Consider the following 111,239-nt stretch of genomic DNA (forward strand, 5'->3'; position numbering starts at 1 on the left):
TTCGACCCGGCCGGCCAGTTGCTGATCGACGTCGACCGCGTGGTAATAGCCGCAGGCTTCGAATCAGACCGATTCGCCCCCAGGCTCCCTCTTCAGCCGGTGCGCGGCCAAGTCGCCTGGGGCCACATGGCCGACGGCCTCGAACTGCCCGCCACGCCCCTCAACGGCGACGGCCATCTGGTCGCTCACGTGCCCGACGCCGAGGGCACCCCAATCTGGCTGGCCGGCGCGACCTTCGACCGCGACAGCACGGACCTCGCCCCCACCGACGCGGACAGCGAAGCCAACCGCGAGCGCCTTGCGCGGCTGCACCCTGCCGCGGCCTCCGCGCTGGCCCCTTCGTTCGCGCACGGCCAGGTCAATGCCTGGGTCGGCATCCGCTGCGCCTCGGGCGACCGGCGCCCGCTGGTCGGCCCGCTCGACGCCGATGCAGGCGGCCTCTGGGCCTGCACCGCGCTGGGCTCGCGCGGGCTGAGCTTTGCCGCGCTGTGCGCAGAACTGCTGGCAGCGCAGTGGCACGCCGAGCCGCTGCCCCTGCCCGCCACGCTGGCCAAGGCACTCAGCACGCAGCGGCTCTGAATATCAGCCCGCGCCCGATGCCCGCCAGGCCATCAGCAGCGCCATGCAGATCACCAGCACGAAGAAGTAGTTGCGCAGCGCCCGCTCTTCCAGCCGGGTCGCCAGCCGCGCCCCGGCCGCCGTGCCGATCCACAGCCCCAGCACGACAAAGCCCAGCAGCACCCAGGGCAGCCCGCTGGCGACGCTGGCGTAGACAAGCACTGCCGGCAACGCCAGCGGCAGCGCGTTGATCGCCAGGCTCACCGCTTGCGCCCGGTGCTGCGAGTAATGCAGCGCCACCGTCAGCAGCGCCGTGATGGCCAGCCCGCCGCCGATGCCCAGCAACCCCGACGATGCACCCGCGACCATGCCAACGACCACCAGCGCGACGACTGCCCCGCGCGGCTCTTCGGCCTGCGCCGCATCGACGCCCGCGGTCTTCGCAGGCGACTTCAGCACGACCAGCGTCGCCAGCACCAGCAGATACCCCACGAACATCCAACGCAGCGCCGCATCGGCGACATGGCTCGCTCCACGCGCGCCCGCATAAGCCCCAGCCAGAAACCCGAGCGAGATCCAGACCACCGTGCGCCACGCGGCCCCATGCCCCGACACCCGGTAGCGCAGAAACCCCGCCAGGCTGGTCGGCACCAGCTGCGCTGCGAGCGAAATGGCCTGCGCATCATGCTGCCCCAGCCCGGGCATCAACGCCAGCGCGGGCACCAGCGCCCCGCCGGGGCTCACACCGAGCAGCCCGGCCATCGCACCCGAAAAGATGCCGATCGCCAGCCCGCCCAGCACTTGAACGAGACCGAACGATTCGGGCATGGGCTAAGCGGCGCCCTGCCCCGAAGGCGCCAGCAGGTGATCGATACGGCTGTCCCCATAGGTGCGCAGCACCTCGGAGATCACCACCTTGTACCCGTCGAGCCAGTTCGCCTGCGCCGCCTTGGCCTGCTGGTGCACGGGGTGGCGGATCAACGCCTGCAGGCTGTCGAGCGAGTCCCAGTAGTAGACGTTCAACACCAGCCCGTTGCCCGTGTTCTCCCATGTTTCCTCGCCCAGGTAGCCGGGCAGCGACTTCGCGGCCGCGGCGATGGTCTGGTCGAGACGGTGGAACTCATCGTCGAACTGCTTCTTGGCGAAGATGAAGGTGGCGGAGTACATGGCGAGCCGGAATCTCCTGGGTGAATGAACCCGAATGGACCCGGGCAGAGCCCGGACGGGCGCCGATTCTGCGGCATGTGCTCACGCCAATCCACCGTTTTGCCGCGCGAACGCTGAGAATGCACCGCATGGCCATCCAGTACGACATCAAGCACACCACCGTCTATCGCTACAACAAGCCGGTCACCTTCGGCTTGCATCGCGTGATGTTCCGTCCGCGCGACAGCCACGACCTGCGCGTGCTGGCCACCGACCTGCAGGTGAGCCCGCAGGCCTTCACCCGGCTCATTCAAGACCCGCATTCCAACTCCGTGGCGCTGGTGCAGCCCATGGGCGAGGCGACCGAGCTGCGCATCGTGTGCTCTTTCACCATCGAGCACGTGCCGGCGCAGCAAGACCAGTTGGCGCTCGACCCCGCCGCCGAATTCCTGCCTTTCGCCTATTCGGTGCAGGAGCGCCTCGACCTCGAGCACTACCTGCGCCCGCACCACGACGACGACAACCAGGGCACGTTGATCCGCTGGGCCCACCAGTTCCTGCATACCGACAAGCCCAACAGCACGCGTGAGGTGCTCACGCGCATGAACGCGCACATCGGCCAGAGCCTCGAGTACAAGGCGCGCGACGAGGAAGGCACGCAAACGCCGCTCGTCACGCTGGCGCTCGGCAGCGGCAGCTGCCGCGACTACGCCCTGCTGATGATGGAAGCCGCGCGACGCCTGGGCATTGCCACCCGCTTCGTCTCCGGCTATCTCTACGACGCCGCGCTCGACAACGCCGCCCAGACCAAGGGCGAATCGATGACCGGCGCCGGCACCACGCACGCCTGGCTGCAGGCCTATCTGCCGGGCATCGGCTGGCTGGCCTTCGATCCGACCAACAACCTGATGGGCAGCGGCCAGCTGATCCGTGTCGGCGTCACGCGCGACCCGGCGCAGGCAGCGCCGATCTCGGGCAGTTGGTACGGCGACGCCGAGGCCTACGAGGGACTCGAAGCGACGGTGGTCGTCACCCGCCGCAAGGACTGAGCGCCAACCACCGCCTCTTGCGCGCTCCTACCTCGACCGCGCCGCCCGATACGCCTTGACTACCGGCACCGCCGTGACGGGGCTGTCGGCGAAGAGGCCGTCGATGCCGGCGTCGAGGAACGCCTTGATTTCCCCGGCGGTGTCGCCTTGCATGATCGGGTCGGCCTTCGGCGCTCTCTTGAGGCTGTCCGGCAGGAAGTTGTTCTCGGGGCGGATCGTCCAGACGTGGACCAGCAGCTTCTTGTCGTGCGCGTCCTTCACGAGCGTGGTCGGCGTGCCGAGCTTGCCGTCGACCACCGGGATCACGCGTGCCTTGGCCGTGCCGACGCCCTGCGCATAAGCTGCGATCTCGGCCAGGCCCTCGGGCTTCACAAGATCGGCATACGTGCGCTTGTCGCTCAGGGCCACGAGGTCGTAAGGCGCCCCCTGCCCGTCGATGAGCTGGACTATCTTCACCGTGCTCTTCAGGCGGATGTCCTTCAGATTGCCGGTCTCGAAAGACTGCACGAACACCGGCGCATCAGCCTTGTTCAGGTCGTGCTTCTGCAGCGTGTCGAGCAGCCTCTTCTCGAGCGGCAGGCCTATCGAGCGGAAGTAGGTCGGGTGCTTGGTCTCGGGGTAGATGCCGATCACGCGGCCCTTGGCCACAGACTGGGCCTTGGCGAGCTGGATCACTTCGTCGAGCGTGGGCACCTGGAACTGGTCGTTGTACGACACGTTGGCCGGGCGCAGCTTCGGAATGCGCTCGCGGGCCTTCAGCTCCTTGAGTTCGGCCAGCGTGAAGTCCTCGGTGAACCAGCCTGTGATCGAGATGCCATCGATGACCTTGGTGGCCTTGCGGCCAGCGAACTTCGGCACGTCGGCCACGTTGGTGGTGGCCTCGATCACGGTGCCGGCTGCGTCGACGATGGCAATGGCGTTCTCGTGGCGGGCGACCAGTTCGCCGTCCTTGGTGGGCACTAGGTCGGGTTCGATGAAGTCGGCTCCGTCGTCGATGGCCTGCTGGTACGAGGCCAGCGTGTGTTCAGGCCGCTGCGCCGAAGCGCCGCGATGACCGATGACGAGCACGGGTGCCGCCTCCACTGGCGCTGGAGCCGGGGCCGGCGCAGGAGGCGCCGCCGGCGGTGACGCCGGCGTATCGGGCAGCGCGGGCATGCCGCCGCCACTGCCACCACCGCATGCCGCCATGAACGCGCAGGCACAAGCCGCCAGAGTGGTCCTGGAAAAAGTTAACAACTGCATTGAAATTCCCCCTATTTGTTTCTATCGATGTAAATACGCCTGCCTTTGGCTGCCAAGTAGGTTGGCGGCAGGCGCGCCGGATCATCGAAGGGGGAGGTGTCGGTCGCGTGACATGCACCACGCGACAAAGGGCCATCGGCGCGCACCGGCGCCTGCCCATGCCGGATCAGCCGCGCGCTGCCAGCTTCGCTTCGAGCTCGGCAATGCGTGCGCGGGCTTCGTCGCCCTCGGGAATCGGCCGGCCGCTGTCGCGCCACTGCACCGCGCTCATGAAGCCTTCGGCCTCGGCCTGGCGGCGGAACCACATGCCTTCGGGGTTGTGGCGCGTGATGCCGTCGAAGACGGTCGCGAACATCTGGCTCTGCTCCAGTCCCATCGAATGCCAGACCTGGTTGACGACCAGCTTGTGCATCATCAGATGCGAACGCGGCACGCCCGCGATGCGCAGTGCGAGCTTCAGCGTGGCGTCGTCGAGCTGATCAGCGGGCACCGAGAAATTGGCGAGACCCCAATCGGCCGCCTGCGTGCCGGCAATGGTGTCGCCCGTGAACATGAGCTGCTTGGCGCGCATGGCACCGAGGCGATAGGTCCACATCGCGGTGGTCGGGCAGCCCCACACGCGCGTGGGCATGTAGCCGATGCGCGCATCGTCGGCCATGGTCAGCAGGTCGCAGCACAGCGCGATATCGCTGCCGCCCGCAACCGCATAGCCGTGCACCTTGGCGATGGTGGGTTTGCGGCTGCGCCACAGGGCCATGAAGTCGTCGGTGTTGCGCTTCATGGCGGCGTAGTCGAGCATCGGGTCCCACGGCGTTTTCTCTTGCCGGCAGGGGTGGTCGCCCTCCCCCTCGCGACCATGGCCTTCGGCATAGTCGCCGAGGTCGTAGCCGGCACAGAAGGCGCGGCCTGCGCCTTCGACCACGATCACATGCACTTCGTCATCGGCTTCGGCCCATTCGACCGCGCGTCGAATCTCCGAAGGCGTGGTCTCGCCGATGGCGTTGAGCTTCTCGGGCCGGTTGAGCAAGAGGCGCGCGATGCGCGGGTGTTGCGGGTCCTTGTCGATCAGGACGGTTTCGAAGGCTGGCATCTGGCTTGTCTCCTTGCGTGAGGGTTGTGCTGCTCTTGCAGCATCGTCACCCACGCGCAGGCAAACCTGCAAGCCTTTCAGGCGCTTGCCGCACCACCCAGCTGAAAGCGGAACACCGCGCCCTTGTCCGGCTGCTGCACCAGCCGTATGTCGCTGCCGTGCAGCTGAAGAATGCGCTTCACGATTACCAGGCCCAGCCCGCCGCTGCTCGCGCTGTCGGTGCGCGATCCGCTCATGAACACGGGGCGCATGAACAGGGCCGGCTGCAGTTCGCCCGGAATGCCGGGGCCCGTGTCGCTCACCTGAACCGTCACGCCTGCGTTCTCGGCACGCAGCTGCACCACGATTTCACCGCCCTCGGGCGTGTGGCGGATGGCGTTGTCGAGCAGGTTGGTCAGCACGCGCTCGATCATGCCGAGGTCGGCCGACACCACCGGCAGGCCCGGCGCGATGTCGGGCTTGAGGCGTTGATGCCTCGCCTCGGCAGCCAGCTCGAACTTCTGGAACACGTCCTGCACCAGATCGGCGAGTGCGAAGTTTTCCTTCTCGGGCTTGACCACGCCGTATTCGAGGCGTGCCAGTTCGAACACTTCCTGCGCGAGGCGGCCGACCTTGCGGCTCTGGCCAAGCGCAATCTCCAGATAGCGCCGGCGCTCTTCCTCGCTGAGCGAGCCGGCCTTGAGCAGCAGCGTTTCGAGATACCCGTGCAGCGAGGTGAGCGGCGTGCGCAGGTCGTGCGAGATGTTGGCGAACAGCTCGCGGCGCTGCTGGTCTTGCAGGGTCAGCTCGCGCCATTGCTCGGCGATGCGGCGCGTCATCTGCGTGAAGGCCTGGCCCAGTTGCGCGATTTCGTCGCTGCCGTGGGAGAGGCGCTCCAGCGTGGGAGCCTCGCTTTCGAGCGAAGCGATGCCTTCTGTCTCGAAGCGCTTGACGGCCGAGGTCAGCTCGCGCAGCGGCCGCGTGATGAGGCGAAAAGCCGCAAGGCCCGCGAGCAGCCCGAGCAGCGCCACCAGCCCCATCGACCACAGCGTGGTGCGCAGCACGTTGTCGGTCGCCGCATTGGCGACCAGCGCGTCGTGGTCTTCGCCCTGCAGCACCACGTAGACGTATCCCACGTCGCGCCCGTCCATGCGCAGCGGCGCGGCGCTGAACACCTTGGACGCGGCAAGACTTCGCGGATCGTCGCCGCCGATGGGCAGCGGCGCACCCGACAGCAGCTTGCGGATCGGCCCCAGCTCGACCTTGTCGCGCTTCAGGTGCCCAAGCGGTGCGGCCTGCGCCTTGATGCGGCCGTCCAGCCCCAGCAGGTAGACCTCCACGCTCGGGTTGACGGCCATGAGCTTGTCGAAAAGATCCTTCACCGCCTCCTGGTTGAGTCCGCCAGGCTTCATGAGCTCGGAGTTCTCGGCGATGTGCGCCGCGAGCCCGAGCGACAGGCGCTGGATGACCTCCTGTTCGTGGATGCCGTTGGAGCGCATCTGCAGCCACGCCGAGGCCCCGCAGCACACCAGCAGCAGCACCGCGAACACGGCCGACAGCCGCCGCGACAGCGTGGCCCACGCCATCATGCAGAGTCCTCCCCGGTCGCGGTGGCCGACAGCTTGTAGCCCCGCCCCCATACCGTGAGGATGCGCCGGGGCTCCGCAGGATCGGCCTCGACCTTGGTGCGCAGCCGGTTGATGTGCGTGTTGACGGTGTGCTCGTAGCCGTCGTGCTGGTAGCCCCAGACCTGGTTGAGCAGGTCGAGCCGCGAGAACACCTTGCCGGGGTTGCGCGCGAAGAAGTAAAGCAGGTCGAACTCGCGCGGCGTGAGCTCGATGAGCTTGCCGTCCACGCGCACCTCGCGCGCCAGCGGCTCGATGTCGAGATTGCCGAGCGTGAGGCTGCCCGACTCCATGCGCGCATTGCGCGCCAGTGCGTCGGTGCGCCGCAGCAGCGCCTTCACGCGCGCCACCAGTTCCAGCACCGAGAAGGGCTTGGCCAGGTAATCGTCGGCGCCCAGCTCCAGCCCGAGGATGCGGTGCACCTCGCTCGAGCGGGCACTGATGATGATGATCGGCGTATAGCGCGTCATGGCGCGGGCGCGGCGGCAGATTTCGAGGCCGTCGATGCCGGGCAGCATCAGGTCGAGCACCAGCGCGTCCCAGTTGCCGCGCTCCAGCTCGCGCAGGCCGGCGTGGCCGTCGGCGGCGTGCTCGACCGCATAGCCTTCGTCGCGCAGATGCATGCGCAGGAGTTCGGCAATGTGGGCGTCGTCTTCGACGATCAGCACGCGCTTGGAGGTGTCCATGGGGCGCCATTGTCCTGCGATACGGCTTGCGGAGTTATCACGATTAATTGAACTTTGCGTGATGAATCGGCCATGGGGTGCGCCCAACAATCCGCCCCATGAACAGCACAGCCATCGCCCCACTCGCCGAGCCGGCCCCCGAGGTCGATCGTCGCCCCATCCACCCGCTGTGGATGCGCATCACGCACTGGCTCAACGCACTGGCAGTGGTGATCCTGGTGACGAGCGGCTGGCGCATCTATGACGCGGCGCCGTTCTTCCCCTTCACCATTCCGACCGTCATCACGCTCGGCGGCTGGCTCGGCGGTGCGCTGCAGTGGCACTTTGCGGCCATGTGGCTGCTGGTGTTCAACGGCTTCGTGTACCTGGCCATGAACATCGCCAGTGGCCGGCTTGCCCGCAAGTTCTTTCCGGTGACGCCGTCCGGCATCTGGCACGACGCGCTGGCCGCGCTGAAAGGCAAGCTCTCGCACGCCGACCCGCGCCACTACAACAGCGTGCAGAAGCTGGCCTACCTGTTCGTGATGCTCGACCTGATCGTGATCGTGCTGTCGGGCCTGGTGCTGTGGAAGTCGGTGCAGTTCGCCGTGCTTCGCGACCTGCTGGGCGGCTACGAGTTTGCGCGCCGCATCCACTTCTTTGCGATGGCGGCCATCGTCGCCTTCGTCGTCGTGCATCTGGTGATGGTGGCCCTGGTGCCCCGCACCCTCCTCACCATGATCCGCGGCCGTGCGCCAAAAGCCTGATGAAAATCTTCAAAGCCCCCACCCTGAGCGGCATCGACGGCGACGCCGTGCTGCATGAAGCCCGCACGCTGATTGCGAAGAAGCTCGACCAGCCTTCGCGTCGCGCCTTCCTGCAACGCTCGCTCACGCTCGGCGGCCTCTCGCTTCTCACGGGCTGCAGCATCAGCGACAACGCGCAGGTGGAAGCGGCGCTCACGAAGATCTCGCGCTTCAACGACAAGGTGCAGGGCCTGATCTTCAGCCCGACGCAGCTTGCCCCAACCTACACCGAAGCCGAGATCACGCGCCCCTTCCCGTTCAACGCCTACTACGGAGAAGACGAGGTGCGCGAAGTAGACGAAGCCAGCTACAAGCTCGAAGTGACCGGCATGGTCGCCGACAAACATGCCTGGACGCTGGCCGAGTTGCGTGCCATGCCGCAGCACGACCAGATCACGCGCCACATCTGCGTGGAAGGCTGGAGCGCCATCGGCAAATGGGGCGGCGTGCGTTTTGCCGACTTCCTGCGCCACATCGGCGCCGACCTGACTGCCAGGTACGTCGGCTTCAAGTGCGCGGACGACTACTACACCAGCATCGACATGCCCACCGCGCTGCATCCGCAGACGCTGCTGACGCTGACCTACGACGGCCAGCCGCTGCCGCCCAAGTACGGCTTTCCGATGAAGCTGCGCATGCCGACCAAGCTTGGCTACAAGAACCCGAAGCACATCAAGGCGATGTTCGTCACCAACACCTACACAGGTGGCTACTGGGAAGACCAGGGCTACAACTGGTTCGGAGGGAGCTGAGGGGCCGACACAGCCGCTCGACTGCCGAAGAAAGCGCAAGGCCCAGTTCACTGTAACCAGGCCGATCTTTGAAACGAAATCCAAACTCAACCCAGGAAGACTCCAATGAACAAGCTCACCGCAACCCTGCTCGCAACCTGCATGGCCTTCGCCGGCGCCTCGGCTTTCGCCGCGGACGAAATGGCGAAAGACGGCATGGCCAGGGACTCGATGTCCAAGGACGGCATGAAGAAAGACTCGATGGCGAAGGACTCCATGTCGAAAGACGCCATGAAGAAGGACTCGATGGCCAAAGACTCGATGTCCAAGGACGCCATGAAGAAGGACAGCATGAGCAAGGACGAGATGAAGAAGTAAGCAGAGCACCCCGCAAACGCCATTGACGCCCGGCAGATTCGGCGTCAATGTCGCGTCAACCAGCTTCCCAGCCACCGAAACTCGCCCTCAAGGAGCCCCCATGAAATCCCTCGCACTCACCGCCGGCACACTGGCTGCCGCCGCGCTGGTCTGGCACGCAGTGCCTTCGTTCGCCGAAACCGCCCGCCGCGTGCCCGCGCCCACGACAGACCTCGTGGCACCGCCGGCCGCAAAGACCGAAACCGCCGTGTTCGCCGGCGGCTGCTTCTGGGGCGTTCAGGGCGTGTTCCAGCGCGTCAAGGGCGTGAGCAATGCCGTATCGGGCTACGCCGGCGGCGACGCCAAGACGGCGCGCTACGACGAAGTCGGCTCGGGCCGCACGGGCCATGCCGAATCGGTGCGCATCACCTACGACCCGCAGCAGGTCAGCTACGGCAAGCTGCTGCAGATCTACTTCTCGGTGGCGCACGACCCGACCGAACTCAACCGCCAGGGCCCGGACACCGGCACGCAATACCGCTCCACCGTGTTCGCCGAGAACGCCGAGCAGGCGCGCATCGCCACCGCCTACATCGCACAGCTGAACCAGGCCAAGACCTTCGGCAAGCAGTTGGCCACCACGGTCGAGATGTCCAAGCCCTTCTATGCGGCCGAGGACTATCACCAGGACTACCTGACGCTGCACCCGAGCCAGCCCTACATCGCGATCAACGACATGCCGAAGATCGACGACCTGAAGAAGCTGTTCCCGGAGAGCTACAAGGCAACGCCTTCGCTGGTGAAGGCGGCCAAGGCCGGCTGATAGCCAACCCGCAGGCCTACAGCAGCTTCAGCCGCCTGGCCTGCTCGGTCAGCTCCGCCCGGAAGGCCGGATGCGCGATGCCGATGAGTTCGCGCGCCCGCTGCTTCGCCGACTTGCCTCGCAACTGGGCCACTCCGTATTCGGTGACCACGTAGTTGATGTCGTTCTTGCTCGTGCTCACATGCGTGCCCGGCGACAGCGAGGGCACGATGCGCGAGATGGTGTCGCCCTTGGCCGTGGAAGGCAGCACGATGAAAGCCTTGCCGCCGCGCGAACGATTGGCGGCACGCACGAAGTCCGACTGCCCGCCCGTGCCCGAGTACGGCGCGTGGCCCAGGCTCTCAGAGCCGCACTGGCCCAGCAGGTCGATCTGCATCGTCGCGTTGATTGCGATGAGGTTGTCGTTGAGCCCCGCCAGCGCTGGGTCGTTGGTGAAGTTCACCGGGTGCATCTCCAGCGCCGGGTTGCGGTCCATGAAGCGGTAGAGCTTGCTCGACCCCAGCGCGAAGGTGGCGATCGACTTGCCCGGCAGGTAGTTCTTGCGCCGATTGGTCACGGCCCCGCTCTCCACCAGCGTGAGAATGCCGTCGCCGATCATCTCGGTGTGGATGCCCAGGTCGTGCTTGTGCGTTAGCTGCATCACCACCGCGTCGGGAATGCCGCCGTAGCCGATCTGCAGCGTCGAGCCGTCGTCGATCAGGTCGGCCACGTATTTGCCGATGGCTTCCTGCACCACCCCGATCTTCGGCAGGCCGACTTCCATGACCGGCGCCTCGTTTTCCACGAGCGCGGTCACCTGCGAAATGTGCACATGGCAGGCGCCACAGGCAAAGGGCACGTTCGGGTTCACCTCGAGCACCACGGCACGCGCCCTGGCAACCGCGGCCATCGTGTAGTCGGCGCCCAGGCTCAGGGCAAAGTAGCCATGCGCATCCATGGGCGAGGCCATGCTGAAGACCACGTCGGCCGGCATCTGCCCGCGCTCGATCTGCGCGGGAATCTCCGAGAAGTAGTTCGGCAGAAAGTCGATCCAGCCCTCCTGCCCGCCCGCGCGGGAGGCCCCACCGAAGAACAACGCGACGTGGCGCACGTGCTCGACTGTCTCGGGGTCGATGTAGGCGTACTTGCGCATCGCAAGAATCTGCGCGACCTTCACGTCGCGGAAATCGCGGCGATGCTCCGACAGTGCCGTGAGCAGCGTGGGCGGCTCGCCGACTCCTGTCGGCACGATGATCATGTCGCCGTTGCGCACCTGGCGCACGGCGTCGGCGGGAGATGCCAGCTTCTGGCGGTACAGGTCCTGAGGGGTCGTCATGCGTGGCTCTATGCCTCTTTGTAGTCGCCGCGACGCGCGGCCTGATTGGCCCGGGTGCGGAGCACCAGCGCTTGTTGGGCAACAGACACGTTGGCGGCATCGCCCTTCCATGCATCGAGCGCGGGCTGCTGCACCGCGCGGGAGAACGAGAAGGCCAGCGCCCACGGCATGCGCGACTTGAACCGGATGTTCATTTCGTTCAGCCGTGCGGAAGCCAGCTGCGCCGACTGGCCGCCCGAGAGAAACGCCACACCGGGCACTGCTGCAGGCACGGTGCGCAGCAGGCAGTTGACCGTGGCCTCCGCGACCGCCTCGACAGAATCCTGAACGGCCGTCTTCTGCCCCGGCAACACCATGTTCGGCTTCAGCAGCATGCCTTCGAGCAGCACGCCCTGTGCGCGCAGTTCGGCGAAAGTCTTGTGCAGCACTTCTTCGGTAACTTCGGCGCAGCGCGCGAGCGAGTGGCCACCGTCCATCAACACCTCAGGCTCGACGATGGGCACCAGGCCGGCTTCCTGGCACAGCGCGGCGTAGCGAGCCAACGCGTGGGCATTGACGCGAACGCAGGCGCGCGTCGGCAGGCCGTCGCCGATGGCGATCACGCCGCGCCACTTGGCAAAGCGCGCGCCCATGCCGGCGTATTCGGCAAGGCGCTCGCGCAGACCGTCAAGCCCTTCGGTGACGGTCTCGCCGGGATGTCCGGCCAGCGGCTTCGCACCCGTGTCGACCTTGATGCCGGGGATGATGCCCGCGCCCTCAAGCGCCTTGGCAAAGGGCTGACCCGCGTTGGTCTTCTGGCGGATGGTCTCGTCGAACAAGATGGCGCCGCTGATGCTGTCGCCCAGCCCCGGCGCGGTGACGATCAGCTCGCGCCAGTCGCGCCGCGCCGCCTCGGTCTGCGGAATGCCCAGCGTGGCGAAGCGCTTGTTGCAGGTGGCGTTGCTCTCGTCCATCGCGAGCAAGCCCTTGTCGCCTGCGACGAGCGCGCGGGCGGTATCGATCAGTGTCTGTGCGGTCATGGGTAGGTGCACCTCTCTGGCGAAGATCGTACGCCCTCCCCTTGGCCCCGCCTAGATCACGTTCTTCTCCAGCAGCGGCCTGTTCTCCAGAATGCGCGCGAAAGACACCGGCGAAAGGTCGAGGCTGCGGTATTCCCCGAAGCGGATCAGCTCCGCCACTCCGCGCCCAGCCGCCGGGCACTGCTGCAGGCCGTGGCCCGAGAAGCCATTGGCGAAGTAGAGGTTGTCGCAGTCCGGGTGCAGGCCGAGGATGGCGTTGTGGTCGAACACGTTCATCTCGTAGTAGCCCGCCCATGCGCCTGTCATGCGGATGGCTTCGAAGGCCGGCACGCGTTCGGCCAGTGATGGCCAGATGAAGCTGTCGAAGGCTTCGTACTCGACCTCGAGCGGCGCATCGTCGTGGTCCTGGTCTTCGGGCGGCGCGAAGCCGCAGATGAACTGGCGGCCCTCGGGGCGCAGCCAGATGCCGGAGGTGTCGATCACCAGCGGGCATCCGGGCAGCGTGTCGGGGCACGAGAAGCTGAACACGCTGCGGCGGCGGCCGCGCACGGGCAGATCGATGCCGGCCCACTGCGCCACCTTCGCAGCCCATGCGCCCGCGGCGTTGACGACCACATCTGCCTCCAACGTCTGGCCGCTGTCGAGCTGCACACCGGTCGCGGTGCGCCCGTTGCGGCGCAAACCCGTCACATGCGCCTGCACATAGCGCACACCCTGCGAGGCGGCCTTCTTGCGAAAGGCCTGCAGCAGGCTGTAACCGTCGTACCAGCCCTCGCCCGAGAGGCCCAGCGAGGCAAGCGCAACCCCTTCGATCGAGATCCACGGAAAGCGCGCCTTCAGCTCGTCGGGCGTCATCAGCGCAACGTCCACCGCATGCGCCTTCTGCATCGCGTGGTTCTCGCGCAGCACATCGACACCGGCCGGCGAAGCGAGGTACAGGTAGCCGGGCTCGACCAGGCCGATGTCGGGCACGTCGTCGCCCACGCGCAGCGTCTCGCCGAGATTGCGGAAAAAGTCGATGCCGTACAGCGACATCTCGATGTTGATGGCGGTAGAGAACTGCTGGCGGATCGAGCTGGCCGACAGTGCCGACGACGCCTGCTTGTACGAGAAATCGCGCTCGACCACCGTGACCTCGAAGGGCTCCTCTTCGGGGCTGCGGGTCAGGAAGTAGGCGATGGCGGAGCCGATGGCTCCGCCGCCGATGATCACCACACGACGCATGAAATGCCCTTCTTCTTGCTGCTCGTCATCACTGCTGTTGTTGATTCACATACGCCAGCCGCGCCGCCGCCAGGTCCCACAGCGCGTGGCCTACGGTCTTGACGAGTACCAGGCGACCTTGTTGTACCGGCTGTGCGCTGCTGAAAGCCTGAACGGTGGACCAATCGACACCCGCCCGGATCAGGTCGCCCGCCTCGCTGCGCGCGCCCTCCAGCGTATCCACAAACACGGCGCAGCGCCGCACCAGTTCGGGCGGCACCTCGGCCATGTCAGCACGATAGGCGCCGACGGCGATCACGATGGCATCCGGCCGCACCCGCGACGGGACGACCGGTTCTTGCGAGTTGGTCGCGGCGACGATCACGTCGGCTTCTTCCGCGGCGGCGGTCGGGTCAGCGATTGCACTGGCGTCGACGCCGCGCGAGCGCATGTGCTGCGCCAGTGCTTCCGCATGGGCCTGCGTTCGCGCATGGATCTTCAGATGCCGCACGCCCCACACCTCGGCAAAGGCTTCGGCGTGCGCGCGAGCCTGCACACCCGCGCCAATCAGCAGCATGCGCTCGGCGCCGCCACGCCCTGCCCTCATGGCGCCCGCCAGCGACAACGCCGCCGTGCGTCGCGCCGTCAGCACATTGCCATCCATCGCGAGCAGCCGCGTGCCGGTGGCGGCATCCATCAGCGTCACGTCGCCCTGCACCACCGGCAGGCCCTGTTCCGCATTGCCGGCGTGCACGGTCACCGTCTTCAGCGCGGCGAAGTGCTGGTCGGCCGCCGGCATCAGCAGCATGACACCGCCGGCCGCGAGCGGCACCGAGGTGCGTGGCGACGCATGCGCCTCGCCGAGACGTTCGCGCTCGAACATCTGCAGCAGCGCCTCGACCAGCGCGCCCCAGGGCAAGGCTGCGGCGGTTTTCTCGGCGTTCAGTGTCCGCATGCAGCCTCAGGAGCCGGCCACGCGCACGCGTTTGCCGTCCTTGTAGGTGAAGACGGTGAAATCCGGCTTCTGCAGGTTGCCCTTGGCATCGAAGCTGATGGTGCCGGTGACGCCGTCGAACTTCACCTTGCGCATTGCCGGCAGGTAGGCCTCGGGCTCGACCGAGTTGGCCGCGCGCATGCCGGCGGCCAGCGCCATCATGGCGTCGTAGAGGTACGGCGCGTAGGTCAGCACGTCGACGCCATAGCGGGCCTTGTAGCGCTGCTCGAAATCGGCGCCCTTCGATGTCTTTTCGAGTTCCTTGCCGCCGCGCGTGCAGTAGAGCAGCCCGTCGACCGCGCCGCTGCTGATCTTGGCGACCTCGTCGGTGCACAGTCCGTCGGTGCCGAGCAGCTTGGCCGTGATGCCGAGCTGCTTCATCTGCCGTGCGATGAGCCCGCCCTGCGCGTCCATGCCGCCGTAGAACACCACGTCAGGCTGCTTGCTCTTGATGGTGGTGAGGATGGCCATGAAGTCGGTGGCCTTGTCGCTGCCGTACTCCTGCGCCACCACGTTGCCGCCCAGCGCCTTCACGCCGCGTGTGAACACCTCGGCGGCGCCCTGGCCGTAGGCAGTGCGGTCGTCGATCACGGCGATGTTCTTCGCCTTCAGGTCTTTCACCGTGTAGTTGGCGATGGCCGTGCCCACGTCGTCGTCGCTGGCCAGGATGCGGAAGACGTTGCTGTAGCCCTGCTTCGTGAAGGTCGGGTTGGTGGCGGTGGACACGTCGGGCAGGCCCGCGCGGCTGTAGACGGCCGAGGCCGGAATGGCTGCGCCCGAGTTGAAGTGGCCCAGCATGCCCTTCACGCCCATGTCGGCCAGTTTGTTGGCGACCACCATGGCCTGCTTGGGATCGGCCTGGTCGTCTTCGGACTGCAGCACGAACTTGATCTTCTTGCCGCCGATGACAAGGCCCTGCCTGTTCAGGTCTTCGACCGCGAGCCGCGCGCCGTTGTCGTTGTCCTTGCCCCAGTGGGCGGCGCCCCCGGTGAGCGGGCCGGCGTGGCCGATGGTGACGGTCTGCTCGGCCTGCGCGAACGCGGCGACGGGCAGGCCCAGAACGGAAACCAGTGCAATGCCCAGGGCAGTGCAACGGGTGCGCAAAACAATCATCGGAAGTCTCCTCGTATCGTTGGCATGGGGTCGGCACGCAGAATAGAGTCGTGGGCGCAAGCCGAACAAACGCTAAAAACGCACAACGTTGTGCACGCAGGGAAGGACACCGCCCCCCCCGGGCACGACCGGTGCTTTGGCTGAACGACTGAGACAACCGCTGGCAATCGATGAGAAAAGACATTCCCAACCTCGGCGCGCTGCAGGCCTTCGAGGCCTCGGCGCGGCTGGGCAGCTTCACCCGCGCTGCAACCGAACTGGCGCTGACGCAAAGCGCCGTCGGCCGGCAGGTGGCCATGCTCGAACAGCGGCTCGGCGTGCCGCTGTTCTCGCGCGTGCGGCGCCGGCTCACGCTGACCGACGTGGGCCGCGAATACGCGGCGCGCATCAGGCGCCACCTCGACCAGATCCGCCGCGACACGCTGGAGATCAGCGCCGGCCACGAGATGGGCTTCGTGCTGGAACTGGCGGTGGTGCCTACCTTTGCCACGCAGTGGCTGATACCGCGGCTGCCGGAGTTCAGCCTGCTGCATCCGAACATCACGGTGAACCTGTCGGCGCGCTCGCAGCCCTTCTCTTTTCAGGAGAACGCGTACGACGCGGCCATCTACTTCGGCGACCAGTTCTGGCCGAACACCCGCGGCGGGCTGATCTTTGCCGAGGGCGAGATGGTGCCTATCTGCAGCCCCGCGTTCCGCGATGCGCACGGGCCGTGGGACGAAGCCGGCTTCGAGCAATGCCGCCACGTGCACCTGAGCACACGCGCCCATGCCTGGCGCGACTGGTATGCGCAGCAGGGCTGGGAGTACACGGTGCACGCATCGCGCGGGCCGCGCTATGAACTGTTCACCATGGTCGTCGCGGCCACTGCGGCAGGCATGGGCGTGGGCCTGGCGCCGCGCATCCTGATCGAACACGAGTTGCGCGCAGGCGAACTCGTGATTCCGGTGGACCGCCACCTCGACGTGCGCCAGGGCTACTACTTCGCGTACCCCGAAGGCCGGCCGGCCTCCGGGGCGCTGGAGCACTTCAAGCGGTGGGTGCTCGGGCTGACGCCGGCCTAGACCGGATTGGGGTTGCGTTCGAGAAAGCCCTGCTGATGCCAGTAGGGATAGGCCCGCGTCGTCGTGCTGGCCGCATCGAGCTCGGCAACCTGCGCGGGCGTGAGGTTCCAGCCCACCGCGCCGAGGTTCTGCCGCAGCTGTGCCTCGTCGCGCGCACCGACCACCACGCTCGACACTGTCGGGCGCTGCAGCAGCCAGTTCAGCGCGACCTGCGGCACCGTCTTGCCGACTTCGGCGCCGACCTTTTCCAGCGCATCGACCACGCGGTACAGCAGTTCGTCGGGCACCGGCGGGCCCATGTCGGCAGTGACGTGCAGGCGGCTATTGGCAGGCAGCGGCTGGCCACGGCGGATCTTGCCCGTGAGCCGGCCCCAGCCCAGCGGGCTCCACACCACCGCGCCCACGCCCTGGTCTTGCGCCAGCGGCATCAGCTCCCATTCGTAGTCGCGGCCGACCAGCGAGTAGTAGGCCTGATTGGCGACGTAGCGCGCCAAGCCGTAGCGCTCTGAAACGGCCAGCGACTTCATCAGGTGCCAACCCGAGAAATTCGACACACCGATGTAGCGCAGCTTGCCCGCGCGCACGAGATCGTCGAGCGTGCCAAGCGTCTCTTCCACAGGCGTGCTCGCATCGAAGCCGTGCAGCTGGAACAGGTCGATGTAGTCGGTGCCCAGTCGCTTGAGCGCGCCATTGACGGCCTGCACGAGGTGATGGCGCGACGAGCCCACGTCGTTCGGCCCCTCGCCGCTGCGGAAGGTGGCCTTGGTCGAGATCAGCAGCCCGTCGCGCGGGCGGCCCTTGATCGCCTCGCCGAGCACCGACTCGGCTGCACCAGCCGAATAGATGTCGGCGCTGTCGAACATGTTGACGCCTGCCTCGAGGCAGATGTCGATGAGCTTGCGCGCCTCGGCCACGTCGGTGCTGCCCCACGCGCTGAAGAACTCGCCCTTGCCGCCGAAGGTGCCGGTGCCAAAACTCAACACGGGGACCTTGAGGCCTGATTTGCCTAGATGACGGTATTCCAAAGTGGTACTCCTTGGTGTTTGCGGATTCGGGATGAAGAAAGGTGGCCGGCAGACCGGTCAGCCTGCCGCGCGGCCATTGTTGGTTGGCGCGTTCAACCCTGCGGACGAATGGGCTTTGCGCAGCGGGCCACAAGTGGTTGACGAAGTCATCAACCAGTTCACTTTTTAAGCCTTTAGCATGTGCCGCGAGGTCGTGGCCTCGCGCTCATCCGATGCGCAAGGCCTGGCTTCTGCAGAGAGTCGATAACCAACAAATTCTTCAGGGAGGAAAACCCATGCTTGTCGAAATCGACGAACACGGAATGATCAGCCACGCGCGCGTGCGACATGCGCGCAGTCCGCAGATCGAACGAGGGAGACGCGCCGGGGCCATCACCGGCATCGTGGTGCATCAAACGGACGCCGATACCTCGGCGTCTTCATTGAACAGCTACAGGAATCCCAAGGCGAACGGGGCGCACTTTCTCATCGACAAGGATGGGACGATCTACCAGACGGCGGCGATCTATCAGAGGACGAATCATGTGGGGCCGTTGAAGGCGAGGTGTCTGGCGACGGCAAGATGCGAACCACGCGATTTTGCGAAGGTGGGAGTAGAGGGAATGCACCAGATCGAAATGCGAAAACCACCGGGCGAACGTTATCCAGGGAACATGGAGGCAATCGGGATCGAGATCGTCGGAAGGGCCAGATTGCCTGCGGGATTTAGAGCTGTCGGAAAGGAAGCAGAGCTGACTCTTGATGAGTTGCGCGGCAGGCGTGGAATCTATGACGAGCCAACTGCAGCACAGAATCAGTCGCTCTCGTGGCTTGTCAGCGTGCTTCGGGAGTCGATCCGAATCGATAGCGAGGAAGTTTTTCGTCATCCTCTGGTCAGCCGCAAGAACCCGACAGAGGCCCAGGGGGCAAATTGGAAAATGCAGGTGCCAACGCCATGAAAAGAAACATCGCTCTCTTGATTCCAGTGGCATTTTTGATTGCGGCTGCGATGTTTCCGGCACAAGCGTCGGACAGGCGGTATCCCATCAGCCATGTACAGAAGGTTGAGATCACAGAACCTTCGGGCAGCACGGTATGGGAGAACAAGGATTTTCTCGATTGCGATGATGTCGTTTTGACGGAAGAGGACGTTCTTTTTGCCCTGCGGCATATGCGCCGGATTTCGCGTAGTGCCTACAACCCTGAAAAAACTGATACCACGGGCTGCGAAGGAGGTGCCAACGTCACGTTCAAGAACGGAAAAATCCTCATCATGGGTATCGAGCCCAACGGACGAACTCTTGCTCTCGAGTACGACGCAAGGATGAACCGCATGAGCAGTCCGACGAGCTTCTACGAATGCAGCCCTTGCCGGAACCGCAAGATGGCGCTGCTGAAAGATGCGCTGAATCGAGCAGATGAGCGACGGCTCAGGAAGCTCGAGGCGGAGGGAAAGATTCCTCCCGGCGAAGCCGAGCGCCGGCTGAAAGCCCTGCGCGTCAGCCGCTGACTGCCCTCACCCAACCCGCTTCGGCGGGTTTTCTTCGCCCGGCCCCTCGATGCACAGCCCTGCCGGCTCGATACCATCGCCCGATGCGAATCTCCCTCGAAAGCCCCACCCAGCCCGACGTCGTCCAGCTCATCGACGACCTCGACGCCTACCAGAAGCCTCTATATCCGCCCGAGTGCCACTACGGCATCGACATCGCGGCACTGTCTGCACCGAACGTGCTGTTCGCGGTCGCCCGCGACGGCGAAGGCACGGCCGTGGGCTGCGGCGCCATCGTGATGGAGCCCGGCTTCGGCGAACTAAAACGCATGTACGTGCGGCCGGAGAACCGGGGGCAAGGCGTCGCGGCGAAGGTGCTCGGCTTTCTTGAAAGCGAAGCAACGGCGCGTGGCTGCGCGGTCTTCAGGCTGGAGACCGGCGTGAGCCAACCCGAGGCGTTGTCGTTCTATGCGCGGGCGGGCTACGCGCGGCGCGATCGGTTTGGGAGCTACCCCGACGATCCGCTGAGCGTGTTCATGCAAAAGGATGCAGGCCAGGCGCGCACCGAACGACAACAGTCCGTTCATCGCGACTCCCTTGTGCGCCGGGGATTTTGACGGCTGGGCTGCCGGGCGGTTCGCACCTATGCGCGGTGCCGAACAGACGCAATACGCGCGGGCAGTCATTGTGGCCGGCGTAGCCTCTATTCGAGCTGCGCGCACTCCAACACCAGAAGGAACCTCCATGAAGAAATATCTACTCCCGCCCATCCTGTTGCTCGCCCTGCTTGCTGCATCTGCCTGCACCGGCCCCATGGGTCCCCAAGGCAACACGGGCAACACCGGAAGCACCGGCTACACAGGCGCCACGGGCGCTAGGGGAAATACCGGCAACACAGGGAACACGGGCGCCACAGGCGACACCGGTAGTACTGGCAACACCGGCGCCACAGGGGAAACCGGCAATCAGGGAAATACCGGCAACACGGGCAATACCGGCGCAACGGGCGCCAGAGGCAACACCGGCAGCACTGGCACCGGCAGCGGAACCGTTGTCGTGGTTCCGGCCGCACGCTGATGCACTGACCAACACACACCAGCCAGCAGCTATGCGATCAGATGCGCATAGCTGCGCCGGTTGGCCCGGTAGCAGTCGCACGCCGCGTTCTCCAGACCTTCGCGATCGGTGATCGTGATGACCCCCCGCCGATAGTCGATCAGTCGCCGCGTGTGCAGCGCCGTCGCGGCGTTGGTGATGCCGACCCGGCGCACACCCAGCATGCGGCCCAGCACTTCATGCGTAAGCGCAAGGTGCGTGGAATGCGCACAGTCCTGCGTGGTCAAGAGCCAGCGCGCCAGGCGCTCCTCGATCAGGTGGAAACGGTTGCACAGGCCCGAACGGCCGAACTCCATCAAGAGCACGCAGACGTAGCGATTGAGGATGCGCTTGAGCTTCGAGTTCTGCTCCAGCTCCTGCGCGAACGATTGCGCGGTCAGCCGCCACGCCATGCCCGCGCCCTGCACCAGCGCCCGCAGCGGAGCGCTCTGCACGTCCAGAGACAGCTCGTAGCCCAGGGCGCCCTCGTTGCCCACCATGCCCGTCTGCAGGCCGTCATGGCCGTCCGCGGTCGATACCAGCGAGACGAACGCGCTCGTCGGGAAGTGGATGTGGTGAATGACGTCGCCCGGCTCGTAGAGGATCTGCGCCGTGGCCAGCTGCACGCTGTCGCAGCGCTCGAGCAGGTGCGCACGGTCTGCGAGCGGCAGCGCCTCGAGCAGGCGATTGAGAACGGGGCGGGTCGGGGCTGATGTCACGGAACCGCCTGTTGGGAAGAGTCAATCAGCGCGGAAATGCGCAACCGGGCGCATTGTTGCCGAGGGGACCTCTCGCGTCTGTGCGCAGGCGCACCAAATGCGGCCCGGCCGCCGCCGGCTCAGGTCGCGGGCTGGCGAGGCAGCAGGCGATCCGTTTCACGCTTCACGACCTCATAGCACTCGCACACCTGCTTCTCCAGACCCGGGCGGTCCAGCACCGTGATGTGCCCGCGCGAATACTTGATGAGATTCAGGCGCTGCAGCTTGCCGGCAGCCTCGGTCACGCCTTCGCGCCGCACGCCGAGCATGTTGGCGATCAGCTCCTGCGTCATCACCAGCTCGTTGCCCGGGAGCCTGTCGAGGCTCAGCAGCAGCCAGCGACACAGCTGCTGTTCCAGCGAGTGGTGCCGGTTGCAGACGGCCGTCTGCGACATCTGCGTAATGAGCGACTGGGTGTAGCGCAGCAGCAGATGCAGCAGCGGCCCGCCGTTGTCGGTCAACTGCTTGATGTGCCCGGCGCTCAGGCGAAATGCATTCCCCGCGCTCTGCACCACGGCACGGTTGGGCGTGCTGCCCCCGCCCATCAGCAGCGACACGCCCACCATTCCCTCGAACCCCACGACGGCGATCTCGGCCGACTGCCCGTTTTCCAGCACGTACAGCAGCGAGACGATGCAATCGACCGGGAAATACACGTACTGCTGGACCACGCCCGATTCGTAGAGCACCTGCCCCAGCTTGAGCGGCACCAATTCAAGGAGCGGCATCAGGCCCGTCAGCACCTCCGGCGGCATCACCTCCAGGAGGCTGTTGCGCGCCACGGCTGCGAGCGAAGAAGACGGGGGTGGGGACGGTGCCATGGGAGAAGGAGGTTCCAAAGTGCCCATCATTTTGCGGCCGATGCCCCGGCGTCTGTGCGCTTGCGCACACAGGGGTGCGCGTGCCGGCACTCCGCGTATGTGCGATGCCGCACAGACAATTCGCCCGTGGGCGGCTAACGATGGGCGGTACGCCTTTCAAGCGGAAGCAGAAGCAGGCGGCATTCATTGAATGAACCAGGCGAAAGCCATCGAGGTCCCGCAACATGCGCAACTTTCTCACCAACAACCGGGAAGAGCTGGTTTCACGGTGCAAGTCGAAGGTTGCACTGAGGCCCCGGCGGGCCGCCACCGAACATCAGCTGGCGAACGGCATTCCGTTGTTCCTCGAGCAACTGATAAGAACCCTTGCGGCCGAAGAAGACGACAAACCTGCCGAGAGCGTCAGGATCTCGGGACCATCGGGCGGAGACTCGCTGGCGTTGTCGGAGATGGGGATGACCGCCACTGCACATGGCAAGGAGCTGCTGAAGCTGGGGTACACGGTCGACCAGGTCGTTCACGACTATGGCGACCTTTGCCAGGCGATCACGGACCTGGCCTTCGAGCGCAACGCCCCGTTCGCTATCGGGGAACTCCGGACGCTGAACCGGTGCCTGGACAACGCCATTGCCGACGCGGTCACCGAATTCAGCTTTCAGCGGGATACGCAAATCGCCCGTCAGCAGAGCCTGGACGCGACGGAGCGTTTCGGCTTCCTGGTTCACGAGCTGCGCAATGCTCTGGGGACGGCAACCCTTGCGATTCACGCCCTTGAACTCGGCAACATGACGGTGGGCGGAGCCACCGGGAGCGTGCTGAAGCGCAGCCTGTCTTCGATGGCCACATTGATCAGCGGGGCGCTCGCCGAAGTTCGCAGCGGCGCGCCGGAACTGCGGCAGACATTTTCCGTGGCCCTGCTCATCAAGGACGCCGAAACCGCGGCCCAACTCGTTGCAAGCGCCGCGGGTTGCGCCTTCGAGGTGTCACCCGTCGACTCCCTGCTGGCCATCCGGGGAAACCGGGAGCTGCTGCTTGCTGCATTGGCGAACCTGCTGCAGAACGCATTCAAGTTCACGCACCCGCACACCGACATCGCCTTGAAGGCCTATGAGCTTGGCGAGCACGTCCTGATCGAAGTCGAAGATCACTGCGGAGGGCTGCCGCCGGGAATCGCCGCCAAGATGTTCGCCCCCTTCAACCAGCACAGTCATGACCGGTCGGGCCTGGGCCTGGGGCTTTCCATCGCCCGCCAGAGCGTCGAGGCGGACTTCGGCACATTGACCGTGCGGGACGTGCCCGGCACCGGTTGCGTCTTCACGATCTCACTGCCGCGCCACTCGCTCCAGTGACCGTCGGTGCCGCCGGAGGTACGGCGCGCATCCGCTACATCAGGGGAAATCCCTAGACGCCCGTCCGCAACCCGCTCGGGCAGCCCCTCCACGAGCGAAACGCGTCGCGCATCGCCTCTTCAATGCCCCTCTGTCCCTGGCCCGTTACTTGCAAACTCGATCAAAAATGACAGAAAATTTTCTTATCTGACTTATATTTGTAAACTGGTTTTCAAAAAACGCACACTTTCGGGCACGTTGCACCCTTCATGAGCATCCTCGTCGACACCCCAGGCACCACCGTGGCCCAGCGCATTGCGCAGGCGCTGCCGCGGCTGTCGCGCTCGCACCGGCAGGTGGCCGACTACGTGCTGGAGCACCCGCTGCAGGTCGCCACGCTGCCCATCGACGAGCTCGCCGCCGCGGTGGGGGTGTCGGTCGCCACGGCCAACCGTTTTGCGCGCGCGCTGGAGTTCGATGGCTACGCCACCTTCCGTGCGGAACTGGTGCGCGGCTTCGAGCCGCTGGTGGCGCCGGTGGAACGCATGCGAGGCAACCTGGAGCGCCCGAGCACCGTGTCCGAGGTGTTCGCCACCGCGCTCGACGAGAGTCGCCGCAACATCGAAGCCACGCGCCAGACGCTGGACTACGCCGCCTGCGAAGCCGCGGTGGAGCGCATCGGCAAGGCGCGCTCGATCTACATCGGCGGCTTCGGCGCCAGCGCATGGCTCGCCGGCCTGCTGCAGCACGGGCTGGACGGCAGCTGCAACGACGTGCGCCTGCTCTCGGGCGTGAGCGGCGTCACGCACGCCGCGCGCACGCTGATGCACGCGGGGCCGAAGGACGTGTTCATCGGCCTGACTTTTCCGCGTTACCTGACGGACACCATTTCGCTCGCGCAGATCGCGCGCAGCCAGGGCTGCTCGGTGATCGCGCTGACCGACCGCCCCAGCTCGCCGCTGGCACCGCTGGCCGACGTGGCGCTCTATTGCCAGACCGAAACCAGCTACCGCCCGAACTGCGAGACCAGCGTGCTCGCGCTGATCGAGGCGCTGACCAGCGCGGTGTCGCTGCGCGCGCCCGACCCCGTGCAGTCGGCCGGCCGCATCCTGCAGGCAGTGCGGCCCTGGCTGCACGGTGCCAACGGCCTGCCGCGCATCAACGGCACAGGCAACGGTGCTGCCGCTCTGCCCCATACATCCGATGCCCCTGCCCCCAGCGGCGCCGGCAGCAAGAAGAAGAAAGCTTCCCGATGACCCAGACTCATGTGCCCGTGATCGCCATCCACGGCGGCGCCGGCACCATCAGCGCCGCCACGACCAGCGCCGAACAGGCGCAGGCCTATCACGACGCGCTGAAAAGCATCGTGGCCGCCGCTCAGGCAGCGCTGCTCAAGGGCGCATCCGCGCTCGACGCCGCCTGCCTCGCAGTCGAGATGCTCGAAGACTGCCCGCTCTTCAACGCGGGCCACGGCGCAGTGTTCACGCACGACGAAACCCATGAGCTCGACGCCGCCGTGATGGACGGCGCCACGCTCGCCGCCGGCGCCATTGCCGGCGTGTGCCATGTCCGCCGCCCGGTGCGCGCCGCGCGCGCCGTGCTCGAAGACGGCGCCCACGTGCTGCTGGCCGGCGCGGGCGCCGAGTCCTTTGCACGCGAACGCGGACTGGAGATGGTCGAGCCCTCGTTCTTCTCCACCGAGGCGCGCCGCCAGCAGCTCTACCGCGTGCGCGACACCGGCCGCGTGGTGGTCGACCACGAAGGCGCGTCGATGGCGGCAGCAACGCCGCCGCTCGACGAAGACAAGAAGTTCGGCACCGTCGGCGCGGTTGCGCTCGACATGCACGGCCACCTGGCCGCCGCCACCTCCACCGGCGGCATGACCAACAAGCGCGTCGGCCGCGTCGGCGATTCGCCGCTGATCGGCGCCGGCACTTATGCCGACGACCGCACGGCCGCCGTGTCGTGCACCGGCAGCGGTGAGATGTTCATCCGCGTGGCGGCTGCGTACGACGTGTGCGCCCGCATGGCCTACGGCGGCGCCACGCTCGAAGCCGCCACGCACGCGGTGGTGCAGCAGTCGCTGCCGGCCATCGGCGGCACCGGTGGGCTGATCGCCGTCGACCGCCACGGCAATCTGAGCCTCGCCTTCAACACCGAAGGCATGTACCGCGGTCACGCGCGCGGCGACGAAGCGCCCCATACGGCCATCTTCGCCTGACAACGCATCGCCGCACGCCCCATTTTTCTTCGCACTCCCATGTCCACCCCTGCCCTCGCCCTGCCGGACGGCCGCGTTCTCGCCGTCGACGACCTCACCGTTCGCTTCTCGACTTCCGAGCGCACGGTCGATGCCGTGAAGAAGCTGTCCTTCCACGTCGACCATGGCGAAACGCTTGCGGTGGTGGGCGAATCGGGTTCGGGCAAGTCGGTGACCTCGCTCGCGCTGATGCGGCTCGTGGAGCACGGCGGTGGCCGCATCCTCGGCGGGAGCATGGCGTTCCGCCGCCGCAACGGCGAAGTGCTCGACCTCGCGCAGGCACGCGACAGCGCAATGCGCAACATCCGCGGCGCGGACATCGCGATGATCTTCCAGGAGCCGATGACATCGCTGAACCCGGTGTTCACTGCCGGCGAGCAGATCTCCGAGGCCATCCGCATCCACCAGGGCAAGAGCGACTCGGCCGCGCGCGCCGAAGCGCTGCGCATGCTGGAGCTGGTGCGCATTCCCGAAGCGCGCAACGTGCTCGACCGCTTTCCGCATCAACTCTCGGGCGGCATGCGCCAGCGGGTGATGATCGCTATGGCGCTGTCGTGCAAGCCTCAGCTGCTGATTGCCGACGAGCCAACCACCGCGCTCGACGTGACCATCCAGGCGCAGATCCTCCAGCTCATCCGCGAGCTGCAGAAGGAGATGCACATGGGCGTGCTCTTCATCACGCACGACATGGGCGTGGTCGCCGAGATTGCCGACCGCGTGCTCGTGATGTACCGCGGCGACAAGGTGGAAGCAGGCAGCTCCGACACCGTGTTCGCGGCGCCGCAGCACCCCTACACCCGCGCACTGCTGTCGGCCGTGCCCAAGCTGGGCGCCATGCAGGGCACCGACCTGCCGGCCAAGTTCGAATTGCTGCGCACCGAGGCCAGTGCCGACGCCCAGCCCGTCGAAGCGCCCACGCAGCAAGACACGGTGCGCCAGGACACCGGCCCCATTCTTCGCGTACGCGACCTCGTCACGCGCTTCGACGTGCGCAGCGGCCTCTTCGGCCGCGTGAAGCGCCGCGTGCATGCGGTGGAAAAGATCAGCTTCGACCTGTACCCCGGCGAAACGCTGGCGCTGGTCGGCGAATCGGGCTGCGGCAAGTCGACCACCGGCCGCTCGCTGCTGCGCCTGGTCGAAAGCCAGAGCGGCGCCATCGAGTTCGGCGGCAAGAACATCCGCGAGCTGCCCACGCGCGAGCTGCAGGCGCTGCGCCGGAACATCCAGTTCATCTTTCAGGATCCGTTCGCCTCGCTCGATCCGCGCGTGACGGTGGGCTTCTCGATCATGGAGCCGCTGCTCATCCACAACATCGCCAAGGGCGCCGAGGCGCAGCAGCGCGTCGACTGGCTGCTGCAGAAGGTCGGCCTGCCGCCCGAGGTGGCGCAGCGCTATCCGCACGAGTTCTCGGGCGGCCAGCGGCAGCGCATTGCCATTGCGCGTGCACTGGCGCTCAACCCGAAGGTTGTGGTGGCCGATGAATCAGTGTCGGCGCTCGACGTGTCCATTCAGGCGCAGATCGTCAACCTGATGCTCGACCTGCAACGTGAGCTGGGCGTGGCCTTCTTGTTCATCTCGCACGACATGGCAGTGGTCGAGCGCATCAGCCACCGCGTGGCCGTGATGTACCTGGGCCAGATCGTAGAGATCGGCCCACGCCGCGCGGTGTTCGAAGCGCCGCAGCACGCCTACACCCGCAAGCTGATGGCAGCTGTGCCAGTGGCCGACCCGTCGCGCCGCCACAAGCCGCGCGCGCTGCTCGAAGGCGAGATTCCCAGCCCCATCCGCGCGGTGGGCGACGAGCCCGACGTGCCGCCGCTGGTGCAGGTTGCGCCCGGGCATTTCGTTGCACGGCACGCCATTGGCGGCGCTTTCTGATCCTTTCCGATCGATCAACCTATTTTTTCAACCCGCAGGCCCTCCTGCTTTTTTCCACGAACCGACTGGAGTTCTTCCATGACGCAATCTTCTTCCTCCCTGCGATGGGCTTCCGCACTGCTGGGCCTGGCCGCGCTGGCCGCTTCGGGCACGGCACTGGCCGCGAAAGACGTGGTGCTCTCGATCGGCTATCAGCCGGAAACGCTGGACCCGTACAACACCAACACCACCATCACCACGGCAGTGACCAAGACCTTCTATGAAGGCCTGTTCCAGTTCGACAAGGACCTGAAGGTGCAGAACGTGCTCGCCGAGAGCTACGACGTGTCGAAGGACGGCCTGGTCTACACCATCAAGCTGCGCACCGGCGTGAAGTTCCACGACGGCACCGACTTCAACGCCGAGGCCGTGAAGTTCACGCTCGACCGCGTGCTGAACCAGGACAACAAGCTGCTGCGCTACAACCAGTTCAACCGCGTGGGCAAGGTCGAGGCGCTGAACCCGACGACCGTGCGCATCACGCTGAAGGAGCCCTTCGGCCCCTTCATCAACTCGCTGGCCCACGCCTCGGCCGCCATGATTTCGCCCACCGCACTGAAGAAGTGGGGCAACAAGGACATCGCCTTCCACCCCGTGGGCACGGGCCCCTTCGAATTCGTCGAGTGGAAGCAGACCGAAGCCGTCAAGGCCAAGAAGTTCGACGGCTACTGGAAAAAGGGCTACCCGAAGATCGACACGGTCTCGTGGAAGCCGGTGCTCGAGAACAACACGCGCGCCGCGATGCTGCAGACCGGCGAAGCCGACTTCGCGTATCCCATTCCCTATGAGCAGGCCGACCTGCTGAAAAAGAGCGACAAGCTCGAAGTTGTGGCCACGCCGTCGATCATCACGCGCTTCCTGGCATTCAACATGCTGCAGAAGCCCTACGACAACGCCAAGGTGCGCGAAGCCATCGGCTACGCCATCAACAAGGAAGCGCTGGCCAAGGTCGCATTCGGCGGCTACGCCTTCCCCGCGCAGGGCATCGTGCCGCAGGGCGTGAAGTACGCCGAGAAGATGGCTCCCATTCCCTACGACCTGAAGAAGGCCAAGGAGCTGATGAAGGAAGCCGGCTACCCCGACGGCTTCGAGTCGGTGCTGTGGAGCGCCTACAACAACACGACCAGCCAGAAGACGATCCAGTTCGTGCAGCAGCAGCTCGCGCAGATCGGCATCAAGCTGCAGGTGCAGGCGCTCGAAGTGGGCCAGCGCACCGAGCAGGTGGATGCATGGCCCGATCCGAAGACGGCGAAGGTTCGCATGTACTACACGGGCTGGTCTTCGTCGACCGGTGAAGCCGACTGGGGCCTGCGTCCGCTGTTCGCCTCGGAAGCCTGGGCGCCCAAGCTGAACAACATGTCGTTCTACAAGAGCGAGGTGGTCGACAACGCGCTGGCCAAGGCGCTGGTGACGGTCGATGAAAAAGAACGGACCGCGCTCTACAAGACCGCTCAGGACGAGATCCGCAAGGACCTGCCGCGCGTGCCGATGGTCACGGAGCAGAACCTGTCGGCGCATGCCAAGCGCCTCTCCGGCGTGTTCGTGATGCCCGACGGCAACATCAACATCGACGCAATCTCCGTAGCGAACTAAGCCTCGCCCCCTCACCTGTCAGGGTGAGGGGTTGACCGCCTGCACCCCATGCTGAATTACTTTCTCAAACGACTGTTGGGCCTGATCCCCACGCTGCTCATCGTGGCAGTGCTGGTGTTCCTGTTCGTCCACATGCTGCCCGGCGACCCGGCGCGCCTTGCCGCCGGCCAGGAGGCCGACGAGCAGACCGTGGCCATGGTGCGCGCGGAGCTCGGGCTCGACAAGCCGCTGCCGCAGCAGTTCGTGAGCTTCTTCACCCACATGCTGCAAGGCGACTTCGGCACTTCCATTCGCACGCGGCGGCCGGTGTCGGTGGAAATCGGCGAGCGCTTCTTCCCGACGGTGATGCTGACCATCACCAGCATGGTGTGGGCAGTGATCTTCGGCATGGGCATCGGCATTGTTTCGGCGGTGTACCGCAACAAATGGCCCGACCGGCTGGGCATGACGCTCGCCGTGTCGGGCATCTCTTTTCCCGCATTTGCACTCGGCATGCTGCTGATGCAAATCTTCTCGGTCCAGCTCGGCTGGCTGCCCACGGTGGGGGCCAGCAGCTGGAAACACTACATCCTGCCCTCGATCACGCTGGGCGCGGCCGTGGCGGCCGTGATGGCGCGCTTCACGCGGGCCTCGTTCGTCGAGGTGATCCAGGAAGACTTCGTGCGCACCGCGCGCGCGAAGGGCGTGCGCGAATCCAGCGTGGTGTTCAAGCACACGCTGCGCAATGCGCTGATTCCGGTGGTCACCATGATGGGCCTGCAGTTCGGCTTCCTGCTGGGCGGCTCCATCCTCGTGGAGGCGGTGTTCAACTGGCCCGGCCTCGGCCGCCTGCTGGTCGATGCCGTGCAGATGCGCGACTACCCCGTCATCCAGACGCTGGTGCTGCTGTTCTCGCTCGAATTCATTCTGATCAACCTGGTGGTGGATGTGCTGTACGGCTACATCAACCCGACCATTCGCTACAAGTGAGCAAGCAGCCATGACGCAAGCTTCCGGCGTGCCTGCCGAAACCCTCATTCCAACGACACCTGTCGCGGCCGTCCAGATCGCGGGCAAGGTCCGCACGCCCTGGGGCGAATGCTGGCGCCGCTTCAAGAAGCAGCCGGTGGGCATCGTCGCCGCGCTCTTCGTGTTGCTGCTGGTGTTCGTCGCTGTGTTCGCGCCGTGGATCGTGCCCTTCGACGCGGAGAACTTCTTCGACTACGACATGCTGAACACCGGGCCTTCGGCCACGCACTGGTTCGGCGTCGATCCGCTGGGCCGCGACATCTTCAGCCGCATCCTGATGGGTGCGCGCATCTCGCTGATGGCGGGCTTTCTCTCGGTGCTGGTGGGCGGCTTCGTGGGCACGGCCTTCGGCCTGCTGGCGGGCTACTACGAAGGCTGGTGGGACCGCATCGTGATGCGCGTCTCGGACGTGCTGTTCGCCTTTCCCGGCATCCTGCTGGCGCTGGGCGTGGTCGCCATCCTGGGCAGCAGCATGACCAACGTGGTGGTGGCAGTGTCGGTGTTCAGCGTGCCGGCGTTCGCGCGCCTCGTGCGCGGCAACACGCTGGTCCTGAAGCAGCAGACCTACATCGAAGCGGAGCGCAGCATCGGCGCTTCAGACTGGACCATCATCGTGCGGCACATCCTGCCGGGCACCATTTCGTCGATCGTGGTGTATTTCTCGATGCGCGTGGGCACCTCGATCATCACGGCCGCCAGCCTGTCGTTCCTGGGCATGGGCGCGCAGCCGCCTACGCCCGAATGGGGCGCGATGCTCAGCGAAGCCCGCGCCGACATGGTGACCTCGCCGCACGTGGCGCTGTTCCCCAGCCTGGCCATCTTCTTCACCGTGCTCGCCTTCAACCTGCTGGGCGACGCACTGCGCGACGCGCTCGATCCGAAGATCGACCGCCAGTAATTTCCGTTCTTCTTCATGTCTTCCAGCAAGCAGCAAGCCTCTCTCCCCTTCATCGGCAACCTGCTCCAGGGCGAACGCAACGCCATCACCGACGTCGCGGGCGTCACCGTAGGCCACCAGACGCTCAGCGATGGCCCCGTGCAGACAGGCGTGACGGTGATTCGCCCTCACGCCGGCGACCCGTTCCGCGACAAGGTGCCGGCCGCTGCAGTAGTGCTCAACGGCTTCGGCAAGAGCGTGGGCCTGGTGCAGGTGGCTGAACTCGGCGTGCTCGAAACGCCGATTGCGCTGACCAACACGTTTTCGGTCGGCACCGTGGCCACGGCGCAGATCCGCCATTGCGTAGCCGACAACCCCGAGAGCGGACGCACGCTGCCCACGGTCAACCCGCTGGTGTTCGAGTGCAACGATGGTTTTCTCAACGACATCCAGCGCATGGCCGTGACCGAGGCCGACTACCTGCAGGCGCTGGCTGATGCCGGCGTCGACCTTGCGCAGGGCTCGGTCGGCGCGGGGCGCGGCATGTCGAGCTTCCAGCTCAAGGGCGGCATCGGTAGCGCATCACGGCGGGTGTCGGCGCGCGAAGGCGGCTGCCATACCGTAGGCGCGCTGGTGCTGGCGAACTACGGACGCCAGCCGCAACTGGTGCTGGCCGGGCATTCGGTGGGCGACCGGCTGGCGAAGCTGCAGGCCGCGCGCAGCCTGCCGGCGGTGGACGAAGCCGAGAAGGGTTCGATCATCATCATCGTCGCCACTGACGCGCCGCTCGACGCTCGCCAGTTGCGCCGCCTGGCGCTGCGCGCAGGTGCCGGGCTGGCCCGCACGGGCTCGGTCTTCGGGCACGGCAGCGGCGACATCGTGCTGGCCTTTTCCACCGCCTACACCGTGCCCGACCGCGTCGAGCGGCCGATGCCGGCCGTAGCGATGCTGCACGACGGGCTGCTCGACGGGCTGTTCCAGGCCGCGGCAGACAGCACCGAGCAGGCGATCATCCATGCCCTGTGGCGCGCAACGCCCGTGACCGGTCGCGACGGCAACCACCGCGCCGCACTGGGCGACGTGCTGCCCGCCTCCGCCCTTCTTTCTACCCACGCCTGACTGCGAGCCGCTCCATGAAAGTCCTGATCTCCACAGACATCGAAGGCGTCGCCGGCGTCTATCACTCCGAGCAGGTGCGCCCGGGCAACCCCGAGTTCGAGCGCGCGCGCCTGCTGATGACGCAGGAAGCCAACGCAGCGATTGCCGGCGCCTTCGACGCAGGCGCCACCGAGGTGTTGGTGAACGACTCGCACGGCGGCTTTCGCAACATGCCGCCCGATGTGCTCGATGCGCGCGCCCGCGTCGTGCAGGGCAAGCCGCGCTACCTGAGCATGGTGGCGGGCGTGGAAGAAGGCGTGGACGCCGTCTGCATGGTCGGCTACCACTCGCGCGCGCAGGGGCGCGGCATCCTGGCGCACACGATCAACAGCTTTGCGTTTGCCGGCATCACGCTCGGCGGGCAGGAACTGGGCGAGGCCGGGCTCTATGGCGCGCTGGCCGGCGAATACGGCGCGCCCGTGGTGATGGGCAGCGGCGACGACGTGTTCATCGCCGAGAACCGCCCGCTCTTTCCGCACGCGACATTCGTCGAGACCAAGAAGGCGACGGGCTGCACCAGCGGCATTTCGCTGTCGCCCGAGCAGTCGCGCCGCGCGATTCGTGCGGGGGTGGAAGAAGCGCTGGCCGCGCGTTCGAACGCGAAACCGCTCGTTTTCAAGGGGCCGCAGACCGTGACGCTGCGCACCCAGTCAACCGCGCTGGCCGACCTGTTCTGCCAGTGGCCGGCCTTCGAGCGCGTCGACGGCGTCACGCTGCGCTTCACCGCCGATACGGTAGAAGCGGCGGTGCGCATGCTGAACTGCTGCTCGGCAATGTCTTCGATGCTGCGCTGAGGCGCCAGCCCCTCTTCAGGCCTGCATGGCGAAGCGGATGGCCGCGCGGCCAGGAACCCGCTCGCCCATCCGGGCCTTGTCCGGTTCCTAGAATTCCCGGGTCCGGCAACTTTTTTCCGGCCATCTCGCCTTATCCGGAATAAGCATCAAACCGTCCCACAACCCGCATGGATGCTGGCGAATAAGCTTATCCGCATAAAGCGCGAACCAAAAAATAGTTTGTTTCCATAAGGCCGGCTTTCAGAATCTCGGCTTCTTGCTGGGGCGCTGGACGCACCGCACTTCAAGACACACGCACGCACGATGTACCAATACACAGAATTCGATCGCCAGTTCGTCCACCAGCGGGCTGCCCAATTCCGCGACCAGCTGGAGCGCTGGCAAAAGGGCAAGCTCGCCGAAGACGAGTTCCGCCCCCTGCGGCTGCAAAACGGCTGGTACGTGCAGCGCTACGCGCCGATGCTGCGCGTGGCCGTGCCTTACGGCGAACTCTCGAGCCGCCAGATCCGCGTGCTGGCCCGCATCGCCCGCGAATATGACGAGCCCGAAGCCGAGGTCTACAAGAAGGCCATCGAGACGCAGGGCCTGCTTGGCAGCCACAAGCTCCCGACCCACTACGCCCACTTCTCGACGCGCCAGAACGTCCAGTACAACTGGATTCCGCTCGCCAAGTCGGCCGACGTGATGGACCTGCTGGCTTCGGTCGACATGCACGGCATTCAGACCAGCGGCAATTGCATCCGCAACATCACGAGCGATGAGCGCGCCGGCATTGCCGTCGACGAAATCGCCGATCCGCGCCCGTTCGCGGAAATCATGCGCCAGTGGAGCACGCTGCACCCCGAGTTCGCGTTCTTGCCGCGCAAGTTCAAGATTGCCATTACCGGCGCCACTGAAGACCGTGCCGCCACCGGCTGGCACGACGTGGGCCTGCACGTGGTGAAGAACGAAGCGGGCGAAATCGGTTTTCGCGTGCAGGTGGGCGGCGGCATGGGCCGCACCCCCATCATCGGCACTGTGCTGCGCGAGTTCCTGCCGTGGCAGCAGATCATGAATTACCTCGAAGCGGTGATCCGGGTCTACAACCGCTATGGCCGCCGCGACAACATCTACAAGGCGCGCATCAAGATTCTGGTGAAGGCCGAAGGCCAGCGCTACATCGACGACGTCGACGCCGAATACAAGCAGATCCTCGAGCATGACGGTGCGCCGCACACCATCACGCAGGAAGAGTACGACCGCGTGGCCGCCTCCTTCGTGCCGCCGACGCTCGCCACCCGCGTGCTGCAAAGCGCCGAGAAGACCGACGCCGAGCTGCGCGCCCACGCCGCAGACGACGTGCAGTTTGCCCGCTGGCTCGCCCGCAACGTGGCGCCGCACAAGAACCCTGCGCTGCGCGCCGTCACGCTGTCGTTCAAGCGCCTGAAGCAGGCGCCCGGCGACGCATCGGCCGACCAGCTCGACACGCTCGCCCAACTGGCCGACCGCTTCTCGGCCGGCGAGGCCCGCGTGACGCACGACCAGAACGTGGTGCTGCCCTGGGTGCATGCCGAAGACCTGCACGCGCTGTGGCTCGCCGCCCGCGCCGCCGGCCTCGCCAGCGCCAACGTGCACCTGCTGACGGACATGATCGCCTGCCCCGGCGGCGACTTCTGCGCGCTGGCCAATGCGCGCTCCATTCCCATCGCCGAAGCCATCACCGAGCGTTATCAAGACCTCGACGAGCTCGACGACCTGGGCGAGATCGACCTGCACATCAGCGGCTGCATCAACTCGTGCGGCCACCACCACAGCGGCCACATCGGCATCCTGGGCGTCGACAAGGACGGCAAGGAGTGGTACCAGGTCACCCTCGGCGGCTCCGACGGCTCCGAGCTCAGCGGCGCGCCGCAGGCCGGCAAGGCTGTCGGCCCCTCGTTCTCGGCGGCCGAAGTGCCGGGCGTGATCGAGGCCGTGCTCACCACCTACCGCGACACCCGCGAAAGCGGCGAGAACTTCATCGACACGCTGCGCCGCGTAGGCCCGGACCCGTTCAAGGCCGCCGCCAACGGTGCACGCTTCAAGGTGGAGGAAGCAGCATGAACAAGAAACTCAACATCCTCTCGGCAGAAGAACACATCGACGACGGCGATCCGAAGGTTCTGCAACTGGCCAACGACGCCGACCCGCTCGCCATCGAGGTGTGCCTGGCCGACATCGAGCGCATCGACCTGAACTTTCCGAAGTTCACCGACGGCCGCGCCTACAGCCAGGCCTTCCTGCTGCGCCGCCGCCTGGGCTTCCAGGGCGACATCCGCGCCACGGGCGACGTGCTGATCGACCAGCTGGTGCAGATGGAACGCACCGGCTTCTCCAGCGCCGTGCTCAAGGAAGGCGTGGACGCCTCCGACGCGCAGCGCCAGTTCGACCGCTTCGCCGCCTTCTACCAGGGCGACGCGGTGCAGACCGCGCCGCACTTCGCGGCCGGCAACTGAGAGCGAATGGGAACCTTCGACATGAGCATTGCCACGGACATCGACTTCGCACGCATCAACACCGAACTCGGCCGCAACGCCGAGGGCCTGGTGGACTGGGCGATCGGCCTGGGCCAGCCCGCGATCATCACCACCAACTTCCGCCCTTTCGAGGCGGTGATCCTGCACATGGTCACGCGCGCAAAGCGCGATGTTCCCGTGATCTGGATGGACAACGGCTACAACACCGAGGCCACCTACCGTTTTGCCGACGAGGTGACGAAGCAACTGGGCCTGGACCTGCACATCTACCTGCCGCGCCGCTCGCGTGCGCATCGCGAAGCGGTCGAGGGCCCGACCCCGGCGCTCGACGATCCGCGCCATGCCGCCTTTACTGAAGAAGTGAAGCTGGAGCCCTTTGCCCGCGCGCTGCGCGAGACGGCACCGAAGGTCTGGTTCACCGCACTTCGGGCCACCGACACGGCCGTGCGCGCGCAGATGGACCCGGTCAGCGTCAATCCGGACGGCCTGATCAAGGTCGCCCCGCTGCTGCACTGGTCGTCCAAGGATCTTCACGAGTACTGTGTGAAACACGGCCTGCCGAACAACTTCGACTACGTGGACCCGACCAAGGGCGAAGACAACCGCGAGTGCGGATTGCATCTCGCGCACTGAGAGCCAACGGCTCACCGATCCTCTGCATCCAGCACCCCATCCGATGAACGCCCGTACCGAAACCGAACTGCTGCTCTCACCAGCGCACCTCTCCAACACGCACCTCGATGCGCTGGAAGAAGAAACCATCTTCATCCTGCGCGAGGTCGCGGCCGCCTTCGAGCGCCCCACCCTGCTGTTTTCGGGCGGGAAAGATTCGCTGGTGCTGCTGAAGTGCGCGGAAAAGGCCTTCGGCGTGGGCCGCATTCCCTACCCGCTGCTGATGATCGACACCGGCCACAACTTCCCTGAAGTGACGGCCTACCGCGACCAGCGCGCGAAGGAACTGGGCGCCGAGCTGATCGTGCGCAGCGTCGAAGATTCGATGAAGCGCGGCACCGTGCGCCTGGCCCATCCGGGCGAGTCGCGCAATGCGCACCAGTCGGTGACGCTGCTCGAAGCGATCGAAGAATTCCGCTTCGACGCGCTGATCGGCGGCGCCCGCCGCGACGAGGAAAAGGCCCGCGCCAAGGAGCGCATCTTTTCGCACCGCGACAGCTTCGGCCAATGGCAGCCCAAGGACCAGCGCCCCGAGCTGTGGACGCTGTTCAACACCCGCCTTGCGCCGGGCGAGCACTTCCGCGTGTTCCCGATCTCGAACTGGACCGAACTCGACGTGTGGCAATACATCGAGCGCGAGCATGTCGGCCTGCCGTCGATCTACTACACGCACAAGCGCGAAGTGGTGGAACGCCGCGGCCTGCTGGTGCCGGTGACCGAGCTCACCCCCCCGCGCGACGGCGAAACGGTGCAGGTGCGCGACGTGCGCTTTCGCACCGTGGGCGACATCACGACCACCTGCCCGGTCGAGAGCCTCGCGGCCGACGCGGGCGACGTGGTGCTGGAGACGCTGTCGGTCGACGTCAGCGAACGCGGCGCCACGCGCATGGACGACATGACGTCCGAAGCATCCATGGAAAAACGCAAGAAAGACGGTTACTTCTGATGAGCGCGACGACGACTGCTACCCCTGTGAACACCGACGTCCACGGCGACACCGGCACCGCGCTGCGCTTCATCACCTGCGGCTCGGTCGACGACGGCAAGAGCACGCTCATCGGCCGCCTGCTGGTCGACAGCAAGACCGTGCTGCAAGACCAGCTGGCCGGCGTGCAGCGCGGCGGCGAAACCGACCTCGCCCTGCTGACCGACGGCCTCTCGGCCGAGCGCGAGCAAGGCATCACGATCGACGTGGCCTACCGCTACTTCTCGACCGCCAAGCGCAAGTTCATCATCGGCGACGCACCGGGCCACGAGCAGTACACGCGCAACATGGTCACGGCCGCCTCGGCCGCCGACGCTGCCGTGGTGCTGGTCGACGCAACCAAGCTGGCCTGGGCCGCCGAGGTCGAAGACGGCACCGTGGTCAAGCGCGAGCTGCTCCCGCAGACGCGCCGCCACACGCTGCTGTGCCATCTGCTGCGCGTGCAGTCGATCGTGTTCGCGGTGAACAAGCTCGACGCCATCGACGACGCCGGACTGGCATTCGAACGCATCTCGACAGCGCTGAACGCGTTTGCAGAAGCGGCCGGCGTGCAGGTGGCGGGCATCGTGCCGATCTCGGCGCTCAAGGGCTGGAACGTGGCCACGCGCCATGCCGACTGGGTCGGCTACGAAGGCCCGAGCCTGCTCGAGCTGCTCGAGGAGCTGCCCGTCACGGCGCAGGACGAGGACGTGCCCTTCGCCTTTCCGGTGCAGTGGGTCGAGAAGTTCTCTTCTTCCGCCGACACCTCGCAGGGCCGCCGCGTGTTCTGGGGCCGCGTCGCCTCGGGCCACGTGGAACTCGGCCAACGCGTGACCGTGCTGCCGAGCAACCAGACCGCCACGGTCGCGCAGGTGCTGAGCCATACGCGCCAGCCGAAGGCGGTGCATGCGGGCCACAGCGCCGGCATCGTGCTCGACCGCGAGGTCGACGTGTCGCGCGGCGACTGGCTGCTGGCGCCCGGCGCCTTCGAGCCGGTGCGCGAGATCACCGCCACCGTGGCCTGGCTCGACGACGAGCCGCTGGTCGCGGGCCGCGTGTACTGGGCGCTGCAGGGCCACCGCTGGGTCAAGGCCAAGGTGGCGCGCATCGTCGATCGCGTGAACATCACGACGCTCGAATCGGAGCCGGCAACGCAGCTGGAAGCCAATGCCATCGGCGACGTGGTGCTGGCATTGCAGCAGCCGCTGGCCGTGCTTCCCTTCACGCAATCGCGTGCGTTGGGCTCCCTGGTGCTGGTCGATACGGCCTCCCACAAGACCGCCGCTGCCGTGCTTGTGCAGCCCGCCGCCGCAAAGGCCTAAAATCTCGGGTTTCCCCCGATCTCACACTGACGTTAAAAGACAAATGACTCACGTCGTCTCCGAAGCCTGCATCCGTTGCAAATACACCGACTGCGTGGACGTTTGCCCCGTCGACTGCTTCCGCGAAGGTCCCAACATGTTGGTGATCGACCCGGACGAATGCATCGACTGCGCAGTCTGCATCCCCGAATGCCCGGTCAACGCGATCTACGCCGAGGAAGACCTGCCGGCCAACCAGATCGCCTTCATCAAGATCAACGCCGAGCTGGCCCTGGCCGACGGCTGGAAGAGCATCACCAAGCGCAAGCCCGCCCTGCCTGACGCCGAAGAGTGGAAAGACAAGACGGACAAGATCGGGGAGCTGGTGCGCTGAGCACCTTGGTTACCCCCATCGAAACCGACGCCCTGATCGTCGGTGCCGGCCCCGTTGGGCTGTTCCAGGCCTTCCAGCTGGGACTGCTCGAAATCTCCTGTCATATCGTCGATGCACTGCCCGCCGCGGGCGGCCAGTGCGTGGCGCTGTATGGCGACAAGCCGATCTACGACATTCCCGGCACGCCGATGACCAGCGGGCGCGGTCTGGCGCAGTCGCTGTTGCAGCAGGTGGCGCCGTTCAAGCCGCAGTTTCATTTCGGCGAGCAGGTTGCTACGCTGGCCCGCCAGGCTGACGACCGGTTGCTGCTGACGACTTCGGTCGGCACCGCCTTCCTGGCGAAGACGGTGTTCATCGCGGCCGGCGTCGGGGCCTTCGTGCCCAAGCGCATTGCCGTCGAAGGCATTGCGCAGTTCGAAGGCAGTTCGCTCTTCTATCACCCCGATTCGCCGGACCGCTTCGCCGGGCAGACAGTGGTGGTGAATGGCGGCGACGACATCGCGCTCGAAACCGCCATTGCGCTCACGGCCACGGCCAAGCAGGTCACGCTGGTGCATAGGCGCGACGGCTTCCAGGCTGACGAGGCCAATATCTCAGCTATGCGCGCCCTCGTGGCCGCGGGCAAGCTGGCCTTCAAGGTCGGCCAGCCCACTGCCTTCGACGGCAAGCAACTGCAGATCACCACGCCTGACGCCACCACGGTCGATCTGCCGCTCGACGCGCTGATCGCCTGCCTGGGCATCTCGCCGCGCCTCGGCCCCATCGCCGACTGGGGCCTGGAGTTGGAGCGCAAACAGGTGCCTGTCGACACCGAGAAATACGAAACCCGCGAGCGTGGCGTATTTGCGGTGGGCGACATCAACACCTACCCGGGCAAGAAGAAGCTCATCGTCTGCGGCTTCCACGAGGCCACGCTGGCCGCCTGGGGCGCCACGGCCATCGTGTTCCCAGGCAAGGCCGTGCCGCTGCAGTACACGACCACCAGCACGCGGCTGCACGAGCTGCTGGGCGTTTCCGGCTCCCGTTAACGCGCGCCGGGCAGCAGCGCCCGGTATTCGCCGATGAAACTGCCGATGGCGGCGACGTAGCGGTCGATATCCGCATCCGCCAATGGCAGCGACAGCACGACGAAGCCGCGCGGCGAGGTGTAGATGCCCTCGCTCAGCAGGTGGAAAAAAAGCAGCTGGCGCAGGTGCCCATCGACTGGTGCCAGATCGTCGACGCTGCGCACCTCGCCGCCCACGAAATGCGCGTTCATCAGCGAGCCCAGCCCGGTGAACTGCATCGCAACGCCCTCTTTCACGCACAGCGCATTGAGCCTCGCTCGCATCGCCTCGCCCCGCTCCGCCAGCGCGCCGGCCGCCTCGGGCGTGAACAGCTTGGTGAGGCCTGCATAACCGGCGGCCATCGTCAGCACGTTGTTGTTGAAGGTGCCCGAGTGGGCCAGCGACCCGGTGCGCGGGTCGAACAGCGCCATCACGTCGGCACGCCCCCCGAAAGCGCCGAAGGACATGCCGCCGCCGATGTACTTGCCCAGTGTGGTGAGGTCTGACCGAATGCCCAGCTTGTTCGCCAGCCCGTGCGGCGCCAGGCGCGAGGTCATCACCTCGTCGAAAACCAGCAGCGCGCCGACGCGCGTGGCCGATTCGCGCAGCGCCTGCAGGAAGTCGAGGCTCCCCGGAATGCAGCCGCTCGCCCCCTGCATCGGCTCGACCAGAACGGCGGCGATCTCGGCGCCGTGCCTTTCGATCTGCTCGCGCGCCGTCTGCGCATCGTTGTAGGGCAGCACCAGGAAATCGAACGGCACCGTCGTCGGCAGCGGCTTTGCGCCGAAACCCAGCACGCCACCGTGGTAGCCGCCCGCAAACACCACGATCTTGCGACGCCCCGTGAAGTGCAGCGCGGCAGTCAGCGCCATCAGGTTCGCCTCGGTGCCCGAGTTGGTGAAGCGCAACTGCTCGATCTGCGGAAAACGCTCGCAGATAAGCCTTGCCAGCCGGCCTTCGAGCAGGTTGTGGCCCGTGAGGTTGATGCCGCTTTGCATCGCCTCGGTGACGGCTTCACGGATCTCGGGTGCGGTGTGGCCGTAGACGCCGGCCGTGTACTCGGCGATGAAGTCGGCATAGCGGTGGCCGTCGGCATCCCACAGCGCAGCCCCCTCTCCCTTGGCAATGGTCAGCGGAAACGGCGCGTAGAACAGCACCGAACGGCTGTTGGCGCCAGGCATGTAGCGCGCCTGCTCCTCGAACTGATGGCGGCTGGTGGGGTTGCTCTCGGTGAAGCGCTGGTATGCGCCGGCAAGAGCCTGGTCGATGGCGGCATGGGTCATGGCGGATGTCCTTCGGGTGGTGATGCGATCGTCGTTTGCGGCGCAGTTTATTGATCAGTGCTCAATTAATATTGTTTATACAGTCAACCCGGCTGCCGCACAATGGCCGCAACCATGACGAAGAAATCGCCTCCCAAGCCCCGTACGGCCGGCCGCCCCGCCGGCGGTGGCGGCCTGACGAAACAACGCATCGCCGAAGTCGCGCTGGCGCAGATCGACGAATTCGGCCTGGGCGCCTTCAGCATGCGCGAGGTCGCGGCGCGGCTCGATGTCTATCCGGCCACCGTGCACTGGCACGTGAGCACGCGCGAGGCACTGCTGGCCGAAGTGGCCGCCGCCGTCATGGCCGAAGTCACGCCGCCGCCCGGCAAGCTCGACTGGCAGGCATGGATCACCGAACTGTTCCGCCGCTGCCGCACCGCGGTGCGGCGCCACCCGAACGTGGCGCAGCTGCTGGGCGCGCAGCTGGTGTCGAACGGCAGCCTGCCGATCGAGCTGGTCGAGGGCGTGCTGGCGGCGCTGACCGAAGCCGGCTTCGAGGGCGAGCCCCTGCTGGAGGCCTACAACTGCGTGGTCGCGGCGATGCTGGGCTTCCTGACGATGGAGTTCTCGCCCCTGCCCGTGGACAACACCCAGGCCTGGGCCGAGGAGCTGCGCGAGCGCGTGCACACGATTCGCCCACTCGACCACCCGGTGCTCACGCGCAACCTGGCGCAACTGGCCAACAAAGCCTTCATCCTGCGTTGGGACAACGGCACCACCGTGCCGCTCGACAGCAGCTTCGAGCGGCACATCCAGATCACCATCGACGGGCTGGAGGCGTTCGCGCGCAAGGTCAGGGCTGCGTAGGCCCAAACAGCTCGTAGAGCACCATGCGCGCCTGCCTGCCGCGCAGCTCGGTCGTTTCCTCGATGCGGCGGGTGGCGAGCCGCCCACCCAGCCCCTCGAAGGTCGTCTGCGAGATCAGCGTGCGCGTGCCCAGTTCCTTGTTGGTGCCCTCGATGCGGCTTGCCGCATTGATCGCGTCGCCGATGGCGGTGTAAGACAGCCGGTTGCTCGACCCGAGCACGCCCGCGATCACGTGGCCGGTGTGGATGCCTACGCGCGTGCGGAACTCGTGCAGGCCTTCGCCCCGCCACTTGCCGTTGAGCACGTCCATTTCGGCATGCAGTTCGAGCGCCGCGACGCAGGCCCGGTATTCCGCATCTTCCAGGTCGGACGGCGCGCCCCACAGCACCATGATGCCGTCGCCCATGAACTTGTCGACCACGCCGCCATGCCGCGCAAAGATGCCGGCCGCCAGGTTGAAGTACTCGGTCAACTGCCTCACGAGCACGTCGGCTTCCATCGATTCGGAGATGGTGGTGAAGCCCTCCACGTCGGTGAACATCGCGGTGATGCGGCGCGGCGAGCCGCTGGGCGCGAGCGCGTGGCCCTCGGCGACGAGCTGGCGGATGATGTCCACCGGCACGAACTTGCGAAAGGCCTGCAGGCTGCGCGCCGATTCGTCCAGCGCCTGGTTCAGATGCTGGATCTCCAGAACCCGGCTCGGCTCGAGCGGCAGGTTGTCTAGCTCCAGCCGCCCGATGCGGCGCGCGACAAGCGCGAGGTTTTCGATCGGCTGGGTCACGAGCTTCGACAGCCGCAGCGAGATGAACAGCGCGATGCCGAGAAAACTCAGCGTCAGCAGCAGCGCCCAGAGCACCGAACGATGCAGGCCCCCGAGCAGCAGGTCTTCGGGCTCCCAGCTGACGAGTTGCCACCGGGTGTGCGGGATGTGCGAGGTCTGCACGAGGTATTTGCGCCCTTCATGCTCGATGGAAAAAGCCATGTCGTCGGCGCCACCCGCCTTGCCCGCGGCAAGCATGTGCGCATGCAAGGCACCAAGCACGCCGGTGTCTGGCGACTCCAGTTCGCGCACCGGGTCGGGGTGGTCGCTGCGCGCGATCACGTGATGGTCGGCGCTCAGCAAGGCGCTCTCGCCGGTCCCCAGCGCGCCGAAGATGCGCACGAGCTTCGACAGATGCCCCAGCGACACGTTGCCGTCGATCACGAGCTGGCGTGTGTGCCCCTCGTCGTCGACACGTGCGCTGGGCAATGAATGGCCGATTGCAAGCTCCTGTGAGTCGCTCATCAGGAAAGGCTGGGTCCACACGGGTCCATGCGCCTTCATGGCCTCCCGGTACCAGGTGCGCTTCTCGGGGTCGAAGTCGCTGCGATAGGCCGTGATGGCCGTCGTAGCAAAGCGCTGCTTCGCGTCGCCGCCCTCGGCGTCGGGCGAGCGCTTGTACTGCCAGGTTTCGGTGCTGAAGTCGGGGCCGCGCAACACCTGCCGGATGGCCGGGGTCGGGTAGCGCACAGCCATCAAGACGTGGCCGTCGTCGGTGGCCACGTTGATGCTGTCGAGCTCGGGGGTCTGCTCGAGCATGGTCCAGAGCATCTCGGCGGTCTGTTCGCCATCCTCGCCGGTGGCGTGCACGCTGGGAGAGTCGGCAATCGATCGGATGACTCCCTCGGTCTTGGCGAGGAAGGCGAGCACGTTGTCCTCGACCCGGTCATGGTTGATCTTGTGCGAGGCCGTGCCCACCCTGGACACCAGCTTCTCGGCGGCCCAGTAGCCGAATGCCACCAGCAGCAGCGACTGCAACAGCGCGACGGCGCAGATGATGGTGCCTACGTCGACCCTGAAGCGCCGTAAGCCGGTGCGCTGCAAGGGTGAAGGCGGTGTTTCTGCCAAGTTCGAACGCCGGGAATCATCTTTCATCTGTGAGGGGCCTGCTGTGCGTTTGTATGCACTCCCGCGGCAGCGATTCTCTCCGCGTTCGACCATGGCCCGAGGCGAATTCCCCTCGTGCCTGCTGGTCCCGACCAGACCGTGCCAACTGGTCAGCCGTAGGGAGCACCGCAAGCCGGCCAAGCGACCTGGCAGCAGCGCACAAAACGGACGATCAACTTGCAGGCTTGGGCGTGAAATCGATGAGCGCCCCAGGGATTGGTACGACGACAAGCTTCCTGTCACCGAGTATCAGCAGGCTCTTGCCCTCTGGCGTGACACGCATCCTGGGGCGATAGCACTCGTAGGCGGGGTATTCGGCAGTCTGGCAACCCGGTATGTCGGGAATGGTGAATTTCCCGACCTCGGGCAGATTCAGCTGCGTGCCGGCTTTGGCACTCGTATCGAGCACCCGGATGATCGGCAGCGCCGGAGAGCCGGGTTCAATGGCGTATTCCAGCAGGTAGGCACGGCGCCCATCCGCCGACAGTTGAGCTGCCCTCAGGCCAACTGCCGATTGGGGCACCGCGCCCACCGTACCGAATGCCCGGTCGTAAACAGCGGAACCATCCATCAGAAAGCGGTTGCCGTTGTCGCTCACGCTCGTCAGAAAGTAAAAAAAGGTCAGCCCGATCGGGTTCGTTCGGAAGACGCCGTCGTCCGCGTCCATGTAGAGCATGGATGGCGATGGCGAAACGGCGGCCGACGGGACGAGCATCAATCGCGAACCGTCTCGTGAAACCGCAAAGTACGGGCTGCCGTAGCAGCAGTAGGGCAGCGGCTCCGCAAAGGTGGAAGTACGCATGTCGAAGAATCCCACGCCATGCCAGCCGGACGCCCCCGTCGACATCCACAGCTTACCGTCCTTGGTGAAGGCGATGCTGACCTCGGCGTAGCCACCTTCATCTCCAACGCCAAGGGGGGAAAGATGGCTGCTCTTCACGCTGAAGGTGTCGAGATCGACCAGATGAACATGGTTGCTCGCGTCAGTTGCTGCCAGCACGCTGGAATCGGGTGCCAGCGCAATGTCCCGCAAACCCGGAATCGAAAGTGTCGAGCTTGTCCAGCCTGCGCCATTCGATCGGAACCGAGCGATGGCGCTCAGCCCGACTGCCGCGAAGGTGCTGGGGTACGAAGCGTAGATGTCACCGTGCTTGGCGTCGAACACCATCGTCCGGGGAATGCCATAGCTGCTGGTATCCAGCGTTGCGTAAGGCAGTGCATCCACACCGCGCATCGTCCGCTCGAACGCGGAAAGAACGTCAGCTCCTTGCACACGCAGCGCAGCGATCCCCCCCGATGAATCTGCCAACCCGGTCGTCAGCCCCTGATCTTCAGACTCAGGCTTGGCATCTTTCGCTTGAATCGCGGGGGAAGCATTGCTGGGCGACGACGGGGACTGCCCGCTGGACAACCCGACGGAACTTTCGCCACCTCCTCCGCAAGATACAAGAGTGACCAGCAGCAATGGCAGGACAGCCTTCCAGATCGGTTCTCCCATCTCGACACCCCTCATGCTTATTTGTGAAAATTCTTCTTTCCATGGAGGCCGCGCACGCAAAACCGGTTGCACCGCCTCCCATCGGCGCAGCGTATTCTGCATGAGGCTGAGGTCGAACGGCTTACTTGTTCGCTGGAGGTGTCGGATCGGTTTGCCGACCCGAGATCGGCACCTGAGCGTAACCGAATGTTATCGGCTACAGCAACTCTCCCATCTGGACGCGGCCTGATCGAAAAGATGCGTCGGCTGCTCTGGGCAGCTTCTGCGCCCCTTCGAGGCTTTCAGGCGGCGCGAGCCACGGCCGGCAGCCCATCTGCGACGTCATTGGGCTCGCCTCCGCGAACTTCCGCTTCTTGTCCGGGTTCTGCCGAACTCGCGAGCCCGCATCCTGCGTCTAGAATGGCCGTTCGCTAGGGGTGCTGGTTCGGTTTGCCGATCCGGCTGAGAAAGTCCCTTTGAACCTGATTGCGCCTTCTTTGTTCGTTTACTTGGAAGGCCCGAGGTAATCCTCGCGCAGGGAAGCTGGTCCGGTGGCCTCTCACGTTCTCTCGCGTGACGGCCGTGTCGCTCGGGCCCCGCCCACCTGCCAAACCTTTGCACTGGAGCAAATGGATGGCAAACGACAACAACAACCGCGCGACCGTCTCGAACGAGGCGCTGACGCCGCTGCCCGCGTCCCAACGCGTGTTCGGCTGGCACGACCATGCCTCGCTCTGGTTCAGCCTCGGCGTGGGCCTGCTGGTGATGCAGATCGGCGCCTACCTGGTGCCGGCCGTGGGCACGCGCGATGCAGTCATTGCCATCGTGCTCGGCTCCTGCGTCGGCGCCGGCCTGCTGGCCTGGACCGCGCGACTGGGCTGCGAGAGCGGCCTGGCGAGCGCCGGCCTGATGCACGCCACCTACGGAAGCGCCTTCGCGCGGCTGCCGGTGCTGCTCAACATCGTGCAGCTGGTGGGCTGGACCACCTTCGAGCTGGTCATCATGCGGGAAGGCACGCAGGCCATCGGCCAATCGGTGGTCGGCCCCTCGCTGGGCACTGCCTGGGGCGGTGTGCTGACCACGCTGCTGTGGGGCGCGGTGCTGCTGGCGCTGCTCGCGGGTTCGATGGTCAAGCTGGTGCGGCGCTTCGTGAGCCGCTTCGGCCTGCCGCTGGTGGTGCTGTCGCTGATCTGGCTCACATGGCAATTCGCGACGCGGCTTCAGGCCAAGGGCCTGGACGCCTTTTGGGCGCGCCCGGGCGACGGCACGATGGGCATGTTCAGCGCGCTCGACCTCGTGATTGCGATGCCGGTGTCTTGGCTGCCGCTGGTGGCCGACTACGCGCGACATGGCAAACGTAATGCCGGAGGGCTGGGCAGCGCGTTCAGCGGCACCTGGATCGGCTATGCGCTGGCGAACATCTGGTGCTACGCATTGGGCGTGATGGTGGTGAGCGTGGCCGAGCCCGGCGTGAGCCTCGTCACCGCGCTGCTGCTGGCGCAAGGCGGACTGGTGGCGCTGGGCCTGATCCTGATCGACGAACTCGACAACGCGTACGGCGATGTCTATTCGGGCTCGGTCTCCACGCACAGCCTGCTGCCGCGATGGAGCGTGAAGCGCTGGGGCCTGCTGCTGGCCGCGCTGTGCATCGCACTGGCGCTGGTGCTGCCGATGCACACGCTGGAGCCTTTCCTGCTGCTTCTGAGCTCGGTGTTCGTGCCCCTGTACGGCGTGATCATCGGGCGGCTGGGTAGCGGCCAGTCGGTATCACTGGCCGGTACGCGCCAGATCGACTTCGGCGCGGCGCTGATCTGGATCGCGGGCATCGCGGCGTACCACGCGCTGGCCAAGTGGGCGCCGCAGTTCGGCTCTGCCCTGCCGACGCTGGCGGCGACCTTCGTGCTGGCCTGGCTCAGCCGGCCGAAGCTGACAACGGCAGGCGGTGCGTCGGCACTGGCGCAAAGCCGTGGTTGAGGGGGCCATGACCCGCGCCGATCTTCACATCCGCACCGGCAGCCATCGCGCCGAGGATGTAGGTGCGTGCCCGTTCGACCGCCTCGGGCAGCGCCGCACCCAACGCAAGGTGCGCGGCAATGGCGGACGACAGCGTGCATCCCGTGCCGTGCAGGTTGCGGCTGGCAATGCGCCGGGAAGCCAGGCGCCTGCGCTCACCGCCGGATTGCAGCAGCACGTCGACCACCTCATCGCCCGGCAGATGGCCGCCCTTGAGCAGCACGGCCTTCGCGCCGAGCGCGAGCAACTCGCTTGCCGCGTCATCGAGCGCATCGACGCCATCGATGGCATGGCCGATCAGCAAGGCCGCCTCGTCGAGATTGGGCGTGACGACCACGGCGCGCGGGAACAGTTCGCGCACCAGCACCTGCACCGTCTCGGCGGCGATCAGGCGGTCGCCGCTGGTGGCGACCATCACGGGGTCGAGCACCACGTTCTTCAACTGGTAGCGGTCGATGGCCCAGGCCACCACATCCACCACCTCTGGCGCATGCAGCATGCCGAGCTTGACGGCATCGACGCCAATGTCTTCCACCACGGCCTGGATCTGCGCCTTGAGGAAATCGGGCGGCACACCGTGGATGCCCGATACGCCGAGCGTGTTCTGCGCAGTGAGCGCGGTGATGGCCGTCATGCCGTAGCAGCCGAGGGCCGCGAAAGTCTTGAGATCGGCCTGGATGCCGGCGCCGCCGCCGCTGTCGGAGCCGGCGATGGAAAGCACGCGTGCGTAGCGCTGGGTGGGTCCTTGGGTCATGCCGAAAATTATCGGCGGTATCGGCAATGCGAAGGAGCACGGCTGTGAGCCTTCCTTTTCAATCGGCCGCCATCCTCGGCGCGGGCCTCATGGGCCGCCTGCTGGCGGTGACGCTCGCGCAGGCTGGCTGCAAGGTCGATCTGTTCGAAGCCGGCAGTCCCGATGCCGAAGGCGCAGCCGCACGCGTGGCCGCGGCAATGCTCGCGCCGCTTGCCGAATCGGCCGTGGCGCCGGTGTCGGTCGTGCGCATGGGGCAGCACGCGCTCTCGCGCTGGCCCGAACTGCTGGCCTTGCTGGCGCAGCCCGTTTTCTTCCAGCGCGAGGGCACGCTGGTGCTCTGGCACCGGCAGGACAGCGCCGAAGCCGCGCGGCTTGCACGCGTGCTCGCCAGCACCGGCACGCAGGTGCCCGAACTCGCGCCGATGCAGACGCTCGACGGCCCGGCCATCACAGCGCTGGAACCTTCACTGGGCCAGCGCTTTGCGCAGGGCCTGTTCCTGCCGGGCGAAGGCCAGCTCGACAACCGTGCGCTGTTGGCCTCGCTGCTCGCGACGCTGCAGGCCAGCCCTCGTGTCACGCTGCACTGGCAATCACCACGCGCACCGTCTGATTTTTCACCCGGCACGACAGGCCAGCCCGACTGGGTGCTCGACTGCCGCGGCCTCGGCGCCAAGCCCCAGTGGAGCGCACTGCGCGGCGTGCGCGGCGAAGTAATCCGCGTGCATGCGCCCGAAGTGAGCCTACAACGCCCCACCCGCCTCGTGCATCCGCGCTACCCGCTCTACATCGCGCCCAAGCCCGGCAACCTGTTCGTGATCGGCGCGACCGAGATCGAGTCCGACGACATGTCGCCCGCCAGCGTGCGCTCAACGCTCGAACTGCTGAGCGCCGCCTATGCCGTGCACAGCGGCTTCGCCGAAGCGCGCATCGTCGAGATCGCCACGCAGTGCCGCCCCACGCTGCCCGACAACCTGCCCGCCATCCGTCAGCCGCAGCCGCGCGTGCTGCAGATCAACGGCCTGTACCGCCACGGTTTCATGATCGCGCCCGCGCTGCTCGACGCCGCGATGGAGCTGCTCGCGCACGGCCACTCGGCCCTCGCAAGGAGCTTCGGCATGGAGACCTTCGACACATGAACATCCTGATCAACGACAAGCCTTTCGTGCTGCCCGACCACGCCACGCTCACCGACGCGCTGGCCGCACTGAACGCCACGCCGCCTTTCGCGGTGGCCGTGAACCGCGAGTTCGTGCCGCGCTCGGCGTATGCCGCGCGCGCACTGCAGTCCGACGACCGCATCGAAGTGATCCGCCCCGTGACGGGCGGCTGAATGATGGAGACAAAGAACATGACGACCACGAACGACCCACTGGTGCTCTACGGCGAAACCTTCCAGAGCCGCCTGCTGCTCGGCACCGCACGCTACCCCTCGCCCGACTTGCTCGAAGCCGCCGTGAAGCGCGCAAGGCCAGCGATGCTGACCGCATCGCTGCGCCGCCAGACTGCCAGCCAGGGCTCGGGCAACAGCGACCTCGGCAACGGCTTCTGGGAGCTGCTGCGCAAGCTCGACGTGCCGGTGCTGCCCAACACCGCCGGCTGCCACAGCGTGCAGGAAGTGATCGCCACCGCGCAGATGGCGCGCGAGCTGTTCGACACGCCTTGGATCAAGCTCGAGCTGATCGGCGACGACTACACGCTGCAGCCCGACACGCTGAACCTCGTCGATGCGGCCTCGCAGCTGATCCGCGACGGCTTCAAGGTGCTGCCCTATTGCACCGAAGACCTGGTGCTGTGCCAGCGACTGGTCGATGTCGGCTGCCAGGCGGTGATGCCATGGGCCGCACCCATCGGCACCGGCCGCGGGCCGGTCAACCCCTATGCGCTGCAGGTGCTGCGCGATCGGCTGAAGGTGCCGATGCTGGTCGACGCGGGCCTGGGGCTGCCGTCGCATGCCTGCCAGGTGATGGAATGGGGCTACGACGGCGTGCTGCTCAACACGGCCGTTGCACTGGCGCAAGACCCGGTCGCAATGGCTGGCGCTTTCGCCGACGCGGTGCAGGCTGGCCGCACCGCATATCGCGCCGGCGCCATGGCAGCGCAAGACGCCGCCCAGCCGAGCACGCCCGTACTCGGCACGCCCTTCTGGCATCACGCACCATGAGCACCACGAACGACGCCCGCGCCATCGCGCACGCCATCGTCGCGGCCCACGGGCTGCGCTTTGGTGCCATCACATCCGCGCCCATCAGTGCACCGAACTTCTCTTCGGACGATCCGGTCTACCGCGGCGCCAAGCAGGCCTGCACGGCCCTCGGCTTCATCGAGATCGATGCCGAATGCCTGGCCCATGCCTGGCACGCGAAGACACAACGCCTGAGCAGCTTCGACGCCATGCTGTGGCCCGACACCCCCGAAGACTTCGGCATGCGGCCGTTTCCACCCACTGCGCGCGACGACGCATTTCCGCCCAGCCCCGAACGGCTCGGCCTGTACGCCGTGCTGCCCGATGCGCAATGGGTCGGCCGCATGGCGCGTGCAGGAGTACCGACGGTGCAGCTGCGCTTCAAGTCCGACGACGCCTCGGCCATCGAGCGCGAAGTGCAGGCGGCCGTCGAAGCGGTGCAAGGCACCGGCGCGCTGCTCTTCATCAACGACCACTGGCAGGTTGCCATCGCGGCCGGCGCCTACGGCATTCACCTCGGCCAGGAAGACCTGGACGCACTCTCGCCGAACGAACTGGCGCAACTGCGCGCTTCCGGCCTGCGGCTGGGCGTCAGCACGCACGGCTATGCCGAGATGGTGCGCGCCGACAAGGTGAGCCCGAGCTACATCGCGATGGGCGCGGTGTACCCGACCACGCTCAAGAAGATGGCGACCGCGCCGCAGGGCGTGGCCCGGCTCGGCGCCTATGCACGCCTGCTGCGCGGCTATCCGCAGGTAGGCATCGGCGGCATCGATGCCGTGCGGCTGCCCGAGGTGCTGGCCACCGGCGTCGGCTCCGTCGCCGTGGTGCGCGCGCTGGTCGCGGCCGAAGACCCCGAGGCCACGGCCGCGCAGTGGATGGCAGCCATGAGCGCCGCTGCGGTCAGCAACTGAACAGAATGAAGCAACACACCCTCTCGCCTCTCTCGTGCGCCATCGCCGCCACCCTTCTTGCCACGGCCTGGAGCGCCAACGCGCAACAGGCCGCGCTGCCTGAAGTCACCGTCAACGATGCGGCCGCGGCGCCTCAAGCCGACGTGAGCGGCTTCGGCGACGTGCCGCTGCGCGAGCTGCCGATCTCGGCCACGGTGATCGACAGCAAGCAGCTGCGCGACAGCGGCGCACGCCGGCTCGCCGACCTCACACAGTTCGACGCCTCGGTCACAGACGCCTACAACTCCGCGGGCTACTGGGACTACCTCACGGTGCGCGGCTTCGTGCTGGACAACCGCTTCAACTACCGGCGCGAAGGCCTGCCGATCAGCGCCGAGACATCGATTCCGCTCGACAACAAGGAGCGCGTCGAAATCTTGCGCGGCACCAGCGGCATCCAGGCCGGCACCAGCGCGCCGGGCGGGCTGGTCAACTACGTCGTGAAGCGGCCCACCGAGCAGGACCTGCGCACGGTGCGCATCGAGACCACGAGCCGTGGCAGCGTGCTCGGCGCGCTCGACCTCGGCGGGCGCTTCGGTGAAGACCGCCAGTTCGGCTATCGGCTCAATGTGGCGAGCGAAAACCTCAAGCCGCTGACGCACAACCTCGACGGCAACCGCAACCTGTTCTCGCTCGCGGCCGACTGGCGCATCACGCGCGACTCGGTGCTGGAGTTCGAGATCGAGCAAAGCCGCAAGACGCAGCCGAGCCAGAATGGCTACAGCCTGCTGGGCAACGTGCTGCCGGCGCCGGTCGACCCGCGCATCAACCTCAACAACCAGCCGTGGTCGCAGCCCTCGGTGTTCAAGGCGCTGACGGGCACGGTGCGCTTCAGCCAGGCGCTGAATGCCGACTGGCGCTGGAGCGCGCAGATCGGCCAGCAGCGGCTGAAGAGCGACGACCGGCTGGCCTACGCCTTCGGCTGCAGCGCCGAGGGCAACTACGACCGGTATTGCTCGGACGGCACCTTCGACGTCTACGACTTCCGCAGCGACAACGAGCGCCGCACGCAGACGGCGGGCAGCCTCAACCTCAAGGGCAATGTGATGACGGGCAGCGTGCGGCACGAGCTCGGCTTCGGGCTGCTGCAAAGCCGCGTGCGCAACCGCTTCGACAACCAGGCCTACAACTACGCGGGCACCGGCAACATCTGGGGCACAGCCGTGGTACCGGCGAGCCCGGACGCCACCACGCCGCAGACCAACCGCGACGAGCGCTCGACCGAACTGTCGGTGCAGGACGCGATCCGCTGGAATGACCGCTTCACCTCCTGGTTCGGCGTGCGCCACACGCGGCTCGACCGCAGCAGCATCGGCAACGACGGCTCGAGCCCGACCGGGTACAAGCAGAACGTGACCACGCCGTGGATCGCGGCGAGCTACACCATCCAGCCGGGGCTGCTGGCCTATGCAAGCTGGGGCAAGGGTGTCGAGTCGCAGGTCGTGCCAAACAGGGTCTCGCAGTACAGCAACGCGGGGCAGGCACTGCCCGCGCTCACCTCGCGCCAATGGGAACTGGGCCTGAAGGGCGGCAGCGAGGCATTCAACTGGCAAGTGGCGTGGTTCGACATCTCGCGGCCGATGACCAACATCGACCTGTGCGGCGCTTATTGCGAAGTGCGCAACGACGGGCGCGCGGTACATCGCGGCCTGGAGGCCGGTGCGCAATGGAGCCAGGGGCCGTGGCGCATCGGCGGCAGCGTCGCGGTGATCGATGCCAAGCGGCGCGGCAGCACTGCGAATCCGGCGCTCAATGGGCAATCGCCGACCAACGTGCCCAAGGAAGTGCTGCGTGCGCAGGCTGCGTACCGCGTCGCATCGGTGCCGGGCCTTGAAATCGCGGGGCAGCTTTCGTATGAAGGCCGGCGCAATGTGCTGCCCGATGGTTCGATCACGCTGCCTTCGTGGACACGCGTCGATGCGGTGCTGCGCTACGACACCAAGCTGCGCGGCGTGAACACGAGCTGGACGCTGGCCGTCGACAACTTGTTCGACCGCCGCTACTGGAAGGAATCGCCCTACCAGTTCAGCCACGTGTATCTGTTCCCGGGTGCGCCGCGCACGCTGCGTCTGGGCCTGAGCGTTGCGCTTTGAACGCACTCTTGAGAAGCCGTAAAAAAGCACGCTATAATCTAAGGCTTGTTCCTCGATAGCTCAGTTGGTAGAGCGCCGGACTGTTAATCCGTAGGTCCCTGGTTCGAGCCCAGGTCGAGGAGCCACTACAAAGCCGCAAGGCCTCTGAATGCCCCGCTACTCAAAAGGTAGCGGGGCATTTTCAATTGCGCTGTGGCGAAGGTGTTGCGGGCAGTCATCGCACCGACGCAAAAAATGCAGCCGGCCGGCCAGGATCGACAAATCCATTGCATATAATTTGAGGCTGTTCCTCGATAGCTCAGTCGGTAGAGCGCCGGACTGTTAATCCGTAGGTCCCTGGTTCGAGCCCAGGTCGAGGAGCCAATACAAGCCGCAAGGCCTCTGGAAAGCCCGCTGTCTTTTATGGACAGCGGGCTTTTTCTTTTTCTTCGCTTCACAACGCTACCAGCGCGCGCGCACGCCAGCAGACCCTTGCAACGACGACCGTGCCCGCGTGTCGCCGCCCATCGCATAGAGGCGACCGATCTCGCCATAGACACTGGCGGCTCGCGAAAGCGGCAAGGTAAATCCACCGGCCAGCTCCACGCTGCGGTAGCCGGTGGCACTGGCGATGCGCGTGACGGCCGCCGCGTTGATGAACTGCGCGACGTCGGTGCCCGCGCTGGCGCTGTAGAGGTTCAGGCGTGCATAGGGCTGCAGCAGGCCGGCGGCCGTTGCAACTTCACCGCGCACGCGTACGCCAAGGCGGCCTAGCCAACCGCCACCGGTTTGCTGCGACACATTGGCACCGGAGAGAACTGCGTCGTCGAGCTTCAGCTTCTGATAGACGACCTGGGCCTGCGGCTCGATGCGCCAGCCCGGAGCGAGCCCGAAGGCCTGTCCGACCTCCAGCGACGCCAGCAGGCTGCGGCCCTTGCCCCAGCTGGCCTGGTTGCCCGTCGCTTCAACGCCGTAGCGGTGGCTGCCGCCCTGCAGGACGGCGTCGGCATAGCGATCGTTCTCATCGTCCTTCCACGTGGCGTAGGCCGCCAGGTAGCGCGAGCGCAGGTCGTTGCTGCCCACAGTGCCCTGCACGCCACGCGCAAAGCCTTGCACGCCGACGCGGCCTTCGAGCTGGCCGACGTACACACCGGCGCGCCATGCCGAGCCCGTTGGCGCATACAGGTGCACACCGGTCTGGAAGCCGCGCAGGCGCCCGTCGCTTGAGGGCGCGACCGTGCCCTGCTGGCGCAGGTCGATGTCGGCGTACACCAGCCGGCCCCATGCGGCACGCTGGCCCCGCGGCGCACTTTCATTCGACGCGACACCATCGCCATCGCCCATGCGCCGGTGCAGGTTGCCCAGCATCGCCAGATCGGCCCGCCGAAGTTGCGACGGCAGCGCGGCGAACAGGGGAACCTCGGCGCGGTAGGTTGGCAAGGTCGCGGTGGCCGGGCCTGTCGGACTCGCGGTCGCCGGCGCGGTCGAGCGCAGGTACCAGTTCTCGCCGGCCCCTGAGGCGTCCGCGCTGTAGAGGCGGTACTCGTAGGCGCCGGCGTCCACATGGCCGCCAGCCAGGGAGAAGCCATTCTTCGTGGTCTGCGCCGTGGTCGTCGCTCCATTGATGGCGCTCACGAGCATGATGCCGTCGCCCGTCGTCAATGCGCCAAGGCCGCCTGCATTGCTCACTTGCAGCGTGGTGGTGCCACTCACGGTGCCTGCGTTGATGACGATGCGATCAGTCAGTGAGCCGGAGTCCCCGAGGGCAGTGCGCATGCCCACGATGCCGCCCTGCCCCACCCAGTTGCCGTTGACGGTGAGCGTCTGCGGCACGAAGCCTGAGCCCGCAGAGCCCGGCGGCTGGAAGTCGATTCGCCCCGCGAGCGTCACGCTGCTCAGCGACGAGCTACCCGTCATCGTCCAGCGGCTCGTGGCATCGACGGTGAGGTCCACCGGATCGATGCTGCCCGCGAGGCTGGAACCGTTCAACAGGCGCATGTCGACGACGCTGGTGGTGTCCGTCACGACGTTGCCGCTCAGCGTGCTGCGATCGGCGGTGAAAGTGAGGCTGCTGCCGTTTAGTGCCTGCAGCAGGTTGCCGGAGCTGCTGGCGGTGGCGCTCGTGTTCTTCAATGTGAGCACCGCGCCAGTGGCTGCATCGACGCGCACGAGGTCGCCCGATGCGCTTGTGATTGCAAAGCCGTCGAAGCTTGCCGTCTGGCCCGAGCCCGAGAGAAAGCCCAGCGCACTGCCAGCGGCGGTGATGGAGCCGGTGCCGGTGGCGCTGATCGAAGGGCTGCTGGCGAGCATCGCGGCGCCGTAGCTGCTGGCGTCGGTGGTGGTGATCGCGAGCGAGCCCGTCGCGTTGATCGCGCCGCCGCCGGTGACCAGCAGGCCCGCGGCGTACGACTCCTGCGTGCCGCTTGGCGTGTTCGCCTGAGTGACGCCGGTGGCCTGGATCGCCACGGGGCCCGCCAGGTTCACCTGCGAGCCGGCATCGCGCACCGAGATGCCGATGCTGTTGATGCCGCTCGAATGGATCGTGGTGCTCGACGATGCGGCGGCCGTTGCCACGCCGCCCGTGACCGCACGGATGCCCGACCCGTTGAGGCCCGAGTTGTTCAGGCTTGCCGTACCCGTGTAGGTGATGGTTCCGGCGCTGGTGATCTTGAGCGCCGAGGCCTGCTGGCCGCTCACGCTCAGGTTCAGGCTGCCGTTGAGTTGCGCGGTGCCGCCAAGATCGGTCGCGATCGCATCGGACCTCGAGTCGCCAGCCGCGCTGATGACCATCGCGCCGTTCGACACGAGGCTGGCCCCCGTAGTCATGCGAATGCCGGGAGAGTACGAAGCCCCGGCTCCCATGGTGATGCTGGTGTCGCCGTTCAGGATGACGCGGGTGTTCGCCAGCTCCGCGTAAATGCCGTAGTTGCTGGCCCCGTTGGACAGCGTGATCGACAACGGCCCGTTCACGGTGACGGTGCCCCCGCTCGCCGCGCGCAGGCCGCGGATGCCCGTGCTTGCGCCGGGGCGGTCCAGCGTCAGGCCACCGAGCAGGTTGATCTGCGAGCCGGTGCCCGTCGCGTACACGCCGTTGATGCCGCTCTGGGACATCGTCATGGTGATGAGGCCCGCGGCATTGACGATGCCGCCGCCCGATGCGCCCAGTGCTGATTGCCCCCCGGGCACGCCGCTGCTGCCGTAGCTGCCGGCCGCGCTGCACACGGAGCCCGCCGTGGCCTGCAGTCTCACGCCCGAAGTGCTGGTGCAGGCCGCCATCGCGTCGCCCGCCGACCACAGCAGCAGCGCGCCGAAAAGGCATGTGCGGGGAAGGACACCAAGGGCGAAGAAATGCGGGTGCTTCAAAGACGGCTCCAGATGCACGCCATGACGATGGTGTGACAGACCGCAACTCTAGATTAGCACCAATGTATTCAATTGTGAACAAATCCGCGTTTGGAGCCTTTCTTCGGGCAGATCAGCAAGCCCCGGCATCTTTTTTGAATATGCGCAAAGTCGGCTAAGTACCGGCCCCGCGAAGCGCGCAAACTCCCGCGCATGGAAAGCCGTCGAACCGAGCAGGACTACCGGGCCCGCGTGGCGCGCGCGGTCGCTGCCATCGTCGCGGACCCGATGGCCGATCACCGGCTCGAAGACCTCGCGCGGCTCGCGCACTTCTCGCCCTTTCACTTCCACCGCGTCTACGCAAGCGTGGCCGGCGAAACGGTGGCCGCCACGGTCCGCCGCGTGCGGCTGGCGCTCGCCACCCGCCTGCTGGAAGCCGGCACCCAGAGCGTCACGCAGGTCGCGCTGGCCGTGGGCTACGAAAGCCCGCAAGCCTTCACGCGCGCCTTCGGCCAGTTCACCGGACAGTCGCCGCGCGCATTCCAGCAGCAGATGTCGCGGGCGATCCTCGACGTCGATGCGCTGCCGCGTTCCGGTGAGAACAACGAAGGCGCTGCACCGGCCGTGCGGATCGTCGAGTGCCCGGCGCAGCGGCTGCACGCGCTGCGGCACCAGGGGTCATTCGCGACCATTCCCCATACCCATCGGCGGCTGCGCCTGCAGGCCGGTGGGCGAGTCATCTCGGACCGGTGGGGCGCCTCGTTCAACGAACCCGAAGACTCGGCCAGCTTCAGGTACTACGCCGCCGTCGCATCGCCCGACCCTTGGCCGGAAGACGCCGAGGTCCAGATGCTCGACATTCCCGGTGGCTGCTACGCCGTGCACCGCCTGGCCGGCCCGTACTCCCAGATCAACGCGGCCGTGCGCGCCCTCTATGTCCGGTGGCTGCCGGCCAGCGGCTACGAGCCGGACGACCGGCCCACGCTGGAGCACTACCTGAACTCGACGCGCAAGGTCTCGCCGGCCGAACTGCGCACCGATCTGCTGATTCCCATCCGCCGCGCGAGCGCTTCGTGACCTTGTCGCAGGTGCCGGCTTTCCTCAGACAACACCTTGGCCCACACCGCGCTTATCGGCAAGGCACGTGAGGCCATTGCTTGATGGCCTCGCAGCACGTCCCTACACTCGTCCGGATGGCCCCCTCGTCCGTGTACCGCAAACACCCTGCACGCGCAGCCCTGCCCCAGGCAGCGGCAGGCCGTCGTGCGGATGTTGCCGCTGCGGCGACTACGGCGGTCTTGCGACACACCTCCGCACTTTCCTGAGCCCGGCGGTCCGCTACCTTCCTTCCTGATGCGCGAACCATTGACCGCCGGGCACCCGCCGCGCGGCAGCGACTTCGCCCACTCTCCTGCACAGGGCGAAGTCGCATTCAACTGGAGTGCTTCATGCTTGCAACCATTCACGGGGAGCGCACGCTCACCGAACTCGACTTCGTCCGTCTCGGCAAACTGCAGGACCAGCAGCTTCCGCCCGCGCTCACCGAGCTTCTCGACGCAGCGGATGTGCTGCCCTCGCGCGAGGTACCTCCGGACATCGTGACGATGAATTCCCAGGTGGAGGTGGAAGACCCTGCCACGCACCAGCGGCAGAAGATCACCCTCTGCTACCCCGGCGACGCGCAGCCGGGTGAGGGCTTCGTCTCGGTGCTGTCGCCCGTAGGCATCGGCCTGCTGGGCGTGAGAACGGGCACGCTCGCACGCTGGCAGATGCCCAACGGCGCGGAAGGCGCGGCGCGCGTGGTCGCTGTGCTGTTCCAGCCCGAGGCCAACGGCGAATACACGCGTTGACGATGCCCGTGCCTCCAGGTCGGTCGATCAGTGCTTCATGACGACGCTGGTGCGGTCCTTTGCGCTGTCGATGGTCGCGCTCACGGCGCTCGTGTTGACGGCCAGGGCCACGAGGATGGAGCCGACGAAAGCCGGGTCGGCGGCTCCGGCGAAGTTCGAGGCCCCTGCGATGGCCAGGGCTTGCTGCACCTGCTGGCGGGTCAGTTCCGCTGCCGCTTCTCCAACGACGTTCTTCCTGGTTGCCATCTGAAAGCTCCTCGGAGTGAAGGCCCGACTGTAGCTGCCGGGTGGGCCACGCCCGCATGCCCATGACTTTCGGCACTGGTGCACCGGACACGTGGAATGTATGTTCGCGCGGTCGCCAGCGGCGCGTCGAATCGGGAGGTCGTACAGGCCATGGCAATTCCATCTTCGGTCTTGATCAAGCGACGTCCGCACCGGGCATCTCATTCTTTTCACCTGACAGATCGGACATGGCTTTTTCCAAACTCTCTCTCGCAAGTGCACTCGCGGGCCTGCTGGCCCTTTCAGGCTGCCAGACCATGGACATGCAAATGGGCAGCCAGTCGGCCAAGACCGTGGCCACCGGCAGCGCCGCAGGCAGCGCAACCTCCGGCGAAAGCAGCCAGCTCGAGCGCTGCGATTCGCCACTCGGCACGGTCTCGCTGATCGAGAACGTGAATGCGGGCTGGTACACCATCCTCACCGGCGAATACAAGCTGCCTCCCACTGCCAACCTGCTGCGCCTGCTGGTGCAGCAATCGAACTGCTTCGTGGTGGTCGAGCGTGGTGCAGCCGGCATGAACGCCATGACGCGCGAGCGCGCGCTGATGCAGTCGGGCGAGATGCGCGGCGGCAGCAACTTCGGTCGCGGCCAGATGGTGGCTTCCGACTACGGCCTGTCGCCCGAGATCGTCTTCAGCAACAGCGACGCCGGCGGCCTGGGTGGCGCGCTCGGCGGCCTGGTAGGTGGCGGCCGCGGCCGCGCCATCGCCCAACTGGGCGCGAGCATGCAGACCAAGGAAGCCAGCGCGCTGCTGACCCTGATCGACAACCGCTCGGGCGTGCAGGTTGCAGCCGCCGAAGGCAGCGCCTCCAAGACCGACTTCGCGGGCTTTGCGGGCCTGGGCGGCCTTTCCGCCGCGGGCGGCATTGGCGGCTACACGCGCACGCCGCAGGGCAAGGTGATTGCCGCGGCCTTCATGGACGCGTTCAACCAGATGGTCCGCTCGCTGCGCAATTACAAGGCGCAGACGGTGCGCGGCCAGGGCCTCGGCGGTGGTGGCCGCCTGGGCGTGGACGGAGGTGCGGCGCCCTCGCAAACCTCGGCGCCGGGAGCAGCAAAGCAGCAGCGCCGCAGCAGCAAGCAGGCGCAGTAGCGCACATCGCCGGCCGGCCCGCCTCGTTCAGAGGTAGCGCGTTTCGGCCGGCGGCTCGAACCAGTTGTTGTTGCGCCCGTCCATGTACCGGACGGGTGCCGCCGACAGCTCTTGCGGCGTGACGTCGTCCAGGCAGCTCACGTTCACGCTGACGTAGGCACCACCGATCTCGGGCACATTGCCGCGCCCGAACGACCGGATGCCGCAGTGCCTGCAGAACAGGTGCTCGGTGCTGTGCGTGTTGAACTGGTACAGCGACAAGTCTTCTTCTCCCGACAGCAGCGTGAAGGCCTCCGGCTTCACGATCGCGCCCCATGCGCGGGCCTTGGTGCAGATCGAGCAATTGCATTTGCCCGTGCCCTCGGCGAGATCGATCAGGGCCTGGAAGCGAACCTTGCCGCAATGGCAGCTGCCGTTGTATGTCTTCTTCATGGGTCTGTGTCCCGGGGTTGAGATGAAAGCCAAGGCTACGACCCATTGCGGACAGATACTGTCCTCGATCGCGGGCATCATGCGCACATGCTGTCTGCCTCCGCACGCCTGATCCGGCTTCTTTCGTTGTTCCAGGCACAACGCTCCTGGACGGGCGCCGAACTCGCCGCCCGACTCGAAATCACCGAGCGCACCTTGCGCCGCGACGTGGACCGCCTGCGCAGCCTCGGCTACACGGTCGATTCCACTTCCGGCGTGGCAGGCGGCTACCGGCTGGGCGCGGGCACTGCCCTTCCCCCGCTGCTGCTGGAGGACGAAGAAGCCATCGCCGTCGCGCTCGGCCTGGGCAACCCGGTCGGCGCCGCGGGCGACATCGAGAACGCCTCGATGCGCGCGCTGGCCAAGCTCGAACAGTTGATGCCGCCGCGCCTGCGCCGCCGGCTCGACAGCGTGCGCGCGTCGGTGGTGCCGGTGCTACGCGGCAAGTCGCCGGTGCGCCTGAAGGCCGTGTCCTTTCTTGCCGAGGCCTGCACCGACCGGCTCGAACTGCGCTTCGGCTACCGCGACCACCATGACGCCGTCACCGAACGCACGGTGGAGCCGCACCGCGTGGTGCAGACCGGGCAGCGCTGGTACCTGCTGGCCTGGGACACGGCGCGGCAGGACTGGCGCACCTTCCGCCTCGACCGCATCGTCGAACCCACGCCCACCGGCGCGCGATTCACACCGCGCCGACTGCCCCACGGCGACGTCGCGGCCTACATGGAACACGCGCTGCAGGTGTCGCCCTACCTGCACCATGCGCAGGTCGTGGTGCATGCATCTGCCAAGGCGCTCGAGCCGTACCTCGGCTGGGTCAGCGGCACGCCGCAGGCCATCGACGAAGGCTCTACGCGCATCGCCACCGGCGCCAATTCGCTCGACGCGCTGGCCGTCTGGCTTGGCTGCCTGCCGCATGACTTCGAGGTCGAGTCGCCGAAGGAACTGGTCGAGCACCTGGCGCTCGTGGCCGAGCGGCTCGGCAAGGCTGCGCGCAAGCCACGGAAAGCGGTGGGCCGCCTCCCCCGTATATAGGATGGGCGGCGCGTGGGCCGCCCTCTACTCTTTGCGCCATCCAGCAGCAACCCAGAGCCTTCTCCATGCGCCTCGCCCCCACGTCCTGCATGAGCGCATACAGCCTCCCCGGGCCGGCGCGAGCATGACCGCAGAAACACAGGTTGCCCTCGTCGAAGACGACACCGGCATGCGCGAGCGCATCTCGCGCGTGGTCGATGCCGACCCGTCGCTGAGCCTGGCCTACAGCGCCTCCAACGCCGCCGACATCCTCGGCTGGCTGGTCGACAACCCCATCGACGTGCTGCTGGTCGACCTCGGCCTGCCCGACCGCCCCGGGCTGCAGGTGATCAGCCAGTGCCGCAACATGCAGCCGGCCTGCGCGGTGATGGTGCTGTCGATCTTCGGCGACGAGGCCAACATGGTCCAGGCCTTCGAGGCCGGCGCCAGCGGCTACCTGCTGAAGGACGGCACCGAGGCCGACCTCGCCACCCACATCCGCCACCTGCGCGCCGGCGGCTCGCCGATGTCGCCGGTGATCGCGCGCAAGCTGCTGCGGCGCTGGCAGGCTCATTCGGGCGGAGCGCCACGGCAACAGCAACCCGCTGCCGCCAAGCCCGCCAGCACCGCGCCGAGCGCTTCGGCGATCGCTCCCGAACGCCTGTCGCCGCGCGAGTTCGAGGTGCTCGACCTGGTCTCTCGTGGTTTCACCTATGTCGAAGTCGGAACGCAGATGGGAGTCTCGGCGTCGACGGTCCAAACCCATATCCGCAATATCTACGGCAAGCTGGATGTGCACAACAAATCGGAAGCGGTGTTCGAGGCGCGCAACCTCGGTTGGCTTCCCTAGTGTGGCCGGCGGCATTCATCGCCAGCTCTTTGCGGCGCTGCTGTGCCTGTGGCTTGCGCTGGCGGGCGTCCACGCCCATGCCGCCGGGACGCCCGGCTCCACCATCGACATAAGCTCGGCCGAGGCCACGCTCGAACCTGATGGCCTGCCGGCGCAGAGGCGCTGGGTGCAGCTGCCCTTTCGCTGGGACCACGAGTTTCCCGGCCTCGGGGGCAAGGCGACCTACCGCATCGACCTGCCTGCCACCGCGGTGCCGGGCGATGAACCCGCGGCCCTGCTGATGTCGGGCGCGGGCAACCAGGTGACGATCTCGTTCAACGACGCGCTGGTGGCCAGCTTCGGCACGCTGGGCGTGCCGAAGCACGACGCGACCAAGAGTAACCTGCTGGTTCCGGTCCCGGCCGTGCTGCACCGTACGGGCCAGCCGCAGTCGCTGGTCGTGCGCACGACCATCCAGCGCCAGCGCGGCGCGGGGCTGGTCAGCGTCCAGTACGGCACCGAGGCCTCGCTCGCGACGCTCTATCGCGACCGGCAAAGCTGGCGCAACACCTCGGCCATCGTGTATGCCGTCAGCCTGCTGCTGATGGGCGGCATTGCCGGCGGCCTGTGGCTGCGCCAGCGCGATGCGCTCTACGGCTGCTTCGCGCTGGCCGCGCTCTCGGGCGTGGCGCGCAACCTCGACCGCGTGTGGCCCGACGTGCCGATTCCCTGGCCGCTGTGGGGCGCAGTGGTGGCGGTCTGCTATGCCTGCCACATCGGGCTGATCGCGCGCTTCGTGCTGCTGGTGCTCGAGCGCAATCCACCGTGGCTGGTGCGCTCGATCCACGCCGCGCTCGCGCTGTCGGTCACGCTGGCCTGCGCCTCTTTCGCCTTTGCGCGGCCTTCGTTGTGGACCACCGGCCTGGTCATCCTGCAGCTGACCAGCATCGTCTGCCTGCCTTACGTGGTGTACGGCGCGCTGGTGGATCGGCGGCGCATCGCGGGCGTGCTGATGGCGGCGGGCACGCTGGCCATCCTGGCCGGCGCGCACGATCTGCTGCTGGTGCGCATGGGTCTCTTCGGCGGCGCCTACTTCACGCTGACGGCGCACGCGATGTTCTTCTTCGTGATGATCCTGGCCGGCCTCGTGGTCGAGCGCTACAGCCGCACCGTGGCCGACTACCGCGCGCTCAACACCAACCTCGCGGCCCGCGTGGCGGAGCGCGAAGATCAGTTGCGCAGCGCCTTCGAAACCGTGCGCCAGCAGAATCAGGAACAGGCCGTGCTGCTGGAGCGCCAGCGCATCATGCGGGAGATCCACGACGGCGTGGGCTCGCAGCTGGTGGGCCTGCTCAACGTGGTGACGCAGGCCAAGCCGGACCGCGCCGTGATCGAGGAGCACGTGAAGCTCGCGCTCGACGAAATGCGCATGGCCGTCGATTCGCTGCAGCCCACGCACGACGACCTGCCGACCGTGCTGGCCACCCTGCGCTACCGCCTGCAGCCGCGGCTCGACGCAGCCGGCATCGAACTGGTGTGGGACGTGGAAGTCATTCCGCCGCTGGAGCCCTTCGCCGCGCGGGCGGCCCTGCAGCTGCAGCGCATCCTGCTCGAAGCCTTCACCAACGTGCTGAAGCACGCGGCGGCCACGCGCATCGTGATGCATGCGAGCTGGCATGGCGACGAGACTCCGTCGCTGGTGCGCATCGTGCTCACGGACAACGGACGCGGCCTGCCGACGGCGCCCCCCGGTGGTGGGCACAGGGGACACGGCATCGCGAACATGCATGCGCGAGCCCAGTCCATCGGCGCGCGGCTGCAGATCGAAACGGTGGACCCCGCAACCGGGGGAGCGCGCATGCAGCTCGACTGGCCCTGCGCACGGGCCTGAGGAGCTTCTTTCAGCGCAGCGCGAACGCCAGCGTCACCGCCCCCAGCGCCAGCAGGCCGAGGCCGGCGATGAAGACCATCTCGCCCCAGGCTTCGAGCCGCGCACCCGATCTGCGGGCGCGCATCGAGATGAAAGACAGCAACGCGCTGGCCAGAAAGACCAGCGCGTCGACGGCCAGCAGGCGATCGATCAGCAGCCGCATGTCGTCGCGCGGCCCGAGGTGCCCGATCGACATCACGGTCATGCACACGCCGATCATGGTGGCCGACGTGGGCAGGATGTGCGCCGAGAGGCCGCCGGCCGGCGAGCGTTCGTGGATCACTTCCAGCTGCAGCTTGCCTGGCGGCTTCATCGGGCCGTCGTCCCTTCGATCAGCCGATGCGAACCGGCACGAAGATCTTGTCTTCGCCGCGCTGGATCAAGAGTGCCACCGACTTGTTGCTGGCCTTGGCCACCACTTCGCGCACCTGCTCCACGCTCTGCGCCGGCGTGCCGTTGATGGCCAGCAGCACGTCACCCGCCTGCACCCCGGCCTGCGCCGAGGGACCGGCCGCGTCTTCGATCAGCAGCCCGTTCTCGACAGCGGCCTCGCGCTTTTCCTGCGGCTGCAGCGGACGCAGCGCCAGGCCCAGCTTGCCCTGCCCCACGTCGGCATCGGCCTTCGCGACCTTGGCGGGCTTCTCGCTCGCATCGCCGAGCTTGGCCTGCAGTTCCTGGCGTTCGCCCTGGCGCCACACTTCGAGCGTGACCTTCTTGCCCGGCGCCTGCTGGCCGATCACCGCGGGCAGGTCGCCCGAGGACACGATGGCCTGGCCGTCGACCTTGCGGATCACGTCGCCCGCCTTCAGGCCCGCCTTGTCGCCGGGGCCGCCCTTCTCGATGTTCGAGACCAGCGCGCCTTCGGGCTTGTCGAGCTTGAACGAATCGGCAAAGGCCTGGTTCACTTCCTGCACCGCCACGCCGAGCCGGCCGTGCGTGGCCTTGCCGGTCGCGACGATCTGGTCTTTCACCTGGATCGCCACGTCGATCGGAATGGCGAACGACACGCCCTGGTAGCCGCCGCTGCGGCTGTAGATCTGCGAGTTGATGCCGACCACTTCGCCACGCGTGTTGAGCAGCGGCCCGCCGGAGTTGCCGGGGTTCACGGCCACGTCGGTCTGGATGAAGGGCACGTAGCTGTCGTCGGGCAGCGAGCGGCCCTTGGCGCTCACCACGCCGGCCGTCACGGTGTTCTCGAAGCCGAAGGGCGAGCCGATGGCCAGCACCCATTCGCCGACCTTCAGGTCCTTGGTGTTGCCGAGGGCGAGCACGGGCAGGTTCTTCGCGTCGATCTTGAGCACCGCAATGTCGGTCTTGGCGTCGGCGCCGAGCACCTTCGCGCGGAATTCGCGGCGGTCGGTCAGCTTGACGGTGACTTCCTTCGCGTCCTTCACGACGTGGGCATTGGTGATGATGATGCCGCTGGGGTCGACGATGAAGCCCGAGCCCTGCGCGCGCACCGGCACTTCGCGCTGCTGCTGTTGCTGGCCGCGCGGATTGATCTGGCCCTGGAAGCGGCGGAAGAACTGGAACATCGGGTCATCGGGGTCGATGCCCTGGATCTCGGCGGCTGCCTCGTCGTCGGAGGCCTTCATGGTGCCGGTCACGCTGATGTTGACCACGGCCGGGCCGTCGCGCGAGGTGATGGTCGAGAAGTCGGGCAGCGTGACCATGGCTGCGGGCGCCACGGCGGTGGCATTGGTGGTCGGCGTGCCCACGGCACGGGCGCTGGTGTAGGCACCGGCACCAACGGCACCGATCACGCCCGCGCTCGCCAGTGCAATCACCAGGGCGCGGGGCGAAGTCAGACGGGAGTTCATTTGTCGGTTCCTTTCAGGGCGCTTGGGCGCCAAAACGATGAAAGGAATGTCGTCGGTCTGACTTAAGCGCCGCTTAAACGCCCCGGCCCGCGGGAAAGCGCACCAGCACGCGCAGGCCGCCGAGGCTGGGCGACTGGTCGAGCGCCACCGTTGCCCCATGCAGGTCGGCAATCGACTTGACGATGGCCAGGCCCAGGCCGCTGCCGGGCGCCTGCGTTTCGCCCGAGCGATAGAAACGGTCGAGCACGCGCTCGCGTTCGTCGGGCGGCAGGCCCGGCCCGCTGTCGTCCACGGTGAGCTCGGCCGCGTCGCCCTGGCGGGTGATGCCGATGTCGACCCGGCCCTCGATGGGCGTGTACTTGATCGCGTTCTCGAGCAGGTTGCGCAGCAGCATGCGCAAGGCCTCTGACTGGCCGTTGACCACGGCCGCATCGGCATGGGCAATGCCGATGTCGATGCCACGCGCCTGCGCTGCCGCCACGGCATCGGACACCGCGAGCCGCGCAACCTCGGACAGAGCGACCGGCTCGGGCTTGGCACCGGCCGCCATGCTGGCCTCGTGCCGGGCCAGCGCGAGCATCTGCTCGACCAGCCGCGTGGCACGGTCGATGCCCGCCACCAGCCGGCTCACGGCGAGGTCTCGCGACGCATCGTCAGGCGCGCGCTGCAGGCCTTGCACCTGCAGCTTCAAAGCAGCCAGCGGTGAGCGCAGTTCGTGCGCGGCATCGGCGACGAAGTGCTTCTGCGCATCGAAGGCGTGGCGCACGCGGTCGAACAGCAGGTTCAGCTCCTGCACCAGCGGACGCACTTCCTCGGGCAGGTTCTCTTCGCTTACCGGCGACAGGTCGTCGGCCTGGCGCGACGCTACCTGCTTGCGCACGCGCGCCACGGGGGCAAGCGACCGGCTCACGACCCACCACACGACCAGCATCAGCAGCGGCGCCATCAGCGCCACCGGCGCGATGGTGCGCAAGGCCAGCGTGCCGGCCATGTGGCGCCGCGCCGCCATGTCCTGCGCCACCTGGATCACCAACCCGCGCGTCTGCATCGAGAACACGCGGTAGGTGGTGCCGCGCGCGTGCACGTCTGCAAAGCCGAGCACCGCTAGCTGCGGCAGCGCGGCCTCTTCGGCGGATTCGAAGATGCGCACGCCTTCGGCGGTCCACACCTGCACGACGAAATCGAAATTCTGTTCGCCGGTGCCGATGCCGCCTACCGCCGCACTCGGCGGTAGGCCTGCGCGCAACGAAAGCGCCATCTGCTGCATGTGGTAGTCGAAGATGTCGTCGGCCTCGGCGAGCACGGTGCGGTAGGCCACCAGCGCCTGCGCCCCCGCGGCGAGCACGATGGCCGCCAGCAGGAACCACAGCAGCCGTGCGCGCAGCGATCCGGTCAGCGCCCTCCTCATACCTTCGGCACCATGTAGCCGACGCCTCGCACGTTGCGGATCAGTTCGGCGCCGAGCTTCTTGCGCAGGCCGTGCACATAGACCTCGACCGCGTTGCTGCTGATCTCGTCCTTCCAGCTGTAGAGCTTTTCCTCGAGCTGGGCACGCGACAGCACCATGCCGGGCCGCGCGAGCAGGGGCTCCAGCACGGCCCATTCACGCGCCGATAGCACCACCGGCTGGCCGGCCACGGTGACCTCGCGCGTGGCGGGGTTGATGCTCACGCCCATGTGCTCGTACACCGGCTCGGCGCGCCCGGCCGCGCGGCGCAACAAGGCGCGGATGCGGGCCAGCAGTTCGTCGAGGTCGTAGGGCTTGAGCACGTAGTCGTCGGCGCCTGCATCGAGGCCTTCGATGCGCTGCTGCACCGAATCGCGCGCGGTGGCGATCAGCACCGGCATCCGCTGCTTGCGTGCGCGCAAGTTGCGCAGCACCTCGAGGCCGTCGCGCCGCGGCACGCCGAGGTCGAGCATCACGAGGTCGTATTGCTGGGTGCGCAGGGCCGATTCGGCGGCTTCGCCGTCTTTTACCCAGTCCACCGCGTACTGTTCGGCGCGCAGCAGGTCGAGTACAGCCTCGCCGATCATCACGTCGTCTTCTAGAAGGAGGAGTCGCATGGTTGTGTCCGTTTCGGGGGTTCGAGGCGCGGGCCACGGCCAAAGTTCAGATCAGAGCAACGAGCGGACTTCGCGTGCGGCCTCGAAGAGCAGCGGCAGCATGTCCCGCTGCAGGGTCTCTTCCTGATAGCGCGTGCCCGACAGCACCACATTGAGCGCGGCCACCGTGTGGCCCTGCATGTCGCGCAGCGGCACCGCCAGCGCCTGCACGCCGAGCTCGTGCTCCTCGCTGGCAAAACAATAGTCGTCCTTGCGCGCGCGGGCAATCAGCTGCCGCAGGCCGCGCGCCTGCGTCACCGTGTTGGGCGTGAGCCGCGCAAGATGACGGCCCTTGAGCCATTGCGTGAACTGGGTCGGCGCCAGCGCCGCCAGCAGGACGCGGCCGGTGGAGGTGGCATGCGCAGGCAGCCGCGCACCGAGGTGCAGGCCATAGGCCAGCACGCGGGTTGGCGTGCCGTAGCTGCCGCTGCGCGCGACGATGACCACCTCTTCCCCGTCGAGCACCACTGCCGAGAACGACTCGCCGGTCTGCGCCGCGAGCCGGTTCAGCGTAGGCTGCAGCGCGCGCGGCAGGCGCGACGATGCGAGATAGCTGCCCGAGAAGCGCAGCACCTTCGGCGCCATCCAGAAATAGCTGCCGTCGGTTTCCAGGTAGCCCAGGTGAGCCAGCGTCAGCAGATGCCGGCGGGCCGCTGCGCGCGTGAGGCCCGCACGCTCGGCGGCCAGCGTGGCATTGAGGCGCTGGCGCTCGGTATCGAAGCTTTCGAGCACCGCCATTCCCTTGGCGATGCCCTCGATGAAGTCGGCTTTGGCGATGGTCATGCGTCGGTGGTTCGTCGTCCGGTCGAAGTGTTGCGCGATCATCGCGCACGCGTTCGCATGATCGCACAGAGCCTCGCGAGCGACCGCCACAGACGCCCGCATGCGGCCTACGCTCCACGAAACCCTCTCGGAGACACGAACATGCGCACCCAGGTCGCGATCATCGGCGCCGGCCCCGCCGGCCTACTGCTCGGGCAGCTTCTGCACAAGGCTGGCATCGACAACGTCATCGTCGAACGCCAGAGCGGCGACTACGTGCTGGGCCGCATCCGCGCCGGCGTGCTGGAACAGGTCACGATGGACCTGCTGGCGCGTGCCGGCGTCGACGCCCGTGCCAAGGCCGAAGGGCTGCCGCACGAGGGCATCGAGCTGCTGTTCAAGGGGGCACGCCACCGCATCGACATGCACGGCCTTACGGGCGGCAAGCAGGTCACGGTGTACGGCCAGACCGAGGTGACGCGCGACCTGATGGAAGCGCGCACGGCCGAGGGGCTCACCACCATCTACAGCGCGGCGAACGTCAGCCTGCACGACTTCGATTCGGGCAAGCCGCGCGTGCGCTACGAGAAAGACGGCCAGACGCACGAGATCGAATGCGACTTCATCGCCGGCTGCGACGGCTACCACGGCGTGAGCCGCGCGAGCGTGCCGGCCGATACGATCCACACCTACGAGAAGGTCTACCCCTTCGGCTGGCTCGGCGTGCTGGCCGACGTGCCGCCGGTGTCGCACGAGCTGATCTACGCCAACACCGAACGCGGCTTCGCGCTGTGCAGCATGCGCAGCGCCACGCGCAGCCGCTACTACGTGCAGGTGCCCACCGAAGAGCGCGTGGAGAACTGGAGCGACGAGGCCTTCTGGAACGAACTGCGCGCGCGCCTCGACCCCGAAGCGCGCGAACGGCTGGTGACGGGACCTTCACTCGAGAAAAGCATTGCACCGCTGCGCAGCTTCGTCGCCGAGCCGATGCGCTTCGGTTCGCTGTTCCTGGCGGGTGACGCAGCGCACATCGTGCCGCCGACGGGCGCCAAGGGGCTGAACCTGGCAACTGCCGACGTGGGCTATCTCTCACGCGCTTTCGAAATCTTCTACAGCGAGAAGTCGGCCTCGGCGCTGGACCGCTACTCCGACCTCTGCCTGCGCCGCGTCTGGAAGGCCGAGCGCTTCTCGTGGTGGTTCACCTCTCTGATGCACCAATTTCCGGAAACGGGCGCCTTCGGCCAGAAGATCCAGGAGGCCGAGCTCGACTACCTGGTGCATTCGACCGCTGCCTCCACCGCGCTGGCGGAGAACTACGTCGGCCTGCCGCTGGAAGATTTCTAGGCGGCCGCCGAAACGGTACGCCCTTCGAGCGTGGCCTTCATGGCCGCACCGCCCTGCTCCATCATCGGCCCGATGTAGGCCGCCATGGCGTCGGGCAGCACGTCGGTGATCCAGACGAAGCGCGAACGGCCCGCACCTTCCTCGAACACCTGCGCCGTTGCGTGGTGATGCGCGGCCTGCCCTCCGGTGACGATGTAGGCCAACCGGCGATGAGCGTCGTCGATGCCTACCAGCACCTCGCGCGCCACAAGACCGTTGGCGAAGGTGAGGATGCGGGCACCCTCGGCGTCGATGGTGCAGCCGGTGAGAAAGCCCGGCGCGAGCCGCGTATGCACCGCGCTGAAGTCGCGCAGCGCGTCCCACACATGGGCTGCATCCGCCTCGACGATGAATTCCTTGTAGACCGTGGCCATGGCAAACCTCGCTTCAGGGGCAGACAGCTTCGACGTTGTTGCCGTCGGGATCGATGAGAAACGCCGCGTAGTAGGTCGGGCTGTAGTCCGGCCGCGGGCCCGCGCCGCCGTTGTCGGTGCCGCCTGCTTTCAGGCCGGCCTTGTGAAAGGCGGCCACGGCCTCGTGGTTCGGCGCGCGGAAGGCGATGTGGGTGCCGGGCCCTTTCGCGCCCTTGGCCGCGTAGAGCCACAGCGCGGGCTCGTCAGCCGGGCCGATGCCCGCATAGCTGTCGTCATGCGGGCCCGGCACATGGCCGAGCGGCGCGAGCGCAGCTTCGTAGAAGCGGCGGCTCGCGGCGAGGTCTTTGACTTTCAGTCCGATGTGGTCGTACATGATGGCTTCCTGCTCGATGGATGGATCAGGCGGTCATCATGGAAGAGCGCGGCAATGCGGTCTTGGAAAATCTTGCGGTCGCCCTGGGCCGCCTTGCGGAAGCTGCCCGGCGATACACCAGCGGCGCGGTGAAAGGTGCGCACGAAATTGCTGAGGTCGGCAAAGCCCACGTCGAGCGCGACCTCGGTCACGGGCCGGCTGTCGTCGTCGGCCAGCAGGCGCGCGGCATGCCGGAGGCGCGAGCGCACGAGGTACTGATGCGGCGTGACGCCCAGCACCTGCGAGAACAGCCGCAGGAAATGGAAGGAGCTCAGGCCGGCCTCGGCGGCCGCTCCGTCGAGGCCTATGTCGTGCTGCGAGTGGGCGTCGATCCACATCGCGGCATCGACCGCGCGGCGGCGATCACGTGCCACAGCGACGGGCGCGGTCTTGGGCTTGGTCTGATCGGACACAACTTCGACGAAGCGGCTCGCGAACCACATGCCCAGTTCATCCAGGCCCACGTCGCTCTGCCCATCGGCCGCAGCCTGCGCGAGCTCGCCGATGACCACGAGCTCGGCCAGGGGCGGCAGGCCGCCGGTGCGCCAGGTTTTCTGGTCGCCGCCGATCAGGTCAACGAAACCCCGCGACAGGTGAAAGGCCAGGCACTCGTCGCCGCAGACGTGGTGATCGTGCGTGCAGACATATTCATCGCCCGGACAGCCGACCAACACCGAACCGGCGACCAGCTCGTAGGCATGGCCGCGCGTGCGGTAGCCGAAGCTGCCCTTGCGCACATACGAGACCGAATAGCCCTCGTGCAGCTCGGTGAAGGGCTGCGCGTCGGGGCCCGCGTCGCAGCGGTAGCTGGAGACGCGGATCGGGTCGGTCTGCAGTTCGGTGGTGACGAGCATGGCCGGCGCCTTTCTGTCCCACGGAAACGATTGCTCAATCGACCGTTTGCATGGCCTGCCACACGCGTGCAGGGCTCAGCGGCATGTGCAGGCGCGGAGCACGCGTGGCCAGGCCGTTGCGCGCAAAGGCGTCGGCCACCGCATTCACGATGGCCGGCGTGGCGCCGATGGTGCCGAGCTCGCCCACGCCCTTCACGCCCAGCGGGTTGTTCTTGCACGGCGTCGATTCGTCCATCTCCATGTTGAACATGGTGTCGACGATGTCGGCGCGCGGGGCCGCGTAGTCCATCAGGCTGCCGGTGACGGGCTGGCCGGTTTCGTGGTCATACACCACCTGCTCGTACAGCGCCTGCCCGATGCCCTGCACCGCACCGCCTTCGAGCTGGCCGCGCACGATCATCGGGTTGATGACGCGGCCCACGTCGTTGACCGAGCTGTAGGCCACCACGCTGATTTCGCCGGTGGGCGGATCGATCTCGATCTCGCAGATGTGGCAGCCGTTGGGCCAGGTCGGGCCGGCCACGGTGCTGGTGGAGTCGACGAAGATTTCGCGCTCGGGCTGCTTGGCGGCGAGCGCGAAGAGGTCGAGCTCGAGGTCAGTGCCGGCCACGTTGAAGACGCCGCGGCTGTACACGATGTCGTCGATGGAAGCCTCGAACTCCTGCGCGGCCAGTTCGCGCGCCTTGTCGATGGTGCGCTCGGCGCCGATGCGCACGGCCGAGCCGCCGGTGAACAGCGAGCGCGAGCCGGCGCTGCCGAAGCCGTCGCCGCGATCGGTGTCGCCAAGCACCACGCGCACCTTCTCGATGGGCACGCCGAAGGCATCGACGGCCAGTTGAGCCAGCGAGGTCGCAATGCCCTGCCCCATGGCATTGACGGCGGAGAACACCTCGATCACGCCATCTGCCTGCACCGAGACCGTGACGCGCTCTTCGAACACGTTGCCGCCGGTCCATTCGAGAAACGTGGCGATGCCCAGGCCGCGGTGCTTTCCCTTGCTGGCCGACTCGGCCGCGCGGGTCTCGAAGCCCTGCCAGTCGGCGAGCGTCAGCGCCTGGTCCATCACCGACTCGAAGTTGCCGGTGTCGTAGGTCTGCGCCATCGGGTTCTTGTACGGCATCTGCTCGGGGCGGATGAAATTGCGGCGGCGCAGCACGATGCGGTCGATGCCGGTCTGGCGCGCGGCCTCGTCCATCAGCCGCTCGATGGTGAAGATGGCCTCAGGGCGGCCAGCGCCGCGGTAGGCGCCGGTGGGCGCGGTGTTGGTGAGCACCGCCTTGAAATGGAAGTCGATGGTCTGGATGTCGTAGACGCTGGTCTGCACCCAGGGGCCGATCAGCAGCTGGATCGCGACGCCGGTGCCGGTGGCGTACGCGCCCACGTTGGCAAGGGTCTTGATGCGCAGGGCCAGGATCTTGCCGCTGGCGTCGAGTGCCATTTCGGCACGCGCCTCGATGTCGCGGCCGTGTGCGCTCGAGAGAAATTCCTCGCTGCGGTCGGCCACCCACTTCACCGGCCGGCTGACTTGCAGCGCGGCGAAGGCGACGGCGATGTCTTCGGGATAGGCGCCGGTCTTCATGCCGAAGCCTCCGCCGACGTCGCCCACCACCACGCGCACCTTTTCCTTGGCAAGGCCGATGGCGGCGCAGACGGAATCGCGAACGCCGGAGGGCATCTGCGTGCTCATGCGGATCATGAGGCGGCCGGTTTCGCCGTCGCGCACCGCGAGCACGGAGCGCGGCTCGATCGTGAGGGCGACCACGCGCTGGTTGTTCACGTCGAGCGCAACCACATGGCTGGCCTTGGCGAAGGCGGCGATCGCGGCCTCGCTGCTGCCGTGGCGCATTTCGGCGGCTACGTTGCCGGAGGCTTCTTCGCACAACTGCGGGGCACCGTCGGCGGTGGCGCTTGCGAGGTCGACCACCATGGGCAGGTCTTCGTAGTCGACCACGATGGCTTCGGCCGCATCGCGGGCCTGCTGCACCGTGTCGGCCACCACGGCGGCCACTGCCTCGCCGACGAAGCGCGTGCGCTCATGCGCGATGGCGTAGCGCGGCGGGCTGGCGCTGTCGCTGCCGTCTGCGCGCTTGAAGCCCGCGGCGCCCGGCATGGGCTTGACGCCGGCCTGGGCCATTTCCGCGCCCGTGATCACGCGCAGCACGCCGGGCATGGCGGCGGCGGCACTGGTGTCGATCGAGACAATGCGTGCGTGCGGGTAGGAGGATCGGAGGAAAACGAGATGCGCCTGATCGGGGAGCGTGACGTCGTCGGTGTAGCGGCCGGCGCCTGACAGCAGGCTTTCGTCTTCGAGGCGGCGCACCGCCTGGCCGCTGCCGAAGCGCGTGGGATTGGGTTCAGTGGTCAACGTACGTGGTCCTCTTGTGCTCATCCCCGGCGTATGTGCGGGCCTGCCTGATTTGCGTGGGTCTGCGAATGCAAGCTGCGCACTATAGGGTTTCCGGCGGGTTTTGTGGTGCCGTGGCGTGTGAGCCGAACCCTTGTGGCGGTGTCGGCTGTGTGCGATTTTCGCCCAACTGGAGTGGAATTTGCGAAGCCGTGTATACCTACGCCCATGCGACAACTGCCCTGGCTCGAACCCGGAGATGCCTTGCCCGATCCTGCATCGGCCTGGGGTATGGCCGACCCCGTACCCGGCCTGCTGGCGGCCGGTGGCGCACTCGATGTCGATACTTTGATGCAGGCGTATGGCAACTGCGTCTTTCCTTGGTTCAGCGAGGACCAGCCGATCCTCTGGTGGAGCCCGGACCCTCGCATGGTGCTGCAGGTGGCGCAGTTCAAGCTGCATCGCTCGCTTCGCAAGACCCTGACGCGCTTTGCACAGACGCCGGGTTGCGAGGTGCGCATCGACCACGATTTCGCGGCCGTCATCAAGGCCTGTTCGGGCTCTCCGCGCGTGGGCCAGTCAGGCACGTGGATCGTGCCGGACATGGTGCAGGCCTATACGAATTTGCACCGCGCCGGCCATGCCCACAGTGTCGAAACCTGGATCGACGGCGAACTCGCGGGCGGGCTTTACTGCGTTTCGCTGGGCCGCGCGGTGTTCGGCGAGTCGATGTTCACCCGCCGGCCGGACGCTTCGAAGATCGCGCTGGCCGCGCTGGTGTCGCTGTGCCGGCATTCCGGCGTGCAGATGATCGACTGCCAGCAGAACACCGCCCACCTCGCAAGCCTCGGCGCCCACGAGATGGCGCGCAAACGCTTCGTCGCGCACGTGGCCAGGGCGCGACAACAAGAGGGCCCACGGTGGCGATTCGACCCCGTATACTGGTCCGAACTCCTTTCCGCGCGACCTCTTTCCCCGACGTGACGCACCTCAAGGACCTCCCGCTTCACACGCTGCAGTTCTACGCGACGGCGCCCTACCCCTGCAGCTATCTGCCGGACCGGCAGGCCCGCTCGCAAGTGGCCACGCCCAGCCACCTGATCCACAACGACGCTTATTCCGACCTGGTGCTCAGTGGGTTCCGGCGCAGCGGCATGTTCACCTACCGGCCCTATTGCGACGGCTGCCGCGCGTGCATCCCGCTGCGCGTGCTGGCCAACGACTTCCGTCCCACGCGAAGCCAGCGGCGTGCGGTGAAGCAGCATGCCGACCTGCAGGCGCGCGTGCTCAAGCTGTGCTTCATGCCCGAGCACTACCAGCTCTACCTGCGCTACCAGAACGGCCGCCACGCAGGAGGTGGCATGGACCACGACAGCATCGACCAGTACACGCAGTTCCTGCTGCAGAGCCGGGTCAACTCGCGGCTGGTGGAGTTCCGCGAAACGCTGCCCGACGGCAGTGCCGGGGCGCTCAAGATGGTGTCGATCCTCGACGTGCTGAACGATGGCATCTCGGCCGTCTACACCTTCTACGAACCCGAAACCAGCGCGGGCTACGGCACCTACAGCGTACTGTGGCAGATCGAACAGGCCCGCAAGCTGGGCCTGCCGCACGTCTACCTCGGGTACTGGATCGAGCACAGCCCGAAGATGAACTACAAGGCGCGCTTCTCCCCGCACGAAGTGTTGGTAGACGGACATTGGCAGGCGCCGGGCAATTTCACAAGGTAAAATGGCGCCCGGTCATCACCGCAAAGCGCCATGAGAAAAAACCAATCCGACATTCCCGCCGTCCCCGTGATCCAGGTGATCGAGCGCATGTTCGCGCTGATCGATGTCCTGGCATCCCGCGAGGAGGCCATTTCGCTGAAGGAGATCAGCGAAAAAACCGGGCTCCACCCGTCGACCACGCACCGCATCCTGAACGACTTGGCGGTTGGTCGCTTTGTCGATCGGCCCGAAGCCGGCAGCTACCGGCTGGGCATGCGCCTGCTGGAACTGGGCAACCTGGTCAAGGGCCGACTCAACGTGCGCGACGCCGCCCTGGGCCCGATGCGCGAGCTGCACAAGCTGACGCAGCAGCCCGTCAACCTGAGCATGCGCCAGGGCGACGAGATCGTGTACATCGAGCGCTCCTACAGCGAGCGCTCGGGCATGCAGGTGGTGCGCGCCATCGGCGGCCGAGCTGCCCTTCACCTCACCTCGACAGGCAAGCTCTTCCTGGCGGCGGACGATCCGCAGCGCGTGCGCAGCTACGCCACGCGCACAGGTCTGGCCGGCCATACGCGCAACAGCATCACCCAGTTGCCGGCACTGGAGCGCGAACTGTCGAAGGCGCGCCAGTACGGCATTGCCCGCGATAACGAAGAACTGGAGCTGGGCGTGCGCTGCATGGCCGCCGGCATCTACGACGACCAGGGCAAGCTGGTGGCGGGCCTGTCGATCTCCGCACCGGCTGACCGGCTGGACGAAGGCTGGCTACCCAAGCTGCAGGCCACGGCCAATGAAATCTCGGGCGCGCTGGGATTCAAGGACGGCACGGCTGCGACGCCGTCGCCTTCGGGCAGCACGCCGCCAGCAGGCGCCTGACCCGGGCCTATCCCCAAAAGCAAACAGGCCCTGTGAAGGGCCTGTTTTCGTTACAGCCTGCGGTTGACCAATCAGCCCGCGACCTGATACGCAGCATTGCGCGACGAAGCTGCCGGCGAACCGACGGAATGCGTAGCCTCAACCCAGCGGCGAACCCGCTCGGCATCTGCAATGCGGCTGAACTTGCCGGCCGAATCCAGGAACACCATGATCAGCTTGCGCCCGGCGACCTTCGCCTGCATCACAAGGCATTGGCCGGCCTCAGAGATGTAGCCCGTCTTCTGCACGCCGATTTCCCAATCGGGGCTCTTCACGAGGCGATTGGTGGTGTTGAACTGCAGCACGCGGTTGCCGACTTCGACCTGGTATTCCGGCGAGGTGGACAGCGAACGTACCGTGGCATCGGAATAGGCGGCATTGACCAGCAGCGCCAGATCTTGCGCGCTCGACTGGTTGCTGCTCGACAGGCCGGTGGGCTCGACGTAGCGCGTGTCCTTCATGCCGAGCATCTTGGCCTTGGCGTTCATGATGCTCACGAAAGTCGTCAGGCCACCCGGGTAGGTGCGGCCCAGCGCATGCGCGGCACGGTTTTCGCTCGACATCAGCGCCAGGTGCAGCAGTTCGCCGCGCGACAGCGTAGTGCCGACCGTCAGGCGCGAGCTGCTGCGCTTTTCGGTGTCGACGTCGTCCTGCGTGATGGTGATGAGCTCGTCGTTCGGCAGATGGGCTTCGCTGATGAGCAGGCCGGTCATGAGCTTGGTGAGCGACGCGATCGGCAGCACGGCGTGGTCGTTCTTGCTGAACAGCACTTCGTGCGTGTCCTGGTCGATGACCAGCGCGACGCTCGACTTCAGGTCGAGTACGTCTTCGGTGCCATGCAGGCCGGCCATCTGGCCGAAGGATTGGCGGGGGGGCGCCTCGACGACGCGAACCACCGAGCGGCGCTGCACGGCCACCACGGTCTTGCCATTTCTCTTGTGGATGGTGGCCACGACATTGCGGCCACCGCGAACGACCTTCTCGGCGCGCTCACTCTTCTCGGCACGGCCGCCGCGCTTGGCGACAACAACGGGCACGGGACCGCGCGCGGTTTTGGACGAAGCGGCGTTGCGCTTTACCTCGACCGGCACCGGACCCTTCGCCTTCTTGGCGACTGTGGTCTTGGCGGCAGCGGGCTTTTCTTTCTTGGCTGCTTGGGCGCCAGGCAGCAAAAACGCCGTGGCGCACAGCGCGACGGCGATGAATTTGAACGCGGGTAGAAACCGCTGGCTGGAAACTCGGCGTAGACGGGCTTCGGGCATTAATAAATCTCCAGCGGCGACAAACGAGGACCGCAGTGTATCCAAATCAAAAAAAGCACGCAATATCAGTTACTTGCATCCTCTTCTTCAATCGAATACCAAGGATCGCCTGAAAACCTAACCTTGTGCCGCAACTCTCTCAGCTTGGCTCTGTAACTTATTGAGCGCACTCAAATAAGCCTTTGCCGAAGCAACCACGATGTCCGGGTCTGCACCCACACCGTTGACCACCCGCCCTGCGTTTTGTAACCGGACTGTAACTTCTCCTTGGCTTTCCGTCGAGCCACTGATGGCATTTACAGAGTAAAGAACCATCTCGGCGCCGCTCTTGACATGCGACTCGATGGCCTTCAGGGAAGCATCAACCGGGCCATTCCCGTCGGATTCGCCGGTGACTTCCTTGCCCTGGACGGTGAACACGACCTTCGCCTGGGGGCGCTCGCCGGTTTCGCTGTGCTGGGAGAGAGAGACGAAAGCAAACTGCTCACCAACGTTCGACACCTCTTCCGCGCTGACGAGCGCGAGGATGTCCTCGTCGAAAATTTCGGACTTGCGGTCGGCCAACTCCTTGAAGCGCAGGAACGCGGCGTTGATGTCGCTTTCGCTGGCCATGGTCACGCCCAACTCCTGCAGGCGCTGCTTGAAGGCATTGCGGCCGCTGAGCTTGCCCAGCACGATCTTGTTGGCCGTCCAGCCCACATCCTCGGCACGCATGATCTCGTAGGTGTCGCGCGCCTTGAGCACGCCATCCTGGTGAATGCCCGAGGCGTGCGCGAAGGCATTGGCGCCCACCACCGCCTTGTTGGGCTGCACCACGAAGCCGGTGGTCTGGCTGACCATGCGGCTCGCGGCCACGATGTGCTGCGTGTCGATCCTGAGGTCGAGCCCGAAGTAGTCCTTGCGGGTCTTCACCGCCATGACGACTTCTTCGAGAGAGCAGTTGCCCGCGCGCTCGCCCAGGCCGTTGACGGTGCATTCGACCTGGCGCGCGCCGCCGATCTTCACGCCGGCCAGCGAGTTGGCCACGGCCATGCCGAGGTCGTTGTGGCAATGCACCGACCAGATCGCCTTGTCGCTGTTGGGAATGCGCTCGCGCAGCATCTTGATGAAGTTGCCGTAGAGCTCGGGAATGGCGTAGCCGACGGTGTCGGGCACGTTGATGGTGGTGGCACCCTCGTTGATCACGGTTTCGAGCACGCGGCACAGGAAGTCCGGGTCGCTGCGATAGCCGTCTTCTGGGCTGAACTCCACGTCGGCCATCTGGTTGCGCGCGAAGCGCACGGCCAGCTTGGCCTGTTCATGCACCTCGTCGGGCGACATGCGCAGCTTCTTTTCCATGTGAAGCGGCGACGTTGCGATGAAGGTGTGGATGCGCCCGCGGGCCGCGCCCTTCAGGGCTTCGGCCGCACGTGCGATGTCGCGGTCGTTGGCGCGCGAGAGGCCGCACACCGTCGAGTCCTTGATGGTATTGGCAATCGCCTTCACGGCCTCGAAGTCGCCGTTCGAGCTGGCGGGAAAGCCAGCCTCGATGACGTCGACCTTCAGCCGCTCCAGCAGCTTGGCAATGCGCAGTTTCTCGTCGCGCGTCATCGAGGCGCCGGGCGATTGCTCGCCGTCGCGCAGGGTGGTGTCGAAAATAATAAGTTGGTCGGTCATCGTGGGTCTCCGTTGTTCATCCCCCACGCGCACCCGACCAAGGTCGGCGCGGCAGCGTCAGGCGACTTCAACCGCTGATTGTGCTCCGTGCGCGCCCCGGGTCCGTGCACGCTGCACGCCCGAAACAATCGCTTTCAGCGACGCCGTGATCACGTTCGCATCGATGCCCACACCGAACAGCGTCTGGCTTTCGTCGACGCGCAGTTCCAGATAGGCCACCGCCTTGGCGTCGGCACCTGCGCCGATGGCGTGCTGGTGGTAGTCCATCACGCGCACCGTGTGGCCAGTGGCCTTGCTCAGTGCCTGCGTGAAGGCATCGATGGGGCCATTGCCGCGGCCTTCGATGGCGTGGACTTCAGCATCCCACGGCAGATCGCCGCGCAGAACCACGGAAGCGTTGGCGCCCTCGCCTTCTTCCTCGATCACACGATTCTGCAAAGACTGCGCGGTTTCGATGCCGTACTCGCGCACGAACAGCTGCCAGAGGTCAGCGGCCGTGAGTTCCTTGCCGGCGACGTCCATCACGCGCTGCACGGTCTGCATGAACTCCATCTGCAGGCGGCGCGGCATCTCGATGCCGTATTCGCTCTCGAGCAGATAAGCCATGCCGCCCTTGCCGGACTGACTGTTAACGCGGATCACGGCTTCATAGCTGCGGCCTACGTCCTTCGGATCGATGGGGAGGTAAGGCATGTCCCAGATGTCGCCTTCCTTGCGCGCGGCGAAGGCCTTCTTGATCGCATCCTGGTGCGAGCCTGAGAACGAGGTGTAGACGAGGTCACCTACATACGGATGGCGCGGATGTACCGGGATCTGGTTGCAATGCTCGACCGTGGCGCGGATCTCGTCGATGTTCGAAAAATCGAGCTCGGGCGAAACGCCCTGCGTGTAGAGGTTGAGCGCAACATTCACGAGATCGAGGTTGCCGGTGCGCTCGCCATTGCCGAACAGGCAGCCTTCGATGCGCTCGGCGCCGGCCATCAAGGCCAGTTCACCGGCGGCGGTGCCTGTGCCGCGGTCGTTGTGCGGATGCACGCAAAGCACGATGGAGTCGCGGCGCGCGAGGTTACGGTGCATCCACTCGATCATGTCCGCGAAGATGTTCGGCGTGGAATGCTCGACCGTGGTTGGCAGGTTGACGATGCACTTGCGCTGCGGCGTAGGCGCCCAGACTTCTGTCACCGCATCGACCACGCGCTTCGAGAACACGACGTCGGTGCCCGAGAACATTTCGGGCGAGTACTGGAAGGTCCACTGCGTGTTCGGCTGCTTGGCGGCGAACTCATTGAACATGCGCGCGTGGCTGCTCGCGAGTTCGACGATCTGGTCTTCGTCCATGTTGAGCACCACGCGGCGCATCACGGGCGCGACGGCGTTGTAGAGGTGCACGATGGCGCGCGGAGCACCCTGCAGCGATTCGAAGGTGCGGGCGATGAGGTGGTCGCGCGCCTGCGTCAGCACCTGGATCGTCACGTCGTCGGGAATGCGGTCTTCCTCAATGAGCTTACGCACGAAGTCGAATTCGACCTGCGAAGCCGAAGGAAAGCCGACTTCGATTTCCTTGAAGCCGATGGCCACGAGGGTCTCGAACATGCGCATCTTGCGAGCGATGTCCATGGGCTCGACCAACGCCTGGTTGCCATCGCGCAGGTCGGTCGACAGCCAGATCGGCGCCTTGGTCAGCACGGCATCGGGCCAGGTGCGGTCCTTGAGGCCGATCGGGGCGAATGCACGGTATTTGCTTTGAGGTTGCTTGAGCATGTCGATTTCTCTGAGATGGTTGGTGATCAACCAGCAACCCCAAAAACAAACGGCCCGTTGCTGGTGCGAACGGGCCGTGGTGAGGGATTTGCGCGTGCGCTACCGTCTCCGCCCGTGAGGGAGGGCTAGTAGGGCCAGCAGCGAAATCTTGGTCATGAGGGTTGCGAATGTAGCACAAGCCACCGGGTCAGTTGTGCAGACCCCGTTCGTCGGGCTCTTCCGTCGAGGTGCTGATCACACTGACCGGCTGACCCTTGGCCTTGCGCCACGCATAGACCACGTAGCCGCTCAGGCCGTAGATGACGAACAGGCTGAACAGCACAGTCGGCGGATGGATGTTGATGACGGCAATGCCCAGCGCGATCAGCACGATCACCGCGAAAGGCACGCTCTTCTTCATCTGGATGTCCTTGAAGCTGTAGAACGGCGCGTTGGTGACCATCGTGAGACCCGCGTACAGCGTGAAGCCGAAAGTGACCCAGGTGATCTGCGTCCACGAGAGATACAGCACCTCGCCGCCGCGCTTGCCCCACTCGTTCACAAGCCAGATGAAGCCCGCCACGAGCGCAGCGGCCGCGGGCGACGGCAGACCCTGGAACCAGCGCTTGTCGACCACGCCGGTGTTGACGTTGAAGCGCGCGAGCCGCAGCGCCGCGCAGGCGCAGTACACGAAGGCCGCAATCCAGCCCCAGCGACCCAGGCCCTTGAGCGACCATTCGTAGGCGATGAGCGCGGGCGCCGCACCGAACGACACCATGTCGGACAGCGAATCCATCTGCTCGCCGAACGCGCTCTGTGTATTCGTCATGCGGGCCACGCGCCCATCCAGGCTGTCGAGCACCATCGCGGCGAACACACCGAGCGCCGCGAGGTCGAAGCGCGCGTTCATGGCCATCACGACAGAATAGAACCCGCCGAACAGCGCCGCCAGCGTGAACAGGTTCGGCAGGATGTAGATGCCTTTGCGGCGTTTGCGCGGCTGCACATCGTCGGGGAGCGTGTCGTCATGCATTGAATTTGCCTCCGTCCCTCATGGGCACTGCGCGAGCAGCTATCCATTCGATAGCATCTTGATCTTTGAATCGCATGGCTCGCAGTGTAGTTCAGGGGCTGCGTCGCCCCCGTCAAACAAAAGGGCCACCGCAACGGGTGGCCCTTGGGAAACGGGTGCCGAAGCACCCTCGCGGTCCGCAGATCAGTTGCGGGTCTGGTCGACCAGCTTGTTCTTCTTGATCCAGGGCATCATCGCGCGCAGCTTTTCGCCGACGACTTCGATCTGATGCTCGGAGTTCAGGCGGCGGCGGCTGATCAGCGTCGGAGCGCCGGCAGCGTTTTCCAGCACGAAGCTCTTGGCGTATTCGCCGGTCTGGATGTCCTTCAGCACTTGCTTCATGACCTTCTTGGTCTCTTCGGTCACGACGCGCGGGCCGGTGACGTACTCGCCGTATTCGGCGTTGTTCGAGATCGAGTAGTTCATGTTGGCGATGCCGCCTTCATAGATCAGGTCGACGATCAGCTTCAGTTCGTGCAGGCATTCGAAGTACGCCATTTCGGGCGCGTAGCCGGCTTCCACGAGCGTTTCGAAACCAGCCTTGATCAGCTCGACAGTGCCGCCACACAGAACCGCTTGTTCGCCGAACAGGTCGGTCTCGGTTTCTTCGCGGAAGTTGGTCTCGATGATGCCGGCCTTGCCGCCGCCGTTGGCGGTGGCATAGCTCAGCGCGAGGTCACGCGCCTTGCCGGTCTTGTCCTGGTGCACGGCCACGAGGTGGGGCACGCCGCCACCTTGGGTGTACGTGCTGCGCACGGTGTGGCCAGGGGCCTTGGGGGCAACCATCCACACATCGAGGTCGGCGCGGGGCTGAACGAAGCCGTAGTGCACGTTGAAGCCGTGTGCGAAGACCAGCGAAGCGCCTTCCTTGATGTTCGGTGCGACGTCGTTCTTGTAGACGTTGGCGATCTGCTCGTCGGGCAGCAGGATCATCACGACGTCGGCGGCCTTCACGGCGTCGGCGACTTCAGCGACCTTCAGGCCGGCCTTCTCGACCTTGGGCCACGAAGCACCACCCTTGCGCAGGCCGACCACGACCTTGACGCCGCTGTCGTTCAGGTTCTGCGCGTGCGCATGGCCTTGCGAGCCATAACCGATGATTGCCACCGTCTTGCCCTTGATGAGGCTCAGGTCCGCGTCTTTGTCGTAGTAAACCTTCATGTGTATCTCTCCTAAAAAATCTCGAGCACCCGTAGCGGGATGCATTTCACTCAGAGGCCGGAGGAATTCCGGTCCTTCATTTGCTGGTTGATGGACACGAGGCTGTCGTGGATGCGGAACAGCACGATGAGCAATTCACTGTAGATGCGAACGCCAATGGTGCCGAAGATCAGGACCGTGAAAGCCGGCAGGTACTGGCGCTGGTACAGCGCCGCCACCGCCAGGACGATCACACCCAGCAGGCCGAGAAAGTAGAGCCCCCGGACGATCGCCGGGGTCACCATCTTGTCGAAACCGAGCAGACCTCGCATCACTCTTGCCTCATGTGTGGATGAACGTATGAACTGAGGGCGCTTTCACCCTCCTACACGCGCAGGATGCGCTCGCCGCGCCCGATGCCGCTGGCACCGGTACGGACTGTCTCGAGGATAGCGCTACGTTCGATCGCTTCAAGAAAAGCGTCGTTCTTGCCGTGGTCGCCGGTGAGTTCGATGGTGTAGCTCTTATCGGTCACGTCGATGATGCGGCCGCGGAAAATTTCTGCCATGCGCATCATTTCCTCGCGCTCCTTGCCGACCGCGCGCACCTTCACCATCATGAGTTCGCGTTCGGTGTAGGCGCCTTCGGTCAGGTCTACGACCTTCACCACTTCGATCAGGCGGTTCAGGTGCTTGGTGATCTGCTCGATCACGTCGTCGGAACCGGTGGTAACGATGGTCATGCGCGAGAGGCTTGCGTCCTCCGTGGGCGCCACCGTGAGCGATTCGATGTTGTAGCCACGGGCCGAGAAAAGGCCCACCACGCGGGAAAGAGCACCCGGCTCGTTTTCCAGCAGCACTGCAATGATGTGTTTCATGTTTGCGTGACTCCTCTTTTCGCCGCCCTCCCCCGCGCACGGTAATGCGCGGGCTCGGCGAGCAATAGATTCGTCAGTAAAGAGTTGAGCGAATGTTCCGCGGATCAGAGATCTTCGGAACCCAACAGCATTTCGGTGATGCCCATGCCGGCCTTCACCATCGGGAACACGTTTTCGGTGGGATCGGTGCGGAAGTCCATGAACACCGTGCGGTCCTTGAGCTTGCGTGCTTCGCGCAGCGCGGGCTCCACGTCTTGTGGACGCTCGATCAGCATGCCGACGTGGCCATAGGCCTCGGCGAGCTTCACGAAGTTGGGCAGTGCATCCATGTAGCTGTGGCTGTAGCGGCCGGAGTATTCGATCTCCTGCCACTGGCGCACCATGCCCAGGTAGCGGTTGTTGAGCGAGCAGATCTTGATCGGCGTGTTGTATTGCAGGCAGGTGGAGAGTTCCTGGATGCACATCTGCACCGAGCCTTCGCCGGTGATGGTGAACACTTCCGAATCGGGCTTCGCGAGCTTGATGCCCATGGCGTAGGGAATGCCCACGCCCATGGTGCCCAGGCCGCCCGAGTTGATCCAGCGGCGTGGCTCGTCGAAGCGGTAGTACTGCGCAGCCCACATCTGGTGCTGACCCACGTCCGACGTGATGTACGCGTCGGCGTCCTTGGTCATGTTCCAGAGGGTCTCGACCACGTACTGCGGCTTGATCACGTCCTTGTTGCCGCGGTCGTACTTCAGGCAGTCGCGCGAGCGCCAGGCCTCGATGGTCTTCCACCAGTCGGACAGAGCGCCTGCATCGGGCTTGGTGGTGCTCTCGCGGATCATCGAGATCAGCTCGGTGAGCACGTCCTTCACGTCGCCGACGATCGGGATGTCGACCTTCACGCGCTTGGAGATGCTCGACGGGTCGATGTCGATGTGGATGATCTTGCGTTCGTTCTGCGCGAAGTGCTTGGGATTGCCGATCACGCGGTCGTCGAAGCGCGCCCCCACGGCCAGCAGCACGTCGCAGTTCTGCATCGCGTTGTTGGCTTCGATGGTGCCGTGCATGCCCAGCATGCCCAGGAACTTGCGGTCGCTCGCCGGATAGGCGCCCAGGCCCATCAGCGTGTTGGTGACCGGGTAGCCGAGCATGTCGACCAGCGTGCGCAGTTCATTGCAGGCGTTGCCCAGAAGCACGCCGCCGCCGGTGTAGATGTACGGACGCTTGGCAGCCAGCAGCAGTTGCAGCGCCTTGCGGATCTGGCCGCCGTGACCCTTGCGCACCGGGTTGTACGAGCGCATCTCGACCTTGTCGGGATAGCCGGTGTACGGGACCTTCTTGAACGAAACGTCCTTGGGCACGTCCACCACCACGGGGCCCGGACGGCCGCTGCGTGCGATGTGGAAGGCCTTCTTCATCGTCATGGCCAGATCCTTCGGATCCTTGACGAGGAAGTTGTGCTTGACGATGGGGCGGGTGATGCCGACCGTGTCGCATTCCTGGAAGGCGTCAAGGCCGATGGCAGCCGTTGGCACCTGGCCCGAGATGATCACCATCGGGATGGAGTCCATGTACGCCGTCGCGATGCCGGTGACCGCATTGGTCAGGCCGGGACCGGAAGTGACCAGTGCCACGCCGACTTCGCCGGTGGCGCGTGCGTAGCCGTCGGCCGCGTGAACGGCGGCCTGCTCGTGGCGCACCAGCACGTGCTGGATGGTGTCCTGCTTGTAGAACGCGTCGTAGATGTAGAGAACCGCGCCGCCGGGGTAACCCCAGACGTACTGGACGCCTTCGGCCTGCAGTGCCTTGACCAGCACTTCAGCGCCCATGAGTTCTTGCGTCGGGTTGCCGGCGCCTGAGGACGCGGCTGCTGCGGAAACGATTTCCGCTTTGGAGATTTCCATGATCAACCTTTGTTTATTTCGGGAACGAAATACCTTGGGTGCCCCTTGCCAACCCTTGTGAGGTCGCGCCAGGACTTGAGGCCAAAGCCATGAGCGGACTGATGTTCCGCCGGACCGTGACCCGTTTGCCTTTTGACTTGCAGGGCGGATTATGACATTTCCGGGCGTTCAGATTCGCTTCAGCTGCCTTGTAAAGCTACAAAGGCATAATCCGCGGCGGTAAACATACGCGATCGCTAGACCCTCTTCCCCACGCGGCGCGCTCTGCGCGCCCCCTCTCGCTTGGCCACTGAACAAGAACTCTCCGACTTCCTGAAAAGCGTTGAACGACGCGCTTTCAAGCGCTCGGTCTACCACGTGCGGGATGAAGAAGCGGCCCTCGATATCGTGCAGGACAGCATGATGAAGCTGGCGCAGCACTACGGCGACAAGCCCGCGGCCGAACTGCCGATGCTGTTCCAGCGCATCCTGTCGAACTGCACGCTCGACTGGTTCCGCCGCCAGAAAACCCGGCGCGCCCTTTTCTCCAACCTCAGCGATTTCGACTCGGTCGACGACGACGGAGATTTCGACCTGCTGGAGAACTTCGTCTCGCCGACCGACTCTAGGGAATCGGAGAGCGCCGAAGACACGACCCGCCGCGCCCAGGTCTTCCACGAGATCGAGGAACAGATCGCAGCACTGCCGGGCCGTCAACGCGAGGCTTTCCTGATGCGTTACTGGGAGGAAATGGACGTCGCAGAGACGGCCGCTGCGATGGGCTGCTCCGAGGGCAGCGTCAAAACCCATTGCTCGCGAGCCGTTCACGCTCTGAGCAAGGCGCTCAAGGCCAAGGGAATATCGCTATGAACACTAAGGTTCCAACCTCAACATCCACCACCGCCGAAGACCAGTTCGGCCAGCGTCTGGTTGCCCGCCTTTCGGCCGGCAATCGAGAGCTGCCGCACGACATCGGCGAGCGGCTGCGCGTGGCGCGAGCGCAGGCCGTTTCCGCGCGCAAGCAGCCCCCGCAGTTGCGGACTGCGCCTGTGGTGGTGCAGTCGGGCCACACGCTCACACTGGGTGGAAGCTGGTGGACCCGCATCGGCTCCGTGGTGCCGTTGATTGCGCTTGTGGCGGGCCTGATCACCATCAGCGTGATGCAGGACGACGACCGCGCCAGCGAGTTGGCCGAAGTGGATTCCGCGCTGCTGACGGGCGACCTGCCGCCCGCTGCCTACACCGACCCCGGTTTTGCCCAATTCCTGAAGGCCGACAGCGCCTCCGACTGATTTTTCATCGACCGAATGCGACGCCGCTCCACCCCCAGCGCAAACACCCCCCGCCCGTTGCGCCCGCTCCCGGCGGGCGCAGTCGTTTGGGCAGGTGCGCTTGCAGTCGCAGCCTTCAGCCTCACGCTCGCCTGCGCCCAGCCGCCCTCCGAAGCAGCCGCCAAGGCTGCGGCGGGCCCGGCTTCGGCGAGCTCCGCGTCAGCCACCAGCCCCAAGGCCATCTCGACGACCAAGCCGCTCTGGAGCGAACTCACGGCCGAGCAGCAGCAAGCCCTGAAGCCGCTGAACGCTCACTGGAACACGCTGAACGTCGGGCAAAAGAAAAAGTGGCTGGCGCTGTCGCGCAACTTCGCGAGCATGTCGGCGGACGAACAGACCACCCTTCACAGCCGCATGATCGAATGGACCGCCCTGAGCAATCAGCAGCGCGCCCAGGCCCGCCTGAACTTCGCCGAGGTCAAGCGCATTCCGCCTGACGAGCGCAAGGTCAAATGGGAGCAGTACCAGGCCTTGAGCGAGGAAGAAAAGCGCAAGCTCGCGGAACGCGCCCCACCCAAGCCACGCGGTGCCGCCATTCCTGTGCGGCCGGTCTCGTCCCAGAAGCTCGTGCCGGTGCCGGCCGTCACCCCCGGCGTACAACACACGCCCAGGATTTTGCTGGCCCCGCCGCCCGCCCCCGCTGCCACGCCGGCCACGATCATGGTGGCATCGCCGCCGGAGCGCGTGCCCGCAGCGACGACGCCGGCGGTTTCCATCCTCCCCGCCGCGCCAGCCCCGTCCAGCATCGCTTCTCCACCGGTTCCGGCCGAAGCCCAGGTGCCCGCGCCGTCGTCGGCAGCCGAGCCATCCTCCCCCGCCCCCTGATCCCAAGGCTTCGATGGTTTCCAGCTCTCCCGAGGCTTCGGGCCCCGATCAGCCCGCCTCGCCGATCTCTCCTGCAGCCAGCGCTCCTGTTTCGATAGTGCCCGGCCTCTGGCGCCGCATGGCCTGCTGGCTCTACGAGGGCATGCTGCTGTTTGCGGTGGTGTTCGTTTCGGGCTGGCTCTTCAGCACGCTTGGTCAGATGCGCGACGCCATGGATTCGCGCCGCCATCTATTTCAGGCTTTTCTTTTCGTGGTGTTCGGCGTGTACTTCGTCTGGTTCTGGACCAAAGGCCAGACCCTCGCCATGAAAACCTGGAACATCCGCATCGTCGACGCGCACGGCCAGCCCATCAGCCAACGCCGTGCGCTGGCGCGCTACCTGCTGAGCTGGGTCTGGTTCCTACCGCCGCTGGCCGCCATCGCGCCCTTCAAGCTGTCTGGCGGCGAATCGACCGTCCTGATCTTCGGCTGGGTCGCTGTCTGGGCCCTGCTGGCGCGTTTTCACCCCGAGCGCCAGTTCTGGCACGACGCCTGGGCCGGTACACGGCTCATCACCTCCAAACCGATGAGTCGCCAATGAGTGCCTTGCCCAAGCTTCCCGATCCCGCCGTCAATCCGCAAAAAGCCCGCAAGGGCTTCGAACGCGTCTGGCACGCCACGCTGATCTCGCTACACGGCCTGCACGCCGGCTGGAGCGAGCCCGCCTTCCGCCAGGAAGCCATCATGTCGATCGTGATGATTCCGGCCTCCTTCTGGCTCGGGCGCAGCTGGGTCGAGGTGGCGCTGCTCGCGGGCAGCGCCATCCTGGTGATGATCGTCGAGTTGCTCAACACCGCGGTGGAAGCCGCCATCGACCGCATCGGCCCTGAGTGGCACGACCTCTCCAAGCGCGCCAAGGACATGGGTAGCGCCGCCGTGCTGCTGTCGCTCACGCTGTGCGGCGGCATCTGGGCGGCAGCGTTGTGGCAACGCTTCGTGTCATGAGAAGGCCCACGGGCTGCGGCATGATGGCAGGATGAATCCTGAATTTTCGATCTGTGTGTATTGCGGCTCGCGCCCCGGCGAGCGCCCCGAGTTTTCCCAGGCCGCGCAAGCCGTCGGCCAATGGATCGGCCAGCACGGCGGCCAGCTTGTCTACGGCGGAGGTCGCACCGGCCTGATGGGCACGGTGGCCGAGGCCACCCGCCTTGCCGGCGGCCGAGTGGTCGGCATCATCCCCAAGGCATTGGTCGACAAGGAACTGGCCAACCCGCTGTGCGACGAACTGCACGTGGTCGACACCATGCACGAACGCAAGGCCATGATGGGTGAGCGCGCCGATGCCTTCGTCGCCCTGGCGGGCGGCATCGGCACCTTCGAGGAACTGTTCGAGATCTGGACCTGGCGCCAACTCGGCTACCACGACAAGCCCACCGGCATCCTCAACACCGCCGGCTACTACGACGGCCTGCTTGGCTTCCTGGCGCACAGCGTGCGCGAGGGCTTCATGGGCGAATGGCAGATGAGCCTGATCCGCACCGGCACCGATGTGCCCGAGCTGCTCACGGCATTGCGCGCCGAAGTGCCGCTCCATCCACGCGAAGACAGGCTGTCGGAAAACCTCTGACGACCATGTCGAAAGCCCCGTCGCCGGGGCTTTCTTGCTTTAAACAGCGTTTTCGTTTTCCTCACCCGTACGGATACGCACGATGCGCTCCACGCCGGTGACAAAAATCTTCCCGTCGCCGATCTTCCCGGTGCGCGCGGAACTGACGATGGCTTCGATGCAGCGCTCCACATCGGCCTCGTTGACGACCACTTCGACCTTCATCTTGGGCAGGAAGTCGACCACGTATTCGGCGCCGCGGTAGAGCTCTGTGTGCCCCTTCTGGCGGCCGAAGCCCTTGACTTCGGTGACGGTCAGGCCGGTGACGCCCACTTCGGCCAAGGCCTCGCGCACGTCCTCGAGCTTGAAGGGTTTGACGATGGCGGTGATCTGCTTCATGGTTTTCGTGCTCCGGCGGTTTCGTTGAATTTGCTGGTGATAGGGTAACGCCAATCCTTGCCGAAGCTTCGATGGGTGACCCGGATGCCTACCGGCGCCTGGCGCCGCTTGTATTCGTTGATCCTGATGAGCCGCGCAACCCGCTCGACCACCGCACGGTCGTAACCCGCGGCAATGATCTCGTCGATGCCCTCGTCGTCCTGCATGTAGCGTGCCAGGATTCCGTCGAGGATGTCGTAGGGCGGGAGGCTGTCTTGATCGGTCTGATCGGGCCGAAGTTCGGCGCTGGGAGGCCGCGTGATGATCCGCTCGGGAATCGGCTCGGTGCCCGTGCCGTACGGATCGTGGGCATTTCGCCAGCGCGCCAGCGCGAACACGGTTGTCTTGAGCAGGTCCTTGATGACCGCGAAGCCGCCTGCCATGTCGCCGTACAGCGTGCAGTAGCCGGTGGCCATTTCGCTCTTGTTGCCCGTGGTGAGCACGATGGCGCCGAACTTGTTCGAAAGCCCCATCAGCAGCGTGCCGCGGATGCGGGCCTGGATGTTTTCCTCGGCCGTGTCCTCGGGCCGCCCCTTGAATTCTTCGGCCAGCGCGCCCTTGAAGGACTCGAAGGTGTGCTTGATGGAAATCTCGTCGTAGCGCACGCCCAGGCGGGCGGCCATGTCGCGCGCATCGATCCAGCTGATGTCGGCGGTGTAAGGCGAAGGCATCATCACCGCACGGACCTTGTCCTTGCCCAGTGCATCGACCGCGATGGCAAGCACCAATGCGGAGTCGATACCGCCCGAAAGCCCCAGGATGGCGCCCGGAAAACCGTTCTTGCCGACGTAGTCGCGCACTCCGAGCACCAGGGCGTCCCAGAGTTGGGCCTCAGCGTCGCGTGGCGGTGCGATGGCCGCCGGCTCGGCTACGAAGCCAACGCCGCCTTGAGGCGTGCGCTCCAGTTGGGCGAAAACCAGCTTCTCCTTGAAGCTCTCGGCCTGCATGGCAGCCACGCCATCGGCCTGCAACGCGAACGAAGCGCCGTCGAACACCACCTCGTCCTGCCCACCGACCAGGTGCGCGTACACCAGCGGCAGGCCGACCGCGCGCGCCCGGTCGGCCATGCGCGCGACGCGCTCGCCTTCCTTGCCCACGTGGTACGGCGACGCATTGATCACCGCCAGCACCTCGGCACCACCTTCGCGTGCCAGTTCGGCCGGCTGGTCGAACCAGGCGTCCTCGCAGATCAGCAGGCCGACCGAGACACCGCCCGCCTCGAACACGCAGGTGCCCTGCCCCGGCGTGAAGTAGCGGCGCTCGTCGAACACCTGGTAGTTGGGCAGTTCGCGCTTGGCATACGTTTCGAGGATGCGGCCTTCCTTGATGACGCTTGCCGCGTTGTGGCGCATCTGTACGGCCACCGAGCGGCTGCGCAGGCTGCCGCCGGTCGGATGCCCCACCACCACCACCATGTCTTTGAGATCGGCCAGAGCAGCGGCAATGCCTTTCACGGCATCATCACAGGCTTCGGTGAAGGCGGGACGGAGGAACAGGTCCTCCGCCGCATAGCCGGCAATCGAGAGTTCGGGCGTCAACAAGAGGCGCGCGCCCTGCGCATGGGCATCGCGCGCGGCGTCGACGATCTTTTTCGCGTTGCCGGCGAGGTCGCCCACCACAAAATTGAGTTGCGCGATGGCGAGCTTGAGCGTCATACAGAAGGAAGAAAAAGGCTTGAACGATTATGTCATTCGGGTTCTGTCGTCGCCGGCTGACGTGAGCCCGGACGCATGGAACGCGCTGCTGGCCGCCGAGGCCGAGCCATCGCCCTTCATGCGCCATGAATACCTCGCGGCGCTGAACGACAGCCGCAGCGCCACGCCGGAGAGCGGATGGATGCCGCAGTTCGTCACGCTGTGGCAAGGCGAGCAGTTGCAGGCCGCGTGCCCGTTCTACATCAAGGACCATTCCTACGGCGAGTACGTCTTCGACTGGGCCTGGGCCAATGCCTACGAGCAGCACGGGCTCGCGTATTACCCGAAGGCCGTGGTCGCAGTGCCCTTCACGCCCGTGCCCGGCACGCGGCTGCTGGCGCGCGACGCTCAAAGCCGCACGTTGCTGGTGCAAGGACTCGTCGCGCTGTGCAAGCAGGAAGAGCTGTCGTCGCTGCACCTGCTGTTCGGCGCCGATGCCGACATCGCCGCCTGCACCGAAGCAGGCCTGATGCTGCGCAACACGGTGCAGTTCCACTGGACCAACGCCCAGTACCCCGACTTCGACTCCTTCCTCGCCAGCCTCTCGCACGACAAGCGCAAGAAGATCCGCCAGGAGCGCCGCAAGGTGGCCGACGCCGGCGTGAGCTTCCGCTGGTCGCGCGGCACCGACATCTCGAAGGCCGACTGGGACTTCTTCTACCGCTGCTACGAGCGCACCTACCGCGAGCACGGCAACCCGCCCTACCTCACGCGCGACTTCTTCCGGCGCATGGCCGACACGATGCCCGAGGCCTGGCTGCTGTTCGTCGCCGAGCGCAATGGCAAACCCATGGCCACCAGCCTGATCGCCCTTTCGACGCAGCGCGATGCACCGCTCGTTGCCTACGGCCGCTACTGGGGCGCGCTGGAGCGCGTCGACTGCCTGCACTTCGAGGCTTGCTACTACCAGCCGCTGGCCTGGTGCATCGAACACGGCGCCCAGCGCTTCGAGGGCGGCGCCCAGGGCGAGCACAAGATGGCGCGCGCGCTGATGCCGGTGAAAACCACCAGCGCCCACTGGCTGGCACACCCGGCGTTTGCCGATGCGGTCGAGCGCTTCCTGGAGCGCGAGGGCGCGGGCATCGAGAACTACATGGATCACCTTGGCGAGCGCAGCCCGTTCAAGGCCGCTTGACCAGCCTTTCTTGCCATGCGGGGCTGCTATAAAAGCGCCCGATATCCACAACAACTCAGAGAGAACTCGATGCCATTCGTCGGACTGGGGCTACACGTCCTCATCGCGCTGTTCTTCGCCGTGCACGCAATGCGCCACGGCAAGCAGATGTACTGGCTTCTCATTCTTTTCAGCTTCCCGCTGCTGGGAAGCATCGTGTACTTCGTGGTCGAGTACCTGCCCGCCTCGCGCATGCAGCGCACCGCCGGCAAGGTGGCCAGCGCGGCCATCGGCTTCATCGACCCCGAGCGCGAATACCGCGCGGCCACCGAGGCCTACGACCTCGCCCCCACGGCCCAGAACAAGCTGCGCCTTGCCAAGGCAGCGCTCGACAAGGGGCAGGCCGCCGATGCCGTCGGCCATTACCGCGACGCACTGAAGGGCCCGCTGGCCTCCGATCCCGAACTGCAGTTCGGCCTGGCCAGCGCCCTGTTGGCTGCGGGTGGAGCGACTGCCGGCCGCGAGGCATTGCAGGCGCTCCAGGCCCTGCGTGCCACGCGCGACGACTACCGCAAGGACGAAGTCGCCGTGCTCACCGCCCGCGCCCTCGCCGCCGACGGACGCCAGCCGGAAGCGCGCGAAGCCTTCGAGGCCGCGCTGAGCCAGTACAACACCGTCGAGGCCCGCGCCCGCTACATCGCATGGCTTGCCCAGCAAGGCGATGCCACCGGTGCACAGCGCCAGTGGGACGATCTCCAGCAGGCCGCTCGCCACTGGAACTCGCATGCGCGTTCGGTCAATCGCGAATGGATGCGGCTGGCCAGCGACGCGGTCCGCGCCTGAAGCGTCTCCTCTGTCCAAGGGCATAGTGCCCTTGACCATTCGGCACATCGACGGCGCGCGGCGCCTCTCCTAGCATCCGCATCGAGGAGAGAGAACCACATGCCGCCCTTCACACGCCCTGCCCTCGTGGCACTCTGCTTCATGGCGGCCAGCCAGTTGGCCACGGCCGCCAGCTTCGACTGCGCCAAGGCCGGCAACGCCACCGAGAAAGCCATCTGCGCCGACCCCGGCCTGTCACGGCAGGACGAAGCAATGGCCGCCCTCTACAAGCGGCAAGTCGAAATGCCCGGCACGGGCCAGTGGGCAACGTTCCTGAAACGCGACCAGCGTGACTGGATAGCTGTGCGCAACCGCGAATGCCGCGGCAAGACCGAATGCCTCAAGCAGGACTACGAGCGGCGCATCACCTACCTGAGTCACCCGCTGTTGCATTGGATGGGGCGTTATGTGGAAGGCCAGTGCCCGAAGGACGGGCGCTTCCTCGACGTGACGCCCGAACTGGGCGGCACGCTGGACATCCAGATCTATGTTTGCCCTGACCCGCGCGGCAACATGCTGCTGCAGGGCAAGAACGTGCTCGACGGGCAACGGCGCCTCGTGGTGCAGGAAGGCGGGCGTTGCACCCGCGCACTCCAGTTCGACACCGACCGCGTCACCGTCTCGGACACGCCGGGCTGCGCGCCATCGCTGGCCGGCAGCTTCACGCGCGACCCGCGCCGTTCGCCCTTCGAGAACGAATAAATTACTTCTTGTAGCTGGCGATGCCGTCCAGGATTTCCTTCTTGGCCGCGTCGATGCCTTCCCAGCCCAGCACCTTGACCCACTTGCCTTCTTCCAGGTCCTTGTAGTGCTCGAAGAAGTGGCTGATGGCCTTCAGGCGCATCGGGTTCACGTCGTCGACCGACTTCCAGTGGCTGTAGATGGGCAGCACCTTGTCGGTGGGCACGGCCAGCACCTTGCCGTCGACGCCGGCTTCGTCTTCCATCATCAGGATGCCCAGGGGGCGGCACGGCACCACCACGCCCGGCAGCAGCGGATACGGAGCGATCACCAGCACGTCGACCGGGTCGCCGTCGCCCGACAGGGTCTGCGGCACGTAGCCGTAGTTGGCCGGGTAGTACATGGCCGTCGTCATGAAGCGGTCGACAAAAATCGCGCCCGATTCCTTGTCGACTTCGTACTTGATCGGGTCGGCGTTCATCGGGATTTCGATCACGACGTTGAAGGAATCGGGGACGTTCTTGCCGGGGGAAACTTTGTCGAAGGACATGACGTTTTTCGAGTAGTGGAAAAGTATGAGAGAGATGGGGACAAACCCGGAGTTTACTTTCCGTGTCACCGACCGGTCGCACGCGCACTCGTATTTGCCTGTAAATTGCAACCGTTGGCCAATCGGCTCCTCACCCTTGGTGCAGTGAGCTTCGAGGAAGCAACGCGGCGGAAAACATGGTCCCGTACGCGTTGCACGCAGGGCCCATGCTGTCCGTCTCCACAAGTCGCAACGAACGAATGGAGAAGCAAAGCATGATCGGCAACACCCCCCTGATACTGGCTATCGTCTGCGGCCTCGTAGCCGTGGCCTACGGTTTCTGGGCTCGAAGTTGGATTCTCGCGAAGGACGCAGGCAATGCCCGCATGCAGGAAATTGCAGCGGCCATCCAGGCCGGCGCCTCCGCCTACCTCGCCAAGCAGTACAGCACCATCGCCATCGTCGGCGTGGTGCTCGCCATCCTCATCGCCATCTTCCTGGACCTGACCACGGCAGTCGGCTTCATCGTGGGCGCGGTGCTCTCGGGCGCCTGCGGCTTCATCGGCATGAACGTGTCGGTGCGCGCCAACGTGCGCACGGCGCAGGCGGCCACGCAAGGCATCGGCCCGGCACTCGACGTCGCGTTCCGCGGCGGCGCCATCACCGGCATGCTGGTGGTGGGCCTGGGCCTGCTGGGCGTGTCGGCCTTCTACTGGGTCTTGATCGGCAGCAGCACGCCGGCGGCGGGCCACAGCCTTGCGGCCACCCTCAATCCGCTGATCGGCTTTGCCTTCGGCTCCTCGCTGATCTCGATCTTCGCGCGGCTGGGCGGCGGCATCTTCACCAAAGGCGCCGACGTCGGCGCCGACCTGGTGGGCAAGGTCGAGGCCGGCATCCCCGAAGACGACCCGCGCAACCCGGCCGTGATTGCCGACAACGTGGGCGACAACGTCGGCGACTGCGCCGGCATGGCCGCCGACCTGTTCGAAACCTACGCCGTGACGCTGATCGCCACCATGGTGCTGGGCGCGCTGATGGTTACCGCGGCGCCCACCAACGCGGTGCTGTACCCGCTGGCGCTGGGCGGCGTGTCGATCATCGCGTCGATCATCGGCTGCTTCTTCGTGAAGGCCTCGCCGGGCATGGTCAACGTGATGCCGGCGCTCTACAAGGGCCTGGCGGTGGCGGGCATCCTGTCGCTGATCGCGTTCTGGTTCGTCACCAGCTGGCTGATTCCCGACAACGCGATCGCCCCGAGCGGCAGCCAGCTGAAGCTGTTCGGCGCCTGCTTCGTCGGCCTGGCGCTGACGGCCGCGCTGGTATGGATCACCGAGTACTACACCGGCACGCAGTACAAGCCCGTGCAGCACATCGCGCAGGCCTCGACCACGGGCCACGGCACGAACATCATCGCGGGCCTGGGCGTGTCGATGCGCTCCACGGCGTGGCCGGTGATCTTCGTGTGCATCGCCATCCTGGCTTCGTACTCGCTGGCAGGCCTCTTCGGCATTGCGGTGGCTGCCACGTCGATGCTGAGCATGGCCGGCATCGTGGTGGCGCTGGACGCCTACGGCCCCATCACCGACAACGCCGGCGGCATTGCCGAGATGAGCGACCTGCCCGCAAGCGTGCGCGCCGTGACCGACCCGCTCGACGCGGTCGGCAACACCACCAAGGCCGTGACCAAGGGCTACGCCATCGGCTCTGCGGGCCTCGCCTCGCTGGTGCTCTTCGCCGACTACACGCACAAGCTGGAGAGCTTCGGGCTGAACATCAGCTTCAACCTGAGTGACCCGATGGTGATCGTCGGCCTCTTCATCGGCGGGTTGATTCCCTACCTGTTCGGCGCGATGGCCATGGAGGCCGTGGGCCGCGCGGCGGGCGCGGTGGTGGAAGAAGTGCGGCGCCAGTTCCGCGACATCCCCGGCATCATGGAAGGCACCGGCAAGCCCGAGTACGGCAAGGCCGTGAGCATGCTGACCGGCGCGGCCATCAAGGAAATGATGATCCCGTCGCTGCTGCCGGTGCTCGTGCCGATCGTCGTCGGCCTGGTGCTGGGGCCGAAGGCGCTGGGCGGGCTGCTGATGGGCACCATCGTCACGGGCCTGTTCGTCGCCATCAGCATGTGCACCGGCGGTGGCGCCTGGGACAACGCCAAGAAGTACATCGAGGACGGCCACTTCGGCGGCAAGGGCAGCGAGACGCACAAGGCCGCCGTCACCGGCGACACCGTGGGCGACCCCTACAAGGACACGGCCGGCCCGGCCGTGAACCCGCTGATCAAGATCATCAACATCGTGGCGCTGCTCATCGTGCCGCTGGTGGTGAAGTTCCATGCCGGCGATGCGGCGGCGGCCGTGCCGGCGAAGGTCGAGATGCCGCCGGCCGCGACCGCGCCCGCCGCGATGGCTCCGTCGACGCCTGCTGCGGTGGTCGCTTCGGGCGCCGTGTCGGCCGCCGAAGCCGCAGCGGTGAAGGTCGAGAACGGCGTCGTGAAGTTCTACTTCGCGAGCGCCAGCTCCGAAGTAGCGCCCAACGCCAAGGAAGCCCTGGCCGACGTCATCAAGGCCGTGCAGAGCGGCAGCACGGTGCTCGTGAGCGGCTACCACGATGCCAGCGGCGACCCGGCCAAGAACGCCGAGCTCGCCAAGCAGCGCGCGATGGCCGTGAGCGATGCGCTCAAGGCCGCTGGTGCGCCGGAAGACAAGATCGAGCTGGCCAAGCCCGAGCAATCGCAGGCCGATGGGCCGCCCGCCGAGGCGCGCCGCGTTGAAGTCAAAGTAAAGTCCTGAAATGCCCACGCCCGAACGACTCGAATCATTCATCGCCGCCATCGAAGGCGGCGCGCATGCCAAGGCCATCGAGGACTACTACACCGAAGATGCCACCATGCGCGAGAACCAGGCCGAGCCGCGGCGCGGCCGCAGCACGCTGGTGGCGCAGGAAAGCGCCGTGCTCGACCGCACCGAGTCGGTGGTTTCCACCTGCGTGCGGCCGGTGCTGGTGAACGGCGACCACGTGGCGATCCACTGGATCTTCGAGTTCACGTTCAAGGGCGGCAGCAAGATGCGAATGGAAGAAATCGCTTGGCAGCGCTGGGAAGGCGAGCGCATCGCGGAAGAACAATTCTTCTACGACCCCGCCCAGAAAAAGCCGGGCTGACCGCTTCTGCACGCAAACCCCACCGCCATGGCGCTGCTGCAGACCTCCTAGCCCCATGCGATACCTTCACGCACTGTTCGCCGGTACCTGGGCCATCGCCCGGGCCGAGCTGGCGATCGTGCGGCGCTTTCCGCGCATCCTGCTGGCCGTGGTGGCGGTCGGCGTGGTGCCGGCGCTCTATGCGCTGATCTACCTCACGAGCGTGTGGGACCCGGCCGGGCACACGGCCGACCTGCCCGCCGCCATCGTCAACCAGGACCAGGGCGTGACCTACATGTCGCGCACCGTCAACGTCGGCGACGAACTCACGCACACCCTGCTCGACAAGCGCGCCTTCGGCTTCCGCGCGATGACCGACGCCGAAGCCGCGCGCGCCGAGGTTCGGCGCGGCACGCTGGCCTTTGCGCTGCTGATTCCGGCGGACTTCAGTGCCAACGCGGTACCGGGTGCGCAGCGCGGCGCCGGGCAACTGGTGGTCTACACCTCCGAAGGCAACAACTACAGCTCGGCCGGCCTGGCGCGGCGCTTCGCGGGCGAGCTGGGGCACCAGGTCAACGAGATGCTCAACGAGCAGCGCTGGGGGCTGGTGCTGAACGCGGCCTCCGGTTCGCAGCAGCGGCTCGACAAGCTCAAGCAGGCCCTGCTGGAGCTGCGCGACGGCAGCCAGACGCTGGCCAACGGCGCGGCCCAATACAGCGCCGCCGCGCAGCAGGTGAGCAGCGGGTTCAAGCAGGTGAACGGCGGCATCCGAACCATCGAATCGAAGCTGCCGGCGGACGCTGACCTGCGTGCACTGAAGGCCGGCTCGCAGCAACTCGCGGCAGGCCAGCGCGAACTCGGCAGCGGGCTCGCGCAGATCGGCGACGGACTCGGCCAACTCGAAGCCGGTGCCGGCCAGCTCGGCGACGGCGCGCGCAAGATGCAGAAGGATTCCGCCGACATTCCCTTCGTAGGCGAGCGCATCGCCAAGGGCGCGGGCGAACTCGCGGCCGGCGCTGACAAGCTGCGCGGCGGCATCGATCAGGCGCAGGGGGCCATGGCCAAGGCACAAGACGGCAATCACAAGCTCGCGGCCGGCGCCACTGCGCTCGACGGCGGCGTGGGCAAGCTCACCGACGGCATGGGGGCGCTGTCCGGCGGCATCCGCACCATGGCCGGCAAGCTGCCGGCGGACAAGAAGCTCGACGAGTTCGTGCAGGGTGGCGCTCAGCTTGCGCAAGGCGCGCAGCGCCTGCTGACCGGCGTGCGCACCATCGAAGCCGCCCTGCCCGCCTCGATCACCCGCATCCAGGGCAGCGCGTCGGGGCTGGCCGATTCGGTCGAGCCCAAGGTCGAGGTGGTAGCACCGGTGGACAACAACGGCAGCGCCTTCGTGCCCAACATGGTGTCGGTGGCGCTGTGGATCGGCGCGGTGATGGCCGGCTACCTGTTCAACATCCGCATCGTGCTGGCGGACCACACCCACTACCCGAAGCTCGCCAAGACGCTCGGCAAGATCACCATGCCGGCGCTGATCGTGCTGCTGCAGGTGGCGCTGGTGCTGGCCACGCTGCTGGGCGTGCTGCAGGTGCAGGCGCCGCACGTGGCCGCCCTGGCGCTCACGATGGCGCTGGCCTCGCTGGTCTTCCTGGTGGTGCTGTTCGCGATCCTGCATGTGTTCGGCGACTTCGGCCGCATCCTCACGGTGCTGCTGCTCACGCTGCAGCTGTCGGCCGGTGGCGGGGTGCTGCCGGTGGAGCTTTCGGCCGGCTTCTTCCGCACGGTGCACAGCTGGCTGCCGTTCAGTTGGGTAGTGCAGGCCTTTCGCGCGGTGATGTTCGGTGCCTTCGACGACGGATGGGCGCATGCATGCTGGGTAGTGGTGCTGTCGGGCGCAGTGGCCGTCGGGCTGATGGCGCTGTTCGGCAAATGGAAGGAAGTGCTGCTGGCGGACTACCGGCCAACGGTGCAGATCTGAACAGCCCCTTGAAACGATGACACGCTGCCGCCAAGCCCTTTCTCCTTCTCTCTACCTGCTGCCGGCACTGCTGGTGCTGGGCACCGCGGCTTTCGCGCAGGCCCAGGCCCGCAACGACGACACCCTGTCGCTCAGCTTCGAAGCGGCCCGCGCCCGCATGCTCGATCGCTCCGACAAGCTGGCCGCGGCCCGCGCGGCGGTCGAGTCGAAGGAACTGCAGGGCCAGGGCCTGAAGGGGCTCGGCGGCCCGACGGTCAGCGTCTCGGGGCTGGCCTATGCCTACAACGCGAACCTGAATCTCGACCTCGATCCGCTCAACCAGAAATTCGGGCAGATCGGCTCGGCGCTGCCGTCGTCCATCCAGAGCGTGATCGCGCGCGTGCCGATTCCGCAGCTGCCCAACAGCTACACGCTCAACCGCCACGACACCGGCGCCAACACATCGATCTCGGCCGTGTGGCCGCTCTACGTCGGCGGCGCGACCGATGCTGTGCGCGGCTTCGTCTCGGCCCAGACGCGCGAAGCGCAGGCCGATGCCGAACAGGCCGGCCACGAGGTCGACACGCTGCTGGTACAGCGCTACTTCGGCGCCCAGCTCGCGCAGCGCGCGGCCACGCTGCGCGCGCAGGCCGAGCGAACGATCGCACAGCATGATTCGGCGGCGCAGAAGATGCTCGCGGCCGGTGTGATCTCGCGCGTCGAGCGCCTGCAGGCCAGCGCCGCGTATGAGGAAGCACGGCGCAATGCGCGCAAGGCCGAGAACGACGCGGCGCTCGCCGCCGTAGCCCTGGCCCGCACGGTGCGTGCTGATGGCAGCGTGACGCCGCGGACGCCGCTCTTTCTCATCAGCACACCGATCGAACCGCTCGGCTATTTCATCGACTCGGCGCTCACGCGACACCCGGGCCTGGGCAAGGTCGCGGCCAAGAAGTCGCAGGCCGAGCAATTGCACGAAGGCGAAGAGGCGTTGCGCCGCCCGCAAGTCATTGCCTTCGGCACGCGCGAACTCAAGGGCGGCAACGCCGACTGGGTGGCCGGCCTCGGCGTGCGCTGGACGCTGTACGACTCGGTCGACCGCGACGCCCTGTCGGCTGCTTCACTCAAGCAGGTCGAGCAGGCCGAGCGCACCGACGCTCAGGCGCGCAGCGACATCTCGCTGCTGGTCGAACGCAACTGGCGCGCATTGGAGAACGCGCGCCGCCAATACCTCGAGATGAAGGCCTCGGTGGAGCTGGCGCAAGAGGTCGTGAAGCTGCGCACCTCGGGCTTGCGCGAAGGCACGAGCACCACGCTCGACCTGATCGACGCCGAAACCAACCAGGCCAAGGTGCTGACCGAACGCGCGCAAGCCGCCAACGACTACGTGCAAGCGCTTGCGCAACTGCTCGAAAGCGCGGGCCTTTCCGAAAGGTTTTCCGACTACATCGCGCGTGCCGACGTGAAGGTGAATTGATGATGAGTGCCAAGACCCGAAAACTGATCGCGATACTCGCCGCCCTGCTCGTGCTGGCGGTGCTCGTCTGGGGTTTCTGGCGCGCGTCGCAGCCCGCCCCCGAGGTATTCCAGGGCCAGATGGAGGCGCGCGAGACCGATGTTGCCGGCAAGGTGACGGCGCGTATCGCCGAAGTGCCGGTGAAGGAAGGCGACCGCATACAGGCCGGCGCGGTGCTGGTGCGCATGGACAGCCCCGAAGTGCGCGCCAAGCTCGCGCAGGCCACTGCCGCCGAACAGGCCGCGCAGGCCGTCGCCGACAAGGCGCAGAACGGCGCCCGCCCGCAGGAGGTCGAGATGGCGCGCATGCAGTGGCAGCGCGCCGAAACCGCGGCCCAGCTGGCGCAGACCTCGTACCGCCGTGTCGACGGACTTGCGCGCGAGGGCCTGGTGGCCGACCAGAAACGCGACGAGGCCGAAGCCAACTGGAAGGCCTCGCGCGACGCCGCCATTGCCGCCAAGGCGCAGTACGACATGGCACGCATCGGCGCCCGCCCCGAGGACAAGACCGCCGCCAGCGCGCAAGCGCGCCAGGTCGCCGGCGTGGTAGCCGAGGCCGAAGCCGCCAAGGCCGAGACCGAGCTGCGCAGCCCCGTCGGGGGCGAGGTGGCCAAGGTGCTGGCCAAGGTCGGCGAGCTGTCGCCGCAGGGCGTGGCCGTGGTCACGGTGGTCGACCTGAGCGACCAGTGGGTGGTGCTCAACGTGCGCGAAGACCGACTCGCCCGCTTCGCGCTCGGCAACGAATTCGATGCGCGCCTGCCCGCGCTGCCGGAAGACAGGCGCACGGCCCGCTTCAAGGTCTACTACAGCGCCGTGCTGCCCGACTTCGCGACGTGGCGCGCCACGCGCGGCGGCACCGGCTTCGACGTGCGCACCTTCGAGGTCCGCGCGCGGCCGCTCAAGCCCATCGACGGCGCTCGGCCCGGCATGAGCGTCTTGGTCGACTGAGTTCGCGATGAGCCTGCGCGGCTTTTCCGCAGCCAGCGCACGGCGCGAGTTCGCGCTGCTGCGCACGCGCCCCTGGGACCTGGCGATGGTCTCGTGGGTGCCGTTGCTGGCGGTGTTCCTGATCTGGTGGATCTTCTCTGCCGGCCTGCCCGAGCGATTGCCAATCGGCGTGCTCGACCAGGACCACTCGTCGCTCTCGCGCCAGTTGGTGCGCTTTCTGGACGCCACGCCCGGCTTGCGCGTGGTGCAGCGGTACGGCGACGAAGGCGAGATGGCGCGCGCCCTGACCAGCGGCGTGGTCGACGCGGCGGTGCAGTTGCCGCGCGACCTGAGCCGTGACGTCAAGCAGGGCCGCGTCGGGCAGGTAGTGCTGCTGCACAACGCGCAGCTCGGCACGCATTCGAGCCTGATCCAGCGCGACTTGCGCACCGCCGTGGCCACGGTTTCGGGCGGTGTCGAGCTCACGGTGCGCAACAAGCGCGGCGAGTCGATGACGGCGGCGCGCGTGAGCATGGAGCCAATCAAGGCGAGCATGGTGGCGCTGTTCAACACCTCGACCGACTACGAGCAGTTTCTCGGCGCGGCGCTGATTCCGGCGCTGCTGCACATTCTTGCGATGACGGCCGGCGCCTGGGCCGTGGGGCGCGAGCTGCGCGACCGCAGCATCGGCGAGTGGCTGGGCGCCGCGCCACGATGGCACGAGGCGCTGGCAGCGCTGGCGGGCAAGCTGGCGCTGCCGTTCGCGAGCCTTTCGGCGGTGGCCATCGCGGCGATGCTGTGGATCACCGCGGGTCGCGGGTGGCATCCGGTCGGTTCGCTCGGGTGGACGCTGTTTGCGCTGGTTGTGTTCCTGGCGCTGTCGATTGCGCTCGGGGCTTTCGCGGCGGCGCTCACGCGTTCGCTGCGCACTGCGCTTTCGGCTACGGGCTTCATCACGGCGCCGGCCTTCGCGTTCGGTGGCGTGGGTTTTCCGCTGGTCGCGATGCCCTTCTTAGCGCAGATATGGGCCGGCCTGCTGCCCTACACGCACTACATCCGCGTGCAGATGGAGCAGTTGCAGATGGGCGCGCCGGCGGTGTATTCGGTCGCCACGCCGCTGTGGATGGTGCTGGGCACGGGCGTGCTGCTTGCCGCGTCCGCCAGTGCGCTGGTGCGCGCGGCCGGAGCGCCCGACAGTTGGGGTGGACGGTGATGACTGACGAACGGCTCCACCTCGGCGCCGCATGGCGCGACACCGCGCTCGCCGTGCTGCGCGACAAGGGCGTGCTGCTGATCATGCTGCTCGCGCCCATCATCTACGGCTTCTTCTACCCGTGGCCCTATGGCACGCAGGCCGTGGCGCGCGTGCCGGTGGCAGTGGTCGACCAGGACCACACAGCGCTGTCGCGGCAGATCGCGCGCTTCGCGCTGGCCAATCCGCGGCTCGACGTGCGCATGGTCACGGGCGATGTGCGCGAGGCGCAGCAGGCGCTGTGGCGCGGCGACATCGAAGGCTATGCGCTGCTGCCGGCCGACCTCAAGCGCGATGTGCTGCGCGGCACCTCGGCCGTCGTCACCATCGAAGGCAACGGCGCCTATGCGCTGTTGAACAAAGCGGTGCTGTATGGCTTCTCGGAGGCCGTGGGTACGGTGTCGGCCGGGGTCGAGATCCGCACGCTGCAGGCTGGCGGCCAGAGCGCGATTCAAGCCGCTCGCAGCCGCAGTCCGCTCAACACGCAGCTGGTCGCGCTGTTCAACCCGACCGAAGGCTATGGCAGCTACGTGGTCCCGGCGGTGGCACTGCTGATCCTGCAGCAGACGCTGCTGATGGGCGTGGCGATGCTGGCTGGCACCTGGGCCGAGGCGGGGCGGCTGCGGGCCTCGATGGGAGCCTGGCTGGGGCGGCTGGGGGCTCTCTCGGCGTTCGGCTTTCTGAGCGGGCTCTTCTACTTCGGCTGGGTGTTCTTCTTGCAGGACTATCCGCGCGGAGGGAATCCGCTCGGTGCGCTGGTGCTGCTCGCGTTCTACGTGCCGGCGATCTGCGCGCTGGGCTTGGTGCTCGGCTGCTGGTTCCGAGACCGCGAGCGGGCTTTGCAGGTGCTGCTGTTCACCGCCCTGCCGATGGCCTTTCTCTCGGGCTTCTCGTGGCCTGTGGAGGCCTTGCCGGAGCCACTGCAGGCACTGCGCTGGCTCTTCCCGAGCACGGCGGGTATCCAGGCCTCGCTGCGGCTCAACCAGATGGGCGCGCCGCTGCATGACGTGCTGCCCTACCTTGGGGTACTGCTGTCGCTGACTATTGCGGGGCTGCTGGCGCTGTGGCTCGCGGCCACCCAGCGCACCGCCGGGCCGAAGCGCGTCTAGCGCTGGCTCTCGGCCGCCACGGCGCGCACCAGCCGCGTGGCGGGCGCCACCAGTTCGCGCAGGTCGCCCGCACGGTCCTGCTCGATGGCCTGCAGCACCAGTTCGTTGATGCCGCCAACCACGGTCATTGCCATCTCGCTCGTCAGGTGCACGGCGGGGCCATCCGCGCTGTCGCTGCTGTTGATCGCCACCTGGATGAAGTTGGCGATCTCGTCGTTCACCCGGCGCCGCACCACCAGGCCCGGCATGCCGAGCCCCAGGATCTCGACGAAGAGCGTGCGCAGCAGCACCGGGTCTTGCGCGAGGTAATCGAAGTACGCGGTCATGGCCTGCTCGACCTGCGCATGCCAGGGCTGCACCGGGTCGAAGGCCTCGCTCACCGCCTGCAGCGCGAGCCGGCTGGCGGTTTCGTAGAGCGCGATCAGGCACTCGGTCTTGGTGCTGAAGTGTTCGTAGAAAGTGCGGCGCGACACGGCGGCCTCGCGCACGATGTCGGCAATGGTTGTCTCGGCGTAGCCCTTGGCTGCCACGGCGTGCGCCATGCCCTGCAGCAGACGCTTGTAGTGCTCGCTCCCTGGGCCCTCGGCGGACTTGGAAGGGGCTGCTTTTTCGATGGTTTCGCTCATGAACGGCACATTTTCCTACGTCTCGGTACTTGACAGTACCAATTCACAATTGCAACATGGCGGCATGCGGTACTGATTTGTACCAACCATCCATCCACGCAACCCGTGCTTTTTCCAAGGCTTGTTTCATGACCGATCTCGTTGTCCGCCGCCTTCTGATCGACCTGCAACCGCCCTTTGCCCGCAACTGGTGCGGCGGCGATGCATTCTCGACCGCTTTCTTCAACGCCCTGTCGATGAGTTTCCCTTTCGGCGAGCAGTTCTTCATCGACGCGGTGCGCGACGCCGTCGCCACGCTGCCGGCCGAGGTACAGGAAAAACACAAGGCCGACGTGCGCGGCTTCATCGGGCAGGAAGCCACGCACCGGCGCATTCATTCACTCTTCAACAACCATCTGGAAAGCCAGGGCCTGGTCGACGGCTGGACGGCGCGCGCCAGCAAGCGCATGGCCCTGATGGAAGAAGCCGACCCACGCCACGCGCTGGCGGTGACGGCGGCCACCGAGCATTTCACGGCGATGTTCGCTGAGTGGCTGCTGGCGCACCCGCAGGTCCTCGACGGCGCCGAGCCCCGGCTGCGCACCATGTGGCTATGGCACAGCGCGGAAGAGCTGGAACACAAGAGCGTGGCCTTCGACATCTACCAGGCCGCGGGTGGCTCCGACGAATGGCGCACGCGCTGGTTCCGCCGCGTGACGATGATGTTCCTGGGCGACCTGATGCACCAGACCATCGACAACCTGCGCCACGAAAAGCAGCTGTGGAAATGGTCGACCTGGAAGAGCGCCGCGCGCATCCTGCTGAGCCGCGACGGCCTGCTGCGCGGCAACCTGGCCGGCTGGCGCAGCTACCTGCGCGCGGACTTCCATCCGATGCAGCAGGACAGCAGCCTGTCGGAGCGCTGGCTGGCGGACAACCGTGCGCAGTACACGCCAGTGGGCGCGGCGCCTGAGGCGGCCGCTGCCGGCTGACGGGCAAGAAACTCAGTAGAAATTGGCGCGGTGCGGCGCGCCGCTGCCGGCCTGCTGTTGCTGCTCAGGGCGCAGCGTCAGGTCGTGCAGGGTGTCGAAATCGGACGGAGCATCCGGCACACGCATCACCACTTCGAGCTCGTGCATCGACGCAACCCAACGGCCGGCTGGCGATTCGGCCGGCTCGTCATTGGCGAACACGCCGTCGCGGATGTAGAAGGTCTCGCCCTCCGGGCGCTCGGCATGCAGCTCGATCAGGCGCGCGATCGAGAAGTTGTACGTCACGAGCTTCTCGCGCGTCTTGCGGTCCTTGCCACCGCAGTTGAACGAGCCTTCGGCGGCGATGACGATGCAGGAGCCGTCTACCCCGCCGTCCATCTCGATCTCGTTGCCCGAGCGCCAGATGGCGTTGGGCAGGCGCACGCGCACCTTGTCGATCACGAGGTCGCGCTGCTTGTTGAGGCTGCCCAGGGGTGGCACCAGCGAACGCAGCTGCCGCAGGCGCTCGGCGAAGTTGTCGTCCATCAGGAATTCGACATGGTGCGTGGCGCTGCCGGACGAGCGCTTGACCACCTGCATGACCACGTGGCGCGACTTAGCCATGGCAGGGCCCCTTTGCAAGCGTTGAATTCCATGTCCCGCGAGGGGCGTCGACGGTGTGGCTGCAATTCATTGGAAATCGGCTACTAGTAGAACTTTAGATTACATGCAATTACATGCATCATTTGTGTCCAACTGTATAACGATTGCCGGCAATGCGGAAGGCCATTCCGTGACTTATGCACGAGGAAATGTCTCCAAAATGCCTCCCCAATGTGCTAGCAGGCACACTGCCAGCAGTTGGGGGCAATCCCCTATTCGAGGGATTCGTCGAGCGCCTTGCAGGAAGGCGCGCACACGGTCTGGGACTTGCCCAGCACCTGGCGCGTACGCAGCTGCGAGCGCACGCGGTGCTTGCCGCACATGAAGCACGACATGGTCGCGCCGCTGAACGACGCCGAGGCGCGGAACGGCGAACCCGGCGTCTTGGACTTGTAACGCAGCCCATCCGCCACCACTGCCGTCTTCACTTCACCCTTCGCCATGCGTCTTGTCCTTGCTGTTCAGTTATGCACTGCGCATTGCGCGTGCAATGGCTTCCCGTGCGCTGATTTCAGCGGCCAGGGAAGCGTCCAACGCCGAGCGGCAAAGCCCGGCGTGCTTGTAATTGAGGTTCTCGTACACCTCGGCCGCGGCCGGATAGGCATCGAGCAGGCGGCCTAGTTCGGCGCCCTGCTCGACGTCCTCGAACTCATGCACGAGGTGCTCGACCACGGAGCGGTACTGCTCTGCGCCTACGGGCACAGGGCTGTGCTCAAGCTTTTCCAGCAGTTGCGCCAGCACGTGGGTCACTGCCAGATCGGTCTTGGGAGACGGATTATCGGTCGTGTTCATGGTTTCCATCTGGGGGCAGCATACGCCTATGCAAGTGGCTGCTCGTATAGGGATGTCTCCGGCTCCCCCGCCTTTTGCGCCGCCTGCATCCGCTGGAGCAGGCTGTGCAGCATCTCGGTCGAGAGCCCGTGGATCACCAGCCGGTGCCCCGCCCGCAGGGTCGACAGGGGCACCAGCGGATGCTTGTTGTTGACCAGGATCAGGTGTTCGGGCGCGTTCAGGAGCGTCGCCGTGTAGATGCCGATGGTTTCGTCCAGCTGCAAGGAATTGGCCGCGCGCCAGAAATCGTTGTCCGTGAGCATCAGCTGGTAGAGCGGCGTGAACAGCTCGATGGCGCTCTGCAGGTCGAGAAAATTGAGCCTGCCCTGGGGCATGTCCTCCAGCCGCAGCCCTGGCTCCCTGATCATCGAAAAATCGACCTTCTCCGCCTTGCACAGCGCCACGCCCTTGTCGCGCAGCGCCTTGTTCAGCCGGATCACGAAGTTGAAGAGGTTCAGGTCGTGCTTCAGGAACATCTCGTCCTTCAGCGCGTCGATGTCGGCCGGCTCCAGCGGATTGGTGGCCACCGGAGCCGGCGAATTCCGCCCGATGAAGGCCAGCACCTGCGAGCCCAGGTGAAAGTGCCGCAGGATGAGCCAGTTGGCCTCCGGCGACACGAAGCGCTTCAGCCCCCAGGCCAAAAACCGGTGCAGCAGCATCGAATGCGACCAGTTGCGCGGCACGAACACCTTCACGATCTGGATCAGGATGATCGTCAGCCGCGCGATCGGCCGCAGGAACGGCAGCAGATACTGCCGCGAGCCCGAACTCGAATCGGCCAGCCACGCCGCCTTGACGTTGTCGGGCAGCGGCGTGCTCTGGTCGAGGTACAGCGCCAGCCAAGGACTGGGGTCGCGCTCGTCGTGCGCCTGCGTCAGGAAATCAGGTGTTCGATCCATGGGGCATACGCTCCGTGATGTGCTGGAACTGCATCAGGTACAGCGCGGCCGTGTGGCGCGCGGTGTCTGTGATCTGGCGGGCGGCGCGCGCCTGCCCTTCCACGGCCATCACCATCTCGACCGCCGTGAGCCAGCGGCTCAGGTGGTGCTCGTCGTTGTGGCCGTGGTATTCGAGAAAACGGAAGGCATCGGGCGGCAGCTTCAGGCTGGCCTTCAGCAGCGGCAACAGCGCCGGCACGATGCGCTGGCCCGTGCCTTCGATGATGTAGATCGCGCCCAGCAGGCCGATCGGGTCGCGCGTGGCGGCCAGGCCGTGCAGGTAGCCATTGAGCGCCTCGCCGCCCGGGTTGCGGCGCAGGTCCTCGATGCGCTCGACCGTGCCGCCCGCCTTGCGGTAATCGCTGAAGAGGATGTTGAAGTCGTTCTGCTCCTCGCCCGCGTGCACGCCGATCAGCGAGGCCAGCACCTGGTACGGCTCGCTCAGCGAGGCGGCGCCTTCGCGCATCCACAGGCTGCCCTCGCGCACCTGCGGCACCCATTGCTCCATCCAGTTCAGGTAGTCGGGCACGGCAAAACGGCGCTCGCGGATCTGGCGGACCAGCGGCGTGCGCCAGACGCGCGAGCGGTAGTCGTGCCAGATGGCGGCCAGCTCGGTGAGCAAGGCGCCGAGTCCTTCGGGTGCGGCGGCCGGGTCATGCGGAGGCGCAATGACGAGGTCGTCGTCGGGCACCGCTGCCGCTCGGGGCGCCACCACCACGGGCGCCGCATCGGCTGCCTCGACTTCGAGCAGCATGTACGCCGCCATGAAGCGCCCCGATTCCGGCACGTAGCAGAAGATCTGCTCGCCGGGCTTCAGCGTCTTGGTGTGCAGGAACTCAGCCAGCATCACGAGGATTGACGCCGCCCCGGTGTTGCCGCGCCATGCGAGGTTGCTCCACCAGCGCTCACGGGGAATCGACAGGTCGGCCTTCGCCATCAGGTCCTCGACCACCGGGATGAATTTCTCCGACGAGTAATGGCACAGGAAGTGATCGACCCGCTTCGGATCGACCCAGCCGTCGCGCACCAGCCCCGCGTATTCGTGGATGCCGATGTCGAACAGATGCGGCAGGAGGCGTATGTCCTGCCGCAGCGACAAGGCGCCCGCCGCTTCGGCCTCGGCCCAGGAGCCGAAGTCGAGGTGGCCGCGCGCGCGGTCTTCGGTCAGGCCCAGCTGCATGCAGACCGGGTAGTCGCCCGAGAACGCACGTTGATGCACCCACTTCAGCTTCAGGCGCAACCCAGGCGCGCCGGCCAGTGCGGGCGTGCCGTCGGACAGCAGCAAGGCGCCCGCGCCATCCGACAGCATCCAGCGTAGAAAGTGCGAGTCGAAGTCGGTTTCATAGCCGCGCGCCGCGAAGCGCGAACGCTTGAAGAGGCGCGACGGCATCTCGCTCGCCACCGCCATCGCCGAGCGGTGCGCGCCCAGCTCGATGCCCTGCGCGGCAGTCTGGATCGCCGACACGCCTGCCGCGCAGATGCCGTGCACCGAATGCGTTTCCATCGGCTGAGCCGCCAGTTCGCCCTGGATCATGTTGGCGAATCCCGGCATCAGCGTGTCTCCGCCCGACGAGCCGCTGGCCAACAGCGACACGCGCGACAGCTCCGCACCGCCCCGCCGCAGGCAGTCGCGGATCGCGCCGGCCGCCAGCTGCGCGTTGGTGTGCTGCGTCACGCCTTCCGCATCGATGGCGTAGTGCCGCGTGAGGATGCCGTTCTCCGCCAGGATGCGCCGCTTGATGCGCTCCGACATGCGGTTCAGCGGCGCGATGTACGCGTCCATGCGGTCGTTGGGAATGGGCTCGCCCGGCATGAAGTAACCGGCGCTTTCGAGATAGACGCGTTGGAATGAGACAGGCATGGTTCAGGTGATGGATGAATC

The 111,239-nt window shown here is 66.3% G+C and carries 109 protein-coding genes and 2 tRNA genes (2 of these 111 only partly in view); 63 read left to right on the forward strand and 48 right to left on the reverse strand.

Features of this window, described 5'->3' with window-relative positions; translation table 11 throughout:
• A protein-coding gene (gene mnmC, locus BMW87_RS05405; RefSeq protein WP_093074737.1) for a bifunctional tRNA (5-methylaminomethyl-2-thiouridine)(34)-methyltransferase MnmC2/FAD-dependent 5-carboxymethylaminomethyl-2-thiouridine(34) oxidoreductase MnmC1 crosses the window boundary here: on the forward strand, window positions 1-579 show its final stretch. 1,263 nt of this gene lie to the left of the window's left edge; 579 of the gene's 1,842 nt are visible here — the last part of the coding sequence; the start codon falls outside the window, past its left edge; the stop codon is at window positions 577-579.
• 3 nt (window positions 580-582) lie between these two features.
• On the opposite strand, the gene BMW87_RS05410 is transcribed toward mnmC, so the two are convergent.
• Window positions 583-1,386, reverse strand: a complete 804-nt coding sequence (locus BMW87_RS05410; RefSeq protein WP_093074740.1) for a sulfite exporter TauE/SafE family protein — start codon at window positions 1,384-1,386, stop codon at window positions 583-585.
• A gap of 3 nt (window positions 1,387-1,389) precedes the next feature.
• A complete protein-coding gene (locus BMW87_RS05415; protein WP_093074743.1) occupies window positions 1,390-1,725 on the reverse strand; it encodes an antibiotic biosynthesis monooxygenase family protein in 336 nt (111 codons plus the stop codon).
• Between the two features lie 128 nt (window positions 1,726-1,853).
• On the opposite strand from BMW87_RS05415, the gene BMW87_RS05420 reads away from it, so the two are divergent.
• Entirely contained in the window at window positions 1,854-2,753 is a 900-nt protein-coding gene (locus BMW87_RS05420) for a transglutaminase family protein (RefSeq protein WP_256216665.1), read from the forward strand.
• 27 nt (window positions 2,754-2,780) lie between these two features.
• Here BMW87_RS05420 and BMW87_RS05425 read toward each other — a convergent pair whose 3' ends face one another.
• The 4 genes from BMW87_RS05425 to BMW87_RS05440 all read right to left on the reverse strand — a co-directional run bounded on the left by BMW87_RS05425 (window position 2,781) and on the right by BMW87_RS05440 (window position 7,375).
• Window positions 2,781-3,995, reverse strand: coding sequence for a glycerophosphodiester phosphodiesterase (locus BMW87_RS05425; protein WP_371258780.1), 1,215 nt, complete (start codon window positions 3,993-3,995; stop codon window positions 2,781-2,783).
• A gap of 166 nt (window positions 3,996-4,161) precedes the next feature.
• Window positions 4,162-5,085 carry a crotonase/enoyl-CoA hydratase family protein gene (locus tag BMW87_RS05430; protein WP_093074748.1) on the reverse strand — a complete coding sequence of 308 codons (924 nt, stop codon included), beginning with the start codon at window positions 5,083-5,085 and terminating at the stop codon, window positions 4,162-4,164.
• Window positions 5,086-5,162: 77 nt separating this feature from the next.
• Window positions 5,163-6,653: a sensor histidine kinase gene (locus BMW87_RS05435; RefSeq protein ID WP_093074751.1), complete on the reverse strand. Its 1,491-nt coding sequence runs from the start codon at window positions 6,651-6,653 to the stop codon at window positions 5,163-5,165.
• On the reverse strand, window positions 6,650-7,375 hold the full coding sequence (locus tag BMW87_RS05440; protein ID WP_093074754.1) for a response regulator transcription factor: 726 nt from the start codon (window positions 7,373-7,375) through the stop codon (window positions 6,650-6,652). Before BMW87_RS05440 ends, BMW87_RS05435 begins: the two co-directional genes overlap by 4 nt.
• Window positions 7,376-7,473: 98 nt before the next feature.
• On the opposite strand from BMW87_RS05440, the gene BMW87_RS05445 reads away from it, so the two are divergent.
• The 4 genes from BMW87_RS05445 to msrA all read left to right on the forward strand — a co-directional run bounded on the left by BMW87_RS05445 (window position 7,474) and on the right by msrA (window position 10,071).
• On the forward strand, window positions 7,474-8,121 hold the full coding sequence (locus BMW87_RS05445; protein WP_093074757.1) for a cytochrome b/b6 domain-containing protein: 648 nt from the start codon (window positions 7,474-7,476) through the stop codon (window positions 8,119-8,121).
• A complete protein-coding gene (locus BMW87_RS05450) occupies window positions 8,121-8,912 on the forward strand; it encodes a molybdopterin-binding protein (RefSeq protein ID WP_093054549.1) in 792 nt (263 codons plus the stop codon). The genes BMW87_RS05445 and BMW87_RS05450 overlap by 1 nt, the downstream gene beginning before the upstream one ends.
• A 105-nt stretch (window positions 8,913-9,017) precedes the next feature.
• On the forward strand, window positions 9,018-9,269 hold the full coding sequence (locus BMW87_RS05455) for a pentapeptide MXKDX repeat protein (RefSeq protein WP_093074760.1): 252 nt from the start codon (window positions 9,018-9,020) through the stop codon (window positions 9,267-9,269).
• 100 nt (window positions 9,270-9,369) lie between these two features.
• The gene (gene msrA, locus BMW87_RS05460; protein WP_093074763.1) at window positions 9,370-10,071 is read left to right on the forward strand and encodes a peptide-methionine (S)-S-oxide reductase MsrA; all 702 of its coding nucleotides are present in this window, start codon (window positions 9,370-9,372) and stop codon (window positions 10,069-10,071) included.
• A gap of 16 nt (window positions 10,072-10,087) precedes the next feature.
• Here the strand turns inward: msrA and BMW87_RS05465 are convergent, their stop codons facing one another.
• The 5 genes from BMW87_RS05465 to BMW87_RS05485 are packed head-to-tail and all read right to left on the reverse strand — an operon-like array spanning window position 10,088 to window position 15,715.
• Window positions 10,088-11,386: an acetyl-CoA hydrolase/transferase family protein gene (locus BMW87_RS05465; protein WP_093074766.1), complete on the reverse strand. Its 1,299-nt coding sequence runs from the start codon at window positions 11,384-11,386 to the stop codon at window positions 10,088-10,090.
• 8 nt (window positions 11,387-11,394) lie between these two features.
• Window positions 11,395-12,405 carry a class I fructose-bisphosphate aldolase gene (locus tag BMW87_RS05470; RefSeq protein WP_093074769.1) on the reverse strand — a complete coding sequence of 337 codons (1,011 nt, stop codon included), beginning with the start codon at window positions 12,403-12,405 and terminating at the stop codon, window positions 11,395-11,397.
• A gap of 51 nt (window positions 12,406-12,456) precedes the next feature.
• Window positions 12,457-13,629 (reverse strand): NAD(P)/FAD-dependent oxidoreductase, encoded by a 1,173-nt coding sequence (locus BMW87_RS05475; RefSeq protein ID WP_093074772.1) that lies wholly within the window; start codon window positions 13,627-13,629, stop codon window positions 12,457-12,459.
• Window positions 13,630-13,657: 28 nt separating this feature from the next.
• Window positions 13,658-14,563, reverse strand: a complete 906-nt coding sequence (locus BMW87_RS05480; RefSeq protein WP_093074775.1) for a delta(1)-pyrroline-2-carboxylate reductase family protein — start codon at window positions 14,561-14,563, stop codon at window positions 13,658-13,660.
• A 6-nt stretch (window positions 14,564-14,569) separates the two neighbouring features.
• On the reverse strand, window positions 14,570-15,715 hold the full coding sequence (locus tag BMW87_RS05485) for a branched-chain amino acid ABC transporter substrate-binding protein (protein WP_093074778.1): 1,146 nt from the start codon (window positions 15,713-15,715) through the stop codon (window positions 14,570-14,572).
• 170 nt (window positions 15,716-15,885) lie between these two features.
• Here BMW87_RS05485 and BMW87_RS05490 point away from each other — a divergent pair, with 170 nt between their 5' ends.
• Entirely contained in the window at window positions 15,886-16,779 is an 894-nt protein-coding gene (locus tag BMW87_RS05490; protein ID WP_093054533.1) for a LysR substrate-binding domain-containing protein, read from the forward strand.
• On the opposite strand, the gene BMW87_RS05495 is transcribed toward BMW87_RS05490, so the two are convergent.
• Complete coding sequence (locus BMW87_RS05495) at window positions 16,776-17,804, reverse strand: aldo/keto reductase (RefSeq protein WP_093074781.1); 1,029 nt, start codon at window positions 17,802-17,804, stop codon at window positions 16,776-16,778. The two genes, BMW87_RS05490 and BMW87_RS05495, sit on opposite strands and share 4 nt — an antisense overlap.
• A 275-nt stretch (window positions 17,805-18,079) precedes the next feature.
• Here BMW87_RS05495 and BMW87_RS05500 point away from each other — a divergent pair, with 275 nt between their 5' ends.
• From BMW87_RS05500 to BMW87_RS05515, 4 genes are all read left to right on the forward strand, one after another.
• A complete protein-coding gene (locus BMW87_RS05500) occupies window positions 18,080-18,742 on the forward strand; it encodes a peptidoglycan recognition protein family protein (protein WP_093074784.1) in 663 nt (220 codons plus the stop codon).
• Window positions 18,739-19,293, forward strand: coding sequence for a hypothetical protein (locus BMW87_RS05505; RefSeq protein ID WP_093074787.1), 555 nt, complete (start codon window positions 18,739-18,741; stop codon window positions 19,291-19,293). Before BMW87_RS05500 ends, BMW87_RS05505 begins: the two co-directional genes overlap by 4 nt.
• Before the next feature lie 83 nt (window positions 19,294-19,376).
• Window positions 19,377-19,889, forward strand: a complete 513-nt coding sequence (locus BMW87_RS05510) for a GNAT family N-acetyltransferase (protein WP_093074790.1) — start codon at window positions 19,377-19,379, stop codon at window positions 19,887-19,889.
• Window positions 19,890-20,016: 127 nt separating this feature from the next.
• Entirely contained in the window at window positions 20,017-20,349 is a 333-nt protein-coding gene (locus BMW87_RS05515; protein WP_093074793.1) for a hypothetical protein, read from the forward strand.
• Between the two features lie 29 nt (window positions 20,350-20,378).
• Here BMW87_RS05515 and BMW87_RS05520 read toward each other — a convergent pair whose 3' ends face one another.
• Together BMW87_RS05520 and BMW87_RS05525 are read right to left on the reverse strand one after the other, a co-directional pair.
• The gene (locus tag BMW87_RS05520; RefSeq protein ID WP_093074795.1) at window positions 20,379-21,086 is read right to left on the reverse strand and encodes a Crp/Fnr family transcriptional regulator; all 708 of its coding nucleotides are present in this window, start codon (window positions 21,084-21,086) and stop codon (window positions 20,379-20,381) included.
• A 119-nt stretch (window positions 21,087-21,205) separates the two neighbouring features.
• A complete protein-coding gene (locus BMW87_RS05525; protein WP_093074798.1) occupies window positions 21,206-21,946 on the reverse strand; it encodes a Crp/Fnr family transcriptional regulator in 741 nt (246 codons plus the stop codon).
• 224 nt (window positions 21,947-22,170) lie between these two features.
• Here BMW87_RS05525 and BMW87_RS05530 point away from each other — a divergent pair, with 224 nt between their 5' ends.
• The 16 genes from BMW87_RS05530 to BMW87_RS05605 all read left to right on the forward strand — a co-directional run bounded on the left by BMW87_RS05530 (window position 22,171) and on the right by BMW87_RS05605 (window position 39,735).
• Window positions 22,171-23,295 carry a sensor histidine kinase gene (locus tag BMW87_RS05530; RefSeq protein ID WP_093074801.1) on the forward strand — a complete coding sequence of 375 codons (1,125 nt, stop codon included), beginning with the start codon at window positions 22,171-22,173 and terminating at the stop codon, window positions 23,293-23,295.
• Window positions 23,296-23,543: 248 nt separating this feature from the next.
• The gene (locus BMW87_RS05535) at window positions 23,544-24,530 is read left to right on the forward strand and encodes a MurR/RpiR family transcriptional regulator (RefSeq protein WP_093074803.1); all 987 of its coding nucleotides are present in this window, start codon (window positions 23,544-23,546) and stop codon (window positions 24,528-24,530) included.
• Window positions 24,527-25,495, forward strand: coding sequence for an isoaspartyl peptidase/L-asparaginase family protein (locus BMW87_RS05540; RefSeq protein WP_093074806.1), 969 nt, complete (start codon window positions 24,527-24,529; stop codon window positions 25,493-25,495). The genes BMW87_RS05535 and BMW87_RS05540 overlap by 4 nt, the downstream gene beginning before the upstream one ends.
• A 39-nt stretch (window positions 25,496-25,534) precedes the next feature.
• The gene (locus BMW87_RS05545) at window positions 25,535-27,412 is read left to right on the forward strand and encodes a dipeptide ABC transporter ATP-binding protein (protein ID WP_093074809.1); all 1,878 of its coding nucleotides are present in this window, start codon (window positions 25,535-25,537) and stop codon (window positions 27,410-27,412) included.
• 78 nt (window positions 27,413-27,490) lie between these two features.
• Window positions 27,491-29,044 (forward strand): glutathione ABC transporter substrate-binding protein GsiB, encoded by a 1,554-nt coding sequence (gene gsiB / locus BMW87_RS05550; protein WP_093054515.1) that lies wholly within the window; start codon window positions 27,491-27,493, stop codon window positions 29,042-29,044.
• Between the two features lie 48 nt (window positions 29,045-29,092).
• A complete protein-coding gene (gene gsiC / locus BMW87_RS05555; RefSeq protein ID WP_093054513.1) occupies window positions 29,093-30,013 on the forward strand; it encodes a glutathione ABC transporter permease GsiC in 921 nt (306 codons plus the stop codon).
• A 10-nt stretch (window positions 30,014-30,023) separates the two neighbouring features.
• A complete protein-coding gene (gene gsiD / locus BMW87_RS05560; RefSeq protein ID WP_093054511.1) occupies window positions 30,024-30,950 on the forward strand; it encodes a glutathione ABC transporter permease GsiD in 927 nt (308 codons plus the stop codon).
• Between the two features lie 15 nt (window positions 30,951-30,965).
• Entirely contained in the window at window positions 30,966-32,048 is a 1,083-nt protein-coding gene (locus tag BMW87_RS05565; protein WP_093074812.1) for a P1 family peptidase, read from the forward strand.
• A gap of 14 nt (window positions 32,049-32,062) precedes the next feature.
• A complete protein-coding gene (locus tag BMW87_RS05570; RefSeq protein WP_093054507.1) occupies window positions 32,063-32,881 on the forward strand; it encodes a M55 family metallopeptidase in 819 nt (272 codons plus the stop codon).
• A gap of 303 nt (window positions 32,882-33,184) precedes the next feature.
• Window positions 33,185-34,963 (forward strand): nitrite/sulfite reductase, encoded by a 1,779-nt coding sequence (locus BMW87_RS05575; RefSeq protein WP_093054505.1) that lies wholly within the window; start codon window positions 33,185-33,187, stop codon window positions 34,961-34,963.
• Entirely contained in the window at window positions 34,960-35,355 is a 396-nt protein-coding gene (locus BMW87_RS05580) for a DUF934 domain-containing protein (RefSeq protein ID WP_093054503.1), read from the forward strand. The genes BMW87_RS05575 and BMW87_RS05580 overlap by 4 nt, the downstream gene beginning before the upstream one ends.
• 21 nt (window positions 35,356-35,376) lie before the next feature.
• Window positions 35,377-36,009, forward strand: coding sequence for a phosphoadenosine phosphosulfate reductase domain-containing protein (locus tag BMW87_RS05585; RefSeq protein ID WP_093075243.1), 633 nt, complete (start codon window positions 35,377-35,379; stop codon window positions 36,007-36,009).
• A gap of 43 nt (window positions 36,010-36,052) precedes the next feature.
• Window positions 36,053-36,994 (forward strand): sulfate adenylyltransferase subunit CysD, encoded by a 942-nt coding sequence (cysD, locus tag BMW87_RS05590; protein WP_093054501.1) that lies wholly within the window; start codon window positions 36,053-36,055, stop codon window positions 36,992-36,994.
• Window positions 36,994-38,334 carry a sulfate adenylyltransferase subunit 1 gene (locus tag BMW87_RS05595; RefSeq protein WP_093074815.1) on the forward strand — a complete coding sequence of 447 codons (1,341 nt, stop codon included), beginning with the start codon at window positions 36,994-36,996 and terminating at the stop codon, window positions 38,332-38,334. The genes cysD and BMW87_RS05595 overlap by 1 nt, the downstream gene beginning before the upstream one ends.
• 43 nt (window positions 38,335-38,377) lie before the next feature.
• Complete coding sequence (fdxA, locus tag BMW87_RS05600; protein ID WP_056599092.1) at window positions 38,378-38,707, forward strand: ferredoxin FdxA; 330 nt, start codon at window positions 38,378-38,380, stop codon at window positions 38,705-38,707.
• Entirely contained in the window at window positions 38,665-39,735 is a 1,071-nt protein-coding gene (locus BMW87_RS05605) for an NAD(P)/FAD-dependent oxidoreductase (RefSeq protein WP_093074817.1), read from the forward strand. The genes fdxA and BMW87_RS05605 overlap by 43 nt, the downstream gene beginning before the upstream one ends.
• Here the strand turns inward: BMW87_RS05605 and BMW87_RS05610 are convergent.
• Entirely contained in the window at window positions 39,732-41,036 is a 1,305-nt protein-coding gene (locus BMW87_RS05610; RefSeq protein WP_093074819.1) for an aspartate aminotransferase family protein, read from the reverse strand. The two genes, BMW87_RS05605 and BMW87_RS05610, sit on opposite strands and share 4 nt — an antisense overlap.
• A 114-nt stretch (window positions 41,037-41,150) precedes the next feature.
• Here BMW87_RS05610 and BMW87_RS05615 point away from each other — a divergent pair, with 114 nt between their 5' ends.
• The gene (locus BMW87_RS05615; protein WP_093075246.1) at window positions 41,151-41,885 is read left to right on the forward strand and encodes a TetR/AcrR family transcriptional regulator C-terminal domain-containing protein; all 735 of its coding nucleotides are present in this window, start codon (window positions 41,151-41,153) and stop codon (window positions 41,883-41,885) included.
• On the opposite strand, the gene BMW87_RS05620 is transcribed toward BMW87_RS05615, so the two are convergent.
• Window positions 41,872-43,749 carry an adenylate/guanylate cyclase domain-containing protein gene (locus BMW87_RS05620; protein ID WP_256216667.1) on the reverse strand — a complete coding sequence of 626 codons (1,878 nt, stop codon included), beginning with the start codon at window positions 43,747-43,749 and terminating at the stop codon, window positions 41,872-41,874. The genes BMW87_RS05615 and BMW87_RS05620 overlap by 14 nt on opposite strands.
• A gap of 235 nt (window positions 43,750-43,984) precedes the next feature.
• On the reverse strand, window positions 43,985-45,412 hold the full coding sequence (locus tag BMW87_RS05625) for an NHL repeat-containing protein (protein WP_143062562.1): 1,428 nt from the start codon (window positions 45,410-45,412) through the stop codon (window positions 43,985-43,987).
• A gap of 510 nt (window positions 45,413-45,922) precedes the next feature.
• Here BMW87_RS05625 and BMW87_RS05630 point away from each other — a divergent pair.
• The gene (locus BMW87_RS05630) at window positions 45,923-47,263 is read left to right on the forward strand and encodes a purine-cytosine permease family protein (RefSeq protein WP_093074827.1); all 1,341 of its coding nucleotides are present in this window, start codon (window positions 45,923-45,925) and stop codon (window positions 47,261-47,263) included.
• Here the strand turns inward: BMW87_RS05630 and thiD are convergent.
• A complete protein-coding gene (gene thiD, locus BMW87_RS05635; RefSeq protein WP_093075248.1) occupies window positions 47,202-48,056 on the reverse strand; it encodes a bifunctional hydroxymethylpyrimidine kinase/phosphomethylpyrimidine kinase in 855 nt (284 codons plus the stop codon). The two genes, BMW87_RS05630 and thiD, sit on opposite strands and share 62 nt — an antisense overlap.
• A gap of 44 nt (window positions 48,057-48,100) precedes the next feature.
• Here thiD and BMW87_RS05640 point away from each other — a divergent pair, with 44 nt between their 5' ends.
• The 7 genes from BMW87_RS05640 (at window position 48,101) to BMW87_RS05670 (ending at window position 53,647) form a co-directional block, all read left to right on the forward strand.
• Window positions 48,101-49,192 (forward strand): FAD-dependent oxidoreductase, encoded by a 1,092-nt coding sequence (locus tag BMW87_RS05640; protein WP_177192725.1) that lies wholly within the window; start codon window positions 48,101-48,103, stop codon window positions 49,190-49,192.
• The gene (gene thiS / locus BMW87_RS05645) at window positions 49,189-49,386 is read left to right on the forward strand and encodes a sulfur carrier protein ThiS (protein WP_093074833.1); all 198 of its coding nucleotides are present in this window, start codon (window positions 49,189-49,191) and stop codon (window positions 49,384-49,386) included. The genes BMW87_RS05640 and thiS overlap by 4 nt, the downstream gene beginning before the upstream one ends.
• Window positions 49,387-49,404: 18 nt before the next feature.
• Window positions 49,405-50,217 carry a thiazole synthase gene (locus BMW87_RS05650; RefSeq protein WP_093075251.1) on the forward strand — a complete coding sequence of 271 codons (813 nt, stop codon included), beginning with the start codon at window positions 49,405-49,407 and terminating at the stop codon, window positions 50,215-50,217.
• Window positions 50,214-51,152, forward strand: a complete 939-nt coding sequence (gene thiE / locus BMW87_RS05655; protein ID WP_093074836.1) for a thiamine phosphate synthase — start codon at window positions 50,214-50,216, stop codon at window positions 51,150-51,152. The genes BMW87_RS05650 and thiE overlap by 4 nt, the downstream gene beginning before the upstream one ends.
• A gap of 5 nt (window positions 51,153-51,157) precedes the next feature.
• Window positions 51,158-53,284 (forward strand): TonB-dependent siderophore receptor, encoded by a 2,127-nt coding sequence (locus BMW87_RS05660; RefSeq protein ID WP_093074839.1) that lies wholly within the window; start codon window positions 51,158-51,160, stop codon window positions 53,282-53,284.
• A 49-nt stretch (window positions 53,285-53,333) separates the two neighbouring features.
• A tRNA-Asn gene (locus BMW87_RS05665) sits at window positions 53,334-53,409 on the forward strand.
• Between the two features lie 162 nt (window positions 53,410-53,571).
• Window positions 53,572-53,647, forward strand: a tRNA-Asn gene (locus BMW87_RS05670).
• A gap of 78 nt (window positions 53,648-53,725) precedes the next feature.
• Here the strand turns inward: BMW87_RS05670 and BMW87_RS05675 are convergent.
• Window positions 53,726-56,626: an autotransporter family protein gene (locus BMW87_RS05675; protein WP_093074842.1), complete on the reverse strand. Its 2,901-nt coding sequence runs from the start codon at window positions 56,624-56,626 to the stop codon at window positions 53,726-53,728.
• Window positions 56,627-56,818: 192 nt separating this feature from the next.
• Between BMW87_RS05675 and BMW87_RS05680 the strand changes: the two genes are divergently transcribed.
• The gene (locus tag BMW87_RS05680) at window positions 56,819-57,682 is read left to right on the forward strand and encodes an AraC family transcriptional regulator (RefSeq protein WP_093074845.1); all 864 of its coding nucleotides are present in this window, start codon (window positions 56,819-56,821) and stop codon (window positions 57,680-57,682) included.
• Window positions 57,683-58,053: 371 nt separating this feature from the next.
• Window positions 58,054-58,455, forward strand: coding sequence for a GreA/GreB family elongation factor (locus BMW87_RS05685; protein WP_093074847.1), 402 nt, complete (start codon window positions 58,054-58,056; stop codon window positions 58,453-58,455).
• Between the two features lie 27 nt (window positions 58,456-58,482).
• Here the strand turns inward: BMW87_RS05685 and BMW87_RS05690 are convergent, their stop codons facing one another.
• A complete protein-coding gene (locus BMW87_RS05690; protein ID WP_093074850.1) occupies window positions 58,483-58,701 on the reverse strand; it encodes a hypothetical protein in 219 nt (72 codons plus the stop codon).
• 227 nt (window positions 58,702-58,928) lie between these two features.
• Between BMW87_RS05690 and BMW87_RS05695 the strand changes: the two genes are divergently transcribed.
• The gene (locus BMW87_RS05695) at window positions 58,929-59,834 is read left to right on the forward strand and encodes a CsgG/HfaB family protein (RefSeq protein ID WP_093054475.1); all 906 of its coding nucleotides are present in this window, start codon (window positions 58,929-58,931) and stop codon (window positions 59,832-59,834) included.
• A gap of 27 nt (window positions 59,835-59,861) precedes the next feature.
• Here BMW87_RS05695 and BMW87_RS05700 read toward each other — a convergent pair whose 3' ends face one another.
• Window positions 59,862-60,266, reverse strand: coding sequence for a GFA family protein (locus BMW87_RS05700; RefSeq protein WP_093054473.1), 405 nt, complete (start codon window positions 60,264-60,266; stop codon window positions 59,862-59,864).
• An 87-nt stretch (window positions 60,267-60,353) separates the two neighbouring features.
• Between BMW87_RS05700 and BMW87_RS05705 the strand changes: the two genes are divergently transcribed.
• The 3 genes from BMW87_RS05705 to BMW87_RS05715 all read left to right on the forward strand — a co-directional run bounded on the left by BMW87_RS05705 (window position 60,354) and on the right by BMW87_RS05715 (window position 64,039).
• Window positions 60,354-61,340: a helix-turn-helix transcriptional regulator gene (locus tag BMW87_RS05705; RefSeq protein WP_093074853.1), complete on the forward strand. Its 987-nt coding sequence runs from the start codon at window positions 60,354-60,356 to the stop codon at window positions 61,338-61,340.
• 124 nt (window positions 61,341-61,464) lie between these two features.
• Window positions 61,465-62,169 carry a response regulator transcription factor gene (locus tag BMW87_RS05710; protein ID WP_093074856.1) on the forward strand — a complete coding sequence of 235 codons (705 nt, stop codon included), beginning with the start codon at window positions 61,465-61,467 and terminating at the stop codon, window positions 62,167-62,169.
• A gap of 1 nt (window position 62,170) precedes the next feature.
• The gene (locus BMW87_RS05715) at window positions 62,171-64,039 is read left to right on the forward strand and encodes a sensor histidine kinase (RefSeq protein ID WP_256216668.1); all 1,869 of its coding nucleotides are present in this window, start codon (window positions 62,171-62,173) and stop codon (window positions 64,037-64,039) included.
• A 10-nt stretch (window positions 64,040-64,049) separates the two neighbouring features.
• Here the strand turns inward: BMW87_RS05715 and BMW87_RS05720 are convergent, their stop codons facing one another.
• From BMW87_RS05720 to BMW87_RS05740, 5 genes are all read right to left on the reverse strand, one after another.
• Window positions 64,050-64,391, reverse strand: coding sequence for a hypothetical protein (locus BMW87_RS05720; RefSeq protein ID WP_093054465.1), 342 nt, complete (start codon window positions 64,389-64,391; stop codon window positions 64,050-64,052).
• A gap of 19 nt (window positions 64,392-64,410) precedes the next feature.
• A complete protein-coding gene (locus tag BMW87_RS05725) occupies window positions 64,411-65,898 on the reverse strand; it encodes a DegQ family serine endoprotease (protein WP_093074861.1) in 1,488 nt (495 codons plus the stop codon).
• Window positions 65,899-65,971: 73 nt separating this feature from the next.
• On the reverse strand, window positions 65,972-67,306 hold the full coding sequence (locus tag BMW87_RS05730) for an ATP-binding protein (protein ID WP_093074864.1): 1,335 nt from the start codon (window positions 67,304-67,306) through the stop codon (window positions 65,972-65,974).
• Window positions 67,303-67,962 (reverse strand): response regulator, encoded by a 660-nt coding sequence (locus BMW87_RS05735; protein ID WP_093054459.1) that lies wholly within the window; start codon window positions 67,960-67,962, stop codon window positions 67,303-67,305. The genes BMW87_RS05730 and BMW87_RS05735 overlap by 4 nt, the downstream gene beginning before the upstream one ends.
• A 51-nt stretch (window positions 67,963-68,013) precedes the next feature.
• Window positions 68,014-68,784, reverse strand: coding sequence for an IclR family transcriptional regulator domain-containing protein (locus BMW87_RS05740; RefSeq protein ID WP_093054457.1), 771 nt, complete (start codon window positions 68,782-68,784; stop codon window positions 68,014-68,016).
• 141 nt (window positions 68,785-68,925) lie between these two features.
• On the opposite strand from BMW87_RS05740, the gene pobA reads away from it, so the two are divergent.
• Entirely contained in the window at window positions 68,926-70,107 is a 1,182-nt protein-coding gene (gene pobA / locus BMW87_RS05745) for a 4-hydroxybenzoate 3-monooxygenase (protein WP_093074867.1), read from the forward strand.
• Here pobA and BMW87_RS05750 read toward each other — a convergent pair.
• The 4 genes from BMW87_RS05750 to BMW87_RS05765 are packed head-to-tail and all read right to left on the reverse strand — an operon-like array spanning window position 70,104 to window position 74,151.
• The gene (locus BMW87_RS05750; RefSeq protein ID WP_093074870.1) at window positions 70,104-70,520 is read right to left on the reverse strand and encodes an SRPBCC family protein; all 417 of its coding nucleotides are present in this window, start codon (window positions 70,518-70,520) and stop codon (window positions 70,104-70,106) included. The two genes, pobA and BMW87_RS05750, sit on opposite strands and share 4 nt — an antisense overlap.
• A gap of 13 nt (window positions 70,521-70,533) precedes the next feature.
• Window positions 70,534-70,893 carry a VOC family protein gene (locus tag BMW87_RS05755; RefSeq protein WP_093054451.1) on the reverse strand — a complete coding sequence of 120 codons (360 nt, stop codon included), beginning with the start codon at window positions 70,891-70,893 and terminating at the stop codon, window positions 70,534-70,536.
• On the reverse strand, window positions 70,872-71,786 hold the full coding sequence (locus BMW87_RS05760; RefSeq protein ID WP_093074873.1) for a helix-turn-helix domain-containing protein: 915 nt from the start codon (window positions 71,784-71,786) through the stop codon (window positions 70,872-70,874). The genes BMW87_RS05755 and BMW87_RS05760 overlap by 22 nt, the downstream gene beginning before the upstream one ends.
• 34 nt (window positions 71,787-71,820) lie before the next feature.
• The gene (locus tag BMW87_RS05765; protein ID WP_093054442.1) at window positions 71,821-74,151 is read right to left on the reverse strand and encodes a xanthine dehydrogenase family protein molybdopterin-binding subunit; all 2,331 of its coding nucleotides are present in this window, start codon (window positions 74,149-74,151) and stop codon (window positions 71,821-71,823) included.
• Window positions 74,152-74,358: 207 nt separating this feature from the next.
• On the opposite strand from BMW87_RS05765, the gene aat reads away from it, so the two are divergent.
• From aat to BMW87_RS05780, 3 genes are read left to right on the forward strand one after another with little or no spacing between them, the layout of a single operon-like run.
• The gene (gene aat / locus BMW87_RS05770) at window positions 74,359-75,114 is read left to right on the forward strand and encodes a leucyl/phenylalanyl-tRNA--protein transferase (RefSeq protein ID WP_093074876.1); all 756 of its coding nucleotides are present in this window, start codon (window positions 74,359-74,361) and stop codon (window positions 75,112-75,114) included.
• On the forward strand, window positions 75,111-75,860 hold the full coding sequence (locus BMW87_RS05775) for an arginyltransferase (RefSeq protein ID WP_093074879.1): 750 nt from the start codon (window positions 75,111-75,113) through the stop codon (window positions 75,858-75,860). Before aat ends, BMW87_RS05775 begins: the two co-directional genes overlap by 4 nt.
• Window positions 75,861-75,890: 30 nt before the next feature.
• Entirely contained in the window at window positions 75,891-76,718 is an 828-nt protein-coding gene (locus tag BMW87_RS05780; protein WP_093054436.1) for an IclR family transcriptional regulator, read from the forward strand.
• A gap of 71 nt (window positions 76,719-76,789) precedes the next feature.
• Here BMW87_RS05780 and BMW87_RS05785 read toward each other — a convergent pair whose 3' ends face one another.
• From BMW87_RS05785 to BMW87_RS05820, 8 genes are all read right to left on the reverse strand, one after another.
• Entirely contained in the window at window positions 76,790-78,019 is a 1,230-nt protein-coding gene (locus tag BMW87_RS05785; RefSeq protein ID WP_093054434.1) for a serine hydrolase, read from the reverse strand.
• 117 nt (window positions 78,020-78,136) lie between these two features.
• Window positions 78,137-79,675 carry a 2-isopropylmalate synthase gene (locus BMW87_RS05790; RefSeq protein WP_093074882.1) on the reverse strand — a complete coding sequence of 513 codons (1,539 nt, stop codon included), beginning with the start codon at window positions 79,673-79,675 and terminating at the stop codon, window positions 78,137-78,139.
• A 57-nt stretch (window positions 79,676-79,732) separates the two neighbouring features.
• Window positions 79,733-81,436 carry a 2-isopropylmalate synthase gene (gene leuA, locus BMW87_RS05795; protein WP_093054924.1) on the reverse strand — a complete coding sequence of 568 codons (1,704 nt, stop codon included), beginning with the start codon at window positions 81,434-81,436 and terminating at the stop codon, window positions 79,733-79,735.
• A gap of 187 nt (window positions 81,437-81,623) precedes the next feature.
• The gene (gene pssA / locus BMW87_RS05800; RefSeq protein ID WP_093054430.1) at window positions 81,624-82,448 is read right to left on the reverse strand and encodes a CDP-diacylglycerol--serine O-phosphatidyltransferase; all 825 of its coding nucleotides are present in this window, start codon (window positions 82,446-82,448) and stop codon (window positions 81,624-81,626) included.
• 183 nt (window positions 82,449-82,631) lie between these two features.
• Window positions 82,632-83,648 carry a ketol-acid reductoisomerase gene (ilvC, locus tag BMW87_RS05805; RefSeq protein ID WP_093054428.1) on the reverse strand — a complete coding sequence of 339 codons (1,017 nt, stop codon included), beginning with the start codon at window positions 83,646-83,648 and terminating at the stop codon, window positions 82,632-82,634.
• A 50-nt stretch (window positions 83,649-83,698) separates the two neighbouring features.
• A complete protein-coding gene (locus BMW87_RS05810) occupies window positions 83,699-83,959 on the reverse strand; it encodes a DUF4282 domain-containing protein (RefSeq protein WP_093054426.1) in 261 nt (86 codons plus the stop codon).
• 53 nt (window positions 83,960-84,012) lie between these two features.
• On the reverse strand, window positions 84,013-84,504 hold the full coding sequence (gene ilvN, locus BMW87_RS05815; RefSeq protein ID WP_007834236.1) for an acetolactate synthase small subunit: 492 nt from the start codon (window positions 84,502-84,504) through the stop codon (window positions 84,013-84,015).
• A gap of 104 nt (window positions 84,505-84,608) precedes the next feature.
• A complete protein-coding gene (locus tag BMW87_RS05820; protein ID WP_093054423.1) occupies window positions 84,609-86,393 on the reverse strand; it encodes an acetolactate synthase 3 catalytic subunit in 1,785 nt (594 codons plus the stop codon).
• A gap of 282 nt (window positions 86,394-86,675) precedes the next feature.
• Here BMW87_RS05820 and BMW87_RS05825 point away from each other — a divergent pair, with 282 nt between their 5' ends.
• From BMW87_RS05825 to BMW87_RS05850, 6 genes are read left to right on the forward strand one after another with little or no spacing between them, the layout of a single operon-like run.
• A complete protein-coding gene (locus BMW87_RS05825; RefSeq protein WP_093054421.1) occupies window positions 86,676-87,242 on the forward strand; it encodes an RNA polymerase sigma factor in 567 nt (188 codons plus the stop codon).
• The gene (locus BMW87_RS05830; RefSeq protein WP_093054419.1) at window positions 87,239-87,664 is read left to right on the forward strand and encodes a DUF3619 family protein; all 426 of its coding nucleotides are present in this window, start codon (window positions 87,239-87,241) and stop codon (window positions 87,662-87,664) included. The genes BMW87_RS05825 and BMW87_RS05830 overlap by 4 nt, the downstream gene beginning before the upstream one ends.
• A 57-nt stretch (window positions 87,665-87,721) precedes the next feature.
• The gene (locus BMW87_RS05835) at window positions 87,722-88,528 is read left to right on the forward strand and encodes a DUF3106 domain-containing protein (RefSeq protein WP_256216670.1); all 807 of its coding nucleotides are present in this window, start codon (window positions 87,722-87,724) and stop codon (window positions 88,526-88,528) included.
• Between the two features lie 13 nt (window positions 88,529-88,541).
• Window positions 88,542-89,108, forward strand: coding sequence for an RDD family protein (locus BMW87_RS05840; RefSeq protein ID WP_093074888.1), 567 nt, complete (start codon window positions 88,542-88,544; stop codon window positions 89,106-89,108).
• Entirely contained in the window at window positions 89,105-89,512 is a 408-nt protein-coding gene (locus BMW87_RS05845) for a diacylglycerol kinase (RefSeq protein ID WP_093054413.1), read from the forward strand. The genes BMW87_RS05840 and BMW87_RS05845 overlap by 4 nt, the downstream gene beginning before the upstream one ends.
• A gap of 31 nt (window positions 89,513-89,543) precedes the next feature.
• The gene (locus tag BMW87_RS05850) at window positions 89,544-90,134 is read left to right on the forward strand and encodes an LOG family protein (RefSeq protein WP_093054411.1); all 591 of its coding nucleotides are present in this window, start codon (window positions 89,544-89,546) and stop codon (window positions 90,132-90,134) included.
• Window positions 90,135-90,173: 39 nt separating this feature from the next.
• On the opposite strand, the gene BMW87_RS05855 is transcribed toward BMW87_RS05850, so the two are convergent.
• Together BMW87_RS05855 and BMW87_RS05860 are read right to left on the reverse strand one after the other, a co-directional pair.
• Window positions 90,174-90,512, reverse strand: a complete 339-nt coding sequence (locus BMW87_RS05855) for a P-II family nitrogen regulator (RefSeq protein ID WP_093054409.1) — start codon at window positions 90,510-90,512, stop codon at window positions 90,174-90,176.
• Window positions 90,509-92,206: an NAD+ synthase gene (locus BMW87_RS05860; RefSeq protein ID WP_093074891.1), complete on the reverse strand. Its 1,698-nt coding sequence runs from the start codon at window positions 92,204-92,206 to the stop codon at window positions 90,509-90,511. Before BMW87_RS05860 ends, BMW87_RS05855 begins: the two co-directional genes overlap by 4 nt.
• A 19-nt stretch (window positions 92,207-92,225) precedes the next feature.
• Here BMW87_RS05860 and BMW87_RS05865 point away from each other — a divergent pair, with 19 nt between their 5' ends.
• The 3 genes from BMW87_RS05865 to BMW87_RS05875 all read left to right on the forward strand — a co-directional run bounded on the left by BMW87_RS05865 (window position 92,226) and on the right by BMW87_RS05875 (window position 94,943).
• Window positions 92,226-93,380 carry a GNAT family N-acetyltransferase gene (locus tag BMW87_RS05865; RefSeq protein WP_093074894.1) on the forward strand — a complete coding sequence of 385 codons (1,155 nt, stop codon included), beginning with the start codon at window positions 92,226-92,228 and terminating at the stop codon, window positions 93,378-93,380.
• Window positions 93,381-93,449: 69 nt separating this feature from the next.
• Complete coding sequence (locus BMW87_RS05870) at window positions 93,450-94,202, forward strand: hypothetical protein (RefSeq protein ID WP_093074897.1); 753 nt, start codon at window positions 93,450-93,452, stop codon at window positions 94,200-94,202.
• Window positions 94,203-94,301: 99 nt separating this feature from the next.
• Window positions 94,302-94,943: a lysozyme inhibitor LprI family protein gene (locus BMW87_RS05875; RefSeq protein WP_093074900.1), complete on the forward strand. Its 642-nt coding sequence runs from the start codon at window positions 94,302-94,304 to the stop codon at window positions 94,941-94,943.
• A gap of 1 nt (window position 94,944) precedes the next feature.
• Here the strand turns inward: BMW87_RS05875 and ppa are convergent, their stop codons facing one another.
• Window positions 94,945-95,472, reverse strand: coding sequence for an inorganic diphosphatase (gene ppa, locus BMW87_RS05880; protein ID WP_093054399.1), 528 nt, complete (start codon window positions 95,470-95,472; stop codon window positions 94,945-94,947).
• A gap of 254 nt (window positions 95,473-95,726) precedes the next feature.
• On the opposite strand from ppa, the gene BMW87_RS05885 reads away from it, so the two are divergent.
• Genes BMW87_RS05885 through BMW87_RS05915 form a run of 7 tightly spaced genes read left to right on the forward strand, consistent with a single transcriptional unit; the run spans window position 95,727 to window position 105,349 of the window.
• Window positions 95,727-98,243, forward strand: coding sequence for a sodium-translocating pyrophosphatase (locus tag BMW87_RS05885; protein ID WP_093075253.1), 2,517 nt, complete (start codon window positions 95,727-95,729; stop codon window positions 98,241-98,243).
• 1 nt (window position 98,244) lies between these two features.
• A complete protein-coding gene (locus BMW87_RS05890; protein ID WP_093074903.1) occupies window positions 98,245-98,613 on the forward strand; it encodes a nuclear transport factor 2 family protein in 369 nt (122 codons plus the stop codon).
• A 55-nt stretch (window positions 98,614-98,668) separates the two neighbouring features.
• A complete protein-coding gene (locus BMW87_RS05895; RefSeq protein WP_093074906.1) occupies window positions 98,669-100,570 on the forward strand; it encodes a YhgE/Pip domain-containing protein in 1,902 nt (633 codons plus the stop codon).
• Window positions 100,571-100,586: 16 nt separating this feature from the next.
• Complete coding sequence (locus BMW87_RS05900; RefSeq protein WP_093074909.1) at window positions 100,587-102,023, forward strand: TolC family protein; 1,437 nt, start codon at window positions 100,587-100,589, stop codon at window positions 102,021-102,023.
• Window positions 102,023-103,009: an HlyD family secretion protein gene (locus tag BMW87_RS05905; RefSeq protein ID WP_093074912.1), complete on the forward strand. Its 987-nt coding sequence runs from the start codon at window positions 102,023-102,025 to the stop codon at window positions 103,007-103,009. Before BMW87_RS05900 ends, BMW87_RS05905 begins: the two co-directional genes overlap by 1 nt.
• Before the next feature lie 7 nt (window positions 103,010-103,016).
• The gene (locus tag BMW87_RS05910; RefSeq protein WP_093074915.1) at window positions 103,017-104,201 is read left to right on the forward strand and encodes an ABC transporter permease; all 1,185 of its coding nucleotides are present in this window, start codon (window positions 103,017-103,019) and stop codon (window positions 104,199-104,201) included.
• Complete coding sequence (locus BMW87_RS05915) at window positions 104,201-105,349, forward strand: ABC transporter permease (protein WP_093074918.1); 1,149 nt, start codon at window positions 104,201-104,203, stop codon at window positions 105,347-105,349. The genes BMW87_RS05910 and BMW87_RS05915 overlap by 1 nt, the downstream gene beginning before the upstream one ends.
• Here the strand turns inward: BMW87_RS05915 and BMW87_RS05920 are convergent.
• Window positions 105,346-105,975 carry a TetR/AcrR family transcriptional regulator gene (locus tag BMW87_RS05920; RefSeq protein WP_093074921.1) on the reverse strand — a complete coding sequence of 210 codons (630 nt, stop codon included), beginning with the start codon at window positions 105,973-105,975 and terminating at the stop codon, window positions 105,346-105,348. The two genes, BMW87_RS05915 and BMW87_RS05920, sit on opposite strands and share 4 nt — an antisense overlap.
• A gap of 128 nt (window positions 105,976-106,103) precedes the next feature.
• On the opposite strand from BMW87_RS05920, the gene BMW87_RS05925 reads away from it, so the two are divergent.
• On the forward strand, window positions 106,104-106,946 hold the full coding sequence (locus BMW87_RS05925; RefSeq protein ID WP_093074924.1) for a metal-dependent hydrolase: 843 nt from the start codon (window positions 106,104-106,106) through the stop codon (window positions 106,944-106,946).
• A 12-nt stretch (window positions 106,947-106,958) separates the two neighbouring features.
• Here BMW87_RS05925 and BMW87_RS05930 read toward each other — a convergent pair whose 3' ends face one another.
• From BMW87_RS05930 to BMW87_RS05955, 6 genes are all read right to left on the reverse strand, one after another.
• A complete protein-coding gene (locus BMW87_RS05930; protein WP_093054383.1) occupies window positions 106,959-107,549 on the reverse strand; it encodes a hypothetical protein in 591 nt (196 codons plus the stop codon).
• Window positions 107,550-107,800: 251 nt separating this feature from the next.
• Window positions 107,801-108,031 carry a hypothetical protein gene (locus BMW87_RS05935; protein WP_007836713.1) on the reverse strand — a complete coding sequence of 77 codons (231 nt, stop codon included), beginning with the start codon at window positions 108,029-108,031 and terminating at the stop codon, window positions 107,801-107,803.
• A 22-nt stretch (window positions 108,032-108,053) separates the two neighbouring features.
• Window positions 108,054-108,389 (reverse strand): hypothetical protein, encoded by a 336-nt coding sequence (locus BMW87_RS05940; protein WP_093054381.1) that lies wholly within the window; start codon window positions 108,387-108,389, stop codon window positions 108,054-108,056.
• A 17-nt stretch (window positions 108,390-108,406) separates the two neighbouring features.
• Complete coding sequence (locus tag BMW87_RS05945) at window positions 108,407-109,318, reverse strand: DUF6999 family protein (RefSeq protein WP_093074927.1); 912 nt, start codon at window positions 109,316-109,318, stop codon at window positions 108,407-108,409.
• Complete coding sequence (locus tag BMW87_RS05950) at window positions 109,302-111,218, reverse strand: StlD/DarB family beta-ketosynthase (RefSeq protein ID WP_093074930.1); 1,917 nt, start codon at window positions 111,216-111,218, stop codon at window positions 109,302-109,304. Before BMW87_RS05950 ends, BMW87_RS05945 begins: the two co-directional genes overlap by 17 nt.
• A 3-nt stretch (window positions 111,219-111,221) precedes the next feature.
• Window positions 111,222-111,239 carry the end of a fatty acid desaturase gene (locus tag BMW87_RS05955; protein WP_093074933.1) on the reverse strand. The gene runs 924 nt beyond the window's last position, so 18 of the gene's 942 nt are visible here — the last part of the coding sequence; its start codon lies off the right edge, out of view; its stop codon occupies window positions 111,222-111,224.

Source organism: Variovorax sp. OV084 (assembly GCF_900111625.1).
Taxonomy (GTDB): domain Bacteria; phylum Pseudomonadota; class Gammaproteobacteria; order Burkholderiales; family Burkholderiaceae_C; genus Variovorax.

Excerpts from the sequence above, each read along its gene's own strand:
- BMW87_RS05920 (WP_093074921.1), bottom strand. The coding sequence starts at position 105,975 with ATGAGCGAAACCATCGAAAAAGCAGCCCCTTCCAAGTCCGCCGAGGGC.
- BMW87_RS05510 (WP_093074790.1), top strand. The coding sequence starts at position 19,377 with ATGCGAATCTCCCTCGAAAGCCCCACCCAGCCCGACGTCGTCCAGCTC.
- BMW87_RS05615 (WP_093075246.1), top strand. The coding sequence starts at position 41,151 with ATGACGAAGAAATCGCCTCCCAAGCCCCGTACGGCCGGCCGCCCCGCC.
- pobA (WP_093074867.1), top strand. The coding sequence starts at position 68,926 with ATGCGCACCCAGGTCGCGATCATCGGCGCCGGCCCCGCCGGCCTACTG.
- BMW87_RS05425 (WP_371258780.1), bottom strand. The coding sequence starts at position 3,995 with ATGCAGTTGTTAACTTTTTCCAGGACCACTCTGGCGGCTTGTGCCTGC.
- BMW87_RS05950 (WP_093074930.1), bottom strand. The coding sequence starts at position 111,218 with ATGCCTGTCTCATTCCAACGCGTCTATCTCGAAAGCGCCGGTTACTTC.
- BMW87_RS05940 (WP_093054381.1), bottom strand. The coding sequence starts at position 108,389 with ATGGAAACCATGAACACGACCGATAATCCGTCTCCCAAGACCGATCTG.
- BMW87_RS05440 (WP_093074754.1), bottom strand. The coding sequence starts at position 7,375 with ATGGACACCTCCAAGCGCGTGCTGATCGTCGAAGACGACGCCCACATT.
- BMW87_RS05710 (WP_093074856.1), top strand. The coding sequence starts at position 61,465 with ATGACCGCAGAAACACAGGTTGCCCTCGTCGAAGACGACACCGGCATG.
- BMW87_RS05750 (WP_093074870.1), bottom strand. The coding sequence starts at position 70,520 with ATGGCCACGGTCTACAAGGAATTCATCGTCGAGGCGGATGCAGCCCAT.
- BMW87_RS05630 (WP_093074827.1), top strand. The coding sequence starts at position 45,923 with ATGGCAAACGACAACAACAACCGCGCGACCGTCTCGAACGAGGCGCTG.
- BMW87_RS05455 (WP_093074760.1), top strand. The coding sequence starts at position 9,018 with ATGAACAAGCTCACCGCAACCCTGCTCGCAACCTGCATGGCCTTCGCC.
- BMW87_RS05680 (WP_093074845.1), top strand. The coding sequence starts at position 56,819 with ATGGAAAGCCGTCGAACCGAGCAGGACTACCGGGCCCGCGTGGCGCGC.
- BMW87_RS05860 (WP_093074891.1), bottom strand. The coding sequence starts at position 92,206 with ATGACGCTCAAGCTCGCCATCGCGCAACTCAATTTTGTGGTGGGCGAC.
- ppa (WP_093054399.1), bottom strand. The coding sequence starts at position 95,472 with ATGTCCTTCGACAAAGTTTCCCCCGGCAAGAACGTCCCCGATTCCTTC.
- BMW87_RS05820 (WP_093054423.1), bottom strand. The coding sequence starts at position 86,393 with ATGGAAATCTCCAAAGCGGAAATCGTTTCCGCAGCAGCCGCGTCCTCA.
- BMW87_RS05870 (WP_093074897.1), top strand. The coding sequence starts at position 93,450 with ATGCCATTCGTCGGACTGGGGCTACACGTCCTCATCGCGCTGTTCTTC.
- BMW87_RS05740 (WP_093054457.1), bottom strand. The coding sequence starts at position 68,784 with ATGACCATCGCCAAAGCCGACTTCATCGAGGGCATCGCCAAGGGAATG.
- BMW87_RS05760 (WP_093074873.1), bottom strand. The coding sequence starts at position 71,786 with ATGCTCGTCACCACCGAACTGCAGACCGACCCGATCCGCGTCTCCAGC.
- BMW87_RS05735 (WP_093054459.1), bottom strand. The coding sequence starts at position 67,962 with ATGCGACTCCTCCTTCTAGAAGACGACGTGATGATCGGCGAGGCTGTA.
- BMW87_RS05845 (WP_093054413.1), top strand. The coding sequence starts at position 89,105 with ATGAGTGCCTTGCCCAAGCTTCCCGATCCCGCCGTCAATCCGCAAAAA.
- BMW87_RS05810 (WP_093054426.1), bottom strand. The coding sequence starts at position 83,959 with ATGCGAGGTCTGCTCGGTTTCGACAAGATGGTGACCCCGGCGATCGTC.
- thiD (WP_093075248.1), bottom strand. The coding sequence starts at position 48,056 with ATGACCCAAGGACCCACCCAGCGCTACGCACGCGTGCTTTCCATCGCC.
- BMW87_RS05900 (WP_093074909.1), top strand. The coding sequence starts at position 100,587 with ATGACACGCTGCCGCCAAGCCCTTTCTCCTTCTCTCTACCTGCTGCCG.
- BMW87_RS05565 (WP_093074812.1), top strand. The coding sequence starts at position 30,966 with ATGTCTTCCAGCAAGCAGCAAGCCTCTCTCCCCTTCATCGGCAACCTG.
- ilvN (WP_007834236.1), bottom strand. The coding sequence starts at position 84,504 with ATGAAACACATCATTGCAGTGCTGCTGGAAAACGAGCCGGGTGCTCTT.
- BMW87_RS05885 (WP_093075253.1), top strand. The coding sequence starts at position 95,727 with ATGATCGGCAACACCCCCCTGATACTGGCTATCGTCTGCGGCCTCGTA.
- fdxA (WP_056599092.1), top strand. The coding sequence starts at position 38,378 with ATGACTCACGTCGTCTCCGAAGCCTGCATCCGTTGCAAATACACCGAC.
- BMW87_RS05540 (WP_093074806.1), top strand. The coding sequence starts at position 24,527 with ATGACCCAGACTCATGTGCCCGTGATCGCCATCCACGGCGGCGCCGGC.
- BMW87_RS05465 (WP_093074766.1), bottom strand. The coding sequence starts at position 11,386 with ATGACGACCCCTCAGGACCTGTACCGCCAGAAGCTGGCATCTCCCGCC.
- BMW87_RS05705 (WP_093074853.1), top strand. The coding sequence starts at position 60,354 with ATGCTGTCTGCCTCCGCACGCCTGATCCGGCTTCTTTCGTTGTTCCAG.
- BMW87_RS05780 (WP_093054436.1), top strand. The coding sequence starts at position 75,891 with ATGAGAAAAAACCAATCCGACATTCCCGCCGTCCCCGTGATCCAGGTG.
- BMW87_RS05500 (WP_093074784.1), top strand. The coding sequence starts at position 18,080 with ATGCTTGTCGAAATCGACGAACACGGAATGATCAGCCACGCGCGCGTG.
- BMW87_RS05785 (WP_093054434.1), bottom strand. The coding sequence starts at position 78,019 with ATGCCCGAAGCCCGTCTACGCCGAGTTTCCAGCCAGCGGTTTCTACCC.
- BMW87_RS05690 (WP_093074850.1), bottom strand. The coding sequence starts at position 58,701 with ATGGCAACCAGGAAGAACGTCGTTGGAGAAGCGGCAGCGGAACTGACC.
- BMW87_RS05905 (WP_093074912.1), top strand. The coding sequence starts at position 102,023 with ATGATGAGTGCCAAGACCCGAAAACTGATCGCGATACTCGCCGCCCTG.
- BMW87_RS05470 (WP_093074769.1), bottom strand. The coding sequence starts at position 12,405 with ATGACCGCACAGACACTGATCGATACCGCCCGCGCGCTCGTCGCAGGC.
- BMW87_RS05790 (WP_093074882.1), bottom strand. The coding sequence starts at position 79,675 with ATGACCGACCAACTTATTATTTTCGACACCACCCTGCGCGACGGCGAG.
- BMW87_RS05725 (WP_093074861.1), bottom strand. The coding sequence starts at position 65,898 with ATGAACTCCCGTCTGACTTCGCCCCGCGCCCTGGTGATTGCACTGGCG.
- cysD (WP_093054501.1), top strand. The coding sequence starts at position 36,053 with ATGAACGCCCGTACCGAAACCGAACTGCTGCTCTCACCAGCGCACCTC.
- BMW87_RS05490 (WP_093054533.1), top strand. The coding sequence starts at position 15,886 with ATGAGAAAAGACATTCCCAACCTCGGCGCGCTGCAGGCCTTCGAGGCC.
- BMW87_RS05695 (WP_093054475.1), top strand. The coding sequence starts at position 58,929 with ATGGCTTTTTCCAAACTCTCTCTCGCAAGTGCACTCGCGGGCCTGCTG.
- BMW87_RS05595 (WP_093074815.1), top strand. The coding sequence starts at position 36,994 with ATGAGCGCGACGACGACTGCTACCCCTGTGAACACCGACGTCCACGGC.
- BMW87_RS05720 (WP_093054465.1), bottom strand. The coding sequence starts at position 64,391 with ATGAAGCCGCCAGGCAAGCTGCAGCTGGAAGTGATCCACGAACGCTCG.
- BMW87_RS05755 (WP_093054451.1), bottom strand. The coding sequence starts at position 70,893 with ATGTACGACCACATCGGACTGAAAGTCAAAGACCTCGCCGCGAGCCGC.
- BMW87_RS05430 (WP_093074748.1), bottom strand. The coding sequence starts at position 5,085 with ATGCCAGCCTTCGAAACCGTCCTGATCGACAAGGACCCGCAACACCCG.
- BMW87_RS05730 (WP_093074864.1), bottom strand. The coding sequence starts at position 67,306 with ATGAGGAGGGCGCTGACCGGATCGCTGCGCGCACGGCTGCTGTGGTTC.
- BMW87_RS05585 (WP_093075243.1), top strand. The coding sequence starts at position 35,377 with ATGAGCATTGCCACGGACATCGACTTCGCACGCATCAACACCGAACTC.
- BMW87_RS05525 (WP_093074798.1), bottom strand. The coding sequence starts at position 21,946 with ATGGCACCGTCCCCACCCCCGTCTTCTTCGCTCGCAGCCGTGGCGCGC.
- BMW87_RS05625 (WP_143062562.1), bottom strand. The coding sequence starts at position 45,412 with ATGCAGAATACGCTGCGCCGATGGGAGGCGGTGCAACCGGTTTTGCGT.
- BMW87_RS05420 (WP_256216665.1), top strand. The coding sequence starts at position 1,854 with ATGGCCATCCAGTACGACATCAAGCACACCACCGTCTATCGCTACAAC.
- BMW87_RS05450 (WP_093054549.1), top strand. The coding sequence starts at position 8,121 with ATGAAAATCTTCAAAGCCCCCACCCTGAGCGGCATCGACGGCGACGCC.
- BMW87_RS05505 (WP_093074787.1), top strand. The coding sequence starts at position 18,739 with ATGAAAAGAAACATCGCTCTCTTGATTCCAGTGGCATTTTTGATTGCG.
- BMW87_RS05415 (WP_093074743.1), bottom strand. The coding sequence starts at position 1,725 with ATGTACTCCGCCACCTTCATCTTCGCCAAGAAGCAGTTCGACGATGAG.
- BMW87_RS05895 (WP_093074906.1), top strand. The coding sequence starts at position 98,669 with ATGCGATACCTTCACGCACTGTTCGCCGGTACCTGGGCCATCGCCCGG.
- BMW87_RS05890 (WP_093074903.1), top strand. The coding sequence starts at position 98,245 with ATGCCCACGCCCGAACGACTCGAATCATTCATCGCCGCCATCGAAGGC.
- BMW87_RS05515 (WP_093074793.1), top strand. The coding sequence starts at position 20,017 with ATGAAGAAATATCTACTCCCGCCCATCCTGTTGCTCGCCCTGCTTGCT.
- BMW87_RS05875 (WP_093074900.1), top strand. The coding sequence starts at position 94,302 with ATGCCGCCCTTCACACGCCCTGCCCTCGTGGCACTCTGCTTCATGGCG.
- BMW87_RS05480 (WP_093074775.1), bottom strand. The coding sequence starts at position 14,563 with ATGCGGACACTGAACGCCGAGAAAACCGCCGCAGCCTTGCCCTGGGGC.
- aat (WP_093074876.1), top strand. The coding sequence starts at position 74,359 with ATGCGACAACTGCCCTGGCTCGAACCCGGAGATGCCTTGCCCGATCCT.
- BMW87_RS05700 (WP_093054473.1), bottom strand. The coding sequence starts at position 60,266 with ATGAAGAAGACATACAACGGCAGCTGCCATTGCGGCAAGGTTCGCTTC.
- BMW87_RS05530 (WP_093074801.1), top strand. The coding sequence starts at position 22,171 with ATGCGCAACTTTCTCACCAACAACCGGGAAGAGCTGGTTTCACGGTGC.
- leuA (WP_093054924.1), bottom strand. The coding sequence starts at position 81,436 with ATGCTCAAGCAACCTCAAAGCAAATACCGTGCATTCGCCCCGATCGGC.
- BMW87_RS05925 (WP_093074924.1), top strand. The coding sequence starts at position 106,104 with ATGACCGATCTCGTTGTCCGCCGCCTTCTGATCGACCTGCAACCGCCC.
- BMW87_RS05575 (WP_093054505.1), top strand. The coding sequence starts at position 33,185 with ATGTACCAATACACAGAATTCGATCGCCAGTTCGTCCACCAGCGGGCT.
- BMW87_RS05570 (WP_093054507.1), top strand. The coding sequence starts at position 32,063 with ATGAAAGTCCTGATCTCCACAGACATCGAAGGCGTCGCCGGCGTCTAT.
- BMW87_RS05830 (WP_093054419.1), top strand. The coding sequence starts at position 87,239 with ATGAACACTAAGGTTCCAACCTCAACATCCACCACCGCCGAAGACCAG.
- BMW87_RS05855 (WP_093054409.1), bottom strand. The coding sequence starts at position 90,512 with ATGAAGCAGATCACCGCCATCGTCAAACCCTTCAAGCTCGAGGACGTG.
- BMW87_RS05660 (WP_093074839.1), top strand. The coding sequence starts at position 51,158 with ATGAAGCAACACACCCTCTCGCCTCTCTCGTGCGCCATCGCCGCCACC.
- BMW87_RS05650 (WP_093075251.1), top strand. The coding sequence starts at position 49,405 with ATGACGACCACGAACGACCCACTGGTGCTCTACGGCGAAACCTTCCAG.
- gsiD (WP_093054511.1), top strand. The coding sequence starts at position 30,024 with ATGACGCAAGCTTCCGGCGTGCCTGCCGAAACCCTCATTCCAACGACA.
- BMW87_RS05910 (WP_093074915.1), top strand. The coding sequence starts at position 103,017 with ATGAGCCTGCGCGGCTTTTCCGCAGCCAGCGCACGGCGCGAGTTCGCG.
- BMW87_RS05850 (WP_093054411.1), top strand. The coding sequence starts at position 89,544 with ATGAATCCTGAATTTTCGATCTGTGTGTATTGCGGCTCGCGCCCCGGC.
- thiS (WP_093074833.1), top strand. The coding sequence starts at position 49,189 with ATGAACATCCTGATCAACGACAAGCCTTTCGTGCTGCCCGACCACGCC.
- BMW87_RS05915 (WP_093074918.1), top strand. The coding sequence starts at position 104,201 with ATGACTGACGAACGGCTCCACCTCGGCGCCGCATGGCGCGACACCGCG.
- BMW87_RS05475 (WP_093074772.1), bottom strand. The coding sequence starts at position 13,629 with ATGCGTCGTGTGGTGATCATCGGCGGCGGAGCCATCGGCTCCGCCATC.
- BMW87_RS05685 (WP_093074847.1), top strand. The coding sequence starts at position 58,054 with ATGCTTGCAACCATTCACGGGGAGCGCACGCTCACCGAACTCGACTTC.
- BMW87_RS05545 (WP_093074809.1), top strand. The coding sequence starts at position 25,535 with ATGTCCACCCCTGCCCTCGCCCTGCCGGACGGCCGCGTTCTCGCCGTC.
- BMW87_RS05930 (WP_093054383.1), bottom strand. The coding sequence starts at position 107,549 with ATGGCTAAGTCGCGCCACGTGGTCATGCAGGTGGTCAAGCGCTCGTCC.
- BMW87_RS05535 (WP_093074803.1), top strand. The coding sequence starts at position 23,544 with ATGAGCATCCTCGTCGACACCCCAGGCACCACCGTGGCCCAGCGCATT.
- BMW87_RS05610 (WP_093074819.1), bottom strand. The coding sequence starts at position 41,036 with ATGACCCATGCCGCCATCGACCAGGCTCTTGCCGGCGCATACCAGCGC.
- gsiB (WP_093054515.1), top strand. The coding sequence starts at position 27,491 with ATGACGCAATCTTCTTCCTCCCTGCGATGGGCTTCCGCACTGCTGGGC.
- pssA (WP_093054430.1), bottom strand. The coding sequence starts at position 82,448 with ATGCATGACGACACGCTCCCCGACGATGTGCAGCCGCGCAAACGCCGC.
- BMW87_RS05840 (WP_093074888.1), top strand. The coding sequence starts at position 88,542 with ATGGTTTCCAGCTCTCCCGAGGCTTCGGGCCCCGATCAGCCCGCCTCG.
- ilvC (WP_093054428.1), bottom strand. The coding sequence starts at position 83,648 with ATGAAGGTTTACTACGACAAAGACGCGGACCTGAGCCTCATCAAGGGC.
- BMW87_RS05410 (WP_093074740.1), bottom strand. The coding sequence starts at position 1,386 with ATGCCCGAATCGTTCGGTCTCGTTCAAGTGCTGGGCGGGCTGGCGATC.
- BMW87_RS05445 (WP_093074757.1), top strand. The coding sequence starts at position 7,474 with ATGAACAGCACAGCCATCGCCCCACTCGCCGAGCCGGCCCCCGAGGTC.
- BMW87_RS05485 (WP_093074778.1), bottom strand. The coding sequence starts at position 15,715 with ATGATTGTTTTGCGCACCCGTTGCACTGCCCTGGGCATTGCACTGGTT.
- BMW87_RS05935 (WP_007836713.1), bottom strand. The coding sequence starts at position 108,031 with ATGGCGAAGGGTGAAGTGAAGACGGCAGTGGTGGCGGATGGGCTGCGT.
- thiE (WP_093074836.1), top strand. The coding sequence starts at position 50,214 with ATGAGCACCACGAACGACGCCCGCGCCATCGCGCACGCCATCGTCGCG.
- msrA (WP_093074763.1), top strand. The coding sequence starts at position 9,370 with ATGAAATCCCTCGCACTCACCGCCGGCACACTGGCTGCCGCCGCGCTG.
- BMW87_RS05945 (WP_093074927.1), bottom strand. The coding sequence starts at position 109,318 with ATGGATCGAACACCTGATTTCCTGACGCAGGCGCACGACGAGCGCGAC.
- gsiC (WP_093054513.1), top strand. The coding sequence starts at position 29,093 with ATGCTGAATTACTTTCTCAAACGACTGTTGGGCCTGATCCCCACGCTG.
- BMW87_RS05435 (WP_093074751.1), bottom strand. The coding sequence starts at position 6,653 with ATGATGGCGTGGGCCACGCTGTCGCGGCGGCTGTCGGCCGTGTTCGCG.
- BMW87_RS05580 (WP_093054503.1), top strand. The coding sequence starts at position 34,960 with ATGAACAAGAAACTCAACATCCTCTCGGCAGAAGAACACATCGACGAC.